119 protein-coding genes, 1 tRNA gene, 2 pseudogenes and 1 riboswitch (2 of these 123 cut by a window edge) are annotated in these 111,691 nt (G+C 62.8%); of the genes and pseudogenes, 65 read left to right on the forward strand and 57 right to left on the reverse strand.

Annotated features, from left to right (window positions below):
* Together M9955_19265 and M9955_19270 are read left to right on the forward strand one after the other, a co-directional pair.
* Nucleotides 1–208, forward strand: partial view of a type II secretion system F family protein gene (locus M9955_19265; protein ID MCO5083783.1) — the 3' end only. It extends 755 nt beyond the left edge of the window; 208 of the gene's 963 nt are visible here — the last part of the coding sequence; its start codon lies beyond the left edge, outside the window; its stop codon occupies nt 206–208.
* A gap of 112 nt (nt 209–320) precedes the next feature.
* Nucleotides 321–788: a hypothetical protein gene (locus M9955_19270; protein ID MCO5083784.1), complete on the forward strand. Its 468-nt coding sequence runs from the start codon at nt 321–323 to the stop codon at nt 786–788.
* A 41-nt stretch (nt 789–829) separates the two neighbouring features.
* On the opposite strand, the gene gcvP is transcribed toward M9955_19270, so the two are convergent.
* Genes gcvP through gcvT form a run of 3 tightly spaced genes read right to left on the reverse strand, consistent with a single transcriptional unit; the run spans nt 830 to nt 5,121 of the window.
* Nucleotides 830–3,634: an aminomethyl-transferring glycine dehydrogenase gene (gene gcvP, locus M9955_19275; protein MCO5083785.1), complete on the reverse strand. Its 2,805-nt coding sequence runs from the start codon at nt 3,632–3,634 to the stop codon at nt 830–832.
* A gap of 11 nt (nt 3,635–3,645) precedes the next feature.
* A complete protein-coding gene (gcvH, locus tag M9955_19280) occupies nt 3,646–4,014 on the reverse strand; it encodes a glycine cleavage system protein GcvH (protein ID MCO5083786.1) in 369 nt (122 codons plus the stop codon).
* Nucleotides 4,015–4,020: 6 nt separating this feature from the next.
* Nucleotides 4,021–5,121, reverse strand: coding sequence for a glycine cleavage system aminomethyltransferase GcvT (gene gcvT, locus M9955_19285; protein ID MCO5083787.1), 1,101 nt, complete (start codon nt 5,119–5,121; stop codon nt 4,021–4,023).
* Nucleotides 5,122–5,271: 150 nt separating this feature from the next.
* A riboswitch (glycine riboswitch) is annotated at nt 5,272–5,357 on the reverse strand.
* A gap of 148 nt (nt 5,358–5,505) precedes the next feature.
* Between gcvT and M9955_19290 the strand changes: the two genes are divergently transcribed.
* A complete protein-coding gene (locus M9955_19290) occupies nt 5,506–6,501 on the forward strand; it encodes a hypothetical protein (GenBank protein MCO5083788.1) in 996 nt (331 codons plus the stop codon).
* A gap of 13 nt (nt 6,502–6,514) precedes the next feature.
* Here the strand turns inward: M9955_19290 and M9955_19295 are convergent, their stop codons facing one another.
* Nucleotides 6,515–7,171, reverse strand: a complete 657-nt coding sequence (locus M9955_19295) for a DUF1345 domain-containing protein (protein ID MCO5083789.1) — start codon at nt 7,169–7,171, stop codon at nt 6,515–6,517.
* Nucleotides 7,168–7,662, reverse strand: coding sequence for a YaiI/YqxD family protein (locus tag M9955_19300; GenBank protein MCO5083790.1), 495 nt, complete (start codon nt 7,660–7,662; stop codon nt 7,168–7,170). Before M9955_19300 ends, M9955_19295 begins: the two co-directional genes overlap by 4 nt.
* Before the next feature lie 874 nt (nt 7,663–8,536).
* Here M9955_19300 and M9955_19305 point away from each other — a divergent pair.
* From M9955_19305 to M9955_19315, 3 genes are all read left to right on the forward strand, one after another.
* Nucleotides 8,537–8,797, forward strand: coding sequence for a hypothetical protein (locus M9955_19305; protein MCO5083791.1), 261 nt, complete (start codon nt 8,537–8,539; stop codon nt 8,795–8,797).
* A gap of 352 nt (nt 8,798–9,149) precedes the next feature.
* Nucleotides 9,150–10,028 carry an MBL fold metallo-hydrolase gene (locus tag M9955_19310; GenBank protein MCO5083792.1) on the forward strand — a complete coding sequence of 293 codons (879 nt, stop codon included), beginning with the start codon at nt 9,150–9,152 and terminating at the stop codon, nt 10,026–10,028.
* A gap of 165 nt (nt 10,029–10,193) precedes the next feature.
* On the forward strand, nt 10,194–10,907 hold the full coding sequence (locus tag M9955_19315; protein ID MCO5083793.1) for a GntR family transcriptional regulator: 714 nt from the start codon (nt 10,194–10,196) through the stop codon (nt 10,905–10,907).
* A 9-nt stretch (nt 10,908–10,916) separates the two neighbouring features.
* Here the strand turns inward: M9955_19315 and M9955_19320 are convergent.
* The 7 genes and pseudogenes from M9955_19320 to M9955_19350 all read right to left on the reverse strand — a co-directional run bounded on the left by M9955_19320 (nt 10,917) and on the right by M9955_19350 (nt 17,843).
* Nucleotides 10,917–12,122, reverse strand: a pseudogene (locus tag M9955_19320) (FAD-binding oxidoreductase).
* A 79-nt stretch (nt 12,123–12,201) separates the two neighbouring features.
* On the reverse strand, nt 12,202–12,951 hold the full coding sequence (locus tag M9955_19325) for an ABC transporter ATP-binding protein (protein MCO5083794.1): 750 nt from the start codon (nt 12,949–12,951) through the stop codon (nt 12,202–12,204).
* Nucleotides 12,875–13,705, reverse strand: coding sequence for an ABC transporter ATP-binding protein (locus tag M9955_19330; protein ID MCO5083795.1), 831 nt, complete (start codon nt 13,703–13,705; stop codon nt 12,875–12,877). The genes M9955_19325 and M9955_19330 overlap by 77 nt, the downstream gene beginning before the upstream one ends.
* Nucleotides 13,702–14,697: a branched-chain amino acid ABC transporter permease gene (locus M9955_19335; protein ID MCO5083796.1), complete on the reverse strand. Its 996-nt coding sequence runs from the start codon at nt 14,695–14,697 to the stop codon at nt 13,702–13,704. Before M9955_19335 ends, M9955_19330 begins: the two co-directional genes overlap by 4 nt.
* Complete coding sequence (locus M9955_19340; GenBank protein ID MCO5083797.1) at nt 14,697–15,647, reverse strand: branched-chain amino acid ABC transporter permease; 951 nt, start codon at nt 15,645–15,647, stop codon at nt 14,697–14,699. Before M9955_19340 ends, M9955_19335 begins: the two co-directional genes overlap by 1 nt.
* Before the next feature lie 149 nt (nt 15,648–15,796).
* Nucleotides 15,797–16,906: a branched-chain amino acid ABC transporter substrate-binding protein gene (locus tag M9955_19345; GenBank protein ID MCO5083798.1), complete on the reverse strand. Its 1,110-nt coding sequence runs from the start codon at nt 16,904–16,906 to the stop codon at nt 15,797–15,799.
* 91 nt (nt 16,907–16,997) lie between these two features.
* Complete coding sequence (locus tag M9955_19350; protein MCO5083799.1) at nt 16,998–17,843, reverse strand: GntR family transcriptional regulator; 846 nt, start codon at nt 17,841–17,843, stop codon at nt 16,998–17,000.
* Nucleotides 17,844–17,942: 99 nt separating this feature from the next.
* On the opposite strand from M9955_19350, the gene M9955_19355 reads away from it, so the two are divergent.
* The gene (locus M9955_19355; protein MCO5083800.1) at nt 17,943–18,695 is read left to right on the forward strand and encodes an NAD(P)-binding domain-containing protein; all 753 of its coding nucleotides are present in this window, start codon (nt 17,943–17,945) and stop codon (nt 18,693–18,695) included.
* 16 nt (nt 18,696–18,711) lie between these two features.
* Here the strand turns inward: M9955_19355 and M9955_19360 are convergent, their stop codons facing one another.
* The 11 genes from M9955_19360 to M9955_19410 form a co-directional block, all read right to left on the reverse strand.
* Entirely contained in the window at nt 18,712–19,461 is a 750-nt protein-coding gene (locus tag M9955_19360) for an SDR family oxidoreductase (protein MCO5083801.1), read from the reverse strand.
* Between the two features lie 23 nt (nt 19,462–19,484).
* Entirely contained in the window at nt 19,485–20,405 is a 921-nt protein-coding gene (locus tag M9955_19365; protein ID MCO5083802.1) for a 3-hydroxyacyl-CoA dehydrogenase NAD-binding domain-containing protein, read from the reverse strand.
* A gap of 12 nt (nt 20,406–20,417) precedes the next feature.
* Nucleotides 20,418–21,275 carry a hypothetical protein gene (locus tag M9955_19370; GenBank protein ID MCO5083803.1) on the reverse strand — a complete coding sequence of 286 codons (858 nt, stop codon included), beginning with the start codon at nt 21,273–21,275 and terminating at the stop codon, nt 20,418–20,420.
* A 2-nt stretch (nt 21,276–21,277) separates the two neighbouring features.
* Nucleotides 21,278–21,601, reverse strand: coding sequence for an NIPSNAP family protein (locus tag M9955_19375; GenBank protein ID MCO5083804.1), 324 nt, complete (start codon nt 21,599–21,601; stop codon nt 21,278–21,280).
* 57 nt (nt 21,602–21,658) lie between these two features.
* A complete protein-coding gene (locus M9955_19380) occupies nt 21,659–22,960 on the reverse strand; it encodes an alpha/beta fold hydrolase (GenBank protein ID MCO5083805.1) in 1,302 nt (433 codons plus the stop codon).
* Nucleotides 22,961–22,974: 14 nt separating this feature from the next.
* Nucleotides 22,975–23,949: an alpha-ketoacid dehydrogenase subunit beta gene (locus tag M9955_19385; GenBank protein ID MCO5083806.1), complete on the reverse strand. Its 975-nt coding sequence runs from the start codon at nt 23,947–23,949 to the stop codon at nt 22,975–22,977.
* A gap of 1 nt (nt 23,950) precedes the next feature.
* The gene (locus tag M9955_19390; protein MCO5083807.1) at nt 23,951–24,922 is read right to left on the reverse strand and encodes a thiamine pyrophosphate-dependent dehydrogenase E1 component subunit alpha; all 972 of its coding nucleotides are present in this window, start codon (nt 24,920–24,922) and stop codon (nt 23,951–23,953) included.
* 243 nt (nt 24,923–25,165) lie between these two features.
* Nucleotides 25,166–26,908 carry a cobalamin-dependent protein gene (locus tag M9955_19395; GenBank protein MCO5083808.1) on the reverse strand — a complete coding sequence of 581 codons (1,743 nt, stop codon included), beginning with the start codon at nt 26,906–26,908 and terminating at the stop codon, nt 25,166–25,168.
* Entirely contained in the window at nt 26,898–27,701 is an 804-nt protein-coding gene (locus M9955_19400; GenBank protein ID MCO5083809.1) for an alpha/beta hydrolase, read from the reverse strand. The genes M9955_19395 and M9955_19400 overlap by 11 nt, the downstream gene beginning before the upstream one ends.
* Complete coding sequence (locus M9955_19405) at nt 27,701–28,489, reverse strand: DUF108 domain-containing protein (protein ID MCO5083810.1); 789 nt, start codon at nt 28,487–28,489, stop codon at nt 27,701–27,703. The genes M9955_19400 and M9955_19405 overlap by 1 nt, the downstream gene beginning before the upstream one ends.
* Nucleotides 28,490–28,492: 3 nt before the next feature.
* The gene (locus M9955_19410; GenBank protein ID MCO5083811.1) at nt 28,493–29,023 is read right to left on the reverse strand and encodes a cupin domain-containing protein; all 531 of its coding nucleotides are present in this window, start codon (nt 29,021–29,023) and stop codon (nt 28,493–28,495) included.
* 144 nt (nt 29,024–29,167) lie between these two features.
* Here M9955_19410 and M9955_19415 point away from each other — a divergent pair, with 144 nt between their 5' ends.
* Nucleotides 29,168–30,772, forward strand: a complete 1,605-nt coding sequence (locus M9955_19415) for an FAD-dependent oxidoreductase (GenBank protein MCO5083812.1) — start codon at nt 29,168–29,170, stop codon at nt 30,770–30,772.
* A 103-nt stretch (nt 30,773–30,875) separates the two neighbouring features.
* Here M9955_19415 and M9955_19420 read toward each other — a convergent pair whose 3' ends face one another.
* The 5 genes from M9955_19420 to M9955_19440 all read right to left on the reverse strand — a co-directional run bounded on the left by M9955_19420 (nt 30,876) and on the right by M9955_19440 (nt 38,461).
* On the reverse strand, nt 30,876–31,109 hold the full coding sequence (locus tag M9955_19420; GenBank protein MCO5083813.1) for a hypothetical protein: 234 nt from the start codon (nt 31,107–31,109) through the stop codon (nt 30,876–30,878).
* A 1,532-nt stretch (nt 31,110–32,641) separates the two neighbouring features.
* Complete coding sequence (locus M9955_19425) at nt 32,642–33,145, reverse strand: hypothetical protein (GenBank protein ID MCO5083814.1); 504 nt, start codon at nt 33,143–33,145, stop codon at nt 32,642–32,644.
* A gap of 12 nt (nt 33,146–33,157) precedes the next feature.
* Nucleotides 33,158–34,540, reverse strand: coding sequence for a hypothetical protein (locus tag M9955_19430; protein MCO5083815.1), 1,383 nt, complete (start codon nt 34,538–34,540; stop codon nt 33,158–33,160).
* A 652-nt stretch (nt 34,541–35,192) separates the two neighbouring features.
* Nucleotides 35,193–37,187: a hypothetical protein gene (locus M9955_19435; GenBank protein ID MCO5083816.1), complete on the reverse strand. Its 1,995-nt coding sequence runs from the start codon at nt 37,185–37,187 to the stop codon at nt 35,193–35,195.
* A gap of 2 nt (nt 37,188–37,189) precedes the next feature.
* Complete coding sequence (locus M9955_19440) at nt 37,190–38,461, reverse strand: site-specific integrase (GenBank protein MCO5083817.1); 1,272 nt, start codon at nt 38,459–38,461, stop codon at nt 37,190–37,192.
* 651 nt (nt 38,462–39,112) lie between these two features.
* On the opposite strand from M9955_19440, the gene M9955_19445 reads away from it, so the two are divergent.
* Nucleotides 39,113–39,367 carry a hypothetical protein gene (locus M9955_19445; protein ID MCO5083818.1) on the forward strand — a complete coding sequence of 85 codons (255 nt, stop codon included), beginning with the start codon at nt 39,113–39,115 and terminating at the stop codon, nt 39,365–39,367.
* Between the two features lie 73 nt (nt 39,368–39,440).
* On the opposite strand, the gene M9955_19450 is transcribed toward M9955_19445, so the two are convergent.
* Nucleotides 39,441–40,280 carry a DUF3883 domain-containing protein gene (locus tag M9955_19450; protein ID MCO5083819.1) on the reverse strand — a complete coding sequence of 280 codons (840 nt, stop codon included), beginning with the start codon at nt 40,278–40,280 and terminating at the stop codon, nt 39,441–39,443.
* A 168-nt stretch (nt 40,281–40,448) separates the two neighbouring features.
* Between M9955_19450 and M9955_19455 the strand changes: the two genes are divergently transcribed.
* The 5 genes from M9955_19455 to M9955_19475 all read left to right on the forward strand — a co-directional run bounded on the left by M9955_19455 (nt 40,449) and on the right by M9955_19475 (nt 44,463).
* Entirely contained in the window at nt 40,449–41,198 is a 750-nt protein-coding gene (locus M9955_19455; GenBank protein MCO5083820.1) for a damage-inducible protein, read from the forward strand.
* Complete coding sequence (locus tag M9955_19460) at nt 41,113–42,633, forward strand: DNA polymerase Y family protein (GenBank protein MCO5083821.1); 1,521 nt, start codon at nt 41,113–41,115, stop codon at nt 42,631–42,633. Before M9955_19455 ends, M9955_19460 begins: the two co-directional genes overlap by 86 nt.
* Complete coding sequence (locus M9955_19465) at nt 42,606–43,157, forward strand: DUF4385 domain-containing protein (protein MCO5083822.1); 552 nt, start codon at nt 42,606–42,608, stop codon at nt 43,155–43,157. Before M9955_19460 ends, M9955_19465 begins: the two co-directional genes overlap by 28 nt.
* A gap of 31 nt (nt 43,158–43,188) precedes the next feature.
* On the forward strand, nt 43,189–43,824 hold the full coding sequence (locus M9955_19470; GenBank protein MCO5083823.1) for a hypothetical protein: 636 nt from the start codon (nt 43,189–43,191) through the stop codon (nt 43,822–43,824).
* Between the two features lie 423 nt (nt 43,825–44,247).
* A complete protein-coding gene (locus M9955_19475; protein ID MCO5083824.1) occupies nt 44,248–44,463 on the forward strand; it encodes a hypothetical protein in 216 nt (71 codons plus the stop codon).
* 106 nt (nt 44,464–44,569) lie between these two features.
* On the opposite strand, the gene M9955_19480 is transcribed toward M9955_19475, so the two are convergent.
* Both M9955_19480 and M9955_19485 read right to left on the reverse strand, forming a co-directional pair.
* A complete protein-coding gene (locus M9955_19480; protein ID MCO5083825.1) occupies nt 44,570–45,088 on the reverse strand; it encodes an Hsp20/alpha crystallin family protein in 519 nt (172 codons plus the stop codon).
* Between the two features lie 101 nt (nt 45,089–45,189).
* Nucleotides 45,190–45,669, reverse strand: coding sequence for an Hsp20 family protein (locus M9955_19485; protein ID MCO5083826.1), 480 nt, complete (start codon nt 45,667–45,669; stop codon nt 45,190–45,192).
* A 535-nt stretch (nt 45,670–46,204) separates the two neighbouring features.
* On the opposite strand from M9955_19485, the gene M9955_19490 reads away from it, so the two are divergent.
* Entirely contained in the window at nt 46,205–46,534 is a 330-nt protein-coding gene (locus M9955_19490) for a DUF982 domain-containing protein (GenBank protein ID MCO5083827.1), read from the forward strand.
* Here the strand turns inward: M9955_19490 and M9955_19495 are convergent.
* Nucleotides 46,518–46,796 carry an usg protein gene (locus tag M9955_19495; protein MCO5083828.1) on the reverse strand — a complete coding sequence of 93 codons (279 nt, stop codon included), beginning with the start codon at nt 46,794–46,796 and terminating at the stop codon, nt 46,518–46,520. The genes M9955_19490 and M9955_19495 overlap by 17 nt on opposite strands.
* Nucleotides 46,797–46,822: 26 nt before the next feature.
* Nucleotides 46,823–47,170 (reverse strand): hypothetical protein, encoded by a 348-nt coding sequence (locus M9955_19500; protein ID MCO5083829.1) that lies wholly within the window; start codon nt 47,168–47,170, stop codon nt 46,823–46,825.
* 344 nt (nt 47,171–47,514) lie between these two features.
* Here M9955_19500 and groES point away from each other — a divergent pair, with 344 nt between their 5' ends.
* The 3 genes from groES to M9955_19515 all read left to right on the forward strand — a co-directional run bounded on the left by groES (nt 47,515) and on the right by M9955_19515 (nt 50,198).
* Nucleotides 47,515–47,829, forward strand: a complete 315-nt coding sequence (gene groES / locus M9955_19505) for a co-chaperone GroES (GenBank protein ID MCO5083830.1) — start codon at nt 47,515–47,517, stop codon at nt 47,827–47,829.
* 61 nt (nt 47,830–47,890) lie between these two features.
* The gene (gene groL / locus M9955_19510) at nt 47,891–49,519 is read left to right on the forward strand and encodes a chaperonin GroEL (GenBank protein MCO5083831.1); all 1,629 of its coding nucleotides are present in this window, start codon (nt 47,891–47,893) and stop codon (nt 49,517–49,519) included.
* A gap of 370 nt (nt 49,520–49,889) precedes the next feature.
* A complete protein-coding gene (locus M9955_19515) occupies nt 49,890–50,198 on the forward strand; it encodes a DUF982 domain-containing protein (GenBank protein ID MCO5083832.1) in 309 nt (102 codons plus the stop codon).
* Nucleotides 50,199–50,480: 282 nt separating this feature from the next.
* Here M9955_19515 and M9955_19520 read toward each other — a convergent pair whose 3' ends face one another.
* On the reverse strand, nt 50,481–50,837 hold the full coding sequence (locus tag M9955_19520) for a DUF1801 domain-containing protein (protein ID MCO5083833.1): 357 nt from the start codon (nt 50,835–50,837) through the stop codon (nt 50,481–50,483).
* 179 nt (nt 50,838–51,016) lie between these two features.
* Here M9955_19520 and M9955_19525 point away from each other — a divergent pair, with 179 nt between their 5' ends.
* On the forward strand, nt 51,017–54,265 hold the full coding sequence (locus tag M9955_19525) for an error-prone DNA polymerase (protein ID MCO5083834.1): 3,249 nt from the start codon (nt 51,017–51,019) through the stop codon (nt 54,263–54,265).
* Nucleotides 54,266–54,642: 377 nt separating this feature from the next.
* On the opposite strand, the gene M9955_19530 is transcribed toward M9955_19525, so the two are convergent.
* Nucleotides 54,643–55,149: a sensor histidine kinase gene (locus M9955_19530; GenBank protein MCO5083835.1), complete on the reverse strand. Its 507-nt coding sequence runs from the start codon at nt 55,147–55,149 to the stop codon at nt 54,643–54,645.
* A gap of 234 nt (nt 55,150–55,383) precedes the next feature.
* On the opposite strand from M9955_19530, the gene M9955_19535 reads away from it, so the two are divergent.
* The 5 genes from M9955_19535 (at nt 55,384) to M9955_19555 (ending at nt 59,206) form a co-directional block, all read left to right on the forward strand.
* Entirely contained in the window at nt 55,384–55,890 is a 507-nt protein-coding gene (locus M9955_19535; protein MCO5083836.1) for a ferritin-like domain-containing protein, read from the forward strand.
* Between the two features lie 62 nt (nt 55,891–55,952).
* On the forward strand, nt 55,953–56,192 hold the full coding sequence (locus M9955_19540) for a hypothetical protein (GenBank protein MCO5083837.1): 240 nt from the start codon (nt 55,953–55,955) through the stop codon (nt 56,190–56,192).
* 46 nt (nt 56,193–56,238) lie between these two features.
* Complete coding sequence (locus M9955_19545) at nt 56,239–58,347, forward strand: catalase (protein MCO5083838.1); 2,109 nt, start codon at nt 56,239–56,241, stop codon at nt 58,345–58,347.
* 5 nt (nt 58,348–58,352) lie between these two features.
* On the forward strand, nt 58,353–58,961 hold the full coding sequence (locus M9955_19550) for a cysteine hydrolase (GenBank protein MCO5083839.1): 609 nt from the start codon (nt 58,353–58,355) through the stop codon (nt 58,959–58,961).
* Nucleotides 58,958–59,206, forward strand: a complete 249-nt coding sequence (locus M9955_19555; GenBank protein ID MCO5083840.1) for a hypothetical protein — start codon at nt 58,958–58,960, stop codon at nt 59,204–59,206. The genes M9955_19550 and M9955_19555 overlap by 4 nt, the downstream gene beginning before the upstream one ends.
* A gap of 25 nt (nt 59,207–59,231) precedes the next feature.
* On the opposite strand, the pseudogene M9955_19560 reads toward M9955_19555, so the two are convergent.
* Nucleotides 59,232–59,456, reverse strand: a pseudogene (locus M9955_19560) (response regulator).
* Nucleotides 59,457–59,581: 125 nt separating this feature from the next.
* Entirely contained in the window at nt 59,582–60,160 is a 579-nt protein-coding gene (locus M9955_19565; GenBank protein MCO5083841.1) for an alkylhydroperoxidase, read from the reverse strand.
* Between the two features lie 374 nt (nt 60,161–60,534).
* Between M9955_19565 and M9955_19570 the strand changes: the two genes are divergently transcribed.
* On the forward strand, nt 60,535–62,013 hold the full coding sequence (locus tag M9955_19570; protein MCO5083842.1) for an ATP-binding protein: 1,479 nt from the start codon (nt 60,535–60,537) through the stop codon (nt 62,011–62,013).
* A gap of 194 nt (nt 62,014–62,207) precedes the next feature.
* A complete protein-coding gene (locus M9955_19575; GenBank protein MCO5083843.1) occupies nt 62,208–62,795 on the forward strand; it encodes an ASCH domain-containing protein in 588 nt (195 codons plus the stop codon).
* Between the two features lie 11 nt (nt 62,796–62,806).
* Here the strand turns inward: M9955_19575 and M9955_19580 are convergent, their stop codons facing one another.
* The 4 genes from M9955_19580 to M9955_19595 all read right to left on the reverse strand — a co-directional run bounded on the left by M9955_19580 (nt 62,807) and on the right by M9955_19595 (nt 66,141).
* A complete protein-coding gene (locus M9955_19580) occupies nt 62,807–63,571 on the reverse strand; it encodes a metallophosphoesterase (GenBank protein MCO5083844.1) in 765 nt (254 codons plus the stop codon).
* Nucleotides 63,568–64,170, reverse strand: coding sequence for a hypothetical protein (locus M9955_19585; GenBank protein MCO5083845.1), 603 nt, complete (start codon nt 64,168–64,170; stop codon nt 63,568–63,570). The genes M9955_19580 and M9955_19585 overlap by 4 nt, the downstream gene beginning before the upstream one ends.
* Before the next feature lie 82 nt (nt 64,171–64,252).
* A complete protein-coding gene (locus M9955_19590) occupies nt 64,253–65,722 on the reverse strand; it encodes an AAA family ATPase (protein MCO5083846.1) in 1,470 nt (489 codons plus the stop codon).
* Nucleotides 65,723–65,802: 80 nt separating this feature from the next.
* On the reverse strand, nt 65,803–66,141 hold the full coding sequence (locus M9955_19595) for a hypothetical protein (GenBank protein MCO5083847.1): 339 nt from the start codon (nt 66,139–66,141) through the stop codon (nt 65,803–65,805).
* Between the two features lie 191 nt (nt 66,142–66,332).
* Between M9955_19595 and M9955_19600 the strand changes: the two genes are divergently transcribed.
* A complete protein-coding gene (locus tag M9955_19600; protein ID MCO5083848.1) occupies nt 66,333–66,620 on the forward strand; it encodes a helix-turn-helix domain-containing protein in 288 nt (95 codons plus the stop codon).
* Nucleotides 66,621–66,880: 260 nt separating this feature from the next.
* Here M9955_19600 and M9955_19605 read toward each other — a convergent pair whose 3' ends face one another.
* The 5 genes from M9955_19605 to M9955_19625 form a co-directional block, all read right to left on the reverse strand.
* Nucleotides 66,881–70,723, reverse strand: a complete 3,843-nt coding sequence (locus M9955_19605; GenBank protein MCO5083849.1) for a vitamin B12-dependent ribonucleotide reductase — start codon at nt 70,721–70,723, stop codon at nt 66,881–66,883.
* Between the two features lie 698 nt (nt 70,724–71,421).
* Entirely contained in the window at nt 71,422–71,784 is a 363-nt protein-coding gene (locus M9955_19610; GenBank protein MCO5083850.1) for an NUDIX hydrolase, read from the reverse strand.
* 555 nt (nt 71,785–72,339) lie between these two features.
* Complete coding sequence (gene gpt, locus M9955_19615) at nt 72,340–72,846, reverse strand: xanthine phosphoribosyltransferase (protein MCO5083851.1); 507 nt, start codon at nt 72,844–72,846, stop codon at nt 72,340–72,342.
* Nucleotides 72,847–72,959: 113 nt separating this feature from the next.
* Entirely contained in the window at nt 72,960–73,796 is an 837-nt protein-coding gene (locus M9955_19620; protein MCO5083852.1) for a universal stress protein, read from the reverse strand.
* Between the two features lie 81 nt (nt 73,797–73,877).
* A complete protein-coding gene (locus M9955_19625; GenBank protein MCO5083853.1) occupies nt 73,878–74,618 on the reverse strand; it encodes a competence/damage-inducible protein A in 741 nt (246 codons plus the stop codon).
* Between the two features lie 175 nt (nt 74,619–74,793).
* Between M9955_19625 and wrbA the strand changes: the two genes are divergently transcribed.
* The 20 genes from wrbA to M9955_19725 all read left to right on the forward strand — a co-directional run bounded on the left by wrbA (nt 74,794) and on the right by M9955_19725 (nt 89,427).
* Complete coding sequence (gene wrbA, locus M9955_19630) at nt 74,794–75,393, forward strand: NAD(P)H:quinone oxidoreductase (protein MCO5083854.1); 600 nt, start codon at nt 74,794–74,796, stop codon at nt 75,391–75,393.
* A gap of 409 nt (nt 75,394–75,802) precedes the next feature.
* Nucleotides 75,803–76,048 (forward strand): DUF982 domain-containing protein, encoded by a 246-nt coding sequence (locus M9955_19635; GenBank protein MCO5083855.1) that lies wholly within the window; start codon nt 75,803–75,805, stop codon nt 76,046–76,048.
* A gap of 266 nt (nt 76,049–76,314) precedes the next feature.
* Nucleotides 76,315–77,610 carry a site-specific integrase gene (locus M9955_19640; protein ID MCO5083856.1) on the forward strand — a complete coding sequence of 432 codons (1,296 nt, stop codon included), beginning with the start codon at nt 76,315–76,317 and terminating at the stop codon, nt 77,608–77,610.
* 91 nt (nt 77,611–77,701) lie between these two features.
* Nucleotides 77,702–78,721, forward strand: coding sequence for a hypothetical protein (locus M9955_19645; GenBank protein MCO5083857.1), 1,020 nt, complete (start codon nt 77,702–77,704; stop codon nt 78,719–78,721).
* Nucleotides 78,722–78,875: 154 nt separating this feature from the next.
* A complete protein-coding gene (locus tag M9955_19650; protein ID MCO5083858.1) occupies nt 78,876–79,100 on the forward strand; it encodes a helix-turn-helix domain-containing protein in 225 nt (74 codons plus the stop codon).
* A gap of 209 nt (nt 79,101–79,309) precedes the next feature.
* Nucleotides 79,310–79,657 carry a single-stranded DNA-binding protein gene (locus M9955_19655; GenBank protein ID MCO5083859.1) on the forward strand — a complete coding sequence of 116 codons (348 nt, stop codon included), beginning with the start codon at nt 79,310–79,312 and terminating at the stop codon, nt 79,655–79,657.
* Between the two features lie 110 nt (nt 79,658–79,767).
* Nucleotides 79,768–80,043 (forward strand): hypothetical protein, encoded by a 276-nt coding sequence (locus M9955_19660; protein MCO5083860.1) that lies wholly within the window; start codon nt 79,768–79,770, stop codon nt 80,041–80,043.
* Complete coding sequence (locus M9955_19665; protein MCO5083861.1) at nt 80,043–81,065, forward strand: hypothetical protein; 1,023 nt, start codon at nt 80,043–80,045, stop codon at nt 81,063–81,065. The genes M9955_19660 and M9955_19665 overlap by 1 nt, the downstream gene beginning before the upstream one ends.
* On the forward strand, nt 81,062–81,268 hold the full coding sequence (locus M9955_19670; GenBank protein MCO5083862.1) for a hypothetical protein: 207 nt from the start codon (nt 81,062–81,064) through the stop codon (nt 81,266–81,268). The genes M9955_19665 and M9955_19670 overlap by 4 nt, the downstream gene beginning before the upstream one ends.
* Nucleotides 81,268–82,170 carry a toprim domain-containing protein gene (locus M9955_19675; protein ID MCO5083863.1) on the forward strand — a complete coding sequence of 301 codons (903 nt, stop codon included), beginning with the start codon at nt 81,268–81,270 and terminating at the stop codon, nt 82,168–82,170. The genes M9955_19670 and M9955_19675 overlap by 1 nt, the downstream gene beginning before the upstream one ends.
* Entirely contained in the window at nt 82,157–83,710 is a 1,554-nt protein-coding gene (locus M9955_19680; protein MCO5083864.1) for a YfjI family protein, read from the forward strand. The genes M9955_19675 and M9955_19680 overlap by 14 nt, the downstream gene beginning before the upstream one ends.
* A complete protein-coding gene (locus tag M9955_19685; protein MCO5083865.1) occupies nt 83,707–84,150 on the forward strand; it encodes a hypothetical protein in 444 nt (147 codons plus the stop codon). Before M9955_19680 ends, M9955_19685 begins: the two co-directional genes overlap by 4 nt.
* Nucleotides 84,147–84,389: a hypothetical protein gene (locus M9955_19690; GenBank protein MCO5083866.1), complete on the forward strand. Its 243-nt coding sequence runs from the start codon at nt 84,147–84,149 to the stop codon at nt 84,387–84,389. The genes M9955_19685 and M9955_19690 overlap by 4 nt, the downstream gene beginning before the upstream one ends.
* Nucleotides 84,379–84,591, forward strand: a complete 213-nt coding sequence (locus tag M9955_19695) for a hypothetical protein (protein ID MCO5083867.1) — start codon at nt 84,379–84,381, stop codon at nt 84,589–84,591. Before M9955_19690 ends, M9955_19695 begins: the two co-directional genes overlap by 11 nt.
* A gap of 70 nt (nt 84,592–84,661) precedes the next feature.
* Nucleotides 84,662–84,985, forward strand: a complete 324-nt coding sequence (locus M9955_19700; GenBank protein MCO5083868.1) for a hypothetical protein — start codon at nt 84,662–84,664, stop codon at nt 84,983–84,985.
* A gap of 65 nt (nt 84,986–85,050) precedes the next feature.
* The gene (locus M9955_19705) at nt 85,051–85,260 is read left to right on the forward strand and encodes a hypothetical protein (protein MCO5083869.1); all 210 of its coding nucleotides are present in this window, start codon (nt 85,051–85,053) and stop codon (nt 85,258–85,260) included.
* 153 nt (nt 85,261–85,413) lie between these two features.
* Nucleotides 85,414–85,569, forward strand: a complete 156-nt coding sequence (locus tag M9955_19710; protein MCO5083870.1) for a DUF1778 domain-containing protein — start codon at nt 85,414–85,416, stop codon at nt 85,567–85,569.
* The gene (locus tag M9955_19715; protein ID MCO5083871.1) at nt 85,569–85,775 is read left to right on the forward strand and encodes a hypothetical protein; all 207 of its coding nucleotides are present in this window, start codon (nt 85,569–85,571) and stop codon (nt 85,773–85,775) included. The genes M9955_19710 and M9955_19715 overlap by 1 nt, the downstream gene beginning before the upstream one ends.
* Nucleotides 85,775–87,331 carry a hypothetical protein gene (locus M9955_19720; GenBank protein ID MCO5083872.1) on the forward strand — a complete coding sequence of 519 codons (1,557 nt, stop codon included), beginning with the start codon at nt 85,775–85,777 and terminating at the stop codon, nt 87,329–87,331. Before M9955_19715 ends, M9955_19720 begins: the two co-directional genes overlap by 1 nt.
* A complete protein-coding gene (locus M9955_19725) occupies nt 87,328–89,427 on the forward strand; it encodes a hypothetical protein (GenBank protein ID MCO5083873.1) in 2,100 nt (699 codons plus the stop codon). Before M9955_19720 ends, M9955_19725 begins: the two co-directional genes overlap by 4 nt.
* Here M9955_19725 and M9955_19730 read toward each other — a convergent pair.
* Nucleotides 89,424–89,588, reverse strand: a complete 165-nt coding sequence (locus tag M9955_19730; protein ID MCO5083874.1) for a hypothetical protein — start codon at nt 89,586–89,588, stop codon at nt 89,424–89,426. The two genes, M9955_19725 and M9955_19730, sit on opposite strands and share 4 nt — an antisense overlap.
* Nucleotides 89,589–89,650: 62 nt before the next feature.
* On the opposite strand from M9955_19730, the gene M9955_19735 reads away from it, so the two are divergent.
* From M9955_19735 to M9955_19755, 5 genes are all read left to right on the forward strand, one after another.
* Nucleotides 89,651–91,990 (forward strand): peptidoglycan DD-metalloendopeptidase family protein, encoded by a 2,340-nt coding sequence (locus M9955_19735; protein ID MCO5083875.1) that lies wholly within the window; start codon nt 89,651–89,653, stop codon nt 91,988–91,990.
* A 14-nt stretch (nt 91,991–92,004) separates the two neighbouring features.
* Nucleotides 92,005–92,382 (forward strand): hypothetical protein, encoded by a 378-nt coding sequence (locus M9955_19740; protein MCO5083876.1) that lies wholly within the window; start codon nt 92,005–92,007, stop codon nt 92,380–92,382.
* 1,285 nt (nt 92,383–93,667) lie between these two features.
* On the forward strand, nt 93,668–94,144 hold the full coding sequence (locus M9955_19745) for a hypothetical protein (protein MCO5083877.1): 477 nt from the start codon (nt 93,668–93,670) through the stop codon (nt 94,142–94,144).
* Nucleotides 94,099–95,246, forward strand: a protein-coding gene (locus M9955_19750; protein MCO5083878.1) for an IS3 family transposase whose coding sequence is annotated in 2 segments (ribosomal slippage) — nt 94,099–94,348 and nt 94,348–95,246 — 1,149 coding nt in all. Because the reading frame shifts where the segments join, the coding sequence is not laid out codon by codon here. Before M9955_19745 ends, M9955_19750 begins: the two co-directional genes overlap by 46 nt.
* A gap of 147 nt (nt 95,247–95,393) precedes the next feature.
* On the forward strand, nt 95,394–95,780 hold the full coding sequence (locus M9955_19755; protein ID MCO5083879.1) for a hypothetical protein: 387 nt from the start codon (nt 95,394–95,396) through the stop codon (nt 95,778–95,780).
* 130 nt (nt 95,781–95,910) lie between these two features.
* Here the strand turns inward: M9955_19755 and M9955_19760 are convergent, their stop codons facing one another.
* From M9955_19760 to M9955_19785, 6 genes are all read right to left on the reverse strand, one after another.
* The gene (locus tag M9955_19760; GenBank protein ID MCO5083880.1) at nt 95,911–96,390 is read right to left on the reverse strand and encodes a hypothetical protein; all 480 of its coding nucleotides are present in this window, start codon (nt 96,388–96,390) and stop codon (nt 95,911–95,913) included.
* Nucleotides 96,391–96,480: 90 nt separating this feature from the next.
* Nucleotides 96,481–96,858 (reverse strand): hypothetical protein, encoded by a 378-nt coding sequence (locus M9955_19765; protein ID MCO5083881.1) that lies wholly within the window; start codon nt 96,856–96,858, stop codon nt 96,481–96,483.
* Nucleotides 96,859–97,138: 280 nt separating this feature from the next.
* A complete protein-coding gene (locus M9955_19770) occupies nt 97,139–97,498 on the reverse strand; it encodes a hypothetical protein (GenBank protein ID MCO5083882.1) in 360 nt (119 codons plus the stop codon).
* Nucleotides 97,499–97,518: 20 nt separating this feature from the next.
* On the reverse strand, nt 97,519–97,827 hold the full coding sequence (locus M9955_19775) for a DUF6074 family protein (GenBank protein ID MCO5083883.1): 309 nt from the start codon (nt 97,825–97,827) through the stop codon (nt 97,519–97,521).
* An 84-nt stretch (nt 97,828–97,911) separates the two neighbouring features.
* Nucleotides 97,912–98,496, reverse strand: a complete 585-nt coding sequence (locus M9955_19780) for a hypothetical protein (protein ID MCO5083884.1) — start codon at nt 98,494–98,496, stop codon at nt 97,912–97,914.
* 18 nt (nt 98,497–98,514) lie between these two features.
* A complete protein-coding gene (locus M9955_19785) occupies nt 98,515–98,766 on the reverse strand; it encodes a helix-turn-helix domain-containing protein (GenBank protein ID MCO5083885.1) in 252 nt (83 codons plus the stop codon).
* 152 nt (nt 98,767–98,918) lie between these two features.
* On the opposite strand from M9955_19785, the gene M9955_19790 reads away from it, so the two are divergent.
* The 10 genes from M9955_19790 (at nt 98,919) to M9955_19835 (ending at nt 105,063) form a co-directional block, all read left to right on the forward strand.
* Nucleotides 98,919–99,182, forward strand: a complete 264-nt coding sequence (locus tag M9955_19790) for a hypothetical protein (protein MCO5083886.1) — start codon at nt 98,919–98,921, stop codon at nt 99,180–99,182.
* Between the two features lie 35 nt (nt 99,183–99,217).
* The gene (locus M9955_19795) at nt 99,218–99,697 is read left to right on the forward strand and encodes a hypothetical protein (protein ID MCO5083887.1); all 480 of its coding nucleotides are present in this window, start codon (nt 99,218–99,220) and stop codon (nt 99,695–99,697) included.
* Nucleotides 99,694–100,134 (forward strand): twin-arginine translocation signal domain-containing protein, encoded by a 441-nt coding sequence (locus M9955_19800; protein MCO5083888.1) that lies wholly within the window; start codon nt 99,694–99,696, stop codon nt 100,132–100,134. Before M9955_19795 ends, M9955_19800 begins: the two co-directional genes overlap by 4 nt.
* Complete coding sequence (locus M9955_19805; protein MCO5083889.1) at nt 100,131–100,541, forward strand: S24 family peptidase; 411 nt, start codon at nt 100,131–100,133, stop codon at nt 100,539–100,541. The genes M9955_19800 and M9955_19805 overlap by 4 nt, the downstream gene beginning before the upstream one ends.
* Entirely contained in the window at nt 100,538–101,026 is a 489-nt protein-coding gene (locus tag M9955_19810) for a hypothetical protein (GenBank protein ID MCO5083890.1), read from the forward strand. Before M9955_19805 ends, M9955_19810 begins: the two co-directional genes overlap by 4 nt.
* The gene (locus tag M9955_19815) at nt 101,023–101,664 is read left to right on the forward strand and encodes a hypothetical protein (GenBank protein MCO5083891.1); all 642 of its coding nucleotides are present in this window, start codon (nt 101,023–101,025) and stop codon (nt 101,662–101,664) included. The genes M9955_19810 and M9955_19815 overlap by 4 nt, the downstream gene beginning before the upstream one ends.
* Nucleotides 101,661–102,062, forward strand: a complete 402-nt coding sequence (locus tag M9955_19820; protein ID MCO5083892.1) for a hypothetical protein — start codon at nt 101,661–101,663, stop codon at nt 102,060–102,062. The genes M9955_19815 and M9955_19820 overlap by 4 nt, the downstream gene beginning before the upstream one ends.
* Nucleotides 102,063–102,293: 231 nt before the next feature.
* Nucleotides 102,294–103,775 (forward strand): copper-containing nitrite reductase, encoded by a 1,482-nt coding sequence (gene nirK, locus M9955_19825; protein MCO5083893.1) that lies wholly within the window; start codon nt 102,294–102,296, stop codon nt 103,773–103,775.
* Nucleotides 103,776–103,973: 198 nt separating this feature from the next.
* Complete coding sequence (locus M9955_19830; protein ID MCO5083894.1) at nt 103,974–104,426, forward strand: hypothetical protein; 453 nt, start codon at nt 103,974–103,976, stop codon at nt 104,424–104,426.
* A gap of 439 nt (nt 104,427–104,865) precedes the next feature.
* The gene (locus M9955_19835) at nt 104,866–105,063 is read left to right on the forward strand and encodes a hypothetical protein (GenBank protein MCO5083895.1); all 198 of its coding nucleotides are present in this window, start codon (nt 104,866–104,868) and stop codon (nt 105,061–105,063) included.
* 31 nt (nt 105,064–105,094) lie between these two features.
* On the opposite strand, the gene M9955_19840 is transcribed toward M9955_19835, so the two are convergent.
* The 4 genes from M9955_19840 to M9955_19855 form a co-directional block, all read right to left on the reverse strand.
* Nucleotides 105,095–105,355 carry a hypothetical protein gene (locus tag M9955_19840; GenBank protein ID MCO5083896.1) on the reverse strand — a complete coding sequence of 87 codons (261 nt, stop codon included), beginning with the start codon at nt 105,353–105,355 and terminating at the stop codon, nt 105,095–105,097.
* Between the two features lie 87 nt (nt 105,356–105,442).
* On the reverse strand, nt 105,443–106,213 hold the full coding sequence (gene xth / locus M9955_19845) for an exodeoxyribonuclease III (GenBank protein MCO5083897.1): 771 nt from the start codon (nt 106,211–106,213) through the stop codon (nt 105,443–105,445).
* Nucleotides 106,214–106,592: 379 nt separating this feature from the next.
* Nucleotides 106,593–106,669, reverse strand: a tRNA-Pro gene (locus tag M9955_19850).
* Between the two features lie 65 nt (nt 106,670–106,734).
* Nucleotides 106,735–107,910 (reverse strand): cystathionine beta-lyase, encoded by a 1,176-nt coding sequence (locus tag M9955_19855; GenBank protein ID MCO5083898.1) that lies wholly within the window; start codon nt 107,908–107,910, stop codon nt 106,735–106,737.
* 372 nt (nt 107,911–108,282) lie between these two features.
* Between M9955_19855 and M9955_19860 the strand changes: the two genes are divergently transcribed.
* From M9955_19860 to M9955_19870, 3 genes are all read left to right on the forward strand, one after another.
* The gene (locus M9955_19860; GenBank protein MCO5083899.1) at nt 108,283–109,311 is read left to right on the forward strand and encodes an amino acid ABC transporter substrate-binding protein; all 1,029 of its coding nucleotides are present in this window, start codon (nt 108,283–108,285) and stop codon (nt 109,309–109,311) included.
* Between the two features lie 111 nt (nt 109,312–109,422).
* Nucleotides 109,423–110,613, forward strand: coding sequence for an amino acid ABC transporter permease (locus M9955_19865; protein MCO5083900.1), 1,191 nt, complete (start codon nt 109,423–109,425; stop codon nt 110,611–110,613).
* Nucleotides 110,614–110,616: 3 nt separating this feature from the next.
* Nucleotides 110,617–111,691: the 5' portion of an amino acid ABC transporter permease gene (locus M9955_19870; protein MCO5083901.1), read on the forward strand. 86 nt of this gene lie beyond the right edge of the window; 1,075 of the gene's 1,161 nt are visible here — the first part of the coding sequence; its start codon is at nt 110,617–110,619; its stop codon lies beyond the right edge, outside the window.

A 111,691-nucleotide genomic window follows, 5' to 3' on the forward strand; every position in this document is an offset into this window, starting at 1 on the left:
GCAGCAGTCGAAGGAACTGGGCACGAGCCTCTCCGGATCGTTGCGCGTCTTCTCCGACGAGATGCGGCACAAGCGCATGTCGCTGGCCGAGGAGAAGGCGCATGCGCTCCCCGCCAAGATGTCGGTGCCGGTGACGGTCTGCATCCTGCCCGTCGTGCTGATGATCGCCATCATTCCGATCATCGTGAAGCTGAGCATGATGGACTGACGCGAACGGCGTAATCGAAAATTAAACGAGATTGCTGACCGAAGCTTAAGCCCTGCCTGCTACGCTGCTGAATCATAGAGCACCCGGAAAACGGGTCAGGCGGGACAGGGACATGAACAGGACACTCACTGCCATCATGGCAGCGGCGGCGATCGCCGTGCTGTCGGGCTGTTCGACAAGCGGCGTCGACACGACCCAGACGACCTCTATCGCGGCGAAGGCGAAGGACATCAGCGCGGCCGATCTGGCGAAAGGAAAGGCGCAGTTCCGTGACGCCAATTACGGTCTGGCCGAAAAACACTTTCGCAAGGCCGTGGAGCTTCGCGCTTCGAATGCTGAGGCTTGGATGGGACTGGCGGCATCGTATGACGAACTCGGCCGCTTCGATTTCGCCGACCGCGCCTATGAGCAGTTGCTGAAGATCGCCGGCCGCAAGCCGCAGGTCGTCAACAATATGGGCTACTCGCAATTGCTGCGCGGCAACAAGACCAAAGCGCGCGAATTACTGATGGAAGCGAAGCAGAACATGGCGGACACCACCGTCGTGGACGCCAATCTCGCGCTGCTGGCTAAAACCTGAGACCGACCGCCGGTCGCCCGGCGGCCGTCGATTGACCCTGCCTACTCGGCGGCGCCGAGATATTCGGTCAGCGGCGGACAGGAACAGATCAGGTTGCGGTCGCCCGCGACGTTGTCGATGCGCGATACCGGCGGCCAGTATTTGGCCGCCGTCGCGTCGCCCGCCGGATAGGCCGCTTCCAGTCGCGAATAGGGATGCGCCCATTCGCCCGCGAGCACTTCGGCTGCCGTGTGCGGAGAATTCGCCAGCGGATTGTCGTCCGTCGGCCATTCTCCGCTCGCCACTTTCGCAGCTTCGCGTGCAATCAGGACCATCGCGTCGCAGAAGCGGTCCAGTTCGCGCTTCGGCTCGGATTCCGTCGGCTCGACCATCAGCGTACCGGCCACCGGCCAGGACATGGTCGGCGCGTGGAAACCGTAGTCGATCAAGCGCTTGGCGACATCTTCCACAGTGACGCCTCCGGCATCCTTCAGCACACGCGTATCGAGGATGCACTCATGCGCGACGCGCCCCTGCTTGCCGGTGTAGAGCACGGGATAGTGAGCGCTCAGTCTGGCCGCGATGTAGTTGGCGTTGAGAATCGCGATCTCCGTCGCCTGCTTCAGTCCGGCCGCGCCCATCATGCGGATATACATCCAGGTGATAGGCAGGATCGACGCGCTGCCGAAAGGCGCTGCCGAGACGGCGTGGTCGCTGCCTTCCGCCTCATGGCCCGGCAGGTAGGGCTTGAGATGCGACTTCACACCGATCGGACCGACACCCGGGCCGCCGCCGCCATGCGGGATGCAGAAGGTCTTGTGCAGGTTCATGTGGCAGACATCGCCGCCAAGGTCGCCCAGCCTCGCCAGCCCCACCAGCGCGTTCAGGTTTGCGCCATCGAGGTAGACCTGACCACCGTTGTCGTGGATTATCTGGCAGATCTCCCGCACGCCTTCCTCGAACACGCCATGCGTCGACGGGTAGGTCATCATCAGCGCCGACAGGCTGGCCGCATGCTCGGCCGCCTTTGCCTTGAGGTCGTCGATATCAACGTCGCCGGCATCGGTGCACTTCACAACCACCACCTTCATGCCCGCCATCGCCGCGCTCGCCGGATTGGTGCCGTGCGCGGAGGAAGGGATGAGGCAGATGTCGCGATGATCGCCGCCGCGCGCCAGATGATAACGCCGGATCGCGAGCAGGCCGGCGAACTCGCCCTGGCTGCCGGCATTCGGTTGCAGCGACACCGCATCGAAGCCGGTGATCTCCGCCAGCCATTTTTCGAGATCGGCCAGCACGGATCGATAGCCCTTGGTATGGGCTTTCGGCGCGAAGGGATGCAGGTTTCCGACATTCGACCAGCTTACCGGCATCATCTCGGCAGCGGCGTTGAGCTTCATCGTGCAGGAGCCGAGCGGGATCATGGTGCGGTCGAGCGCCAGATCCTTGTCGGCGAGCCGGCGCAGGAAGCGCATCATGTCCGTTTCCGAGCGGTTCTCATGGAATACCGGCTGGGTCAGGAACTCGTTTCCGCGAGGCGCGCCCGGCATGGCCAGCGCTGCTTCCGCTGGCGCCTCGAGGCCGAACAGTTTGGCGATCGCAGCCAGATCGTCTTCCGTCGACGTTTCATCGAACGACACGCCGATCCGGTCCGCATCAATGATCCGCAACAGCCGACCGCCCTTTTCCGCCGCCTCGGCAATGGCTTTCACCTTGCCTTTGACAACAGCGGTCACCGCGTCGAACCGGCGTTCGCCATCGACGGAAATACCGGCGGCGGTGAGACCCGCCGCAAGACGGGCGGCAAGTGCGTGCACCCGCGCTGCAATGCGCTTCAAAGCCTCCGGTCCATGCCAGATGGCGTATGACGCAGCCATGTTGGCGAGCAGCGCCTGCGCCGTGCATATGTTTGAGGTCGCCTTGTCGCGGCGGATGTGCTGTTCGCGCGTCTGCAGCGCCAGACGGTAGCCGGGACGGCCATGCGCGTCGACGGACTGGCCGACGAGGCGCCCCGGCATCAGCCGCGTGAGCTTGTCGGAAACCGCGCAATAGGCTGCGTGCGGCCCGCCAAAACCCATCGGCACGCCAAAACGCTGCATCGAGCCGCAGGCTATGTCGGCTCCGAGCTTCGCCGGCGCATCGGAAATCGTCAACGCCAGCGGGTCGGCGACGAAGACAACCACGGCGCCGGCTGCCTTGGCTTTGGCGATGAGATCGGCGTGGTCGCCATAGACGCCGAACGTGTCGGGCCACGATACCACCAGCGCCGCCGTCTCCTCGCTGACCTCACCCTTGCCGACTTCGATCCTCAGCGGCTCGGCGCGTGTATGCACCACGTCGAGCGTCTGCGGGTGAAGTTCATTGGCGAGCACGACTTTCGTGCGCTTGTCCCGATGATGCCTGACCGCGATGCCGATGGCCTCCGCCACCGCCGTCGCCTCGTCGAGCAGCGAGGCGGAAGCGACCGGCAGTCCGGTCAACTCCGTGATCAGCGTCTGGAAATGGAACAGCAGTTCCAGCCGCCCCTGGCTGATTTCCGCCTGATAGGGCGTGTAGGCCGTGTACCAGGCGGGATTTTCGAACAGGTTGCGCTGGATGACCGGCGGCACCAGCGTGCCGTGGTAACCCGCGCCGACGAAACTCTTCAGCACGACATTCCTGCTCATCTTCGCGGAAAGCTCGGCGAGCGCGTCATGCTCGCCCAGCGGCGCAGGCAGGTCGAGCATGCGGTCGAGCCGGATCGACTTCGGAACCGTCTGCGAGATCAGGGTTTCGACGGACGGCACGCCGAGCGTGGCGAGCATCGAACGCACGTCGCCCGGTGTCGGGCCGATATGGCGGGCGGAAAAAGGAAGGCTGTCGCTCATGATGATATCCGTCAGCCGATATGCGCTTTGTAGCCGGCTTCATCCATGAGGCCGGAAAGCTGGGCCTTGTCGGCAAGCTTCATCTTCCACAGCCAGCCGTCGCCGGTCGCTGCCGAGTTCACCAGAGCGGGCTCCCCGGAAAGCGCGTCGTTCACGGCGGTGATCTCGCCGTCTGCCGGCGCATAGACGTCGGATGCCGCCTTGACCGATTCCACGACGACCGCGGTGTCGCCCTTCTTCAGCGCCCGTCCGACCTCCGGCAATTCGACGAAGACGAGGTCGCCGAGCTGTTCCTGCGCGTAGTCGGTGATGCCGACGGTGGCGATGTCGCCCTCGACACGCAGCCATTCGTGGTCCTCGGTGTAGTAGACGTCAGCCATGGAAAATCATCCTTTGCGATAGCGGTGCTGCGTGAAGGGAAGCGAATGGACGTCGACGGGGATCTTCGTCCCGCGAACGTCGGCGAAGAAGCGCGTGCCGGGTTTTGCCTGATCGGCCGGTACGTAGCCCATGGCGACGGGATGGCCGGCAGACGGTCCGAAGCCGCCCGAGGTGACGACGCCGGCATAGTTTCCACCAGAATCGAAAAGCTCGGCCCCGCCGCGCACCGGCTGGCGGCCTTCTGGCTTCAGGCCGACGCGCTTCAGCGCTGGACCGGCCTCGATGATCCTTCGCAAGGCATCGGCTCCGGCGAAGTCGCCTCCTGCCCGCATCGCCTTGGGAATCGCCCACAGGAGACCCGCCGAAATCGGATCATAGCGCTGCGTGATGTCCTGCCCATGCAGGCAGAGCCCGGCCTCGAGCCGGAGGCTGTCCCGCGCGGCGAGCCCGATCCACATCACCCGCTCGTCGGCCAGCAGTCCGGCGGCGAGTGCGCGCGCTTCGGCTGCCGGCAAGCCGATCTCGAAGCCGTCTTCGCCGGTATAGCCGGAGCGGCTCATGAACCAGCCGGGCTTCGGTTCCGTGCCTGTCATGAATTTCAGCGTTGCCACCGGCAGACCGGCCTCGGTCGCCACCGCTTCGGCATCCGGGCCTTGCAGCGCCAGGAACACGCGGTCGAGGGGATCGACGCCGACATCGAGACCTGCCGCCAACGCGGTCAGGTGAGCGACGTCGACGCTTGCGTTTCCGGCATTGGCGACGACCATGAAACGCGAGGCGGACAGCTTCGTCACGATCAGGTCGTCGATGATCCCCGCCTGCTCGTTGAGCAGGAAGGTGTATTTCGATTGCCCCGGCTCCAGCGCGTCGACCTCGATCGGGCAGGCGCGCTCCAGCAACTCGCCGGCGTCGGGACCCGAAACGACGACGAGTTTCATATGCGAAATGTCGAAGAGGCCGGCGTGGGCGCGGGTATGAAGGTGCTCCTTCATTACGCCCGCTGGGTAGGTCAGGGGCATGGACCATCCGGCGAATCCGCCGAACTTCGCGCCTGCCGCGACATGCAGATCTTCGAGGGGGAGGTGGTTCAGTTCGGCGTCGGTCAATCAATCCTCCAGAAAAGCACGCAACACCGCGCGAAGCGGCGATTTCGTGCCCCTCTGTCGGAAGCCTGAGAGACTCGCGCAACCGGAACCCTGTCGGCGGCGCTTACACCTTCGGCGCGGGGCTTTTGGCCCCGACTTTCCAGAGTGTCGTGTCCGGTGGCGGTTCTTTTGCCTGAGAGATTTCGGGCGATTTCCCCTTCGGCGGCAGCTTCGCTGCTCTCTCCCGCAAACCGGCCGGGCCTGAGCCCTCGACGTCTGATTCACTAGCTTATCCTGCAACCATTGTCATCCCCCGGGGTGGCGATCCGAAAGAAATCGATAACCAAGCCGCTTTGCCGAATATCAAAGCCCGTCTGCTAGAGGTCGATCACGGACGGGGGACAAATGATGAGCGACACAGGATTGCAGGGAACGATCGCGGCGATCGCAGCGACAGGGACCATCACGCCGGACGACGTGCTCGTCCTGCGACGGCTGGTCTATGGCGACGGGCTTTCCAGCCGTTCCGATGTCGAAAGCCTGTTCGAGCTCGACGCGGCATGCGGCGCGAAATGCGAAGACTGGGTGGACTTCTTCATCGAGGCGGTCACCGACCATCTCGTCCATCAGGAAAAGCCGCATGGCCACATCTCCGGCGAAAACGCCGCCTGGCTGGTCGGCATGATCTCGCGCGACGGCGTCGTGGACAGTCTGACCGAACTGGAGATGCTGATCCGCGTGCTCGAAAAGGCGAAGTCTTCGCCCGAGCAGCTTTCCGCCTACGCCGTGGGGCAGGTGGGGCTGGCGGTGGTCGAGGGCAGCGGGCCACTCGCGCGCCGCCGCCATCTGCAGCCGGGCGTTATCGACAGCGCCGAGGTCGAACTGCTGCGCCGCATCCTGTTCGCCTTCGGTGGCGACGGCAACATCGCCATCACCCGGGCCGAGGCGGACGTGCTGTTGAAGATCAACGATCGCACTGCGGAAGCCGGGAACGATCCGGCCTGGAACGAGCTTTTCGTGCAGGCGATTGCCAACTTCGTGCTGGCTGCATCGGGCTACGAGCCGCCGAGCCGGCAGGAAGCCCTGCGGCGCGAGGCCTTCCTGGACTCCGGCGGCGACGGCATCGGCGGCTTCTTCAGCCGCATGGTTTCGGGCGGACTGGCCGGCATCATCGAAGCGTACGAGCAGCCTTCGGACACCGAACTCGGCTGGGCCGAGATCAACCGGAAGCGGGAGGAAAGCTTCGCCCGCATCGACGAAAACGAAGCCAGATGGCTGGCGGAGAAGTTCGGCGGCAACCGCGAATTGCATGAGAACGAGCGCGCCGTGCTCGCCTTCATCAAGCAGCATGCGCGCGTCGTCCATCCGGATCTCAAGCCGCTTCTCGACAAGGTCGCCTGAGCACGCAGCCGGTTCAGTTCCCGAGCGTCACGGCGAGATTCACGGCGGCAGCCACGATGATCGCGTTGAAGAAGAACGAAACGATGCCGTGGACGAGCACTTCGCCTCGCATCGCCGAGGAGGAGATGGCCGTGTCCGCGGTCTGCGCCGTCATGCCGATCGTCGCCGCGAAGTAGAGGAAATCCAGGCCGTTCGGCAGCGCCTTGCCGGAAAATTCGAGGCCGCCGGCAGGTTTCATGCCTTTTGCCACTTCCGCGGCGCTGTCGTCGCGAACCCAGTAGCGATGGGCGTAGTGCACGGCGGCCATGGCCTGGATGGTGAACCAGCCGAGCGGAATGGACGCGAGCGCGAAGACGAGTTCCATCGTGTCGGGGCTCTGCCTGGCGTTCATCAGCACGAACAGGCTGCCGACCGCCACCACGACGATCATCAGCGTGACGCCGAAAATCAGGAACACCGGCAGATCCGCGTTGCGCGCATGTGTATGCAGATATTTGGGCGTCATTTTCGGCAACTGGCTGAGAACGAGGCCCGAATAGACGAGAAAGAAGAGATTGGCCGATACGGTGGCGGGCAACGGGATGGACAGCGCGAGAGCTACGGTCAGGCCGATAAGCCCTGCGGCGGCGGCGAGGAAGAAGTTCGTATGTCGGTTGACGAAACCGATCATGCCGGCCGTTCCTTCGCCGCGTTCAATGCGCGCCGGCAAAGACGGTCAAGCTCCGACAGGAACCGCGAGCGATCGGCGGCGGCGAAACTGGCATTGTAGCCCTTGCTCTCGCCGGTCTCGCGAAGATGCTGCTGAAAATCGCGCATCGCCAGCGCCATGCCGATGGTCTCCGGCGTAAACTGTCGGCCGGTAGGACCGAGCACATGAGCGTCGAGCACCACGGTGCGGGCGGCCAAAGGTATATCCGCCGTCACCACGATGTCGTTGGCCGCCGCGTTTTCGGCGATCCAGTCATCGGCGGCGTCGGCTCCTTTCGACACGACCACGTTGCGGATCATCGGATCGCGGGACGGCCGCAATCCGCCGTTCGAGACGAAGGTCACCGCAAGCCCGTGTCGCTGCGCGACCTTGACGACCTCGTCCTTCACCGGACAGGCGTCCGCATCGACATAGATGGAAGGCCGATTCGTGAGTGCGTCGTCTGGTTGCATGGTCTCAGATAGCGCAGTTTGGAGCCTCCGGCGATGCTTCGCCGATCAGGCGTCGGTGGATTCGGAACGTTGACCGGGCCGCCAGCTTACGGGCCGCGTGCATCAGTTATCGTTGCCACGCCTGCTTTCGCATCTGGCTCATTGAAGTGTCGGGAAAACGGGCGATCCTCGGGCCGCTCGTAAAGTTAGCAATGTGCGATCCTCGGATCGCCCGTTCGGCATTCTTCCGGATCAACGCGGCTGTCGCCTGGAGGTCTCGGCTCCCTTTCGGGAACCGAAGGGCCTGACCAACGGCTTGACCCGTTGACCGTCCGCGCCGCCGCATTGCCGAACGGCGCAGGCTGCGACAAAGCAGACCCTTTCCGTGCACATCCGGCCGCCACCCGCGGGACACGTTCCCCTGCGACCAACGGCGCCGGCCCATCTCCGCGCAATCACCGTCATGACCGGCGTTCCCGCGAGAAGGACGAGGGGATTATGGCGCGGGATGGGCGAACGGGGAGAAGATCGGGGGGAGGATTCGTGGAAGTGTCTGATGTTGCTGGAGGAAAGTTTTGAAAGGCGGCGGATTTGTCCCCGCGTCCGACGCGACATCCGCCGACGTCTCTTCTTCTCCCCTTGTGGGAGAAGGGAGCGCGCTTTTCGCCCGGCGTCTCATCCGTCCGTAGCGTTCAGGCATGGATCCTATGGTCGCGCTTCGCTTCGCCGCGCTTGCCATAGGATGACGAAGGGAGGACGGCCTCGGGCCGAGGATGGCGAAAGAGGCAGTCCCCGCCGGCCTGTCTTTTCCTGCTGCGACATGAGATGATGGCGCATGACGGAAGGTCCGCGTGTTTAGTCGCGGCCGGACGAGACAGGCAGGCGGGGGCGTTTCATGACCGAACCACATCCGCTCGATATTCCGGAGAAGCGCTGGCGCGTGGTCCGGCTGCTGCTGATCTTTTCGCCAGTCATGTTCGTCGGCTGCTATCTGCTCGCACTGGCGCAGGGCGCCGAGCCGCGCTTCTGCCTGCTGATCGCCGCCGTGGGCGCAGCCATGTGCCTCGCCACCGCATTGGTCATCCATATCATGGGTTCAAAATCGTGGATGGCGCTGGTGGCCGTGAAGCTGGCACTGCTGCTGGTAAAACGCTGAGCAGACGCAAGGGACGGGCGCAGCCATCGGGATGGCCGTCGGTTTCGGCGGCGATGTTATCTCCCCACTAGCCCTGCCGCTCGACGCTGGCCGCCGCCTTGCGGCATGTACGCCGTCGACCCCAAACATCGGGTTAGGACCGATGGCGCAAGGCCGCCTTGCCGAATCCATCCAAGCCATCGGCGGCAAGCTCAACCCTTCCGCCAGATAACGGGCTTGCGCATGCCGCACGGTTGCTCCAGCCGTGCCGGCCGAGTAGGGCCAGTCATGATTTCGGATTAGCGACCGCGCCATTTGCAATCATACTCGGCTCATCGTCGCGGTCGATCCGAAGCGGCAAGAGGACAGATCAATGCCCGCGAAGCCTGAAGTCACCGGCTTTTTCGATCCGCGCACGTCGTCGATCCAGTATGTCGTCGCAGATCCGGAGACAGGCAAATGTGCCGTCATCGACCCGGTGCTCGACTATGACGAGAAATCCGGCGCCACGGCGACCATCCATGCCGACGAGATACTGCGCTCAATCGCCGACAAGGGATATGCGGTGGAATGGATACTCGACACCCATCCCCATGCCGACCATTTCTCGGCTGCCGCCTATCTCAAGGAAAGGACCGGCGCGCCGACGGCCATCGGCGAGAAGGTGACCGAGGTCCAGAAACTCTGGAAGGATTTTTACAACTGGCCCGACTTCCCGGCCGACGGTTCGCAATGGGACAGGCTGTTCGCCGATGGCGAGACATTCAAAATTGGCAGCCTCGCGGCCAGGGTGATGCTCTCGCCCGGCCACACGCTCGCTTCGATAACCTATGTCGTCGGCGACGCCGCCTTCGTCCACGACACGCTGTTCATGCCTGACTCCGGCACGGCGCGCGCCGACTTCCCGGGCGGCAGCGCCAGGGTGCTGTGGAAGTCGATCCAGGATATTCTCGCGCTGCCCGATGAAACGCGCGTCTTCACAGGCCACGACTATCAGCCCGGCGGCCGCGCGCCGATGTGGGAATCCACCGTCGCCGGGCAGAAGACGACGAACACCCATATGGCGACGTGCAGGAACGAGGCCGAATTCGTGGCCATGCGCGAGGCGCGCGACAGGACGCTTCCCATGCCGAAGCTGATCCTGCACGCGCTGCAGGTCAACACCAACGGGGGGAGGTTGCCCGAACCCGAAGCGAACGGCAGGCGCTATCTCAAGATCCCGCTTGACCTGCTCAGGGCCGCCTGGGACTGACCGGCACCGCACGAGACTGCCTCAGGCGCAGGCTGATGGGCGCGGCAATCCGACATGCGGACCATATGTCTACATGAGTGTATTCATAAGAGGATTGTGAGCTGCAATCCGCGGGCCTACTATCGCGACGCGGATGATGGAATTGATGGAAGTCGACCAGAGCCTATGGGAAAGCACAAGACAACGGCGTCGCGAAAGGGGGCTGGAAGGGCTGCTGACAGCGTCGAGAAAGTATACGAGGCCATCAAGGATCTCGCGGTCGATTATCGCTTCAAGCCCGGCGAGCGGATCAATGAGGTTGAGCTCGCCGCTGGCCTCGGGGTTTCCCGCACTCCTGTCCGTGAGGCCCTGAACAGGCTCGTCCGCGACGGCTTCATGACCTTCGTGCCGAATCGCGGATTCTATGCGCGGGACATTACGCCGGAAGGCGTGCAGGAACTTTACGAATTGCGCGCAGCGATCGAGCGCGCTGCGTTCAAGCTAGCATGCGAGCGCGGAACGGATGCGGATATCGCAGACGTGATCGCCATCTGGGATGACAACAGCGAGCTGGCTTCCTCCGCCGACTGGGAGAAAGTGGCGGAAGCCGACGAGGACTTTCACACCGCGGTCGTGAGGCTGTCGAAGAATGCACCCATGCTCAACGCGGTGGAAGGCATCAATTCGCTCATCAGGTTCTTCCGCCGCATCGATCTGGAAAGCAGCCGGCGGCGAAGCGGCCTCTATGACGAGCACGCGGCGATCATCGATTGCCTGCGGCGCAGGGACGGCGAGAGGGGAGGCGAGTTCCTGGAGCGCCACATCACGCTGAGCTCGGCCCATGCCGTGGAAGTGGCGAAGGAAGGATTGGCCCGGATCTTTTTCGGTCGTCCGAACTGACCGGCGGCCTCAGGCTTTGCCGTCCTTGAGCCGGTGCCAGCCATGAATCCGGTTGGCGACCTGCACGGCAATGGGATGGAACGGTATCGGCTTCATGTTCGTGACGGGAAGGGGCATCTGCGCGTCGGTGCGCCGTCCGGCGGCCCAGCGGCCGATTTCCTGGCCGAGCGACATTGCCAGCGCGACGCCGCGTCCCGAATAGACGCCGCCGAAAACCAGGCCGGGCGCGAGGCGGTAGAGGCGCGGACGGCGATCCGGGACGACCGCGAAGGTCCCGCTCCAGTATTCCGCTATCCGGGGCGCGGAGCCTCCGAACGCCGAAAAGGCCTTTCCGAGCATGGTCGAGACCTTGGCGTTGCCGCGATCCGCTTCGTCGAACCAGAAGGTATGCGTGCCGCCGCTGACGAGGCGGTTGTCGCAATCGTAGTGGAAGTAGCGCATGTCGTTGCGCATGTCCGACACGGCGGGATTGCCCACGAGGATCTTCGCGCGAAGCTGTTCCGGCAGCGGATCGGTCGCGGCCTGGAATACCTTCATCGGGATCAGCGTGCGCTTCAGACCGGGCCAGATGTCGCCGGTCAGGGCGTTTGTGGCAAGAATCACTTCCCGCGCGGTCACGCTGCCATTCGCGGTCATGACGCGCCACTCGTCTCCGGCTCGCTCGATCCCGGCCGCACGCGAGTTCTCGAATACGCGCACACCTTCCCGTTCCAGCGCGGCGGCAAGGCCGGTCGTCATGGCGAAGGGGTTTATGTGGCCGGAATTGTGGACTTTCCAGCCGCCAAGATACGGGCTGCCGATGATGTCGGTCACGCCGGCGCGGTCGAGCCATGAAACGGCTGCGCCGAAAGCCTTCCATTCCTCGTAGAACGTTCGCGCGCGCGCCAGTGTGGTTTCCGTGTGCGCGGGTTGAAGCCAGCCTTCCTGAACCTGATGCGCGTCGATGCCGAAACGCTGCATCAGGCCGAAGGCGACCCCCGCTGCGTCCGCGACGAGGCGGTTGTAGCGTTCGCCGACCGTCTTGCCGTACGCAGCCTCGAATTCCGAGGGCGAGGCCTTGGAATGGTGGGAGATCACGAGCCCGTTGTTGCGGCCGGATGCCGCCGACCCGATCTCGTTGCCTTCGAGGAGAATCACGTTCATGCCGCTGTCGCGGGCGCCGAGGGCCGCGGCGAGCCCGGTGAAGCCGCCGCCGACGACGAGCACATCCGCAGTCAGGTCGCCTTGCAGGGCAGGCGCCGTGGCGCGGGCAGCGACCGTCTTGCGCCAAAGATGCGGCGTCTTCCAGTCGACTTCAAACATGCAGCGTTTCCTCGGTCGGGCCGCCGAGATAGTGATCGCTCAGCGCCGAATGCTCGGCCATCTGCTGCGCCAGTCCATGGAGGCGTATGCGGCCGGTATTGAGAAGGTAGGCGTAATCGCCGCATTCCAGCGCCAGCTGGACGTTCTGCTCGACCAGAAGGATGGATATGCCGCTGGTCGAAAGGTCGAGGATGATGCGGAAAATCTGATGCACCACCTTCGGCGCCAGTCCGAGGGAGGGTTCGTCGAGCATCAGAAGCTTCGGCTCGGCCATCAGCGCGCGTCCGATGGCAAGCATCTGCTGCTGTCCGCCCGACATCCGGCTCGCCATGCCGTTGCGGCGTTCCTTGAGCACGGGAAACAGGTCGAAAACCTCGGTGCGTAGAGCTTCGAAGCTCTTGCCGGCCCTGCCGATATGGGCCGCCACCAGATTTTCCTCGACCGTCAGGCGCTGAAAGATCTGCCTGCCCTCGGGGCAGTGGGTCAACCCCATCCGCACGACCTGCTCGGGACGTGCGCCGGTTATGTCGCGCCCCTCGAAATAGATGTTGCCGGCGGTCGGACGCGCGACTCCCGAAACGGAGTTCAGGAGCGTGGTCTTGCCGGCGCCGTTCGGTCCCAGGATGACGACGATCTCCTGAGGATCAACCTCAAGGTCGATATTCTCAAGAACGCTGACGTGTCCGTATCCCGAGCTGAGACCGTCGAGCTTCAGCAGCGGCCCGGATTTCATCGGTGTCATTGGCGGTCCCCAGATAGGCAAGTTGCACATCGGTGCTCGACTGCACCTCGGCCGGCGTTCCTTGGAAGAGCAGTTTCCCGTGATGCAGGACGACGATGCGGTCGCAGAGCGTCATCACGAGGTCCATATCGTGTTCGACGACGATCATTACGCGTTCGGGTGAGCGCAATTCGGTGAGTTTTGCGGTGAGCTCGGCCGTTTCGTGATGATTGAGGCCGGCCGCGGGTTCGTCAAGCAGCAGGACGCGCGGCTTCATCACCAGCGCCCGGGCAATCTCCAGCATCCGCTGGCGGCCGTAGGGCAGACTGCCCGCTTCCGAATCGGCATAGCCCTGCAGGTTGAAGAAGCGCAGGATCTCCATGCAGGCTTCGCGGCGCTGGGCCTTGCGGGCCTTGCTGTAGGGCGGCCAGACGACCTCCTTCCAGGTATTGCCCGCGTCTGTCGGATAGTAGCAGACCTCCAGATTCTCGAGCGCCGTCATCTGGTCGAAGAGGCGGATGTTCTGATAGGTGCGCGCGACGCCGGAGTTCGCGATCTCGTATTTCTTCAGACCGCTCAGGCGCTGGTCGTCGAGGAGGATCGAGCCGGCCGAGACGGTGTACGAACCGGCGGTCATGTTGATCAGCGTCGACTTTCCCGCGCCGTTCGGACCGATGACGCCGTAGATGAGGCCCGGTCTGAACTCGACCGACACGTCGTCGATGGCGACATTGGCTCCGTATTGCTTGCGCAGGTTCTGGAAGACGAGCGTCATTTGCCCAGCAGCCTCCGGAAGAGTTCACCGGGGCCGAAGTTGCGGGTCACGAGCCCCCCCGGGCGGATGATGATCAGCACGATCATCAGAAGCCCGAGGAACAGGATGCGCCATTCGGCGAACTCGCGCAGCACTTCCGGGAGCAGGATGAGGATGGCCGCTCCGGCGACTATGCCCAGAATGTTGCCGATGCCGCCGATCACGATCATCAGGACGATCAGCACGGATTCCTGCAACGTGAAGCTTTCGGGACTCACGAAGCGCTGGGACGCCGCGAAGATGACGCCGGCGATCGAGCCGATCGTGGCCGAAGTCGCGAAGGCTGCGAGCTTCGCGCGGGTGGTGTTGATACCGATGCCGCGCGCCGCGTCCTGGTCCTCGCGGATCGCGGCCCATGCCTTGCCCAGGATGGAATGCTCCAGGCGCCAGACGATCACAGCCGCCAGCACCACCACCACCAGAAGCAGCCAGTAGATCTCCACCGGACGCGCGAATTCGATGCCGGCGATCGACGCCTTGTCGAGCCGGGCTATGCCCTGCGGTCCGCCGGTCAGCCAATCCATGTTGTTGATGACGATGCGGATGATCTCGCCGAAGCCGAGCGTCACGATCGCAAGGTAATCACCGCGCAGTTTCAGCACTGGTATGCCGAGGAGGATGCCGGTGATCATGCCCGCCAGCGCCGCGATCACGACGATCAGCAGGAAAGGCAGGTGAAGGTCGAGCTGCGGACTGGCCAGCAGGCCGTATGTGTAGGCCCCGACGGCGTAGAAGGCGACGAAGCCGAGATCGAGCAATCCGGCATAGCCGATGACGATATTGAGGCCGATGCCGAGGAGAATGTAGATCAGCAGGCCGTTGACGACGCGAATATAGTAGTTCGGCAGGAAGGGCGTGGCGATCAGCAGCGCGATCGCGACGGCGACGCAGAGAAACGGTAGAAGCCGTCCGCCGCGCGGCGTCGCCCTGGCTATCGTCTCGACGGCCGACATCAGAACTCCCTCTTGTAGACCATGCTCTCCTCGGAGACCGGCTCGCCGAGAATGCCGGCAGGCCTGACGAGAAGCACGAGGATGAGGATGGCGAACGCGAACACATCGCGATATTCGGTGCCTATCACGCCGCCGGAAAGGGCGGGAAGAAAAGCGGTCGCGGCGACCTCGACGAATGCGAGGATGTAGGCGCCGAGCATCGCGCCGGGGATCGAGCCGATGCCGCCGAGGATGGCGGCGGTGAACGCCTTGAGCCCGATGACGGCGCCCATTGTCGGCGTCATGATGCCGTAGTAGCTCGCATAGAGGATGCCGCCGGCGGCGCCGAGCAGCGGACCGGAGAAGAACACCATCGAGATCGCCAGATTGACGTTGATGCCGAGCAGCTGGGCGGTGGGCCGGCTTTCCGACACCGCACGCACGATGATGCCGATCTTGCTGCGGTTGACGAGGGTATAGAGCGCGAACATGAGCACGAAGGCGGCGACCAGGATGCCAATCTGCACCGAGGTGACCGTTCCGCCGAAGACATTGTAGCGCGTGGCCGGGAAGAAGTTGGGAAAGGCCACGGGCTGCGGTCCGGCCAGTATCTGCACGCCCGTGACCAGCGAAAGCGAAACGCCCAGCGAGGAAAGCATGGGCGCCAGACGCGTGGACGAGCGCAGCGGCTTGTAGGCCAGCCGCTCGATCCCGACGCCGACGAAGCCGATGGCGATCACGGCGATGAAGAAAGTCAGCGTGAACGCCAGCGCGCCGGCCGTTCCGATGTCGCCGACAAGCACCGCGAGGACGAGGAAGGCGGCATAGGCGCCGAGCATGAACATCTCGCCATGGGCGAAATTTATCATGCGCAGCACGCCATAGACCATGGTGTAGCCGAGAGCGATCAGCGCGTATATCGAGCCGATCGTCAGTGCATTGACCGTCTGTTGAATGAAGGTTCCAAGCATAGGACCTATCCTTTGATCCGGGTCACGGCTCGCAGATCATGGGAAGTAGGAGTGCACGGCCGACAGGCGACGGCAAGTGCAATAAGTGGTCACGCAAATGCGTGCCGACGGATGCCGGCCGGCGACAGGTCGCCGACCGGCTCCAGAGCTTATTTCTGCCCGATCAGGACGAAGTTCTTGCCTTCGACCTTGTAGAGATAGGACGGCGCGACCTTGAGCTCGCCGGTCTCGTCGAATTCCAGCTCGCCCACCGCGGTCTTCACCTTGACCGCATGCAGCGCGTCGTTGATCTCCTCGCGGCTGTAACCCTTCGTCGTCTTCAGGACCTCTTCCAGGATCTGGCCCTGGACATAACCGTAGATCGAGTAGGGGCCGGCTTCCTCACCGAACTTTTCCTTGTAGAGCTTGGCGAACTCGGCGATGTCCGGCGAAGCATCCATCGGAGGGACCTGAATGGCCACGAGCGAACCCTGGACGTTCGCCTCGCCGGCCTGGTTGATAAAGTCCGGCGTGTAGCCGCCGTCCGGAACGAGCAGCGTCGCCTTGACGCCCTGCTCGTGCAGCTGCTTCGCGAACAGCGAAAGCTGCGGCATCACCGCGCCGAGGTAGATCACGTCCGGCGACTTGGTCTTGATCTGGGCAAGGACCGCGGTGAAGTCGACGTCGGTCGGCGCGACCGACAGCGTGTCCAGCACCTGGCCGCCGCCCTCGGTGAAGTTCTTGCCGAAAATCTCGGAAATGCCCTGACCGAAGACCTGCTTGTCGTTGACGATCACGGCGGTTTTCGCGCCGAGCTCCTTCAGCGCGTATTCTGCAGGCAGAAGGGCTCCGGCGAGGTCGTTCGCCACGGGGCGCACCATGAACTTGTATCCTTGCTGGGTCAGCGAAGGATTGGAGCCGAAGGTCATGGTCGGCAGCGAGCAATCCTCGTAGATCGGAAGGGTCGACTGGGCGACGCCGGAATTGAAGTTCACGAGACCGATGACGACGGATTCGTCGTCGCAGAACTTCTGGGCGACGAGAGTGCCTTCACGCGGGTCAGCCTTGTCGTCCTGCTGGTTGTACTTGACGGTCACGCCATTGGCGCCGCCCTCGGCGTTCAACTTGTCCCAGTACAGCATGAAGCCCTTGTGCCAGGTCGTGCCAAAGTACGCCTGGGGACCGGAAATCGGCCCTGCGATTCCAATGGTGATTTCTTCGGCCAGTGCAGGCGTGGCGAGCAGCGATGCGCCGAGACAGAGCGAGGCGACGAACTTCATGTGTTTCCCCTGTGTTTGATCAAGCGTCGGACAGGGTCGGCCGTCAGGTCTCCTGCCCGTCAGGCCATCGAAGCAGACTATCGAAGCTGCGTCAAGAAGTGTCGACACTTTTGCGTTCAATTCGCTTGCCGCCGGCACCCTGCCTGTCGAATACAGCATTGCGGCGACTTGCCGGGTCGCGGCTCGGAGCGAACACTTTCAGCAACGCATCCTTGAGCGCCTGTTGCGTGGCAGAAACGGTCATCTCGATGTGCTCGCGCAGAAGTTCGCTTCCCTTTTCCGCGTCCCGTCTCCTGGCGGCCTCGACGATCGCCGAATGAGAATCGATCTGGAACAGATTATGGGTGCGGTGCTCGATCTGAATCCGGCGAATGAAGCGGATGCGCGCATTGATCGCCAGGAGCTGATTGACCAGTTCCGAATTGCCGGAAAGCTCGGCAATCAGAAGATGAAATCCTTCGTCCTGGGCCAGTATCGTATCGGCGGGCTGGTCCCGGTAGCCGTCGACGATCGCTTCCCAATAAGCGCTCAGCCGGGCGAGCTGCTGGTCGTCGGCGCGTTTGCACATGAGCTTGAAGGCAGCGCATTCTATCACCGAGCGAAGCTCGTAGAGATCGAGAAGCCCCTCGGTGGAGAGGCTGCGCACGAAGAAGCCTCTATTCGGCGTCAGCGACACGAACCCTTCCGAGGCAAGCCGGTTTAACGCCTCGCGAATCGGCGTGCGGGAGATTCCGAGCTTGCGGGAGAGCTGCAACTCGTTGATGCGTTCCTCGGGCTTCAGCTTGAATTCCACGAGAAGCTTGCGGATGGTGTTGTACGCCCGCTCGCTGCTGTCGGCGGCCCGCCTGATCTCGACGTCGGCAGATGGAAGGCTGTCAGCGTTGTCCGCTGTTTCGGATCGTTCGGTCATGCTGCCTCTGGAGCGGTTCTGCGACATGTTTGTCGAGAGCCCAATATGCACTCTTCTCATTGAAGTCTACGAGGGTACAAACATCAAACGACTCTGGCGTTTGGCCATATGTAGGGAGCCTCGCGGGTGAAACTTGGAATTCTGGGCGTCGGGCATCTGGCCGAGAGCATCATCCACGGACTTCTGCGTTCGGGAACGGCGCCGGCGGATATCGTGCTTTCGCCGCGCGGCAAGGCGGCCTCGCTCGCCGAAAGGCACGGCCTGCGGCTCGCGGCCGACAACGAGGCCCTGGTCGAGGCGGCGGACGTGCTGATCCTCGCCGTGCGCCCTGCGGACGCTCCCGCCGCGGTTGCGGGTCTTCCATGGCGGGATCGCCAGATCGTGATCTCGGTCTGCGCCGGCGTGCCGCTCGCCGACCTCGACGTTGCGCCGGCGCGCGCCGTCAGGGCAATGCCGCTGACGGCGGCGGAGATCGGGGCGAGCCCCACGCCCTACTTCCCGGATATAGCGGAGGCTGCGGCCGTCATCGGCGGCTTCGGCTTCGCCATCCCGCTTGCCAGCGAGGCGGAGTTCGAGGTGGCGACGGTCAGCGCCGCCGTCTATGGCTGGGCGCAGGATCTCATCAGGCGGACGGCCGACTGGTCCGCCGGCGAGGGCGCCGGGGCGGCCACCATGCGCCAACTCGTGGCGCTGACCTTCGTCGCGGCCGGACGCTTGATGGCGGAGAAGCCGGAGCCGATGGAGCGCCTGCTCGCGGATCTCGTCACGCCGGGGGGCATTACGGAACTCGGTCTCGACGTACTCGCGAAGGGGAGGCAACCGGAAGCCTGGCAGGCGGCGTGCGAGGCTGTCCACCAGCGCCTCACGGCCCGGGGTTGATGTCGCCGACCGCACGTCACCGCTCCGGCGCAGCCGGGTAGGTATGGCCGCCGGCAGCCTGCTCGGTGGGCGAAAGGATCAGTTCCGCGACATCGACGTGTTCGGGGAGATTCAGGGCCGCCACGAGCACGGCCGCAATATCTACGGGCCGCAGCGGCCGCTGGTGCGCGTACATCCGCTCCCGCAACGCGTCGCGGTTGCCGTCGAACGCCTTGAGATAGAATTCCGTCTCCACGCGTCCGGGCGCGATCTCGGTGAGCCTTACGCCAGTGCCCGCAAGATCGTAGCGCAGGACACGCCCGGCTTGCGAAAGGCCGGCTTTGGCCGCGGCATAAGTCGTGGTGGCGGGAAAGACCGCGCCTGCTGTGGTGCTGGTCAGGTTGAAGATATGGCCGCGCCTGCGTGCCACCATGCCAGGCAGAAAGGCGCGGATGAGCTGAAGCGGCGCCGTCAGGTTGAGCGCGACGACTTCCGCGGTTTCCTCGGCCGTCTGCTCGTGCAGCGGCTTTACGGAAGCAAGGCCGCCGGCATTGTTGACCAGCACGTCGATTTCCTGCCCGGCGAGCTTGCCGGCGATCGCCGCATGGTCTCGCACGTCGGCTGGAAGCGGCAGCAGGCGGGGGCCGAGCCTGTCGGCCACGCTCTCAAGCACGGCCTTGTCCCGCGCGAGGGCGTATACCGTCAGCCCTTCATTGACGAGCGCTTCGGCGATGGCGGCGCCGATGCCCTTAGAGGCCCCTGTAACGAGCGCAGTTCGGTATTGCATCGGGCAGGTCCCTTGTCGGCGGGTCAATACGCTCCGTGACGATTGACGGTCCGCAATATTTCAACCAGACCGGCCTCGCGCGCCTCGCGCAGGCTGTCCTGCGTGCGGCCCGCGACGGCTTCCGCCGTGGAGGCGGTCACTGCATGGATGGTCGGCGCGTCGAGGCGCGCGTCGAGCAGCGTGTCCCAGATCGCCTGATAGGTCGGCCCGTACTTGCGAAGAAAATCCTCCATGCCGGCTGCGTTCAGCTGGTTGGAGATGAAGGACCCTTGCAAGGCCCATTTCGGGCCAGGGCCATACATGAACGCGCGGTCGACATCCTCCACCGATGCAACCCCGTCGCGGACGAGGGCGATCGCCTCGCGCCACATCGCGCCCATCAGGCGAAGGGCAAGATGCCCGGTGATCTCGCGATTGAGTATCACGGGCTTCTTGCCGATGGCTTCGTAGACCTCACGCGCCGTCGCCAGCGCCTGCGGGTCGGTCGCCTTGCCGCCGACGATCTCGACCAGCGGCATGATATGGGCCGGGTTGAAAGGATGGCCGAGCACGATCCGCCCGGGGAACCGGCATTCCGTCTGCATCTCGGAAACGATCAGCGCGGATGACGAGGAGGCGATGACGGTTCGGTCGCTCACATGCGACTCGATCTCGGCGAGCAGCCGGCGCTTGACGGCGATGTCCTCCGGGCCGCTTTCCTGCACGAAGCCGACGCCGGAAAGCGCTTCCGCCATGGTCGGGAAGAGCTCGATCGCTCCGGGAGCGGCGGAAGGGCCGGCGAGTGCATCGAGATCGGCCATCAGTTGAGGCAGCGTTTCCCTGAAGGCCGCATCGCGTCCGCTCGGATCGTAGGCCCGCACGTCATGTCCGGCATGCGAGAAGGCGGCCGCCCAGCGCTGTCCGATCACCCCGAAGCCGACGATCCCGATCAGGAGCTTGCCCACTGGATTTCTCCTTCAGTCCAAAGCCTGGCGAAAAGCCTCGTTGAGGTCGTTCCACGGAATGAGCAGATCCAGCCAGGCGCCGATGCGTCCGGCGACGAGAATCGCCTCGTCGATCAGAGGGTCGAAGCCCAGGGATGGATCCTCCATCGCCGCCGAGAAGCGGAACAGAACGGCGGAGGTGTCCTCCATATGGCAGAAGTCCCGCAGGCGGGTGGCCGTCTTGTCCAGAACGATAGCCGCGGTCTGGCGCAGCACCGTCTCGTCGCGCTGCGCACGCGCGGCACGAAGCCACCACAGCAATTCGTGGAGGACCCGGGCCTCGGATTCGGCCACGAAGACCGGGCCGGCGGGATGCATGATGGCGCGCGAGACCGTCAGGCGCGTGATGTCGTCGGGGCATTTCTCCCACAACGCCTTGCGTGCTTCGACGAGGGGAGCGGGCAGGGGCGAGGACGGAGCATGCGCCGGCGTCCCGGCATCGACGACGGCGAGCTCTCCGGTCAATGTGCGGCGACCGGTATCGCGCTTCAGCGTGGCGGCAAGAGCGGCAATGCCTTCCACCGGCGCCTCGAGCTGGCCGAGAACCGTGATCTCGGCATTCTCCGCCTGCAGCGGCGCAAAGGTGATCTCTAGGAACTGCCGGACGGGCCAGTAGATGAATGCACCGGCCTTGGCTGCGAGGACATGCGTTGCGCCCTCGACATCCTCCACGAACGGCGCATGCCAGTAGATGTGGCTGCCCGCGATCTTCGGCGTGTGCAACTGGAGCGCCATAGGCAGCGCGGACAGGAGCGCGCGCTGCGTGCGCTCCGCCTTGCCGGAGAGCCGGATAGGCCATGTCTGGCCTTCGGCCGAAAGGGTGAGATGCATTCTTATTTTTCCGGATTGAAGAAGGAGACGGGTTTGAGGATCTGGTTGCGCATGTCCAGCAGATAGTCCGTCTCGATGACCTTGCGTCGATAGCCCTGCCATTCGGGATCGGCTTCCATGCGATCGCGCCGTGCCTCGCGGTCGGCAAGGCTCTCGTATTTCCAGAGATGCACCGTGCGGGAAAGGTCGCCGATATGGGTCTGGAAGAAGCCGAACGGCTCACCGAGATAATGGCGCTGCATCGGCAGGCCGACCTCCTCGTAGAGCTTGAGGAAATGCGGCAGCATATTGGGGCGGGCGGTATAGGTGCGGTGATCGAAGATCATGTCTTGCTCCTGTCTTTCACGCTTCGGGAATACGGCACCAGCCCGCCACGAATGCGATCACGGTCCCGCGCTTCTCACGGTTTCCGCGATCAGCCGGGCGGCGAGCGCGGGCACTTCCAGTTGCGGCACGTGACCGACGCCGTCGAGCATGTGCACGGCCACGAAGCCCGGCGCCATCGCCGCGTGGCTCAAGGATGCGACGCGATCCGCGCGGCCCCAGACGAGCCGGGTCGGGACGTTGAGCGCCGCGAGCGCCTCGCCGAGGTTGAAGCCCTGCGTGCCACCGGGGAACAGGCTGTCGGCCATGAGCCTGAGCGTCGCGGCGTTGCCCGCGCGCCGAAGTTGTCGATACGCCGCCGCCGCGTACCCGTCCGGCAGAGCGGAGCGGTTTGCCACCATGAAGCCAAGCCACTGATCCAGCGCTTCCGCGTTGGCGGAACCGGTCAGGCCGGCGATGAAGCCGCCATGGATGTCGGGACCGAGGCCGCCCGGAGCAAACAGCGTCATCGAGCGCACGGCGACCCGGCCGATCGCTGCAAGCTGGAGCGCGGCCGCACCGCCCAACGAATGGCCGACGAGATGGGCGCGTGCGATGCCGAGCGCGTCGAGCCGGTCGGAGAGAGCCAGAGCCAAATCCTCGATGCTGGCAGCAGGGGAGGCGGCTTCGGAGCCATGGCCCGGCAGGTCGAGAGCGACCGTCTCCATGTCGGCAGGCAAAAGCGGCAGGACCTGCCGCCACGCCGTGCGATCTGCCGCGAAGCCATGCAGCAGCACCACCGGGTCCGCCTGACGGGATTGGCGCGCCGGTGAAACGGAGGCGGCGGGATGCGCGCCCCGCGTCTCCTGAACAGGCCGGGACGCCGTTCTGGCGCGATCGGCGAGCGCGGCCTTGACGTCCCGCTGCTTGATGCGGCCGCGGGGGCCGGTTCCGTGAACGCCGGATAGATCGAGCCCTTCGGCGCGCGCAATGCGGCGGGCAAGGGGGCTTGCCACCACCCGTTGGGCTTGGCTGCCGCTGGCGTTGCCGGATGAGACCGCGCCGGCCTGCGATGCGCCGGCATTCTCGTCAGCGACGGCCGCTGCTGCGTGGGCCGCTTCGCCCGCGACGTCCGTCCGGGTATCGGACAGCGTGCCGAGGACGGCTCCCACCGGCGCTTCCGTTCCCTCCGGAAAAAGTATTTCGGCGAGCCAGCCGTCGCGGTCCGCTTCGATTTCCGTAGCCGCCTTTGCGGTTTCCACCGTGACGAGCAGATCGCCGGTCTTCACCCTGTCCCCGGGTCTGGCCGCCCAGGCAAGGATCAGCACCGACTCCATATATTCGCCGCCGGCGCTTTCGATCGTGATCGGATGGGTCGCCATGGCCGCCGCCTCCGTCACTTCAGCGTCGCGAGCGCGGCGGCACGGATTTTCTCGCCGTTCGGCAGCATGGCCGTTTCCAGCGGTTCGGAATAGGGAATGGGCATGTCCGGCAGCGTGACGCGCGCGACCGGCGCATCCAGTTCGTCGAACGCATGATCCATGATGGTCGCGGAAAGCTCGGCGGCATAGCCGCAGAAGCGCCATCCCTCGTTGACGACCACGGCGTGATGCGTCCTGGCGATCGACTCCACGATGGCGCCCACGTCGAGCGGGCGCAGCGACCGCAGGTCGATCACCTCGGCGGAGACGCCATCGGCTGCCAGCAACTCAGCCGCCTTTGTCGCCTCCAGCACCATCTTCGACGTCGCGAAGATCGAGATGTCGGTCCCCTCGCGCACGGTCCTCGCCTTGCCGAGCGGCACGACGACATCGCCTTCGGGCACCTCGCCGCGTTGATTGTACAGCAGCTTGTGCTCGAGGAAGATGACCGGCTGGTCGTCGCGGATGGCCGCCTTCAGCATACCCTTCGCGTCCGCCGGCGTGGACGGCGCGACGACCTTGATGCCCGGAATATGGGCGAGCATGGAATCGAGGGTCTTCGAGTGCTGCGCGCCGGCGCCAGCGCCGCCGCCGCCCTGCGTGCGCAGAACGAAAGGCATCCTCACCCCGCCGTTCCAGATGTAATTGTAGATCGAGGCCTGGTTGACGAGCGCATCCAGCGTCAGCGGGATGAAGTCCGCATACATGATCTCGAGGACGGGGCGCGTGCCGGTCATCGCCGCGCTCACGGCCATGGCGGTGAGCGCCTGTTCGGAGATAGGCGTGTCACGGACCCGCGTCTCGCCGAATTCCTCCATCAGCCCCTTCGTCACCTTGAAGACGCCGCCATAGCGGCCGATGTCCTCGCCGAAGACGAACACGGACGGATCGGCCAGCATTTCCTCCCTGAGCGCGGCGTTGAGCGCTTCCGCATATCGCATCAGAGCCATGTCAGTGGAACTCGCTGTAGGGATTGCTGGGCTCGTCTATGGCGAAAACGGGCATGGGATCGGCGAGAGCCAGCGCAAACGCCTCGTCGACTTCCGCCTTTGCGTCACGCTCGACTTCTGCAAGACGAGCCTCGCCGACCGCGTCGATGAGCGCATTTCGGGAGACGACGAGCGGATCGCGCGCCCGCCATGCCGCTATGTCCTCGGGCTTCTGGTAGCCGCCCATGTCGGATGTGGAGAATCCTTCGAGGCGATAGGTCTTGCATTCCACCATGCCCGGACCTTCGCCGCGCCGCGCCCGGTCAACCATCGCCCCGACGGCCCGGTACACGGCCACGGCGTCGTTGCCGTCGACGATCTCGGATGGAATGCCGTAGCCGGCCGCACGGATGGAAAGATCGGGCACCGGTGACTGGACTTCAGTAGGGACGGTCAGGCCAAACTGGTTGTGCTCCAGCACGAACACCACCGGCAGCTTCCAGAGGCCCGCCATGTTCATCGCCTCGTGGCAGATGCCGGTCTGCGCGGCGCCGTCGCCGAACACGCACATGGCGACGTTCTTCTGTCCGAGAACCTGCATGGAGAGGGCCATGCCGGTCGCAGCCGGGATGCCCGCGCCGACGATGGCGTTGCCGCCAATGACGCCCTTGTCCGTATCGGCGATCAGCATATGCCCAGCGCGTCCGCCGCAGGCGCCGGTCGCGCGTCCGAAGATCTCGGCGATGACCGGCCGCATCGTCATGCCCTTGCCGATATAGACGGCATGTCCGCGATGGGTCGTGGCGACCTTGTCTTCCGCCTCCAAGACCGCCGTGGAGGCGACCCCCACTGCTTCCTGCCCATCGCAACGGTGGATCGGCCCGCGTGTGCGGCCTTCCTTGTGAAGCGCGCCAAGACCCTCTTCGAGATGCCTGACCAGCAGCATTCTGCGGTAGATTTCAAGGTGTTCCTCGGTCGAGGGCGTATTTCTCACCAGCGCCTCCAAAATGCACCATGTATCTTAATACAAAAGTGTCGACACTTTTCAAGCGTTTCCGCGCGACACGAACGACAATCATGGGTGTTCATTGAAGTGCCGGTTCAGAATGAGTTGTACGCGCGGGTTCGCGCGTGGAGGGCAGGCGATCCTGTGGCCGACTGGCGGCTGCTCCTCCTTCGCAAGCAGCGCGGTTCCGGCGAGCGATGAAGATCGGCCACATGACGGGCGACATTCGGTTCACGCGGCCAGCGCGTCTTTGCGCAACGCCGCCAGCATCTGGTCAAGGTCGGCGCAGGGATGACAGCCAAGTGCGGCGATATCGCTTGTCACATCCACCGGGAGGCCGGAATTGCTATCCTTGGGGATTTCGTTGAGCCGTCCGCCGACGAGCACCGGAAGGGCGACGCCCTGCGCCCTCATCGCGGACTGGACAGCCTTGACATAGGACAGGGCGACGCCGTTGTACGTGCTGATCGCGATGACATCCGCTCCCGCTTGGGCCGCATGAGCCACGAGCGTCTCCGGATCGACCGCCACGCCGGCATCGGAGATCGTCACGCCGAGCCCTTCCAGCGCCTGCTCGATCAGATATTTGCCGTGCTCGTGAACGTCGGTGGTGCCGACGCAGACCGTGAGGCGGCGCGGCGCGGCGAGCGGGCTCTGCGCGCCCACCCAATGCTCGGCCTTCTCGTTCAGCTCGCGCGCCCATTCCGCATGAATCAGCGGCTGGCGGCCGCGAGGAGTCTCGGCGCCCGGTCCGAACAGCGCCTCCATGCGCTTGGGTCCCATGCGGCGGATCGCGAGTAGCAGCGCGGCAGGGTCGGTCGTATCGACTCCTCGCTCCGCCAGCCCTTCCAGCACCGCCTTCGCAAAACGCTGCCCTCCCTCGACGAGGATGTCGGCCAGCGCCTCCACCTTGCTCCAGTCGAAGATGGAGTCGTAGTAGGGGGCGTGAAGCTTCAGGCGGTGCGCGAAGGTCTGCGCGTCGATGATCTCGTCGATATCCGGGATGCGCTGGTTCTCCGTCACCGGCACCGGATTGATCGCATGGCCCGCAGGCCAGCGGCCGAGCGACAGGATATCCGCGGTCAGATAGCTGGCGAGGCTCGCGTAGTTGCCGGCCGGGGTCGATTGATAGGCGACGGTGTTGCCGAAGATCATCGTGCCGGGCGTGTCGTTGACCCGCACCAGCGCTGCGTGGAAAGCGCTGCGCGACAGCGGATCGCTGAAATGGTGGCCGTAGCAATGCCCGACCCGGGCGCCGATCATGTCTTCGACAATGTGCTTTTCCACGATCACCATGCCAAGCGCGCAGGCCATGTCGATGAAAAGGCCGGCGAAACCGTCGTCGAGGTTTGAATGCACCAGAATCTCAACGTCCTGAGCGGCGATCAGCCCGAGCGCCGTGACCGTGGCTTCGGTGGTGGCGATTTCGTCGTCCCAATAGGGCAGGCGGAAGGTGAAATACTGGCCGAGATTGCCGACAGAGGTGGCGCCAGCGGCTATCGCCGCCCGGGTGTTCTCGACGGCGCCGGGAAGGCCCAGCATGAAATCCCCGAAATGCGCGGCGGCGGGAGCCGCATGCGTGATGCGGGCGAAATCTTCCGGCCCGGTCAGAACGATGCCGGTGCCGCGCGAGGCATTGGCCCGCATGGCTTCCGGATAGCCCATCGACCAGTCCAGCGTGATGCCGAACCGGTCGACCGTGATGCCGGCGTCGGCGCAGGTGCCATGCACGGTGCGGATTCCCTCGATCGTGCGGTTCACGTCCCGAAAGCCGATATGGGCGTGCTGCATGATCCGCTTCTCGGCGGACGCCTTGCGTTTCCACTCGGCTTCGCATCTCACCCCGTATTGCGTCATGAACGGGCTGCCGCCCACCCGCCATTCGCGCGCCATGGCGCGACCTTCCGCCAGAAGATCGGCGCCGGGGCGCAGGCGGGGACTGATCAGTTCGGGTGATTTGGGTTCAGCGAGCATCGTACACTCCGGCGATGAACTGGCGGACCAGGTTGGCGAAGGGTTCGGGGCGGGTCATCGGGTGGAAATGCGCGCCCGGAACAATGTGAAACTGCGCGTTCGGAATCGCGTCCGCAACGTCTTTCGTCAGGTATGGCGGAATGAGAATGTCGTCCCCGGCCGCGATCACCTGCGTCGGTACGCGGATTGCGGCCAGTGAATCGAGGCGGTCGTGGCGAAGCAGCATGCGCAGCCGGGCGGCAGCGACACCGACGGGCGCCAGCACGTCGCGTGCCGTGGCGACGATGGCATCGAGCCGGTCGGCATGGACATCGAGATAAGCCGGCTCGTAGGCGAATATATGGGTGAGGCGCTGGTAGGTCTCGACCAGACCTGCCTCCAGCAATTCGGCGCGCGCGCTGAACAGGGTGCGGAAGCGCATGTCGGCGCGCGCCCAGGAACCGCTGATCGTGCAGCTCAAAGCGGTCTCGGGATGATCCAGCGCCATGACCTGGACGATCGCGCCGCCGGTAGAATGTCCGACGAGATGCGCCGCGCCACCGGTCGCCGCGAGCAGGGCGGCGGCGTCGCCGGCGATCGTCTCGATGGATTGCGGCCCCTCTGGCCGGTCGCTGCGCCCGGCGCCGCGATGATCCATGACGATCAACCGGTGTGAGGGCTCCAACGCCTTGACGACCTCTGCGTAGAACCGCCCGTCGCCGCCGAGCCCCGGTATCAGCAGAATGCGCGGACCGTCCGAACCGAAAGTGTCATAGTGGATGTTGCATCCATCGGAAGCCGTGAACGCTGGCATCACATCTTCCCCATGTCCGCCAGCAGTTTCCGAAGCTGCGCGGCGATGCTGAGCCCCGTTATCGCGGACGTCTTCGGATTGTCCGCCAGCGGCGCATTCGCGAAGCGCAGGGATGCGGCGCCGGCCGAACTCGTGACGTCGATCTCGTGCGTGTTGCCGGGCGCGGCGGGATCGGCGACCACCCGCACCGCGAGGGGCGCCGGATGGGCCGCCAGCGCGATCGACATAGCGACGTTGAGGTTTTTTGGATAGCGCCTCGCAGCCTCTTCCGCCGAACCATCGAACAACACGATCTCGCCCGCCTTGCCGCCAAGGCCGCGCTCCGCGATTTCTTCCGCGAAGGCAGAAAGAGGCTTGCGCGAGGTGTAGCGGACGCGGCTGTCCGGCAGGTTGGCGATAGCGGCAAGGTAGTCCAGGCCGCCTACGGCACCGGAGGGGAGGATGAGTTTAGCCACCGGGGCCGCGCCGGTCTTCAGAAGCGCAGAACGCAGGGCGGGGTCCGCCAGAGCACCCACCGACGCGACGATGACCGGTATGCCGGCCTCCAGAACGGCCGGAACATGGGCCGACACCGCTGCCTGTCCCGCGACCTCGACGATCGCATCCGGGCGGGCATCGAGAAGACCCCGAAGGTCCATCGCGAAGTCGACATTGGATGGCGCCGGGCGCGTTTCACCTCCGCGCACGAGCGCCGTCCAGCGCAGATCTCCGGGCATGGAGGCGACGAGCTGACGCGCAAGCGCGCCAAAACCGATCAGGCCGACAGTCGCGCGTCCGCCGGGCGCCATCGATCAGCCGTCCTTCGTCGGGTCGAACTTGTCCTGCAGATCGGCGCCGAAAACGGTCTGGCGTTCGATTTCCAGCACATTCTCGGGCCGTGGAAAATTCGATGGCACCCTGTCGCCTGTCTTACGTGGCTTGCCAATAAGCCGGAAGAAATCCTCCAGCCCGTTGGGTACGATCAGCCACACCCAACGCAGCCGCGTCTCTCCGTCATTGATGAACATGTGCCGGACATTCCTCGGCAGGAAGATCGCGCTGTCCGGCCCGATCGGGTACTCCTTGCCGTCCACGACCGCGCGTCCGTGGCCCTCGATGACATAGACGGCCTCTTCGTTGCGGTCGTGTGTGTGTTCCCTGACATAGCCCCCCGGCGCGACCGACTGTATGCCCATGCCGAACGGATTTTCCATGCTGACGATGTGCGGCGCCAAGGCGACATCGATATAACCGTTCGCGGGAACCGGCTGCCAATAACTCTCCCGCGTTTCCGGTCCGGAAATATGCACGCCGGTGGGTGGAGAGAGCGTGGTCTTATCCATCATCCTTGTCCATATCTTGATGGCCGCGGGGCCGTTCGAGGCTTAGCGCCGATCGAAACGTAGCGCGGTAAAAGTGTCGACACAAGAGTAGACAGATTGGATGACACGCTTTTATAGTGCGTCAAAAGGCAGTTGAGGATGAAGATGGAAGCCTGTGATGTTCTGGTCATCGGCTCGGGTTCGGCCGCCTGTTCCGCGGCGTTGCGAACCGCGCGAGGCGGGCTCAGGGTCCTGGTGATCGAAAAGAGCGAATGGCTTGGCGGCACGTCGGCCATGTCGGGTTCCGGCGTCTGGATTCCGGCCAATCATCTCGCGGCCGCAGATGGCATCAGCGACACTCGCGAGGACGCCATCACCTATCTGCGCGCGATCGCGCCCGACGGGTGGCTCGAAAAGGAGGATGCGCGCTGGGTGTCGTTCGTCGAGAGCGCGCCGGACATGCTGAAATTCCTCTCGGACAACACGCCGCTGGAATTCCGCCTCGTCAACGAGCCCGACCCCTTTTCCGAGGCGCCCGGCGGCAAGGTCGTGGGTCGCATGGTCTCGCCGATGCCGCTCAGCCGCCGCATCCTTGGTCCGTTTGCGCGGCGTCTGCGGCGATCCACCTTGCCGCACAGTTTCACCTATCAGGAAGTCGTGGACCTCGATCTCTATCACCACCCGATTCGCGCCGGGCTGAAGATGTGGCCGAAGCTGCTGTACCGCTGGCTGACGAATTCGGGAGGGCAGGGCACCGCGCTGATGGCCGGCCTCATTCGCGGCTGCCTCGATGCCGGAGTTGCTTTCTGGCCGGAGACGCGCGCGATCCGGCTCGTGCGGGACGAACAGGATCGGATCACAGGCGCGGAGGTCGAGCGGCAGGGGCGCAGGCAGACGATCGCGGCGGCCAGGGGCGTCGTCATCGCTTCCGGCGGGTTCGAGTGGGACCCGGAGATGCGCGAGCGTCATTTCCCCGGTCCGCTCGACCGCATCGGAAGTCCGCGCAGCAATGAAGGCGACGGCCAGAAGCTTGCGGCGTCGGTCGGGGCGCAACTCGATCTGATGGATCAGGCGAATGTCTATCCCTGCCTGCCCACGCGCTATCAGGGCCGTCCGCATGGCTTGCCGATGACCTTTCAGGCCGAGCCGCATGCGATCGTGGTCAACCGGCATGGCAAGCGCTTCGTAAGCGAGAACGACTTCAATATCGGCGAGGCGCTCGACAAGAGAGGACCGGACGGCGCCTCGATCCACCTTCCGTGTTATCTCGTCGGCGACCACCGTTTCCTCGGCACCTCGCTGCCTTTCCGCTGGTATGCCTCATACGAGCCGAAATGGGTCAAGAAGGCCGGCACCGTCGCTGAACTCGCGGCGATGCTCGATCTGCCGGCCGCGAGCCTGCAGGAAACGATCGACCGCTGGAACAGCTTCTGCACGACCGGCCGGGACGAGGATTTTCGCCGGGGCGAAAGCGGCTGGGAAGACTATAAGGCGCATGGCCCGGAAAACCGCCTGAAGCCGATCGACAAGCCGCCCTATATCGGCATGAGCCTCAACCGCTCGATCCTCGGCACCAAGGGCGGTGCGCGCACCAATGAGAAGGGTCAGGTCCTGCGAGAGGACGGCTCCGTGATCGCCGGTCTCTATGCCGCCGGCCTGGCCATGGCGAACCCGTTCGGAACCCGCGCCGTCGGCGCCGGGACGACGCTTGGACCCAACATGACCTGGGGCTACATCGCCGCTGAAACCATCCTGCGTCAGAACCGCTGATCCCCGAGCGACGGTCGGCGCGCGACTTGGGTGATCAACAACGATGTGCGGCAACATCGCCGTTCGTTTTACCCGCCGTTTCGGAGAGTGCGGGCAGGCGGTCTTATGAGGCGGCGAATTTGACCGTCACGCCACGCTGGCGAAAATACGCCTGCATCAGCTTCCGGCCTCCGCGATTGCCCTGCGCCAGTTTGGCCGGATCGAATACGGCCTCCTTCACGCCCTCGCGCTTCATCGCTGCCTTGAGGGTGGCGATATGCGCGTCGAGATCGGCATTGTCCGCTTGGAGCGACGCATAAATGCTGTCGGTCGCCTCCGCCACGGTCGTTTCGCTCACGAATGTACTCCACTGGTTGTTTGGAGGGCGGGTAGCACGGATCGGGGTGGAGTCGGAAGCGGAGGGACTGATAATGGTGGAGGCGAATGAGCGGGGCGATTGATCCCCTAATATAGCGCAAGCCTCGCAGATTGGCTTCCGGATTGCAGTTTATCATCCGCCAGAAGGGGCCAGCAGCTACGCTTCGATCATTTGTCGAGGTTCGATTGGTGGCGAACCCGCGGTCGCCGCGCACCCTTCGAAGCGCTACCCGGATCGCATGGGTTTCTGACAGTATTCCGGTGCCGGGACGTTTCAGCGGCCTGAGGGAGTAAGGAGTTCGGCGTATTCAATCGAAACGAGCGGCAGTGGCGAGACTGGGATGAGCGGCGTTTCGCATTCTGTTGGTGCGGTTCTGCTTCACGATATTTCGAACCAGAGCACATCGTGAAATCAACTAAAGGTTGCATTTCGTGAATTATCTGTAGAAATATTCAACTAAAGCGGGCTGGAATGCACGCTGTAGTCGTGTTGTAATCCAAGTACATCTTGGGGTTTATATCGTGACGAACCGTGGCAAGCGTAGATATATAGACTTGGATATGGCTAGAGAAGTGCGTGCGATGCGTAAAAGTCTTAAACTTACACAGACGCAGCTCTCTGTCATTGTGAATGTTACTCCTCAACAGATCAGCAAATACGAATGCGGGAGAAGCAGGGTTCCTCTTGATTACTTTCGGGTACTGCAAGGCTTGCTGGGAAAGTCGCCCGCGCGGGGTTTCCATGAAGAGCCGGTCGCGTTCGGTGCGGCTGCAACCCTCCGTGAGGAATGCGCAAAGCTTGTTGCGCGCATGGCCGCTATAATGGCTGCAACGGCCGACTTTGACGAACGGCTCAGGCAGTTCAGCAAGACGATATAGCCTTCGAGATCTCTACTCCAAACGAATTCGGCCCGATCTTGCGACCGGGCCGAACTCTTAACTAACTGAATTATCTATCCAATCACGAGCACCCGCTCGTCGCACCGCAATAATATGAAGGGGTGAGGAAAAAACGTTATCAGGAACAGAGGGTTAGCACTCGGCATATACGCTTCAAGTATGCCGGGGCGTGGAAGAAGGTGTATCCGGCTCAGATCGGAAGAATCAGGAGGCGAACCCGTGGTGGCCACATCCACGGCGGGCATTGTCGGCAGTGACCGGCGGCGTTGGACGGAATGCTTACCCGAAGCATGTGCCTAACTGGTGACCGTCGGATCGGAACATCCGATCAACGACCCTCCAGCTACTGTAGAGGGCGACCGACAACGTGGGGATAGGGGATGGGCTGCCGCGATGTCGAAGATGCGAGCCCGCCCGCGCGTTCGACCACGCAGCGCATGACCACCCGAGTGGGTTGCTGGCCAGCGTATGGTGGAGCGCGGTGTACAGTCCGGCGGCATGCGCTGAAGCCGCCCGCGACGTTTCGTTGAGATCTCTGGTGCAGCGCCGGAACCGAATGTTGCGTCAGAGCGGGGAGGGATCCGACCCCGCATCTGTCAGTTCGAGTGGGGCCTACTGCGGGCGCGGTCGCTCTCGATCAGCCAGCACCCGGTGCAGTTCCCGGATGTCAGCCTCCAAGCGCTCACATTTCAATCGGAGCTCTGACAGCTCTCGGGACTGTTCGGCGAACTCCAGTTCGGCTTCTGCCCATCGCTGGCGAATCTTGTCGAGCTCGGTGTTGGCGTCGTCCGCTCTCTTGGAGACATGTCTTCGGATGCTGCCGTAACCGGTGATGGTGCCATCAACCGTCTCAGTCACCCATTTCCGCAACTCCGCTCGCAGCACCTCGTGGCGGGGCTTCGCGAGCAATGCTCGATCCAAACCCGCCCTTCTGAGAACCTCTTCGACAGACAGACGCCCGCCAGCGTGGGGGTAAACTCCGAAGTTGCGCGCGATTTCCTTGGCGATGGTCTTCTTTGCGCGATCGAGTTTTGAAACCGTCGTTTCGCGCTTCTTCTGGGCGGCCTTGCGGCCGTGCTCTGCAATGCTGGTTTGTTTGTCTCGTTTCGCTGACATGTCCGTACCGCGCTAGGAGTCGTCACCGGACCGGCGCCCATCCCATATGGCGCGTGCGACCGGGCTTTCGCCTATGACTTGGTTTCGGACGTCCGGCCAGCGCTTCAACTGGGCGAGGATTTGCCCGTCGAAGTACGCAACCTGGAGATCCGCTCCAGAATTAGAAGCGTGTTCGCGGTCATGTAGCAGTGCCCGCAGAGCGCGGAAGCAGTCGGCCTTGGCTCGCGCAAGCTCTAGCCGGTGATTGCAGTCGGTGTGGCAGTTGCCGGGATCAGGTGCACCGCTGCCACGTGTGCACGGACCAAATTGACCGAGCCCTTTCGTGCACAACACTCCATCGCGCACTAAAGGCCATAATCTTCCGTTGAAGGTGAGAATGGCGATCGCCTCAGACATTGTTTCAGCCCCCAACTCTTCCTGCCCTCGGCGCATCTTCAAGGCATTCAAGCCACGCCGGAGCGGTTCCGCCGCCGGCCCCCCGGCTTTGCCGACTTCCACATCTCCGATGGCCTCTTCAGCCAGCGCATATGCAATCTCCTCAGCTATTCTCTGGACCTCTTCGGCAATGGAAGGATTGGAGAGGATGTAGTGGAGCGTGATCTCGAGATCCCTGTGTCCAAAAAGGTCCATCAGGACCTGTGGGGCCGCTGCGACACACAAGGCGATGAGGCGCGCGATCGTGTGACGCCAGCGGTGAGCATGCGGTCGCTTTGTCCCCGAAAGAGCGGTAAGCCCCAGCTTCCTGATTGCCTCGACTATCGGCTCGGTTGAGTTTCTCAGAGGCGAGCCTGCGGGTTCCGCCCCATCCGTCAACAGCATCCACAGATGCGTGCCTTCTTCCGGACGAATGACCTTCGCGATCTGTTGCTGGATCTCCAAGGCTTTGATGGCGCGCGGATGTAGTGGCCAGTCTCGATATTTCCCACCTGGCGAAGGTTCGTACTTGAACGTGCGCGCGATAACGCGCTCGGGATCTTCAGAAGATACGGAGTTGTCATCGACGTCCAGGTTCTCGCTCGATCGCGCTCCATCGCAAAACGAAAGCGTGCAGAAGTTGAGCGCCTGAATTATGCCGACCATAACGCTTATAGTCGTGGCGTCGCGTGGTGGCCATGTGGCTGTGACCTCCTTCTGCCGACCGAACTTGACTTGCCAAGGAAGCTTTGTGACCGTGAGCCCGTCAGCATCCGTCCACGGGAATGTTGCGATGATTGCACGACGCTCCTCAATGGTTCGGGGATTGGAGGTAGTGCGACCCGATTGTGCGGCCGCGGCCGCGTGTTCCCTTAGCTGAGCCCAGCAATCGATAATCTGGGACGCGAGGTTGTCTTGAAGCCAGATTGCCCGACCCAGAACCGCTGTCACGAACTCATCTGAGAACGGCTCAGTCTGCAACTTCGGCTTCTTGGGCGTCGCTCGCACCCTCGCTTCTCCGCGACGCGTGGGCTCGCTCGGCGGGGTGGACCGAGGACGAGGAGGAGGGGCTTTCCGAATGTCAGGGAAATCCGACAGCAACCCCCGTTCCCCATACGCTGCCAAATCCCTGACTAGGGAGAGGATTCGACTTCTGTATTCCGCGGGTGCGGTCATCGCGATGACGGCACGCCATTCGTCCCTATTGAGATGTGTCCAAAGCCTGTCCTCTTCGTCGGGGAAGTTTTCGACGACGCACTGTGCGAGCTTTATCGACTGCCGAGCTCGTGTCAGCCAGGTTGATGGGCCTATGGTTCGAATCCCGGTCAGAGTTCGGCGCGGCAGGGACAATGCCAGCAGGGCTCTACAGAGACTTTCGTCTTGGGGGTGAAGTTCAGTGGTGTCGGAGTGCGTCCGGACCCTCGGCCTCACCCTTCTGAAACTTTCTCGCTGAGATACTCCTGCCGGGAGATAGCCGGCGGGCATGATCCAAGTTGGAGAGCAGAGGGGTATGCCGGGAAATATCTCTAGGCTGGCTAGGGCTGACCATGGCTTGGAACCAAGCCCTTCATAGTTCCCGATCTTCGACCAGATTCCTTCAGCCCAATTGAGGCCGAGCCCACGGCTGTTTCTTTTAGTAGGCGGGGTAGGTGTCATGAACATCAATCTCGCCGCGAAGAAAGCGGTTGATCCATACATCGACGGCTTCGCTGACACGCTCTGGAGCGAAGTGTTCCAACGTCTGATCCAGTGACGCAGCCTCCATTTCGAATGAAGACCCAAGCCAAGCCGTCAGCGGCATCGATCGCTGGATCATAAAAAGTTCCGCGCGCGCTCTGGTGAGGGGATCAAAGCTGTCCTCGAAGATGACCCCGTTGTAGCATCCCGTACATCGCTGCACCGCGCACAGCGCGCCTGAGACGTGACCAGGAGCAATTTCCGGGGGCGGATCTGTCGGATCGAGGCAACCCATGCCAAGCCGGGAGCGTTTGCGGTGATCGAACAGCCTGGCTTCCGTTCTCTCATCAATGTGGCCGCGGTCCACTAGTAGGCGAAGTCGTGTTCCGTCTAGTACGCGCCCTCCTTCGATCTCACTGAAAACGGCCTTCTGAAGTGCGCGGACTGCCTTTTCACTCTGCGCGCGATAGCGGCGTCGGCGGAGATAATGGACCAGTGTCCTATAGTCGGAATGCTGTGACGCAAGCTGCGCAATTAAGGCATTGTTGCCGCTCGTAATGTAAGCGTGACCTATCCAGGCGTCACGGGCGTCGCTCGTCGTGAGCTGGGCGAGGATCGGATGTTGGTCGCCAAGGGAGTGCTTCTCGCAGACTAACCGGGCAATCTCGTTCAAATGAGGTGAATCGCTGCCACCAAGTGCCCCGACTGCCCCAATTTTGTTGACGACATGGTAAAGCCATGGGCTCTTCACCAATGTCTCAAGCCGCTCGACTTCGGCTGCATTTTGATCGCTTCGGTCGCGTAGATGAGCCGCGCGTGCAAGCTCAAGATCTTTGGCGACAGTTCGCCGGAGAGATGCTGTTCGCTCAATCATATACTCGAGAATACGGAATGGATGCCACTCAGGCTTCCTGAGACACGGTATGAAAACGTGGCGCTCGGACCGATGTTTGAAGGCGTGAAGAACGCAGAATTCACTTCTATGCGCATGATCTTCTACCCACATTTCATGTTTGCTAACGTCCATCGCAGCGACTGTGGCGAGGTTCCAGCCTGTGCCGATGAGAAAAAGCCAGAAGAAGATTGCCGTATCTTGATAGCTTGGGTGAAACCATCTGAGTTTTCCGACAATCCCCTGTTGGCCGCGTGCACTCATTCCGGGAGCTAGATACGCTGGGCCATCGTGCTTCTGAGTGCGATTATTGTTCGCCTTGTTGAGTCCTCGTGCCTTGAAGAGGTAGAATTGCGATTTTGAGGGGATGTGGCCTTGAGTTAGATGTCGTGTTAGCCAGGCATGGTTTTCGGGACATTGCCACCCAGCACTATCGGGAGCGCGTGCTACGCCTCGCGGATCGCGGCCTAGGGCCGCCATGCGCTCGCCTTCACGGAACATCGCCTTGATCGACATCGCCTCCTTCTTCAACGCGGAATACAGCTTCTTGAACGCTTGAAGATCGATATCGTCCTTGTCACTCGGGCCGCGACGAGGGGGCGTTGGCCAGAACAAGGGCGTGCAACCAGCGATGATCCTTGCTAGGTCAACGAGGCTCTTAATTTGCTTGTATGTTCCCTGACCCCACCCTTGCTCTTCGACCCAGATTCCGAGCGCGCGCCCCATTCCGTCCTTCAAATCTCCGAACGATGTCACCGTGACCTCTGGATCGATTCTGTCCAGGAACCGCATCAGTTGTCTGCAGGAAGTCCGCATCGTTGACTGGACCACCGAGGTGGGAGTGGTGATCCGGAACACATCCGCGAGCTCCAGGGCGATCGTTCTCCGCCCCTGGAAATCCCCGGCCCATGACCATTTTGATTGCGCTCTCAGGTTATCCCCCCGGCCACCCAGATAAAACTCCGTCAGGTCGACCTCATACCGAACATCGTCTGGCGGATGGATCCAGAATTTCAGGTCAGCAAGGTCGAAGAGGTCGTCGAGCTGCGAAGAGATCATCTCTAGTTGCCTTCCATTTCTGCAGCGAGGAAATTGTGCCATCCGGTGGCGGCTGAGGCCGCGCCCGATGCGGTCACGAGCCAGCGCAGGTAGAGCTCCGTCGTGCTGTCATCTGCATGCCCCAACTGCTTCCTGAGCGTTTTCAGGTGCCATGCGCCGCGCGAGTTGATCCAATCTGCACCCATGTCAGACAAAGCTCGGCCGGCCATCTTTGCGTCGCGCTCTGTTGCGTAAAGAATGGAGAAGCAGGCATAGGTGTGCCGACCATGGTGGGTGGTCCAGTGTTCTGGACGGGGCTCCACTTTATGAAAGCAGTCGTAAAGCCGGGCTTCCGAGACCGGGATGCCTTCGTGATCTCTCGCCGTCGAAAGAAACAGCTTGTCGGAAGGGGCCTCCCGTGTCCGGGTGTGATAAAGGTAGCGGAGGCGCATACGCGGGCCGTCGATCCAGCGGCGGATCTCAAGGAGAAAAGGTATCGCTGCCTGAATTGTTCGAGGCCTGGACCCCTTCGTTTTGGTCAGGTTTACGGGCGCCATCAGTTGGCCGGCTCTGGCCAAGGCGTCTAAAGTGTGCAGAGCCGGAATCTGGTCTTCCGTCATCGCAACCGTTTCGGCCAGCCGGGTTCCACATTCCAATACGAACCGGCAGGCGAGGTACTTTCCGTACCCCTTTTTCAGCCGGACCTGCTTCAACCACCCGGCCACAGTCTTTGGTTGTGGGAGATGTGTTATGGCGATGATATCGCGGCTGTACGAAGTCTTGCGTCGCCCAATACGCGACAGCATGACATCGTCGCTTACTCCTCCGTGTGCGGCGCCCCGGCCCCGGACCTTGTATTTTACGTCCAGTGGGGCCCGCAGACCCACCTTCCCAGCCCAAGTGAGGAAGCGCGTCACCTCATCAGCGCGTTGGTTGGCTGTGTCGGCTTCCAGCGGTCTTCCGCTTGGAGACCATCTCCCCAACGCCATGTCATTTTGGAACCTCAGAACACCCTTGTAGTTCAGCGTTTTCCATTCGAGCCGGTGGTCGAGACACCAGTCACTAAATATCGAGAGCTGTCGACCGATGTTGTCGAGTGTCGTTCCGCAGGGATAGTCAGCTGCGTATAAGTCATCAGGATCACTAAATACCTCTGACAGGGCGCGAGAACGGAGGTATCTGTTTAGTTCGCGACAGTAACGTCCGTTCTTATCAAAAAGAACAGGTACAGTCGAAACATCATAAAATCCCAGTGATTGTAATTTGTTTTCATTCGGGTAGAACAACTTCGCCATCTGCGATTCCAAAACAAGTCGGGATGCACCCGCGAGCTTTCGTTCCTCAGGTACTTTGGGATGCGCAGGTCTGCTTTTCGACGTGGATCTTTCTGGCAGTCTTGCACGACCTTTGCGTCAGCCACGCAAGTAATTCCCTAGATGGTGCTGGCAAAGATGGGAATAGGTGAGAGAATTTGTCGTTCTTCTCTTGACTTCGTCATCCGCAACCGTCGGTTTGCGGTGAATTTTCACTAAAGCTCCGTCCTGGAATGGTGGACGAAAGTGTGCCGGGCAGTGAATCCTTCAGCGCATCTCAACCGCATGATTCATATGGTCGATTCGGCGCGGGCCCATCTCCTTGCGTAAGGAGGCTGGGCAGTTGGCCAAGGAAACGTCCGCTAGCGGAGTCCTTCACGGGTCGCGGAGCACTTTACGGGGTGCTCTAGCGTTACAGAACTCGATGACGGCTGAGCCGGCACAGTCAGCGGTTGGGTGCACAACTTCTGATGGAGCGCTGTCCACAGATAAGGCACTTTTCCACAACGCGGCTGGCATATGGTCGGTGTGAAAAAGCTGCTGGGCATGAAGCGGTAGCATATCGACGCGTCCAGAAGGCGACTTCTGGTTCGCGGGCCGGTCGCGGCAGTTCGGACGGTCTTGATGCGCTCGATGAACTCGAAGCCTGGGCTTATCCCGGCCACCAGCAGCCCCGTCGATGCAACGTGGGAATTGCCGCTCGGTTGCGTTTCCTTCGTCATGCTCGAAGGCGTCGACATCCGTGACATGCGCCGCAAGCGGTCGGACGTTCTCGTCGCGTGCCACGTCGGCAACGGCACGAAACTCAAGGCCCTTCGCGAGATGCATGACGCCGACGAGCGCCTTGTCCTTGTCGTTCCGGCTGTCTGTCACAGTCAGGGACGTTAGGATGGTCGTCTTCGACTTCATGGAACGACGTCGCGGAAGCGAAACGGGCAAGTAGCCCGTGGCGCTGGTCGGCCTAACGGAACGTCGCGAGAAAGCTGGTCGGTGTAAGCGCAACATGGCTCTCCAGCGGCGGATTGAGCTCGAACGCCTTCGGCTCTCGGGAGAAGTTCCAGAGCCGAAGGAGACACCAGTCAGTTCGCCGCTGCTCCGACACGGCGAGCTCGTTGCCCGAGATGTGGAAGGGCGTTCGCTCCCAGCCGTTGGTCGTCTTCACCTCGATCAGACGCTCACGCCCGTCTGGGAGGAACGAGGCGATGTCGAAGCCAGCGCCGTCGCCATCTACATCCGAGACCCACCGGACACGCTCGGCCAGATCACCTCGGCCAGATTGGCTCAGGGTGTGCCGTTCATGTCGGACCACAAGCTCCTCACCGCGGCGACCGAGCGCCCGGTTCCGCTCGTCGCGCTCCGCCACGTCATACCGTCTGGCGACGGCCAAGGTTTGTTGCAACTCGGTCGGATCGGGGTGGTTCGAAAGCGTCGGCGCGGGCCCGATCCACAGCGAAGGCGGCTCGTCCATTTCGCTCGCGGAACCCGAAGCGCCAGCCGGCGGGCGCACTAGCCAATCCGGGTGCGTGTCCAGCCAGTCGACGACGGCTGACTCGAGCGCTCGCTGGTAGTTGAAGGCGGGCTTGTAGCCATCGATCCAGGTTTCGCCCAAGCCCTTCAGGATCGCGCTAATGTTCTGGTGCTTGTATTCGATGGATCCCCGGCCGCGTCCGGTCAGGCTCTGCAGCGCCCGGTTCCGCTCCGCCTTGCTGAACGGCTTCCCCGCGAGCACCAGCGCCAGCATGCCGAAGTAGTCGGCGACGATCGCCGCGTTTTCCTGATCTGACCATTCGCCACCCGCCATGCGCGCGACCCTACAGGGGCCGGGCCGTTTCGGGAACTCCTGTCCGCGCGTGCGCAGCCCGTTTCGAGAGTGCGTGCGCGCGGTTAGCAGCTCCAACCGAGGATTTTGACTCGACGTCCGAACCAGAACGAAATAGGAACATTATCCGCAACGGAAATGGTGAGCGCGATGTCCAAGGCGGACGTTGCAGCGCTGCGTTCGACGATCGCAGCGCTCGAGGCCGGCCGCCGGCAGGTAAAGGAGGTCCTGCCGTTCGGGCTGAACGAGGTCGACGGGAAGCTCCCGGGCGGCGGGCTCTCGCTTGGAGCGCTGCATGAAGTGGCGGGTGGCGGAAACGGTGCAGTGGATGGCGCCGCGGCGGCCCTGTTCGCGGCGGGAATCGCGGCGAGAACGAGCGGACGAATTCTATGGTGCCTCACGAGACCCGACCTGTTTGCCCCGGCCATCGCCCAGGCGGGGCTCTCTCCGGATCGCGTGATCTACGTCGAGGCCGGAGACGAGAAGGCGGTGCTGGCGTGTATGGAGGAAGGCCTGCGCCACGGCGGTTTGGGCTGCGTCGTCGCAGAGGTCGCCCATCTATCGATGACCGCTTCACGCCGTCTGCAACTCGCCGCGGAGGGATCGAGCACGATGGGTCTCGCTATCCGGCGGTGGCGGCGCCAGTCGGAGGCATCGGATTTCGGGCAGCCGACGGCAGCGTCCACCCGGTGGCGCGTATCGGTCCTGCCGTCACGCCCGTTGCCCGTGCCCGGGGTCGGTCGCCATCGCTGGCTGGTCGAGCTGATCCGGGCGCGCGCGGGCGAGAGCGCCGACTTCGAACTGGAAGCCTGCGATGACCAGGGTCGTCTCGGTCTTCCTTCCCAGGTGGAGCATCGATCGGCACAGACGGGCCTCGGTCGGCGCTACGCAGCCGGATAGCGCGCCGCTCGTTTTGGCAGGCTCGGATGGCCGCAGGAGGATCGTCATAGCTGCCGATGACGTGGCGATGCGACAAGGACTCCGCTCCGGCATGCCGCTGGCCAAGGCGCAGGTTCTGGTACCGGGTCTGCAGATCGAGGATGCCGACCCGGCGGGAGATATCGACGCACTTGAGCGGTTGGCATTCTGGGCGCTGCGATACTCGCCCGTCGTCGCCGCAGACGCGCCGGACGGCATCGTCCTCGACATCGAGGGCGCAGCGCACCTGCTGGGCAGCGACGAAGGTCTCGCGCGGGACCTTCATGAGCGCCTCGGCGCTGCGGGCTACACTTGCCAGATCGGGATCGCCAACACATGGGGCGCCGCGCATGCGCTGGCCCGCTTCGGACAAGACCCCATCAGCATCGTCCAAAGCATTCCGCCCAAACGAGTGCTTGCTCCGATGCCGATTGCAGCACTCAGGCTCGAAGCGGCGCTGGTCGCCGAGCTGCGGTCCTTAGGATTCGAGCAAGTCGCCGACCTGCTGTCACAGCCACGGGCGCCGCTGACGCTGAGGTTCGGACCGCAGATCTGGCGGCGGATCGACCAGGCGTTGGGGTCGGTGCCGGAACCGATCGATCCAGTGCGCCCGGCCGACATGATCGAGGTGCGGCGCGCCTTCGCGGAACCGATCGGCGCAGCCGAAACCATCAAGCGATACATTGCGCAGCTCGTCGAACAGCTCTGCTCGCGGCTGGAGGAACGCGGCCAAGGGGCGCGTCGCCTAGACCTCGTCTGTCATCGCGTCGATGCCCAGCAGCAGCCCGTTCGGATCGGGATGGCCGTCGCCACCCGAGACCAAAAGCGGCTCGTGCGAATGCTTTCCGACAAGTTGGCAGAGATCGAGCCAGGCTTCGGCATCGAGCTGATGGCACTGGCGTGCACCTGGACGCAGGCCATGGAGCCGTCCCAAGGTCTCTCGTCCCTGATCGATCCCTCCGCGCCGGACGTGTCCGACCTCGTCGACATCCTCGCAAACCGCGTGGGCGAGGACCGTCTCTACCGCATGGCGCCAGTGCCTAGCGACGTGCCCGAACGGAGCGTTGAAAGGATTCCCGCGCTTTCGCCCGATCGGGAATCCTCGTGGGCAAGCAACTGGCCACGCCCAGCTCGCCTGCTGGCACGTCCGGAACCGATCGAGACAGTGGCGCTGCTCCCTGATCACCCTCCGGCCTTCTTCACCTGGCGCGGCGTTCGCCGACGCGTGAGGCGGGCGGACGGTCCCGAACGGGTCTTCGGCGAATGGTGGACGCGAGACGCCGAGCTGTCCGCCGTGCGCGACTATTTCCGGGTGGAGGACGAGGCTGGCGAGCGCTACTGGGTCTATCGCGCCGGCGACGGCGAAGACCCCCAGACCGGATCGCACCGTTGGTTCCTGCATGGCATCTTCGGCTGAAGCGGCGGACGGAACCGGAACGCGCCGATCCGCCTTTGCTGACCATGTCCAGGCGCCCCTCATATCTTGACTTCGACAAATCCCGTTACGCGTGGAAGCCGGATATCGACTACCGCGCCCATCCAGAACTCTACCGCATCGGGCGCGGTGAGCAGGGCGTGCTGATCTGTCAGCCCTACAAGGACGAACTCGCGCCGTTGTGGCGGTTCAAGACGCCGAACGAGGCGGAGAAGAGCGGCGCCGCGATCGAGGCCAAATTCATGGCCTACCTCGACGCTGGCGATTTCGTCGGCGCCGATCTGGCTCGAAAGTTCCTGCAGATGGGCTACACCCGTGCCCGTCGCTACGCCAACTATCGCGGCGGCCGGAAATATGCCGGCGATGACCATCACGAACTCCCCCGCGGCACAGGCGACCCCGAGAAGGCGAGGTCCGCCGAAATCTTTCGTGCGAGATGGAAGGCGGCCGAGGCAAACGAAGACTACGCCGCGCGGAAGAAGGACTGGAAGGAGCGGCTCGGTTGAAGGCAGCGGTGCCGGACGCCATGTGAGCGCCATGCCGCGATTGCCGAAACCGAAACCGCCGACCAGGCTCATCCAGGAGTGGCCCCTGTCACCTGCGGCAACGATGGGATCGGCCGTGCGTGCGAAAGGAATCCTGCTCGAGGTGCGCGCGCATCTCCCCTTCCCGGAGCGCAAACTCCTGCACGTCGAGTCCGGCGCTCTTGTACTGCGCGTGCCGGAGGATGACACCGACAATCATGAGGCCACCGCGGAAGCGGTGACCCGCAAGCTTGCGGACATCGAGGACCTGCCGGTGATCCCGCGCGAGGTGGAGGACATTCTATCGATCAAGCAAGCCGAACGCCATCGTTGGTTGAAGGATGGGCGGCTTGAGAGTGCAGGCACCCGCACGGTCAAGCTACGTGGCCGGGCGCGGAAAATTACCTTCCACGTCTTCGACCCGCGCCACATAGAGGACGTCCTCGACCGCGATCTCCCGGAGGTCTGGCGCGAGGAAGACAAGCTCACTGCTGCGGAGAACAGACGGCGGGGCGCGCAGAAGGCAGCACTGCGCAAGGCGGGCAAACTCGCGAGTGGAAACGCCACCGGACGCGACGCCGCAAGGGACGATGCGGCACCAAATCTGAAGGGTTGGGATGACTTCGACCTAGACGGACTGCTCCGCTGATTCCCTGCGTTCATTAAGGTCGGTGGTCAGCTTTCGACTCCATTGTTGCCGTTTGGGATGCGTCCGTCGTCGCCGGAAACCTACCGTACATTTAGTTCTCGTCGAACGGCAAAGTCAGGGCCGCAATTCGACGGGCCGCTTTGGGCGGCATCGGCAAAGGCCGCCCGTTCCGTTGCCATTCGCCGAGCCATCGAGCGCGCGGCCGCAGCTCTCCTCAAAAGAGGCAAGTCGGAGACGGCCGAGCGGCGCGTCCGAGAATGCGTGCGTCGAGCTTTCGCTCCGCGCACGCTTCTCATCAGTCAACTTTTCAGCAGCCCGGTCTGTAGGCATCCGGACGACATAGCTCAAGCCCTGACGCTCGGCGTAGCCGATGGCCAATTCCAAGGTCGGAGCTCGACTTGTGTCAGCGTATCGCCGCTGCCGATGTACGCCATCCGCGGTTCGACGAAGGGTGCGGTGCGGCGCTTGAACGTCAGCCGCCAGGCAGATCCGGTCCTTGCAGAAGTCGTGACGGAGCAGCAGGGCCGCCAAATCCGCGCCACGGCGTCTTCCGGAAAGACCGATCGCCCGAACGACAATGCCCGTGATGAAGCAGGCCAGTTGTCATGGCCGGGGCTGACACAGGTCATTCTTTCATAGAGCGCGTTGTTCCTGTGCAGCGTCTCCATCGTTCATCCCTCCCTGAAGAGGTGAAGGACACGGCCGGAGGCGGGTCTTGGTCCCGCCTCCGGCTGGTTTGGCCGGATCAGCTCTTGCCGTTGATGGCGATGCGCTTGGCTTGCGCTTGCGCACGCTCGGTCTTGGGTAAGGCGACGGTCAGCACGCCGTTCTTGAAATTGGCGCTCACCTCGTCATCCTCGACCTCGACGCCGAGCGGGATGCGGCGCTTGAAGCGACCGTAAAAGCGCTCCGAGAACTGACGGTCCTTGTCTTCAGTCTCGGACCGCTTCTCGCCCTTCAGCGTCAGCACGCCGTCTTCGAGCAGCACTTCTATGTCTTTCTCATCAAGGCCAGGAACCTCGGCCGTGACGCGGATCTCCTTCTCGCCATCGGAGACTTCCACGTTCGGCCAGCCTCCGCCGCCGAATGAGGAGAACCTGCCGAGGGCCGGCAGGCGGCTGTCGAAACCGCGGAAGACATCGTCGAACAGCCGGTTCACCTCGCGGTGCAGCGACAGGAACGGGTCGCGGTCATCGTCGCGGAAGACGCTCGGAAGCTGGTTGCCGTTGTTGCGGCCCAAGGGGTTCAGATCACGTACGCTCATCGGTTTTCTCCTTTCATGTCTTCATGATCTGCCTTTCAGCAAAGCTCCGCCGCGAGCCGGACGCGAACGTCCGGCTCTTGGGAGCGTCATGGTGGATTGCTTCAGGCGGCCTGCTTTTCGGCCTCGATCTGGCGCTGCGCGACCTTTGGCGTGGCCGCAGCGCTGCCGATCTGGATCCGGCGCGGCTTCATCTCTTCGGGAATCTCTCGCTTGAGCTCGATCGTCAGCAGGCCGTTCTCCAGCCCAGCGCCAGTGACCTTCACATGGTCGGCCAACTGGAAGCGGCGTTCGAACGCGCGACCGGCGATGCCACGATGCAGATACTCGGCCTTGTCTTCGTTCTTCTTCTCGCCGGTCACCAGAAGCATATTCTGCTCCTGCGTCATGGACAGCTCGTCCTGGCTGAAGCCGGCCACCGCCATGGTTATGCGGTAGTCGTCCTCGCCGGTCCTGGCGATATCGTAAGGGGGCCAGTTGTCGATCGTCGTTGTCGCCCTGCTCGCGTTCTCGAGAAGGTCGAAGACTCGATCGAAGCCGACGCTCGACCGATAGAGCGGGGAAAAGTCGAATGCTGTTCTCATAGCCATATCCTCCATTGAGCAACATGAGTACGAGGAGCGCCAAGAAGCCGGCGCTCCCTGACCATGCCGGTCCTGTTCAGCGACCGGCTCCATTGAGCTAGGAATCGTTTTTTCTAGCGTCAAGACCCTCACGAAACCAAAATTTTCGTCGAAACGCCGAACGGAATTGCAGCGTTCCAGACGTCACCTACTCAGAATCGGTCGCAAATATTGGGACGCTGGACGATGGCGATTACACGCAAAGAAATCGTATCCATTCTTTGTTGGGGACCGGTGCATCGGCTGAGGAACTCAGGGAGGCCTGGGGCTGGCTCCACAACGGACGAGGCTCTGATGGGGCGGGGCGCCCGCTGCCCCGGAACCCAAGTGGGCAGGCTGATCGGTATGCTGGAACCGGATGAGGACGAAGCGTAGCGCACCGTCGGACCCGCGTCTTGAACTCGGGCCGCAAGCTGGACCATGTCGTTTCCGGAAGGAGCGCTCGCCCCTTCCGGTTGCTTCTTCGAAAAGACGATCAGAACCGCTGGGGGAAGTGATGAAGGACGTCGCGTTTTCGGAACCCGTCATCCTGCATTTGCCTGGCATCGGCGACCGCAAGGTTGCGACCAGCTTCGAAGCGATCGAATGCCTTCAGAACGAATGGCCGCAATGGGCGAGAGGCAGGAACTGGCGCAGCGCGCGGTCGGCTTGTCGCGATGCGCTCGACGGATGGTGTGGCGCGAAGTCGGCCCGGCGGAGCTTCGTCAAGGCCGCCGATCGGGCGGGGCTGTTGCCCTGCCGGCGGCGGTCGAGCGCCACAGCGGGCGCGAGCCGGCATCCGGCGATGCAAGGCTCGCAGCCTGCACCTCTCAGTGTATGGCAATGATCCCGTCCACCGCCTTCCACTCGGACGGACGGATCAGGCGATGGTGGGCGACGCGCACAGAGTGCAGCGCGCCCTCCAGTGTTTCCTTCCAGTAGCCGAGGAAGCCGCGCAGTTCGGGAAAGTCCGGTGCCAGGTCATATTCCTGCCAGATATAAAGCTGCAGCAGGCTCGGATGGTCAGGCATGTGGTAGTGGATCTCTGCGGTCGTCAGTCCAAAACCCTCCATCTGCATCCGGAATTCCCTGCTCAAGCTCGCTGCCATTCTCCACCTTTCCTCTTGCTCGCTGCCTAGGCATCCAGCCGCTGCTGCTCTGAACCGCGTTCGCCTACGGCTCCGTTCGAACGCTTGGCATCGATGCGGTCGAGTTGCCGTAGCGCGTCCATGACTGCATCGAAGGGGATTGGCTGCCGGGCACCCGGCGGTTGCCTCAGCGCCGGCATGGATTCGACCGCGCAAGCGTCCGAGGCCCAGGATGAGAGGATTGCGCGCTTTTCGCGAACATCCAACGTTCCGTCACGTAGTACGTCGTCGGGATGCTTGTAGTGACGCGCCGGCGACAGCAGCCGGTCGAGCGCGAGGTCATCGGATTCGGGTGCCAGTGAAGGGATGATCGTCGAAAAATCGGTTCGGCCCATCGATATCCTCCTTCCGGTTTGCCGTTCCAAAAGCTCCGTTTCGATCTCAATTCGAGAAGTCATGCATATCGCATGGCGCTCCTTAGATTATGCTCGATCACGGACAAATTTCAAGCCCGCCGGACGAGCCGAACCCCCAAATAGCCGCATGTTTTCATGATGCTAGCACTCGGCAGGATCGAGTGACAAAAATTTTAGTGGCACCTCTTGAAATGGCGAAATCGCAAAACCAACTCGAAATGCGCGCGATGCCTGCTGAAGGGTCGCCGCGCCCCGCACCGGCCCGATATTGCCGGTCCGGTGTGGAGGAACATCAAAATCTGTTTGTCCTGAAGGAGAACGAAATGGCGTTCCGTCCATTGCACGACCGTATCCTGGTCCGCCGTATCGAAGCCGACGAAAAGACGGCTGGCGGCATCATCATCCCTGACACCGCGAAGGAGAAACCGCAGGAAGGCGAGGTCATCGCCGTCGGTCCCGGAGCGCGTGACGAGAGCGGCAAGCTCATCGAACTCGACGTGAAGGTCGGCGACCGCATCCTGTTCGGTAAATGGTCCGGCACCGAGATCAAGCTGAACGGTGAGGATTTCCTCATCATGAAGGAAAGCGATGTGATGGGCGTGATCGACCAGAGCGTCGCGTTCAAGAAGGCCGCGTGAACCGGGCCCAGAAGAAACCAACCAGTCAACGAAAGCTGCCTAGATTTGAAGGAGTGATCCCATGGCTGCCAAGGAAGTCAAATTCCACACCGAGGCCCGCGAGAAGATGCTGCGAGGCGTCGACATCCTCGCGAATGCGGTGAAGGTCACGCTCGGCCCCAAGGGCCGCAATGTCGTGATCGACAAATCGTTCGGCGCCCCGCGCATCACCAAGGACGGTGTCACCGTCGCCAAGGAGATCGAGCTTGAGGACAAGTTCGAGAACATGGGCGCCCAGATGGTGCGCGAGGTCGCCTCGAAGACAAATGACCTTGCCGGTGACGGCACCACCACGGCGACCGTTCTCGCCCAGGCCATCGTCAGGGAAGGCGCCAAGGCGGTGGCCTCGGGCATGAACCCGATGGACCTGAAGCGCGGCATCGACAAGGCGGTCGATGCGGTCGTCGCGGAGCTCAAGGCCAATGCCCGCAAGGTGACCCAGAACGGCGAGATCGCCCAGGTCGGCACCATCTCGGCCAATGGCGACGCCGAGATCGGCCGCTTCCTGGCCGAAGCCATGGAGAAGGTCGGCAACGAGGGCGTCATCACCGTGGAGGAAGCCAAGACCGCGGAGACGGAGCTCGAGGTTGTCGAGGGCATGCAGTTCGACCGCGGTTATCTCTCGCCCTACTTCATCACCAACCAGGACAAGATGCGGGTCGAACTGGAAGAGCCGTACGTGCTCATTCACGAGAAGAAGCTCGGCAATCTGCAGGCCATGCTGCCCGTTCTGGAAGCGGTGGTGCAGTCGGGCAAGCCTCTGCTGATCATCGCCGAGGATGTCGAGGGCGAAGCGCTCGCTACGCTGGTCGTCAACAAGCTTCGCGGCGGCCTCAAGGTCGCGGCCGTCAAGGCTCCGGGCTTCGGCGACCGCCGCAAGGCCATGCTGGAGGATATCGCCATCCTGACTGGCGGCACCGCGATCAGCGAGGATCTCGGCATCAAGCTGGAGAACGTGACGCTGCAGATGCTGGGCCGCGCCAAGAAGGTGGTGATTGAAAAGGAGAACACCACCATCGTCGACGGTGTCGGCCGCAAGGAGGAGATCGAGGGCCGCATCGCCCAGATCAAGGCGCAGATCGAGGAGACCACGTCGGACTACGACCGCGAGAAGCTTCAGGAGCGGCTGGCCAAGCTCGCCGGCGGCGTCGCGGTGATCCGAGTCGGCGGCTCGACCGAGGTCGAGGTCAAGGAGCGCAAGGACCGCGTCGACGACGCGCTGCACGCCACGCGGGCAGCAGTCGAAGAAGGCATCCTGCCTGGTGGCGGCGTCGCCCTTCTGAGGGCTGCGAAGGCGTTGGACAATGTCCAGACCGACAATGCCGATCAGAGGACCGGCGTCGAGATCGTGCGGCGGGCCATCGAGACGCCGGCCCGCCAGATCGCCGAAAATGCCGGGGCTGAAGGCTCGATCATCGTCGGCAAGCTGCGCGAGAAGGCCGACTTTGCTTGGGGCTGGAACGCCCAGACGAACGAGTTCGGCGATCTCTACAGCCAAGGCGTCATCGACCCGGCCAAGGTCGTCCGCACCGCGCTGCAGGATGCGGCCTCAGTCGCCGGCCTGCTCGTCACCACCGAGGCCATGGTCGCCGAAAAGCCGAAGAAGGAGGCCGCCCCGGCAATGCCCGCGGGCGCCGGCATGGACTTCTGAGGCAGCCGAGGATCGCCCGCGCCCCTCGTCGGGCGCGGGCTCCATCCGAATATTCGAGGCTGATATGAACGCGCTACCGAGCATCGGAACCCTTGCGTCACCGACGATCGGCGCGCTTCTGCCAACCATGCAGAGCCTGCTGATCGTCTGGTTGCAGATCTCCGGTCCGTACCTGCGCCGAACTTCGACCCGGCCTTTTCCAGCAAGAAGCCCGCGCTCGCACGCGATGCGCAGATTATCCTTCCGCAGGATCCTTCCAGATAATCCACCTCGCGTGATGCACAGCAGCGTCCGAGACGTCCGTTCGCTCCGAATCCCATCTCCGCGCCACCGCTCGCATCACGTCAGCCTGACTTGAAAGGGTCAAGCCATGCCTCACATCCGCTTTGAAGAACCCGTGATACTCCTGGTCGGAATGGGTTTGCCCGTTCGCATTGAGACCGTGATGGAAGCCTATGCGCTTCTTCAGGACTTGCCCGCCGCCAGCCGGAACGGCGCGCATGCCGTCGCGCTCAACGCCTGCAAGGCCGGCATCGCCGGCGGGATCGATGCCGAGACCGTGCGGGCGACATTCGTCGCCTTCGCGCGCCGACATGACATTCTTGTCCCCGATGCCGCCTCGCTCCCGCTATCAAATGGTGTCCGACCAATCCTGTCGGCCAACAGCGGCATGTTTTAGCAGACAACTCCCGGAGAATAGGCTCGCTACGCATGCCGCACGGCAATGCCTGTAAGTCCGAACACGCGTCACTTAATACCTTCTGAGGAGGCGGTGCCGACAGCTCGGCCGGCCTCCGGGAGAAAGCGGGACGATGTCCGTTTGCGGGAGGGGCAGCGTCAAATTGATCGTCCGCTTAGGGCGCGCCTTGATGCTGAGCCCGTTGAAAGGCAGCTTTCGCAGCATAGTAGCCCGAAACCTGCCAGTCCGTTTCCCACCCCTAAGACGCCGGTTCTAGGAGAGCTACACGGCAAGCTCTCGCCGCGACGCCGTGGCCAGGTCGGATATCAGTTCATCGGGGATAGGTTTCGCTGGTGAGAACGTGACACCAGTCTTCGATGCGTTGAGGCCTGCCGCAGCTATCTTGTCGCGATGACCGGCAATAGCACCTTTCGGAACGTAAAGACCGCACTGTTTGCTGAACGCACCGTAGCCCGCGATGATCCTTCCCCCGAAACTGAAACCAGGCATCCCGTACTGAATGACTTCTTCAGCGTCCGGAAGAGCACGCTTCAGCTCCCTGCGAACGTGCGCAAGTTGTGATCGGAGAGCTTCAGGGGCAGCGGCGATGTAGGCATCGTGGTCAAGAAACTCGGCCATGCCTGATCATCCGCGAAGAGACGGGATTTCACAAGCCGAGCAGTGTCTGATTTGGCAGAGATGCCCTCGGACCAGGCGTTCCGCTTCCCACCCCCTTCCGACCATGGCTAGTCCCGGGGGGTCGACACCGCGCAAGGAACAAATTAAGAACATCCTCCTGTTTGCCAGGGTGCACTGCGTTGCGTTACGCCGAGCTTCAGGTCACTTCACATTTCAGCTTCCTCCGCGGAGCCTCGTCGGCCGAGGAGCTGTTCGCCCAGGCGCTTGCCTGCGGGGTCGAAGCACTGGGACTCGTCGACCGGAATTCCTTGGCGGGCATCGTGCGCGCGCATGAGGCCGCGAAGGCGACTGGGATTCGACTCGTCGTTGGTTGCCGGCTCGATCTCTCCGATGGCATGTCGATCCTGGTCTATCCGACAGATCGCGCCGCCTATTCCCGTCTCTGCCGGATGCTCTCATTGGGCAAGAAGCGTGGGGGCAAGGCCAGGTGCGTCCTCCACTGGGACGATGTGGCGGCCTACGCGGAAGGACTCGTCGCCGTTCTCGTGCCTGACGAGGCGGATGATCTTACGGCGCTGCACCTTCGCCGCCTGCGCGACGCCTTCCCGGGAAGCGCCTACCTCGCGCTGACGCTGCGCCGCCGCCCGAACGATCAGTTCCGGCTCTACAAGCTGTCGCAGATGGCGCAGGCGGTCGGCGTGCCGACGGTGGTGACGAACGACGTGCTGTTCCACGAGCCTGGCCGTCGAATGCTGCAGGATGTTGTGACCTGCATCCGGCACAACGTCACCATCGACCAGCTTGGCCACCGGCGCGAGCGGCACGCCGATCGCTATCTCAAGCCGGCCGAGGAGATGCGGCGGCTGTTCTCCCGCTATCCTGAGGCGCTCGCGCGCACGGTCGAGATCGCCGACCGCTGCCGCTTCTCCCTCGACGAGTTGAAGTATCAGTATCCGGAGGAGCGCGACGACCCGACCATCTCCCCGCAGGAGATGCTGGTGCGGCTGACTTGGGAGGGCGCCGAGCAACGTTACCCTGAGGGTGTGCCGGACAGCGTGCGCGCGACGCTGGAGCACGAACTGTGCCTGATCGAGAAACTCGAATACGCCCCATACTTCCTGACCGTGAACTCCATTGTGCGCTTCGCGCGCTCGCAGGACATCCTCTGCCAGGGCCGCGGCTCGGCGGCGAACTCCGCCGTCTGCTACGTGCTCGGCATCACCTCGATCGATCCCGGCCGCAACGACCTCCTGTTCGAGCGTTTCGTCTCCGAGGAACGGCGCGAGCCGCCCGACATCGATGTCGACTTCGAGCACGAGCGGCGCGAGATCGTCATGCAGTGGATCTTCGAGACCTACGGGCGCAGCCACGCGGCGCTCTGCTCGACCGTCATCCGCTACCGCACCAAGGGCGCGTTGCGCGATGTCGGCAAGGCACTCGGGCTGACCGAGGACCTGATCAAGGCGCTGTCCTCGCAGGTCTGGGGCTGGTCCGAGGAAGGCGTCACGGAAGCTCAGGTCAAGGACATGAACCTGAACCTCGGCGACCGCAGGCTGCGGCTCGCGCTCGACCTCGCACGGCAACTCATGGGCGCTCCACGGCATCTCTCGCAGCACCCGGGCGGATTCGTGCTGACGCATGACCGCCTCGATGATCTCGTGCCGATCGAGCCGGCCGCCATGGCCGACCGCCAGGTCATCGAGTGGGACAAGGACGACATCGACGCACTGAAGTTCATGAAGGTGGACGTGCTCGCTCTCGGCATGCTGACCTGCATGAAGAAGGGGCTCGACCTGCTCGCCGAGCACAAGGGCATCGCCTACGACCTGGCGTCCATTCCGGCCGAGGATCCGCGCACGTATTCGATGATCCGCAAGGCAGACACGCTCGGCACCTTCCAGATCGAATCCCGGGCGCAGATGTCGATGCTGCCCCGGCTGAAGCCGCGCACCTATTACGACCTCGTCGTGCAGGTGGCGATCGTCCGGCCGGGGCCAATCCAGGGCGATATGGTCCATCCCTACCTAAGACGCCGCGAAGGCCGTGAACCGGTGGTCTTCCCGAAGCCGGAATTGGAGAAGGTGCTGGGCAAGACGCTCGGTGTGCCGCTCTTCCAGGAACAGGCCATGCGCGTCGCCATCGAGTGTGCGGGCTTCACAGCGGGTGAGGCCGACATGCTGCGCAAGTCGATGGCTACCTTCAAGTTCACGGGCGGTGTCAGCCGGTTCAAGGGAAAACTGATCGAGGGCATGGTCGAGCGCGGCTACGATCGCGACTTCGCAGAGAGGACCTTTTCGCAGCTGGAAGGATTCGGCAGTTACGGCTTTCCTGAGAGCCACGCCGCCTCCTTCGCGCTGATCGCCTATGCGTCGGCCTGGCTCAAATGCTGGCATCCAGACGTCTTCTGCGCTGCCCTCCTCAACTCCCAGCCCATGGGCTTCTACGCCCCAGCCCAGATCGTCCGCGATGCGATCGAGCACGGCGCCGTGGTCCGCCCGGTTTGCGTGAACGCCTCCCACTGGGACTGCACCCTCGAGGAGATGGACGATGGCCGCTTCGCCGTCCGGCTCGGCATGCGCATGGTTAAGGGACTCGCCAACGGCCATGCCGCCCGCATCGCTGCCGTCCGCGGCGACGAGTCCTTCGCCTCCATCGACGACATGTGGCGGCGCGCTGGTGTCCCGTCCCACGTCCTGGAGCGGCTCGCGGAGGCGGACGCCTTCCGGCACTCTTTCGGCATGTCGCGGCGCGAGGCGCTATGGGCCATCAAGGGATTGCGGGACGAGCCTCTGCCACTGTTCGCCGCCGCGTCCGCGCGCGAGCAGGAGACCGTTCCGGAACAGGTAGAGCCTGCTACGATGCTACGCCGGATGACCGATGGCAGCGAGGTCGTCTCCGACTACGGCCACACCGGGCTGTCTCTGCGCCAGCACCCCGTATCCTTCCTGAGGGCAGACCTTGGACGGCGCCGCGTCGTGACCTGCGCCGAGGCGATGCGTGCGCGGGATGGCCGCTGGCTGGAGGCTGCAGGACTCGTGCTTGTCCGACAGCGGCCGGGCAGCGCCAAGGGTGTCATGTTTATCACAATCGAGGACGAGACTGGGATTGCGAACCTCGTGGTGTGGCCGAAGATATTCGAGAAGTTCCGCCGGGTGGTCCTAGGATCGACGATGTTCGCGGTTCGGGGCCGTATTCAGCGCGAGGGCGAGGTCGTGCATCTGGTCGCCCACGACCTGACGGACATGTCGGAGACGCTGGCGGGGATTGGAAGGCGTGACGCACAGTTCCCCCTCCCGCACGGCCGCGGCGACGAATTCCATCACGGGAGTCCTACGCCCGATCCTCGCGGGGCCGCCAAGCCGAGGGATATCTACATTCCTGACCTACACATCGATCAGCTTCGGGTTCAGGCGAAGAACTTCCGCTAGTCCGAGGACGGCGCTTGCTTGCCAACGCCCGGTGCGCGGCTAGTCTCGCGGGCCATGTGAGCTGGTCCCGCGGCCCGCATCGCCGGAGGCATGAGGTGTATGAGTTGGCCGCCTAGCCCTTCCGTTCAGGGGCCGAAAGCTGACGGTCCGGTCTAGGGATTCAACTCGGGAAAGCAGGCATTTAGTTCCACTGGCAGAGCCATATCCGCCTGATGGTCACCTCTCGTCCGGCAAGATCTCGTACACCACGCCCTCCGGGTCGAAGGTGATGTGAGCCTTGGCTCCGAAGGCGGACGCGACGTGACGCTGGATGAGGCGGGAACCGAAACCAGATTTCAGTGGGGGTGTGACCACGGGTCCACCCCTCTCCCGCCATGTCAATTGAAGGCCATGGTTTTCAGCGCCTGCCATGAGATCGCGACCTGTCCTTGTCCGTTCGAGAGAGAGCCGTACTTGATCGCGTTGGTCACCAGTTCGTTGAGCGCCAGCGACAGGGCCAAGGCCTTTTCCTCCGGCAGCTTGAGATTGGGACCTTCGGCGATGACCCGGCCTTCCTCGATGGCATGCGGCGCGAGCGCCGTGGATACGATGCTGTGGATGTCGGCTTCGGTCGTGACACCAGCGCGGAGGACGTTCTGGACGTCGGCGAGAGCCTGAAGGCGTCGGATCAGCGTCCTTTCGATATCCTGGCGGTCTTCTGACGCTCGCACTGTCTGGGAAGCGATCGAACTGACGAGAGTGAGGATGTTCCGTATGCGGTGGGAAAGCTCCGCATTGAGAACGTCTGACCGTCGCTGGGCAAGGACGGTCTCGGTCGTCTCGACAACCGTGTCCATGAAGCCTTGGATGTGACCATCGGCATCGACGACAGGGCTGTATCTCACGCGATGTCGAACGTCCGTGGCGATTTGGCCTGAAGGGCTCGCCGTTTCTGAGCCGGCGATTTTCCTGAGCTCCGATTTCATTTCGGCATAGCACTCGGTCGGGACATATGTTCCGACACAGCATTCTATTTTGAGTGAGGGACGGAACAGCCCCTCTTGTCCTTCGTTTAAGGCAAGTGTTCACGCGCACGTGAACATCCGCCCCCATGCTACAAAATCACGAAGGACATGAAAATGGCCAAGGAAAAGACGTTGGAAGATCTCTTCCATGACACGCTGAAGGACATCTACTACGCCGAGCGAAAAATCCTGAAAGCGCTGCCCAAGATGAAGCGCGCCGCTCAATCCGACGAGCTGAAGGCCGCATTCGAGAAGCACAAGGACGAGACCGAAGGTCACGTTGAGCGGCTTCAGCAAGTATTCGAAATTATCGGCAAGCGCGCACAGGGCAAGACCTGTGACGCCATCGAGGGCATCATCGCAGAAGGCGAGGAGATCATGGACGAGTTCAAGGACACGGCGGCTCTCGATGCCGGCCTGATCTCGGCCGCCCAGGCCGTGGAGCATTACGAGATCACCCGCTACGGCACCCTGAAGCGCTGGGCGACCGAACTCGGCATGGCCGACGCGGCCAAGCTGCTCGACGCCACGCTCCAGGAAGAGGCAAAGACCGACAGCGACCTGACGAAACTCGCCGACTCTTCGGCCAACGACAGGGCAAAGGCACGTAAAGCCGCCTGAAGCACGAACGACCCGGGAGATCACCTCCCGGGTCGTTTTGCTTGAGGCCTCGGAGGCATCCCATGCATCTGCTGGCACTTCACAGGATCGCCCGTTCCGGCGACGGACTTACACCCGAACTCCAGCGGCTTCTCTCTGCGCGTGAGGCTCAGTCCGCCGACACCCGCATCGTGCCGCTGCGCCGATTCAATCCTTACATTCCGGACATCGCCGGGGGATTTCCGCAGCAGAAGTTATCCGAAGACGACCCGCGCAACAGCGAGCGGCAACGACACCCACGGTTCAGGCGTCCGCCTGGCTGACATTTGTTGGACGATGTTCGTCCGAGTGACCCACGAGGAAACCCCCATGGCCCGCACCCCAGCCAAGACATCCATCGGCAAGGCAGCCAGCATCCATGACCAGAAACTCGTCCGCGGCAATGGCGGCGAACTGCACCAGATTGCCGAGGGCGATGCGGAGGTGATGACCACCGCTCAGGGCGGTCCCGTCGCCGACGACCAGAACACGCTGAAGATCGGCGAGCGCGGCCCGACGCTGATCGAGGATTTTCATTTCCGCGAAAAGATCTTCCACTTCGACCACGAGCGCATTCCGGAGCGCGTGGTGCATGCGCGCGGCTACGGCGCGCACGGCTATTTCGAGACCTATGAATCACTCGCCAAATACACCCGCGCCGACATCTTCCAGCGCGCCGGCGAGAAGACGCCCGCCTTCGTGCGTTTCTCGACCGTCGCTGGCGCCAAGGGCTCCTTCGATCTCGCGCGCGACGTGCGCGGCTTCGCGGTCAAGCTCTACACGCAGGAGGGCAACTGGGACATCGTCGGCAACAACATCCCGGTCTTCTTCATCCAGGACGCGATCAAGTTTCCCGACCTCGTGCACGCTGTGAAGGAGGAGCCGGATCGCGCCTTCCCGCAGGCCCAGTCGGCGCACGACAACTTCTGGGACTTCATTTCGCTGACGCCTGAGTCCATGCACATGATCATGTGGGTCATGTCGGACCGGGCCATCCCGCGCTCCTTCCGATTCATGGAAGGGTTCGGCGTCCACACATTCCGCTTCCTGAACGCCAAGGACGAGTCGACCTTCGTCAAGTTCATTTGGAAGCCGAAACTCGGCCTGCAGTCGGTCGTATGGAACGAGGCGGTCAAGATCAACGGCGCCGATCCGGACTTCCATCGCCGCGACCTGTGGGATTCGATCCAGGCCGGCGACTTCCCGGAATGGGAGCTGTGCGTGCAACTGTTCGACCAGGAGTTCGCCGACTCCTTCGACTTCGACATCCTCGACCCGACCAAGATTATCCCGGAGGAGATCATCGAGCCGATGCCCGTCGGCCGGCTGGTGCTCGACCGGATGCCGGACAATTTCTTCGCCGAGACCGAGCAGGTCGCGTTCATGACGCAGAACGTGCCGCCCGGCGTCGACTTCTCCAACGACCCCCTGCTGCAGGGCCGCAACTTCTCCTATCTCGACACGCAGCTGAAGCGGCTGGGCGGGCCTAACTTCACCCACATCCCGATCAACGCGCCGAAATGCCCAATGCAACACTTCCAGCAGGACGGGCACATGGCGATGCGCAACCCGGTCGGCCGGGCGAACTATCAGCCGAATTCGTGGGGCATGGGACCGCGCGAGAATCCGCAGAAAGGCTTCCGCTCTTTCGCGGATGCGGAGGAAGGACAGAAAGTGCGCCTGCGCGCCGAGAGCTTCGCCGATCATTACAGTCAGGCGCGGCAGTTCTTCGTCAGCCAGACAGTGACCGAGCAGAAGCACATCGCCATGGCTCTGACCTTCGAGCTGTCGAAGGTTGAGACGCCCGTCATCCGCGAGCGTGTGGTCTCGCATCTCCTCAACATCGACGAGGGCCTGGGCGAGACGGTCGCCGAAAAGCTGGGTATGAAGAAGCTGCCAAAAAAGGCCGATGCCGCTGTCGAGCCACGTGACGACCTCCCCGCCTCCGACGCGCTGTCTATCGTCAAGAACGGACCCGAGAGCTTCGAGGGCCGCAAGGTCGGCGTGCTGGTCTCGGATGGCTGTGATGGATCCCTGGTGAAAAAGCTGGATGCCGCGCTGAAGAAAGAGGGGGCGATGATGGAGATCGTCGCACCGAAGGTCGCCGGGGTGGAAGCCGCCGACGGCACCATCATCGAAGGAAAGCAGATGATCGACGGCGGCCCCTCGGTGCTCTACGACGCCGTCGCGCTCATCGTCAGTCCGGAAGGAGCAGAACAGCTGGTCAAGGAAGCAGCAGCACGCGACTTCGTCGCCGATGCCTTTGCCCACTGCAAGTTCATCGCCCATGTCGAGGCCGCGCAGCCACTGCTCGACAAGGCCGGCGTCGAGCCGGACGAAGGGGTCATGCCGCTGACTTCGGCAGACGATATCACTGCCTTCATCGAGAGCTGCCGGAAGCTCCGCCTCTGGGCTCGCGAACAGAAGGTGAAGCTGTAGGGGCCATGTCGAGCCAGGAACTGGCCCACGGGCCGCTAGGGGCAAAATGCCTGCATGTCTGCGTCGACATGCAGGCCGTCTTCCTGCCGGGGTCACCATGGGCCAATCCCTGGATGGAGCGGATGCTTCCAGCGATCGAGGAATTGGCTGGCCGGCATGCAGACCGAACGGTGTTCACCCGCTTCATTCCCGCGCGCGATGCCGGCAGCGCGCCGGGCATGTGGAAGCGCTACTGGCGCAAGTGGGAATCCTTGACCCTGGAGCACATCGACCCGGCCACACTTCGGCTCGTGCCGTCCCTTGCGCGTCTCGCGCCTCCGGCACGCATCGTCGACAAACGCGTGTATTCGCCGTGGACCGAAGGACATTTCGAGCAGCTTCTCGGGAGTGGTGAGGTCGACACGCTGGTGGTCACCGGCGGAGAGACCGACGTCTGCGTCCTGGCGACGGTGCTCGGCGCGATCGACCGAGGTTTCCGGACCGTCGTTGCCGCCGATGCGATCTGCGGCTCCGCGGACGAAACGCACGATGCGGCGATGAAGCTCTACACGTCGCGCTTCAGCCAGCAAGTCGAGATCGCGACGACCGAGGAAATCTTGGCGAACTGGCGATGACCGATCTCTATCTCGTCTATGTGCGCGACCCCGTTCCCGAACAGTCACCCCTGTTCGGCGGGGTGGAACTTGAGCCCGGGTTGTATTTAGTCCGAAGCGAGCTGACTCGCTCCCGGCTGTACCACGCCATCAAGCGCGAGCTATCGCCTGCCATACTGCTGGTCGCGCCCCTGGGCGGGATGCCAAAGTTCAAGGGCATGAGAAAATACCCTACGAAGGATTCCGCGGGCCCGTTGACCCGCTGACAGGTCCGGAGCGCGGCTGTCCGGGCTATCGATCCAAAATTGTCCTCACTTTCGCCGCCAGTTCCTCGATCGTATAGGGCTTGGACAGGAGTTCGGTACTGTGGTCGAGCGTGCCGTTGTGAACGACGGCGTTGCGCGTGCAGCCTGTCGTGTACAGAATCTTCAGGTTCGGCTTCAGCACCTTCGCCTTCTTGACCGGTTCCCTCCCTGACATGTCCGGCATGACCACGTCGGTGAACAGGAGATCGGGCGTAGGCCCAGTCCGGATCGCGGCCGGATCATCCGTTCCTACAGGCTCACGCCCAGAACCCGCAGGTCGGTTCTCCACCCCGGCGGGGCCGCTCGATAGGATTCGTCGCTCGTCAACTCAGCCTATCAGAGACCGCCGACGGACAGCTCCTTCCGCACGCTGGAGTCGTCATCCAGAAACTCGGACTCGGCCCGGGCTCCAACCGCATCGAAGTATCGGCTCAGGAAGTTCCGGAATGAAGCGGCCAAGGCGATGTCGGCGATATTGAGGTCGGTCAGTCCGACGGAGCGGAGGGAATCGATCATGTCCTGGTCGATCCGGGAGGCGTCGACCGTGATCTGCTCGGCATAGGCCAGCATGGCCACTTGCTGTTCGGTTAGCCCGGCGTTGCGATAGTCGCGATGCACGGCCAGCGCCTGTTCCCTTCCGATCATGCCGGACAGCGCTTTGAAGTAGACGTGGGAGCAATAGCTGGAAGGCACATGTTTGGCCGCCACCAAGGTGATCAGGCGGAAATTGACCAGCCCCAGAGAAAACCCGTCTCTGATCTGGTGCAATAGGTGCTCCACCGGCGCCAGCATGTCAGGCCTGGCTGTCCAACACCGGGTAGCCTCCATCACGCGTCCCATCGAAGCCATCTCGTCGTCATAGATGGACGCGATTTCGCCTTCGGCTTCCGACGGTTCTATCGTTCGAACAAACATTTCCACCTCCTCGGTTGCTTGGTCCTTTCTGCATTCTTGCTCGGAAGAGGGACCGTAGGAAGTGCAACGAGCCATAGCGAGATCGATTGCCACGGCACCCGATGAGAGTTCGCGTGTCGGGACGATGTGCCGAAAGCTGTCGATTGCGATAGGAACGCCCAGGATCAGAATCAGGGCTGCCCACGGGCCGGCCTGAGCCCAACCTGGCGGAAGCTTCCTAGCGGTGACTAGCCGCGTCGGTTTTTGAAAGACTCTTCAGGCATCCGACCTTAACGTGTCGCCGATCGAGGTTCTGAGCGCCGTCCCGCAACGTGACCAGTAAACAACAGCTAGCGCGTCAGGCGCGCATCTCAACGCCCTCTGCAACTGTCGGGTTGGCGGCTCTGATTCTAGCCGTGTTGGCGGGCCTAGCCGCGCTGTTGATCTGGCAGAACTACGGGAACGCTATGCGGGCTGCCGAGGCACGAGCGATGTCATCGGCTCAGGTGGTTTCGGCGCATATCGAATGGATGATGGAGGCGAGTGACCAAGCACTCCAGCGGATAGATGCCGCCCTCGGTGACACGCCGGTCAGCAGCGCGGATGAGGCAATCGCTGACATCCGCAAGGCGGTCGGAAATCTGCCCGAAGGTTTCCAGTATTCGGTCTACGACGAGACCGGCCGCCTCCGGTACTCCAGTGTGCCTGAAGCCGTGGGAATCCAAGTCTCCGACCGGGAATATTTCCGGAAGCTGCGCGACGGGCAGCAGGTCGTCATCTCACCGCAGCTGAAGGAGCGCCTGAGCGGGGAACAGGTTTTCGTCGTCGCTCGCAGGATCAATCGAGGCGGCACGTTCCACGGCGCCGCCAGCATTGCTATCCCGACGCGAGCTATGGACGAGTTCTGGCTCTTGCTGGAACTGGGACCTCGCTCGACCGTCTCCGTCATCCGCTCAGACGGTTGGCTGGTCGCTCGCCATCCCCAACTGCCCGAAACTATCGATCTCGGCGACACGCCACTCTTTACCCAGTACCTGCCAGCCAGCCCGAGCGGTTTCTACCACAACACCGCCTCCATAGCTGATGGCCTGTCGCGGATCGTGGGTTATCGCAAGGTCGAACTTTGGCCGCTAGTAGCCTTGGTGGGTATCGAGCGCGGCGAAGCACTGGGCTTCTTCTGGCGCAGCCTGCGGGACGGTATGCTGATCGGCGTCCCCCTGATGGGGCTGCTCATTGGCGGAATGTTCTGGATCCTGCGCCTGCTTCGGGCGGACGTAGGAAAACGCGTCGCGCTGGAACACGCGCTGGAACGAAACAACTTCCTGATGCGCGAGATCCATCATCGCGTAAAGAACAACCTCCAGGCCGTCTCATCCCTTGTTCGCCTGCAGCCGCTCCCCCATGAGCGCAAGGAGGACATGGTCCGCCGGATTGCGGCGATGGTTGCCGTACACGAGCAGATCTATGGTGCCGACCAGTTCGAACAAGTCGACGTAGCTCCGTATCTGGAACGGTTGGTCAGGGAGGTCGCGGAAGGGTTTCGCGGCCACGTCATGATCGAGACGCAAATAGAGCCTTTGTCGATCGGGCCTGACCACGCGATGCCGCTGGGCCTGCTCGTCAACGAGGTAGTGACCAACGCCTTCAAGCATGCGTTCGCCGATAGGACGAGTGGACGTCTCGGCGTGAGATTGTCCGTCGAGGACAGGAGAGCGCGGCTTGTGATCGAAGATGATGGCCCCGGGTATTCAACTGCTGAGAGGAGAGGAATGGGAAGCCGGCTGATCGACGGGTTCGTCGCACAGCTGGACGGAACGCTGGACATCGATACACGCGACGGGACCAAGTTCGTGGTGACGTTCCCGGTCTGCTGACCCAGTGCACGGCAAGTCAGCACTTGCCTCTGTCCGCTACGGACAACATCCGCGTGGTCACGGATGTGCTAGCAATTTGGGAGACGTCGACATGTAAACCGACACTGCTCCTTCCTCGCTCGCGCGTTCTGGGAACACTACGTTGCCAATGAGATAGCGACGGGGCACCCGGCGCCGCGCCTCTACACACGATCATGATCGGCGGTGACACGCCGTCGGCGGATATTGGTGCCCAGTTGATCCTGTCGGGTCTGAAGAAAACGACCTCCGGCTTGCCTTCGGACTTCGATGGCCCCGGCCAGCGTCCTCCGCGCCCGGGTGATCTGAGCCTTGTCCTAGATGGTCGCGGCGATCCTGTCTGCATCGTCCGGACGGCGTCGGTGAAGACACAGCCTTTCCGGGACGTGGATGAGGCGTTTGCCTTGGACTACGGCGAGTGGGATGGCACTCTCGCGACCTGGCGTGACCGTATGCTGGCGTACTACTCCGATCAGTTGGTGGAGGATCCGCTCGACACGCTGCTGGTGTGCGAACGCTTCACCCGCGTTGGCCGCGGCCAGCCTGAGAGCATTAAGACATCGCTGCCGTGGCGCCTTGGCTCGGTTGTCCGATATTCTCCATCCCGGTTGCGAAAGGTAGCGAACCGGATTTGCTTCGAACATGCCGAAGTAACGGGCAGGCGCTCGGTTGCCCATAGGCATTGTCGGCTTTCAGGAAATCGCACAGGGCCGTTCGAACTGCCGGATTGGGGGCGCTATCCAGACGATCGTAGCAGGCCTTGAGACAGCCCCGCCTACAGCCTGATCTGAACGACCAACCTGCGGTTAAATGCGCCGTTCTCGTTCGAGTATCCCCTAGGATTAGCAGTGATCCTACTTGGCCCTAGGACATAGTCGCAGCTGTCGTGCGTATGGCCGTGGATCCACAGCGCCGGTGCGCCGTGCTCGATGATGTCGGATAGGTCCGACGCGTACGCGGCGTTGGTCGGGTCCCCGTTGAAGCGCTCCGGAACCGACCGCGGATGCGGCAGGTGATGCGTCACCACGACCGTCTGTGAGGCACTCGATGCCAGTTCCCCGGCGAGAAATGCCCTCGAGTCCTGGTGTAGTCTATAGGAGTGGAAGGGCAGGAACCGTTGCCAAGGTTTCTTCTGCCAGGCAATCTGCCGATAGTCATTCATCCTCCGGCGGGCGTGGTCCATGGCAGTTTCCGGGGCGCCGTCGATCCGGAAGTCGGTCCATAAGGTCGCCCCAAGGAATCGCACGCCGCCGAGGGTGACGGCGTCGTTCTCCAGGAAGTGGACGCCCGCTGTCTCCCTAGCAGCGGCGCGGCCAGCCTCGATTCCTTCCTTGATCGACCCTTTGTAGAACTCGTGGTTTCCAGCCACGTAGATGCAGGGCATGGCGGGCGCTATGTTCTCGGCCAACCAGCGCACCCCATTGTCGATACCCCGGCAAAGGTCCCCGGCCATTACGCAGACATCCGCGTCCGGCGGCTCGAGCGGCTCGGTCAGCTCGGCCACTTCGAGGTGCAGGTCAGAGAGAACCCAGATCTTCACGGCTTGATCAGCTTTCTGGCTTCCCCCAGCACCGTTTCCAGTCGGGGTCCTTTCAAGGTGCCGTGCCGGAGCAACTCGCCGTAGACGTAGTCGATGGCAGCGGCCTGCTTCCTGACGAGTCCCAGTGCCTCCTCGTACGCGCCCTCCAGCCGCTTGTTCACATCGGCTGCGAGTTCAGCGTTCGTGGCGAGGTGATGTGCCCAATCCTTGCAGCGGCGGAAGAGCAGTGGCATCTTCTGGCCAACACCCATCGACGTTTCCATGTCGTAGGCAAGCTTGGTGGCGACCTCGATGTCGCTTCCGACCGACTCGCCATTGTTGTTGGCGCCGACGCTCTTCAGGAACACCTCTTCGCCCGCCCGACCAGTGAGCATCAGGCAGAGGTGGGCCGAGAGTACCTCGCTCGTGTTCTCGGGATACACGTCGGTGCGGGCGTTGACGTACCCGCCATGCGGCGCCTCGATGGTGATCTCGGTGACAGTGTCCAAAGCGAGGCAGAGACGGGTCACCGCGTGGCTTGCTTCATGGATCGCAAGCCGTTTGATCAGGGACTCGCTGCGTTCCGGCCTGTGGCCCTGGTGTTTCGGACGGGCGGTCATGCGGTTTCCTTTCCTTGGTGTGACTGCGGACAGAAGGAATCGAGCAGCCGAGGCGCGAGCACTGCGGCTGTCCCTTCGACCATCATTGCAGGGGCCTCTCGCGCTCTCTCGCCTCGACAAGCTGCTCGACGATGCGTTCTAGCTTCCGGACGGAGCCTCCGCCCCAGGCCGAGGCCGCTGCGTTGAGTTCGAATCCTTCCAGCGCGGTCACCCAGCGCGAATCTTGGCCCCGTTCGACGTAGAGACGCTGCATGATGCGAATGGCGAGGTGCGGCAGATGCTCCGTTCCAGGTTCGGGGAAGCGAAGGACCCGGCAACGATCCCGCAGGATCGGGGAAATTGTTGACACGTCGTTGGCCGTCATCAGCCAGGTCAGGTGCGACAGGTCGCAGCTCGCCTGAATGTAGGGATCATGCCACCGGCTCGCCGTCTCCTGCTCGAGCAGCCCCAGCAACACGTCATGTGGGTTGCCGTTGTTGCGTCCCGTCCCGACCTTCTCGATCTCATCGAGGATAATGACCGGGCCGGCGCACTCGTGTCGCCGCACGACAAGCATGGGAAGGCTGGGTTCTCCGGTTGACCAACGCCGAGCCGCACCGCCGAGCGCGCTGTCGCTCATGCCCCCGCAGGGGATCAGCTCGCAGGGTGCGCCGAGCTCTTCTGCGAGCCTTCGTGCAAAGCGGGACTTCCCGCAGCCGGGCGGCCCAAGGAAGATCGTTGGGCGCACGCGCAGATGGCTGCGCCCAGCAAGGCCCGCCAGAAGCTGGTCGACGAGAGATGTGGCGTAGGGGAATTCTGCGGCAAGGATTGCCCGGACACCAGCGAGATCCGGGAGCGCCGGGACAGGCAGCGGCCGACCGGCGATCTTCTCGAACTCCTTGGCAACGTCGCGACCATGGGAGGCCGATGCATTGCCGACTTCCCGCAGCACGATGATCGTGCCATCGGACGCCACGTCGCCGGGCCGCGACGGTTGCTCACGCTCAGTGCCTGAGGGCGCTTGTTTCGAAGCAGGCGGCTTCTTTTCCTCTTCCGGCTTCGCTCGCCGGATCGCGTTCTTGAAGAGATATGCGTAGGTCTGGAGGTCGTACTGGAACTCCAGTCCCTTCGAATAGCTGCGGTATCGGCCATTTCGTTGCTGCTCCGCCATGTCATGTGCGAATGCCGACCAGGCCAATGCGCGCCACAGCATCTGTGGCTTGTAGCCAGTGTCCGCATCCTTCATCGCCAGCACGGCCATCTCGCCGGCAATGGCGGCCGCCGCATCGACTGATCCGAAACCCGCCTGGTACATGAGGCACCGAAGCTGCGCAGCCCTGACAGGGATCCCGGACTTGTCCTTGATGCGATCCAGGGACGCCGCAAAGGCTTGAACGCCGTCGAGGCTCTGCTCGACCGTGAGTTCCTCCAGGCAGGCGACGACAGGCTGAAGGTCGTGTCGCTGTCGCTTCCGCAGCCGTCGAGCGAGCCGATCGCCATACTCGCGCATGTCCTCCCGAAAATCGTCGCGGAAGAAGGGCATACCGCGCAGGAGTTCTTCCTCGGTCGGCAACCGCGCTCCACACCGGACCGCGACCTCGCGACGCTTGAAGGCCTGATAGGCGCGCGTCGTATCGTCCATGGCCGCGCCCGTCACGAATGAGTGTGTCCGGCCGGACGACCCAGTCGGTACCACCGCGACAGCGTGCGGGCCCACGAGTTGTCGGCCGACATGAGCCACAGGTCCGAGGTGGCGATCGGCCTTCCGGTTCCGAAGAGACGCGGATGCCCGGAAGACAGCCCGACGAGACAGGGAATCGGCCGTTGCGCCATAACCCACCCGTCGAGAAACGGAGGTTCCCCATCTGTGAGGTCCTCAGGGGAGGCACCGCCACGAAGAGCGGACATGTCCGCCATCAGCGCGGACAGCCGCCGAAACTCTAACTCGAAGCATTCGCCCTGTTCTCGTTCGTCGGGGTAGAACTTCACCATCGGTGTACCCTCCGCCTTGCGGTGCCATCCGCCGGCGCGAATCCTTGATTCGCGTCCTCAACTGCCGCAGGCATAAGGCGTCGCTGCTGAGGGCGTCCAGACGCCCACGGCGATATTTCTGCCGGTAGTCGCCGATTCTTGGGCTGATTGCAGGACTGGAGTCGATGAGCGGCGCTGGTTAGAAGGGAACCATGAAGGCTCCCTACCAGTTGCTGCGCGCCGCCCGTGTCGCGCTGGACATAACCCACGACGATCTGGCCCGAGAGGCAGGGGTCAGTGAACGCACGCTCGTCCGGATCGAGAAGCCTCAGAGCGTGTCAGAGGAATCAATCGCGCGGGTGCAGGCAGCCCTTGAAGCACGGGGGGTGCAGTTCATCCCGCCAAACGATGAGTGTGGCCCAGGGCTTCGCATTCCTGCCGCGTCTGTCGGGCCCCCAGCTGTTCGTCGCCATGAGCCCGGACGAAAGCACCGATCCTGACCTCCGGTCCGGTGCGGCGATCGCCGCATCACCACCCGAGTACTAGTTTTCGAAAATCCCTGGTGGGAGGCGCGACAACGGTCCACCTCTCAAAGCCGCCTTCGGCGGCCAGGCGTCTGCATCAGCGTGTTCACGCACCGATCAGCGAGGTGCCACGCAGTCGCAGTCGGGGGCGGCTACGGCGCTATTGAGGGCGCGCCGCCCCCGACAGCTTCCATCTCAACTCCGTCCAGAAGTATGCCAATCGCTCACTTGGCATATCACGAGCAGCCACTTGTGCTTCCGCAGGTGTCGCACTTCTCGCAGGTGCCGTTTCGCACCATCGTGAAGTTGTGGCACTCGGAGCATTCGTTCCCAGTATAGCCCTGCATCAGCGACTGCTGGCGGCGGGCGGCGGCGAGCGCCTTCGCAGCCGACGCGTCGGCCTGCGCCTTGTCGGTGAACAGGGCCGTGGTCGCGGACGGCGCGTCGAACAGGTCCGGCGGGCTGTCCTCCTCCACCTCCTCGGCGAACTCCGCGGCGCGTTCCTCGTAGTCGCGACGGAAGGCAGTCGCTTCCTCCCGCTGCTCGGTTGAAACCGTCTTCAGCGCCGTCACCGTCGCGCCGGACGAGATGGCGCGCACGTTGGAGGTTGACGCCGCGGTCGGAGCCGAGCGGAGGGGGGAGGTGGTAGTCCCGGAGGGACTCGAAGCCCCGGCGCTGCCCGCAAAGCCCTTCGGCTCTGCCGAAGCGGCGACCAGCGTCGGCTTGTGGCCGCGCGTCCAGCCGGTCGAGACGAGGTTGGTCTTGCCTTCCTGGATGCCCTTGCCGAGCGACGTGTTGGAGAAGTCGGACGTGTCGACATGGGCAAGGTCGTGGCGGGAAAGATAGGAGACCGCCAGCTCGCGAAAGACATAGTCGAGGATCGAGGTGGCGTTCTTGATCGCATCATTGCCGATGACGACGCCCGCCGGCTCGAACTTGGTGAAGGTGAACGCCTCGACATATTCTTCCAGCGGCACGCCATATTGCAGGCCGAGCGAGATCGCGATGGCGAAATTGTTCATCATCGCGCGGAAGGCAGCACCTTCCTTGTGCATGTCGATGAAGATCTCGCCGAGGCGGCCGTCGCCGAATTCGCCGGTGCGCAAATAGACCTTGTGCCCGCCGATGACGGCCTTCTGCGTGTAGCCCTGGCGACGGTTCGGCAGCTTCTCGCGGTCGCGAACGACCTTTTCCACGATGCGTTCGACGATCCGCTCCGTCACCTGCGCGGCGCGCGCGGCGGCCGGCTGCGCGACCAGCGCCTCGACCGCATCGTCCTCTTCCTCGTCGTCATCGGCGAGCAGCGAGGCGTTGAGCGGCTGCGACAGTTTTGAGCCGTCACGGTAAAGCGCGTTTGCCTTCAATGCCAGCTTCCACGACAGCATGTAAGCATTCTTGGCGTCCTCGACCGTCGCGTCGTTCGGCATGTTGATGGTTTTCGAGATGGCGCCCGAGATGAAGGGCTGCGCCGCCGCCATCATGCGGATGTGGCTGTCCACCGAGAGGAAGCGCTTGCCGATCTTGCCGCAAGGATTGGCGCAGTCGAACACCGGCAGGTGCTCGGCCTTGAGGAAGGGCGCGCCTTCGAGCGTCATGGCGCCGCAGACATGGATGTTGGCGGCCTCGATCTCCTTCTTCGTGAAGCCCAGCGCGGCCAGCATGTCGAAGGAGAAATCGTTGAGCTGCTCGTCGGTGAAGCCGAGCGCGGTCTTGGCGAAATCCTCGCCGACCGTCCACTTGTTGAACACGAACTTTATGTCGAAGGCCGACTTCAGCGCCGCGTTGACCGCCGCGATCTTCTCGTCGGTAAAACCCTTGGTCCTGAGCGAGGATGGGTTGATGCCGGGCGCCTGGTTGAGATTGCCGTGGCCGACCGCATAGGCGTCGATCTCGGCGATCTGGCTTTCGGAATAGCCGAGCGTGCGCAGCGCCTCCGGCACGGCGGCGTTGATAATCTTGAAATAGCCGCCGCCGGCCAGCTTCTTGAACTTCACCAGCGCGAAATCGGGCTCGATGCCGGTCGTGTCGCAATCCATGACGAGGCCGATCGTGCCGGTCGGCGCGATCACGGTCGCCTGCGCGTTGCGGTAGCCGTGTTCCTCGCCAAGTTCGATGGCGCGGTCCCAGGCGGCCTTGGCGTGCTCGCCGAGGGCTGCCTGCTTCAGGTCGGCATGGACGAGCGGCACCGGATTGACGGCGAGCTTTTCGTAGCCATCCTTGTCGCCATAGGCGGCGCGGCGATGGTTGCGCATGACGCGCAGCATGTTGACGCTGTTGCGGTCATAGTCCGGGAAGGCGCCGAGCTCCTTCGCCATCTCGGCCGAGGTGGCATAGGAAACGCCGGTCATGATGGCCGTCAGCGCCGCGCAGATGGCGCGGCCTTCGTCGGAATCGTAGGGGATGCCGGAGGTCATCAGCAGGCCGCCGATATTGGCGTAGCCGAGGCCGAGCGTGCGGTACTCGTAGGAAAGCTTGGCGATCTCCTTAGACGGGAACTGCGCCATCATCACCGAGATTTCGAGCACGACGGTCCACAGGCGCACGGTATGCTCATAGGCCTCGATGTCGATCGTGCCGTCGGCGTTGCGATAGGGCAGGAGGTTGATCGAGGCGAGGTTGCAGGCCGTGTCGTCGAGGAACATGTATTCCGAGCACGGGTTCGACGCGCGGATGGCGCCCGCCGCCGCGCAGGTGTGCCAGTCGTTCATCGTGGTGTTGAAGTGCAGGCCCGGATCGGCCGAGGCCCAGGCGGCGTAGCCGATCTTCTCCCACAGGTCGCGGGCCTTGAGGGTCTTGATGACCTTGCCGTCCTTGCGGGCGGTCAGCTTCCAGTCGCCGTCATTCTCCACCGCGCGCAGGAAATCGTCCTTCAGCGAGACCGAATTGTTCGAGTTCTGGCCGGAAACGGTGAGATAGGCGTCCGAATCCCAGTCGGTGTCGTAGGTCTTGAAGTCGAGCTTCGTGTAGCCCTGCTTCGCGAACTGGATGATGCGGTAGACGTAGTTCTCCGGGACGGCGTTCTTCTTCGCCTCGCGGATGGCGCGCTTCAGCGCCGGGTTGACGGCCGGGTCGAAGCAGTCGTCGTCATGGCCCTCGCAATTGACGCAGGCCTTGAGGATCGCCTCCAGATGCTTCTTGACGATCTTGGAGCCTGTGACGAGCGACGCGACCTTCTGCTCCTCCGTCACCTTCCAGTCGATGAACGCCTCGATATCCGGGTGATCGGCGTCGACGATCACCATCTTGGCGGCGCGGCGCGTGGTGCCGCCCGACTTGATCGCGCCGGCCGCGCGGTCGCCGATCTTCAGGAACGACATCAGGCCGGACGACTTGCCGCCGCCTGACAGCTTTTCGCCTTCGCCGCGCAAATAGGAGAAGTTCGAGCCGGTGCCGGAGCCGTATTTGAACAGGCGCGCCTCGCGCACCCACAGGTCCATAATGCCGCCCTCGTTGACGAGGTCGTCGCCCACGGACTGGATGAAGCAGGCATGCGGCTGCGGATGCTCGTAGGCTGACTTCGACTTGGTCAGCTTGCCGGTGAAGGGGTCGACATAATAGTGGCCCTGACCGGGACCGTCGATGCCGTAGGCCCAGTGCAGCCCGGTGTTGAACCATTGCGGCGAGTTCGGCGCGACCCGCTGGGTGGCGAGCATGTAGGCGAGCTCGTCGCGGAAGGCGCGGGCGTCCTCCTCAGTGTCGAAATACTTGCCCTTCCAGCCCCAATAGGTCCAGGTGCCGGCGAGACGGTCGAAGACCTGACGGGCGTCGGTCTCCGAAACGTAGCGCTCGTTCTCGGGCAGCCTGGCAAGCTCGGCCTCGTCGGGAACGGAGCGCCAGAGGAAGGAGGGGACGTCGTTTTCCTCGACGCGCTTCAGGCGCGCGGGCACGCCGGCCTTGCGGAAATACTTTTGGGCGAGCACGTCGGTCGCCACCTGGGAGAACTGGACGGGCACGTCGATGTCGGCGGCGCGGAAGACGATCGAGCCGTCGGGATTCTTGATCTCCGAGGTCGCCTTGCGGAACTCGATCTCCGCATAGCGTGATTGTCCTTCTTTGGTGAATCGCCGCTCGATCCGCATCTCAGTCGTCCCTTTTCCGTCTATATATAGCGCCTCTGCCGGGAACTTTCCGCTCCCTTTCCGCAAGGCGCACCCCACCACTTCCGAAGGGCGCCCACCCTCCGGTTCTCATCTTCGCTCCAGCCCGCCGATATTCGCCTTGCGCTTCCGTCCAAGCGCTGATGCCTGCGATATCCCCGGCCTTGCGGCTCTTCAGATTGTTGCGGCGCGACTCGATCTTCATCGGGAAGAATGCCACACCATCTAGTGTTAACTCTATACGCGAACGCTAAATATAGTGTTAACAGACGCTTTATGCCAGTCCAAAACCGTCCTTCGCCACCATTTTTTCCACACGCAAAACCCACTTGCAGCTCCGATCTCCCGGAAGCTGTGCAGGCTCGCAGATACACGCGAAATCTTGGAAAAACGGCCGACAACGGAGTGCCCGGCCACGCCCGCTACAGGAGCGCATGACCTATAAGAGTCGACTCGCCGGACGTCGTCAAGCACTCGGTCATGTAACTTTTGTGACCGCTATATATTGTGTGCCGGCTATGTGGATATTGGGGAGAGCGCGACGCATTTGCCTGTCGAGGCTCGACTTTCCGTACACCGCGGAAGGACGGGCTACGGCGCGGAATTGATGGACAGAACTGCCGTTTTATGGCCATCAACCGCGTCGTGCTGTCAGGCGGTCACGGTCGCGTCATGGCGGCTCAGGCCGCGTTTCGCGCGGCGGTTTCGAAAAAGGCTGCGATGAGGGCCCGCAGATCGGGCTGCTGCACGGCTTCCATTGCTTCGGACGGCCCCATCCACTTGCGCGATCGCTGGCCCGATTCCTTCCACTTGTCCGCGACGCGAACGACGCGCAGCGGAAAAACGCTGACCTCGCAGGCGATCGCGCTGGCTGCCATGCGCTTGTGGTAGAAATACCGGCCAAACTCCTGCACGGCGACGATGCCCTTGAGTCCCGCTTCCTCATATGCCTCGCGGGAGGCGGCGTCGTGCAGGCGTTCATTCCGGCCCGGCCAGCCCTTCGGCAAAAGCCAATGCCCGCGTCCTCGACTGGTCACGAGCATGATTTCTATGCCGGACGGCGTGCGTCGCCAAGGCAGGGCGGCGGCCTGGAGCTGCCGGCTCGTCCGCACAATTCCGTCGCTATCCGAAGTGCGCCGACCGCTGACCGGACGATCCGTCGATGCCAAGCTCCAAGTCCTCATGCCCCGAGTCCCGCCTTAGCCGATGCGCAAGACGGTATTTTCCGCAATCAAGGTAAACGATCCGGAAACATCCGAGGCCGCCCAGACCGAATCGAAGGAGTGAATCCCACGCCGGAAAGTCTCGCGATTCGTCGTGACGCGATGCAGATGACAGGGATGGATAACAGGCGTGTGTCAGAGGATTTGACGGGAGACGGGGAAGGCCGGCAGACGTCCTGTCGGGGCCTGCGGTTTTAGCCGGCCTGCCGGCCCCCGCTGCCTCCGGCAGCTCCCCGGCATTCGAAGCCTTTGATCGTGCCACTGGCACAATCAATAGCTGTGCGAACCGGTTTTTGCCCTCCGCTATGGCTCCGGGCGTTCGTCGCTTCAATTGACAAATCTTTGTCGATCGATCGGCCTGCGGCCGGCCGCTTCTCACCCCCTATGATCATCGGCGATGGGCTTCTGGTAGGTGAAACCCATGTCCCATGGGAAATAGATCCAGGTGTCCTGCGAGACCTCCGTAACGAAAGTGTCGACGAGCGGCCGGCCCTTGGGCTTGGCGTAGACAGTAGCAAAGTGAGCTTTCGGCATCATGGCCCGCACGATGGCCGCCGTTTTGCCGGTATCGGTCAGGTCGTCAACGATCAGCACGCCTTCGCCGTCGTTTTCGAGAAGGGGGGCGGAGACTTCCTTCAGGACCGCGAGCTGACCCTGCTCGGTATATTCGTGGTAGGATGCGACGCAGACCGTCTCGATCATCCGGATGCCGAGTTCCCGCGAGATGATCGCCGCCGGCACGAGGCCGCCGCGCGTTATGCAGACGATCGCCTTCCACTCGTTCTTGGCGCTTTGCGAGCCGGCAAGCCGCCATGCGAGCGCCCGGGCGTCGCGGTGGAACTGGTCCCAGGAAACGGGAAACGCCTTTTCGGGAAGGGACATCGACTGCACTCCTGGGCCATGGCCGAAAACGTGGAATGCAGTCGCAATTACCGGGAAAAGGCAGCCGCTGGCAAGGGCGTGCCGTGCCCGCGCGGCTTGGTTTTCAACGCTTTCTAGCGCGACATGAAAGTAGTCACCGACATCGACTTGAGCACGCTGCGGGTCACGCCGCCGAACAGGAACTCGCGCAGCCGCGAGTGGCTGTAGGCGCCGAGCACCACGAGGTCCGCCGCCGTTTCCGCGATCCGGTCCTCAATGATGTCGTCGATGCCGCGTCCTCCCGACACCATGCGATTGACGGTGACGTTGGCGCCATGCCGGCGCAGCGTCGCGGCGATGCCTTCGCCGGCCTTGTCGGCTGGGCGTGCGGGATTGTCCTCCGGGTCGACCGCCAACACCTCGCTGTGCTCGGCAGCGAGAATGAAGGGCAGGGCGTCGAACACGGCGCGGGAGGCTTCGCGGCTGGCGTTCCAGGCGATCAGCACGCGCCTGAACACCGCTGTCGTCGCTCCGGTGTAGGGCGCTATGATGACGGGGCGGCCGCTGTCGAAGATCATCGTCTCCACATCGGCCGTCGGAGCATCGGCCTCCGGCGACGGTTGAGCGACGACGACGAGATCGACGGAGCGCGCGCTGCTCAGGCCCGAAACGCCGCTGTCGCCGGAAAAGCTCTCGAGGCTGCGCCAGTCATGCGAGATGCCTGCCGCCTGCACGCGCTCCTTGAAGAAGGCTTCCAGCTTGGCGGCGCGGGCGGTGTTCACCTCGCTCGTCGCCTGCATGAATTCGGCTTCCGGAAAGCCGACGGGGCTCGAATAGGCGATCGGTATCGCCTCCGTGTGAAGGCCGATCAGATGGCCGCCCACCCCGGCGGCGAGCGGCACGGCGAAATCGAGCACGCGACCGGCATCCTCGTCGTTCTGGATGATGGCCAGAAAAGTGTTGTAGGTCATGACGGCCTCCCTCAATAGCGCTGGCTTATGACCTTGCCATAACAGCCGGATACGGTCACCAGTTCCCGGCGCCTCATGCCGCTATTTCTGCGCGGACAGAGTTGCGACCATGGCCTCCACCTCGGCGCGGGCCGCCTCCAGCGCCTCTGCGCTGCGGGCCCGGACAACAAGTTCCGTCCAGAACTTTCCGTCGCCGAACTTGGGATAGGAGCCGATGATCGTGTCCGGATGGCGCTTCTGGATTTCCGCCAGCGGGCCGCCGATCACGCCCTCGCCGAGCGGGCAGGGGATGGTGGCGGAGAGCAGCTTCGTGCCGGTGCGGAGCGTCGGCAACACATTGTCCATCATCGCCTGGAACACGGCTGGCACGCCCGCCATCACATGGACGTTGCCGATCCGGAAACCCGGCGCCACCGATACTGGATTGTCGATATGCTCCGCGCCGACCGGCATGCGCGCCATGCGCTTGCGCGCCTCGGTGAACTCCAGGCCGCGGCCGGCATAGCTGTCGCCGAGGAGCTTCATCGCTTTCGCGTCGTAGTCGCAGGGCACGCCAAACGCCTTGGCGACGGAGTCCGCGGTGATATCGTCGTGCGTAGGCCCGATGCCGCCGGTGGTGAAGACATAGGTGTAGCGGGAGCGCAGCGCGTTGACGGCGGCGACGATCTCGTCCTCCTCGTCGGGAACGATGCGCACCTCCTTGAGATCGATGCCGACAGCCGTCATCAAACCGGCGAGATGCCCGATATTCCTGTCGAGCGTGCGCCCCGAGAGGATTTCGTCGCCAATGACGATCATGGCTGCTGTGACGATGTCCGGCATGGCCCGCTCCGATGAACCCTCGTCAGATACCGAGACGACGTCCGGCCGGCAAGTGTCGCCATACAGTGAACGAACTGTCGGCGGGCGGATCGCTTTTCATGCACGGCATATGCGCTAGATCGAAGGCCGGGGCTCGCGTTCCGTGCAAGCCTCATTGCCGACGAAGGAGATACTGATGGCAAAGGTGCTGGTGCTCTATTATTCGAGCTGGGGCCACATGGAACAGATGGCCAACGCGGCGGCCGAGGGCGCACGCGAGGCAGGCGCGACGGTGACCGTCAAGCGCGTGCCCGAACTGGTCCCCGAGGAGGTGGCGAAAGCCGCTCACTACAAGCTCGACCAGAAGGCTGAAATCGCCACGCCGCTGGAGCTCGAGAACTACGACGCGATCATCTTCGGCGCTTCGACGCGCTACGGCATGATGGCCGCTCAGCTGAAGAATTTCATCGACCAGACCGGTCCGCTGTGGGCGAAGGGCGCCCTGCTGAACAAGGTCGGCTCGGTCATGGCGTCGACCGCGACGCAGCATGGCGGCGCCGAGGTGGCGCTGATTTCCAGCCAGATCTGGATGCAGCATCACGGCATGATCATCGTGCCGCTGTCCTATGCCTATCAGGGCCAGTCCGGCAATGACGTCGTGCGCGGCGGCGCACCGTACGGCATGACGACGACGTCCGATACCGACGGTTCGCGCCAGCCCTCGGCGCAGGAGCTTGAAGGCGCGAAATTCCAGGGCAGGCGCGTGGCCGAGATCGCGGCGAAGCTGCATGGCTGAGCAGTCAGGGTCAGGACCTGTTGATTTGACTGGAATGGTCGGAGCGGATTTGCGCGGATGCGCGAAGCAAGGCCGCAGGAAGGCTGAAGCCTTTCAAGGCCTTGCGACAAGCAAGCCCGTGCAAATCAGCCCGATCCGAAGGACGATCGACATGGCGTCGATCTGCCGCGTCAAAACCTTCGACCGGGGGAACAACCCCGCTCCTCAGGCTTTTCCTTGCATCTCTCGCCATCTCGAACGCCATTCCAGCCAAATGAGCAGGTCCTGACCCTGCGCGTTTGCCGGAAGTTTCAAAGGGCGGCGTCGCGCCGCCCTTTTCGATTCCGTGGGCGTTCACGGGGTTGTGCAATCGTTTCTGGACTGCAGGTGGTATCATTGCAGCGACGGTCTTCGTTCTGGGAGGCTTTCCATGCAGTCAAGCTGGTTCACAAAGCCGGTCTCGATCGCCACCGGCATCTCCGGAGACATCCGGTACATCATGAGCGCTCAGGAGGCCGTGTCCGCGTTGACCGGCAACTGGCCCGAAAAAAGGTCCTTGCGCTATCGGGCGGCATGGCGCGCCTGCAAGACGGCTGTCACGGGCGAGACACCCGCGGAAGATGCGCGGGCAGCCTTCGTCGACGCAGCGGAGCAGGCCCGTATTCTGGCCGAGTAGCCCGGCCCGAAGGCTCGCAGGCGATGCGATGCCGAATAGCCAAGTTATTGATTTATTGGTCGGAGTGGCAGGATTCGAACCTGCGACCCCCTGATCCCAAATTTGAGGGAAGACATTGCCGGCTGTTTCCGGGCGTTTTCCACAGTGTCTGTAGCGCATTGAACCATAATCCGTTTCACGGTATGTTCTTTCCGTGAGTTTCCGGTGGTTTCCAGTTTTGGTGACGCCCCGGTGACGCCCCGAGAGAGAAACCGACGCCCCCGACGATGCCCAAGTTGAAGCTTACAAAGCGTGTCGTTGATGCGGCCGAACCTAAGGCAGCTCGCTATACCCTTTTCGATAGTGAGATACGGGGCTTCGGCCTTCGCGTGTTCCCATCGGGGCAGAAGTCATGGGTGTTCGAATACAAGGGTGTTGAAGGCGGACGGCGCGCAACGACGAAGCGCGTCACCATCGGAAGGGTAGGGGAGTTCACGCCTGATGAGGCGCGAAAGCAGGCTGACATGCTGCGCGCCAAGGCGAAGGTCGGCCTCGATCCTCAGGCAGCGCGCACCGAGCAGCGCACGGCGGCCACGGTTAAGGCGGTGGCGGAGCAGTTCCTGGCCTCGCATGTGCAGCCCAAGCGGAAAAGCGGGACCTACTTGAACTACGAGGACATCCTGAATCGCATTGTCATACCTGCCCTTGGTTCGAAAAAGGCAAAGGATGTCACCCGAAGCCAGTTGGCAAAGCTGCATCTCGACTGGAGGGAGAAGCCGTTTCAGGCAAACCGGGTGTTGGCTGTTGTCGGCTCTATGTATGCGTTTGCAGGGAAGCACGGTCTGGTGCCTGAAGGCACGAACCCGGCAAAAGGAATTGAACGCTATCCCGAGGATCGGCGTGAACGGTTGCTTTCTGCGGCGGAGCTAGAGCGTTTGGGGGCCGCGATCAGGGAGGCGGAGACCGTGGGCATCCCTTGGGAGGTCCGGCCCGACAAAAAGTCGAAGCACGTTCCGAAGAAAAAGCAAGAAACGGTCATCAGTGAGCACGCTGCCGCAGCATTGCGGCTTCTCGTGTTCACAGGGGCGAGGCTGCGGGAAATTCTTGGCCTGAGATGGGAATGGGTAGATCTTGAGCGTGGCTTGCTGCTGCTGCCGGAGTCCAAGACGGGGCGCAAGACGATTGTGCTCAACGCGCCGTCAATGGCCGTTCTGCAGAACCTCACGCGCTTGGGCAGCTACGTGATTGCCGGGGAGAAGGCTGGCACCAAGGACGAGAAACCGCGATCCGACCTGAAGCGGCCGTGGAGCATGATTCGGAAACACGCCGGCCTTGATGATCTCCGCATTCACGACCTCCGGCACAATTTCGCGTCCTTCGGTGCCGGCGGCGGTATGGGCCTCCCGGTGATTGGCAAGCTGCTCGGCCACACACAGCCCACAACCACGGCTCGGTATGCACATCTCGATGCCGATCCGCTTCGGAAGGCCTCGAACGCAATCGGCAACACCATCGCTGCGGCCATGGGCGAACAAGTGCCATCCGCCGAAGTGATTAAGCTCAAGCGGGGCCAAGCCTCGTAATCGACCCGCAGGGATAGGCCGGCCAGCCGACAAGCCGGGGTGCACCTCCCGGTTTCCCTGCGGTCCTCATGGTGCTCGCGAGGTGCGCGAAATGGCAGACGAAACGTCGAAGCCTAAAAACGAGCGAGCACAATATCTGTTGCTCCAAGACGAAAAGCGTGCGCGGAGCGTAGAGTTTTGGCGGCGTGATAGGGTGTCGGAGTGGCCTCACGATTCGCTCGAATACATCTTCCTTGGGAAAGCATTCCATCTGGTCGGCGACGCTCTCTTTGGTGAGCGCTGGAACACCCGCGTGCCGATACTGGCCAATATGCCAGTGCTTGATGGGCGGCGAGAGTATGTCACCAACGGCTTCGACGGCCTCACCGCGCTCTTGATATTTGCAAGATATACCCATCAGGACGCGCCAATCCCCGATGCGTTTGCCGAGTTCAGACGATTCGGGCGGAGATGGAAATGCCCATTGCCGGAAGAAAAGTGGGCTGAGGTTTTCGAACTCTACAATCGTCATGAAGCCGCTACGGCCGACGCTGCTATTGGCATGTGGAACATCGTGGTTAAGGCGATGACCGAGGCGGCAGCACAAGACCAACTATGTTTTGGAACAATGTCGCCTGATGGGGTCTTCGCGCCCTCACCGCGCGTGGAATGGCGGACGGCGCTCGCCTTTCGTCGCTTCTTCGAATGCCAGATGAACCCTGACAACCCCTATGTGGAAATCGTTCCGAACATTGAGGGACTTCTGAACGGGCTTTCGCACGGGCATTTGCTGCCGGACAATGCATGGATTTATGTGGAGCGAACGTCCTTCACGACTTACTGGCAATCTCTGCGAGGCGATAAGGTGGACGGCGGGCAGCAGTCGCCAGCGCCAAATACCAGCGCAGAGCCCGCACCCGAAGATTTGTCAGTGCAAATGAGCGCCACTCACAGGGCGATTGGAGAGGCGGTAGCTGCGCTATGGCCGGACGGCAGAATGCCGGCATTCAGCAGCGTGAAAGATCGAAACGACCTCATCTTCAGCAAGATGAAAGAACTGACTGGCAAAACGACAAAGCGGCCAGACGATGTAACCTTCCGAAGGTTCTTCAAAAGGAGCGGCCTATCCTGAGCCGACAATTAGCGACAAATACCGACTGAACGCGACAGGAGGCGACTTGTCGGTATTTGTCGCAATACACTCAATTAGATAGCGGGCAGGCTTCCATCTGCAAACAACGGCAACGCCACGCCAAGGGCGGGCAGCCGGAGCAGAAGGAACGAAGATGAACGCTATCGAAAAACCGACCGGCCGTCCAAAGCTGCGCACAAAGCAGGCGGCGGAATACTGCGGCTCCACTGAGTCGACGTTCAACAAGCTCAGGGTATCTGGTAACGGGCCGATCTATATCTCGCTCGGCCGCGTGGTCGTTTACGATCCTGATGACCTTGATGCGTGGCTGGCGGCTCGCCGCCGTCGCTCGACCTCCGATGTGATGGAGGCCGCGTGATCGACTATGGCCCTCGAAACGCGAAACCCCACCGCTGGTGACGGTGGGGCTCGGAATGTCGTTGTGCTTGGCGGCTCAACTGACTTCCAAAATAACCTCAACGCGCAAGCCCTGCAAGTAGCGACCCTCTGCCGGCACTACTTTATCACCCCGCATCTTGCGTCCGTGGTCGCCGAACTCGCCTTCCCCAATCCGAGGAGGGCGACGACATGATACAGGCCGCCGCCTACGGCAGACTTGGTGACGAGCCCAGGTCGTTCGACACAAAAACCGGGACGAAGATGGTCGCGGCCGCTCTCGCGGTGAACGTGGACGACCCGGAAAACAGCGCACCGATCTGGTTCAGGATCATCACCTTCGGCCGCGTCGCCGAAGAATTGTTGCGGCATGGCAAGGGCGATCTGGTCAGCGTCTGCGGTCGCGTCCGGCGCAATAGCTGGAAGGATCGCGACGGCAATGCCCGCGAGCGGCTGGAAGTCATCGCCGACGCCGTGATTTCGGCCCGCACAGTGCGCCCATCCGGCGGACGCCGCAAGCAGCAGGAGACGGCCTCGTGACCGCCTCCCGTTCCTCAAAATCCTCCCCCGTCATCACCGCCGCCAGCGCCGACGAGCGCGCGGCCTATCGCGAGAATACTGTCATGCAGAACACTTCCAAAAAGCCGTCGATGCAGGTCTACGTCGATGCGCAGCCGCTTCCGGTCACATTCATTGGTCGGGCGGCTTGGGCGCTCGACAACCTCATCCGGGCCGGTGAACGCGGTTGTACGCCGATCACGACGCCGGGACCGCGCTGGTCGCATTATGTGTGGAAGCTGCGCGGCGCCGGTGTCCATGTCGAGACGATCGATGAGGATCACGGCGGGCCATTCGCCGGTTCCCATGCCCGCTACGTGCTGCGGTCCAGCATTCGCGTCGTGAAAGAATACGGGGCGGCCGCCTGATGGACGCCTTGTCTCTTCCCCGTCGTCCTCGCGGTCGCCTGAGTGCGACCGCAGAGGCCCAATACCAGGAGCGTCGCCGTGCATTCTGTGCGGCGATCCTCGAAATCCGGGCAAGGCTGGATTTTGCTATCAGCGCCCGTGGCTGGTGCTACCTTCTTGAGGAATACGGCCTCAACAAGGGCGACTTCGACGCCGCCGAGACGCTGATCAACGACTGCCGTAAGACCGGCGAGCTACCGCTCGACATCGCGGCGGAAGACGGCGCCCGGCGCTTTTCCAACGTTGAGGTGCCGGATACGGAGACGCCGCAGGAAAGCGCATTGGACGTGCTCTCCTACGTCCAGCAGGCCCATGCCTATTACCGGCCCGTATCGTTCTGGACGTACCAGTCCCGTTACGTCGAGATGCTGGTGGAGAAGATCGACCTGAAGAGCCTCTTCGAGCCGATCTGCGCCGAGTACCGCGTTCCCATCGCCAATGCGCGGGGTTCTGCCGACATCAACTCGCGGGCGGCCATGATGCGCCGCTTCGCCGAGCACGAGATGGAAGGCCGGCAGTGCGTCCTGCTCTATGCCGGTGACTTCGACCCAGCGGGACTGCGCATTTCCGACTTCCTGCACAAGAATCTCGCCGACCTGTCGCGGGCGGTGGGGTGGAAGCCGGACAATCTCGTCATCGACCGCTTCGGCCTCAATGCGGATTTCATCCGCGACCATGGGCTGACGTGGATCAACAACCTCGAGACAGGCAGCGGTGGGCGTCTCGATGATCCCCGCCATCCCGACCACGGCAAGGCCTATGTGCAGGACTACCTTGCGGAATTCGGAGCCCGGAAGGTCGAGGCCAACGCGCTTGTGACACGCGCCGAGGCAGGTCGCGAACTCTGCCGCAGGGCGATCCTGAAATATGTCGATGACGGTTCGGCGGTTGAGGATTTCGAGGCCGCCACGGAAGCGATGCAGTCTCAGATGCAGGCCGAGGTCGCCAAGCTCCTCCTCCAGCATATCGGAGGTGTGTCTTGAGCAACGTCACCGCCTTCCGCATCATTGCCGTGGAGCGTCTGCGTCGTCCTGACGGCTGGTTCCTCGTCGTCATGAACGACGGCGCTGCGGATGAGTATTCCGCAGCGTGGGAAACCAGCGAACTCGCCTTCGCTGACGCTGATAGCCTGAAGCGCACCTATGCCCCGGCGATCATTCGCGACCGGACGGGAGGCGCGTCTTGATGGACATCCGCCATGCCGCTGATCTTCTTGGCGGGAAAGTCTTGTCCGGGCGCATTCTCTGTCCCGGCCCCGGACATAGCCGTCACGACCGCTCCCTGTCCGTGCGCTTCGCCGCCGACGCACCGGATGGGTTCTTTGTCCAATCGTTCGCAAACGATGACTGGCAGGCCTGCAAGGATCATGTCCGCCAGTTGCTCGGGCTGGAGCAGTTCCGGCCCGGCGAGCACCGCCCGGACGAGCGGGCGCGCTTCGAACGCCCTGCCGAACCAACGGAGGACGAGAAGCGCAACAGGGAACGCGCCTTGGCAATCTGGGGCGAGACTGTTCCGATCCACGGCACCCCGGCCGAAACCTATCTGGCGAGCCGCCGCGTACCGTATGAGGGGCCGGCGCTCCGGTGGCATCCTCGATGCCCCTTCGGCAAGGACCGCATCGGCTGCATGATCGCGCTGGTCCGCAACATCGTCACCGACGAGCCGCAGGCGATCCACAGGACGGCGATAGACCGGGACGGCAAGAAGCTCTCGCATCTCGGCTCCAACGGCCGGTTGACGCTGGCGCCGATCCGGGGCGGGGCCGTGAAGCTGAGCCCTGACGAAGACGTGACGACCGCGCTCGGCATTGGCGAGGGCATCGAGAGCGTCTTGTCGCTGCCGATTGTCGCCGATGCTCCCGGCCTGCCGGTGTGGTCGCTTCTGTCCGCCGGCCCGCTGGCTGCATTCCCTCCACGGCCCGGACTGCGCACTGTCTGGTTTGCCATGGACCATGACGCCGCCGGCATTGCGGCGACGGGCGAGGCGTCCGCTCGCCTCGCTTCTCACAACATCGACACCATCATCGTTGCGCCGAACGCGGCTGGCGACGACCTGAACGACAAGGTGAAAGCCCATGCTGAAGTTTGAGACGAACCCCGCCGATCTGCCCAAGGTCGAAGGTGTGACGATGCTGCGCAGCGCGCTCGATCACGCCTTGCCCGGCAACTGGCCCGAGCCTGATATGCGCTATCTCCGCGCCGATCTGCCGGAGCCGCCCGCCTTGCCGCTCGATGACGTGTTCTCCAAGGGCTGGACGAAATGGATTCGCGCCGCCGCCGAGGCCAAGGGCGCACCCGCCGATTATGTGGTGGCCGCCGTGCTGGCGGTGTGCGGATCGCTGATCGGCAACACCCGATGGGTATCTCCATGGCAGGGCTGGGCCGAGCCGCCTATTCTGTGGAGCGTCGTTGTCGGCAATCCCTCTGCCAACAAGTCCCCGGCTCTCGACGCGGTGTTGATCCCGCTGAAGCAGGCCGAGCGGCGTATCCGCGACAGGGACCAGACCGCCCTCTCGGAATGGAGGAGCAAGGCGGAGGTCGCCAAGCTCGCAGAGAGCGCATGGAAGGAATCGGTCAAGGCGGCGATCAAGGCCGGCGAAGAACCGCCCCCGAGGCCGGATAGCGCCAATGCCGGCCCAGAACCGTTCCTGACCCGTCTGTCGGTGTCCGACACTACGATTGAGCGCCTGGCCGTCATCCTGTCCCATCAGCCGCGCGGCACGCTGCTTGCCCGTGACGAGCTTGCGGGATGGCTTATGGGGATGACGCGGTATTCCGGGGGCGGCTCGGATCGTCCCTTCTGGCTGGAGGCGTATGGCGGGCGCGGCTACACCGTCGAACGCATGGGCCGCGAGAACGTCTATGTCGAGCGCCTGTCCGTCGCCGTCGTCGGCGGCATTCAGCCTGACCGGCTCCGCAGTCTTCTGACGAAAACGGATGACGACGGCCTTCTTGCTCGCTTTCTGCCGATCTGGCCGCATCCGGCGCCGATCAAGCGGCCGAGCCTGTTCTACGACGAAGCGTTCGTTGAAAGCGCCATCACGCGGCTGCTGACGCTGAAGATGCCTGTCGATGAGGAAGGCTGCGAGCGTCCATGGTTTGTCCACTTCTCCGACGATGCTCGCCGGCTCCTCGATAGTTTCCGCGAAACCGTCCGCGAATGGGAAGCCGGGACGGAAGGCCTGCTGCTTTCCTTCATAGGCAAGCTGCCCGGCATGGCCGCCCGTCTGTCTCTGGTTCTGGCGCATCTCGAATGGGCATCGGGCGAGGCGGACGAGCCGGGCGAAATCACGCTGGAGCAATTTGCCAAGGCCGCGCACCTCGTTGAGGAATATCTGCTGCCGATGGCGCGCCGCGCCTATGCTGACGCGTCTGTTCCGGCGGCTGAGCGGGCTGCCAGACGCCTTGTTGCGCTGATCCGCGAAGCAGGCTGGCAGGAGTTCACAACCCGGCAGGTGCTTCGATACGAACGCAATGGGCTCAGCACCTCCGAGGAGATGGCCCCGGTTCTGAAATTGCTTGAAGATGCAGAGGTCATCCGGCCAGCAGAAGCCTCGTCTGGTCCGAAGGGCGGGAGGCCGGCTCGCGCGTTCAATGTCAACCCGAGCCTCCATAGGAGGCAGTCATGAGCCGCTGGCTTCAGGCCGCGAAATCGGCCTCTACCCTAAAAGACAAAACCGACAAAACCGACAAAACCGCCGGTGATACGACGCCACCAGCGCTGAAACTAACGCGCGAAGGGGTTTTGTCGGTTAAGTCGGTTTTGTCGGATGCAGGAGGGTCTATCAGCCCGGTCGCTCGTCCGCCGGTCGCCCCGGCAGTTTCCGCCGCCGATCCTGAGCCCGTCACCGTCCAAAAATCCGACGCTGAACTCTATGCCGAGGCGCTCCGGCGGATTCAGCCCTGCGGTTATGGTCCCGTGGCCGCGTTTCTCGGCTGGGGCATGACGCGCGCCGCGAACGCGGAAACCGTCCTGCGGGAGGCGGGACGCATTCGCTACGACCACACCGGCAGGGGCGTCTTTGTCGACGGTCCTATTCCGTCGCAGCCGACAGGAGAGAGATCATGAATATGGCCCCGGAAGGCACCTTCAAAACCTTCAAAACCTCCTTCGCCGCAGCCGCCGAGCGCGTGCTGGCGTCCGCCTCCGCGTCCTACGAGCGGGCGCTCGCGGATCAGCAGCGCGACATCGCACAGGCCGCAGCGACCAAGGGCCATCTCGGCGACGGGTATTGGAAACCGGCCCATGCTGCCCGTCTCCGCTATCTCGCCGCGCTCGCGGTCATTGAGGCCGTCAATGAAGGCTGAAGGACCGATTTCGCTTACTGTTGCCGCACGCCGTGCCGGCAAGACCCCGGAGACGATAGCCAACTGGTGCCGTCGTTACGGCATCGGCAAGCAGCTTCACCCCAAGGCGCCGTGGCGCGTCGATCCGGTCGCCCTTCAGTTTGTCATCGAGGGCGATGCGGAGGGGCTGGAGGCATATCTGACGAGCCGGAGTGCCGCGTGAACTGGCAGACGCATAAAATGCGCAATACCAACTTTCGAATGCTTCAACCGGGGCGTGGGATACTGTCCCCATGGCACGCTATCGCTACCGGTCGCATCGCTCCGCAGGCAGTCACATCATCAACGCGACCATAGCCGGTTTGGCTGCTCTCGCCATTGGCGGATTCTTCTACGATACCGAAGATGGTTTTTCCCCCTCTGCGCTCAGCGCTTCGCTTCCCGATTCCGGTTGCGACATCAAGGGCAACATCAGCATCAACAGCGGCGACCGCATCTATCATATGCCGGGGCAGGAATGGTACGAGGAAACCCGCATTCGGCCGGAGTATGGCGAGCGCTGGTTCTGCTCCGAAGCTGAAGCGCAAAAAGCCGGATGGCGTCGCGCCGGCCGGTAAGGCTTTCATATCCTCACGTTCTTACAAAGGCGGCGCCAGCGTCGCACCATCCAGGAATGAACCTGTTGATCGCCGCCTTGGCACTGCTGGCCGCATGGCCTGCCACGATTGTCCTTCACCGAGGGCTGAGGGCCGGACGCTTCGCAACGCGCGGGGTCGTGGTCCGTCGCGCCGAGAAGCCTATCCAATTCGCTGCGATTGCCGGGCTGTATTTGTTCGCACTTGCTCTGCTGATCGTCGCGGCCGTCATCGCGACAATTCCGATGCTTCGGTAGCCGGAGTGTTCTCGCGCTTGCCGCCGGCTTCGATTATGCCGGATGATTTCGGTAAACCCCGCTAACCCTTGATGTTTTTGGTCTTTCTGATGGTCGCGTGATTGTGCCGCGCGGCTGACCGGGTAAGCCTCTCCGAAAGAAAGGAGAGCTGCCATGCGTGCCAATGTCGGAATGTCTGATCGCATTCGGTTCGGACTGTTCTTCGAGGAAAAGCAGATCATCGCCGAGGCCGCCGCGCGTCGCGGCCTGAGCATCGCCGAGTTTGTCCGTCAGTCCGCCATCACCGCAGCCGCGAAGGTGGCCGCCTGATGGGCTACACCGCCGCTCCTCCCGCCACATTGATGCAGGTCTGGCGTCTTCATCGCCATGAGTGCCGGCCCATCGGCAAGCTGGTGGCGGAGGCGCGCGACGGTTCACTCTCGGGCGTCGCTCCGGCCCCGTCCGGCCATGGTTTCATCGTCACCAACAGGAAGCAGGCGCTCGCGGCGATGCTCAAGAAGAAGGAAGCCGCCTGATGGCCAGCTTTATGGACGTTCTCAACGAAATCGACTCGCAGGCGCTGAATTACTTCCCGCCGGCCCCGTCCATGCCCAACAACACCATGGGCGGACTCGGCGGGCTCGGCGGCTTTCGCGGCTGGTTGCAGCAGCCCGGCGTCAGCAACGCATTGCAGGCCATTGGCTCGTCGCTGCTGACGAGCCCGCGCAACAACCCGTTGCAGAACATGCCGCAGTTCCTGGATGCCTATAACAGCCGGTATCAGAAGCAGCAGGAAGGCCTCCGCGACCGCAACGCCATCAAGCGCGTGCTGATGCAGTACGGCGCATCGGAGCAGGAGGCGGAGCAGCTTTCCTACAACAGCAACGCCGCCGAGCTGTGGCTGAAGCAACGCACCAACCAGAAGAGCCTTGAGGCGGACAAGGCGTTCAACGACAGCCTCGCCGGCATCGGGCAGGGAGGTACGGGAACATCGGATGACCCTTTCACGGGGAGTGTAGATGCCCCGGTTTCGGGCGCGCTGATCGACCGGCGGCCCCTGTCCTCCATTGCCACGGACCCCTCGGCCGAACGCCGGCAGGTCGCGCAGGCAGATGATATCGCGTTGCCGGGCGCTGGATCGGGAACGCTGGAACAGCTTTACAGCCGCCGGGATGCCTACGTGAATCTGGCCCGGAACACCAGGAACGCGGAGCAGCTTTCGAAGCTGAAGGTCTTCATCGACAACATCGACGCGAAGATCGAGCGCGAGGAAGAACGCATCAAGCCCACGGAATCGCTGCGGGAGCTTGCCGCCATCAACCAGCAGCGCGAGGAACAGGGCCTTCCCCGGTATCGGCTCGATGAGTGGCAGCAGTTGAAGGCGAGGTCCGGCGCCACGAACATCGATATGAAAGGTCCGTCGAAATACGACGAGACGTACAACACCGAGATGGCCAAGCGGGCCATCGGCATCGAGGACGCCGCCACCACGGCACGGAAGCAACTTGGCACGCTGAAGCTGATGGAGAAAGCGGTAGCCGATCCGGGCTTCTACAGCGGCACGGGAGCGGGACAGGTTGCCAATCTGAAGCGCATGGCAACCAGCCTCGGCCTGCCCGGCGCGGACGGCATCGACAGCACCGAGGCGTTCAACGCCTTGTCGAAGCAGGCCGCGCTCGATGCCATGGGCGGCTCGCTCGGCACGGGTTTCTCGAATGCGGATCGCAGCTTCGTGGAGGAGCAGGTTCCGAACTTAGCCAACACCAAGGCGGGCAATCAGGCGCTCATCCGCATCCAGCGGGCCATGGCGGAGCGCCAGCTTCAGATTGCCGAGTTCGCGCGCAAGTACGCCAACCTCAACGAGGGCCGTCTGGACGGGCAGTTCTATCAGGGTCTCGCCGAATGGGCGGAGGATAATCCGCTGTTTGGCGACGGAACGGGCTTCTTCGCCGACGACGGAAGGCAGAACCGGGCCGGCGGCGGTTCCGGCCGCGCCGGCAGCGCCACGGGACCATCCCGGCAGCGGGCGACCAATCCGAACACGGGCGAAACCGTCGAGTGGGACGGCACGCAATGGAGGCCGGTACAGTGAGCAGCATTCCTCCTCCGCCTCCCGGCTTCGTGCTGGACCCTCCGACCGGCTCCGGTGGCGATATACCGCCTCCGCCGCCGGGTTTCGTACTGGATGCGCCGTCAGAGCCCAAAACCATGTCGGGCGCTCCTGTCGGGTACGAGGATAGCGAGGCGATCCGGGGCAGCCGTACATTGGCGCACAGCTTCGCAGATTTGGCGACTGGTGGCCTTGCAGACGAGGCAGCGGCGTTCATCGGCTCATGGGCCGGCAAACTGCCGGGCGGGCACGGCAAGGGCTACGAGGAGCTTCTGACCGAAATTCGCCAGCAGGGCGAGGAAGACGCCCGCCGGCACCCCTACAAGGCTCTCACAGGCTCGGTGGCCGGCGGTCTTGCCGGCGGCACGGCGCTGGTAAAGGGCGGTCTGTCCATGGCTGGCAGGGCCGCCGAGGCCGGCATGCCGTGGTGGACACGCATTATCGGCGGCGCGGGCGATGGAGCCCTGCAAGCCGGTATCTACGGATTTGGCAGTGGCGAGGGGGTGAAGGACCGATTTGAGCGTGGTGCCTACAACATGCCCATGGGCGCGCTCTACGGTGCCGGAGGGGAGACGCTTGGCGTTCTTGGAAATAGCCTGCTCCGCCCCCTCTTCCGAGGCGCCGACGATGTGGCGGACGGCGTGAGCGCGGCGGCGAATGTGAAGGCGGCGGGCGAGTTCGACATTCCGCTTTCCCGCGCTCAGGCCACCCGTTCCGTCAGCCAGGCCAACATCGAGGATCAGCTTCGCTCGCAGGGAGCCATGAGCAAGTTCGATGCGAAGCAGCGCGCAGCGGTGGGCAAGGCGGCATCGGATTTCCAGTCTCGCATTGCCGGCGACGTGCCTCTCATCCAGTCGGCCGACGAAGCCTATGGCGGCGTGCAGCAGGCCCTTCGCGGCAAGCGCGACTTCCTGAAGTCGGCCAGCCGGGACGCCTACAGGGTTTCCGTCGATGACCCGAGCGTCATGGTCCCGGCCGAGGCGGTGGTTGAGCTTCCGAAGTTCATCCGGGGCCGGCTGGCTCAGGAAAACATCATCGTGGACCCGATGTATCATACCGGCGCGGCGAAGGCGCTCGACTTCATCGACTCGTATATCGGCCGCATGCCCAAGCCCGGCGGAGACATCCAGTCGGTGCAGGCACAGTTGAAGTGGATCGAGAACCTTCGCGCCGGACTGCGCAAGAACTTCCCGGCCATGGGGCAGGATGCTCCCGCGCTTCGCCAGATCAGCCGCGCCGTGGACGAGTGGAACGATGCCATCTTCGATCACGGGCTGGTGTCCGGCTCCGACGAGGTGCTGGAGACGCTGAAGGATGCCCGCTCCAAGTGGAAGGATTTCAAGAACCTCGTGGAGCCCAAGGCGAAGAACGGCGGCGAGATCAACCCGACCTATGCGGCTCAGGCCCGTGTGCGCGACATCATCGAGAAGGAGATGAGCCCGGACGAAATCGGCCGCTACCTGTTCGGCTCCTCGGTCGCCGCGCCGAAGAAGGATTCATGGATGACGGCGCTCGAACTCAAAAAGCACCTTGGGGCGAATAGTCCGGAATGGAACGCGGTGCGGCAGTCCTTCTGGCTCCGGGCGACCCGTGCCGGCGACGAGATGCTGAACCCCGACAGGATCGCGAAGAACATCGACGGCTTCGTGCGGGAGAACAAGGGCGTTGCCTCGGCACTGTTCTCGCCGAAGGAACTGGAGGAAATGGGCAAGTTCTCCACCACGCTGAAGATGCTCAACCCGCCGAAAGAGGGCCGGAACGGCTCGAATACCGCCAACAGGATGATTCCGATCCTTCGGACCTACGGTCAGAACATCATGGGCATGCTCGGTGTGGGCGGCAGCGTTGCGGCGGGGGCGGAGCCCTTGTCCGCGCTCGGTGTCGGCGCAATCACATCGGGCATGACGAAGGGTGTCAACGCTCTCCGGCAATCCTCGCTGGTTGATGCCGCCACCAACTTCCCGATGCCCTCCCGCCCGTCCGGGCGGATCACCGGGGCCATACGCGGCGTCACGTCGCCGCTGGTGGAAAAGCAGAAGCAGGAGCTGGCCCGCAAGCAAATGAGGATCGGGTTCTAGTCGAAGAACGAGCCGACCCACTGCGAGAAGGGCGTTGAGATGTATTCGGCGACCAGCGGGGCAATGAAGATGGCGATGAGGGCCATGCCGACGATCCAGAAGAGCCAGAACAGCACCTTGCCTGCGAAGGGCAGGCGCGGATCGGGACCGATGTGGCTCAACGTCTTCTCCCGTGCGGTTTCAGGAAAGGTAATCGCCCATGGGTAATCTCGCAAGGAGTGTCGTGGATACGATTCTCGGCGAGGCGGTGGCGGGCTCTCGCTCCGTCCGCTTCGAGGACATGCTGAACATCGCCAGCACCATCGCCAACCGGGCCGCCGCCACAGGCGTCTCGATGCAGCAGATCGTGTCCGCCCCGAACCAGTATTCGGCCTACGGAAAGAGCCTCCCGCCCGGCGTCGAGAAATACCGCGACCTTGCCCAAAAGGCGCTTGAGCACGTCCAGACCAAGGGGCCGGTCACGACGGCAACCTACTACGCGACGCCATCGGCCACGAAGAACCTGCCATCCGGCCTCCAGCCCGTCGCTCAGACCAGGGGGCATCAGTTTTTTGACGATCCGCAGAACCGTGGCATCCGAACCGCTGTTGGCGTGCGCCAGCCCGGACTGGTGGCCTACGACATCGTGCCGGAGGAGACAGCCGCCAGCCGTGACCTCCTAGGAGCGGTATTCGGAGCGCCGACTTCGAAGCGTTCCGTCGCGGATCAGGTGTTCGGTACTGCCTCGCCATCGGCTCGCCCCGGCATCCTCAATGATGTTTTCGGCCCTCGCACCGGGACGGCCGCCGCGACCGTAGGCACCGGCATTGCGCTCGGCGCGCTGGACGACGGCCCGACTGCGGAATGGGACGGGACATTCTCCAGCCCGCTCGGCGCTGTCACGGATCGCACTACTAGCGGCTTCGGCCTCCGCGATGCTCCGAATACCTCTCTCGGCGTCGGTAGCACCAACCATGCCGGCATAGACCTCGCAGAACGCGGACAGGTTGGCTACGCCGCGAACGCCGCCGGCCCCGGCATAGTCACCCACGCCGGCCCTCTCGGCAACTACGGCACGGCCGTCACCGTCGAGCACCCGAACGGCTTCACCAGCGTCTACGGCCACTTGCAGAGCGTCGGCGTGAAGAAGGGTGACGAGATTGCCAAGGGAACGCCGGTAGGCCTTGTGGGCGCTTCCGGCAACGTGTCCGGCCCGCATCTGCATTTCGAGATGCGCGACCCGCTCGGGCAGCCCGTCAACCCAAGGGATGTGGTCGACTTCACCCGGCGCGACCTCGCCGCAACGCCGACCTCGCGCCCCATGTCCCCGACCGAGCAGCGCAACACTGCGGCGGCCTATGGGAACATGGCAGCCTCCATGGCGAATGCCGGCGTGCTCGGTGTGGGCCGCGCCGCTCCATCCTCCGGGCTTCCTGCCGGATTCGACACCGCGCGCTTTGCCGGCGACGTGATGCCATCCCGCCCGTCCGGCGCGCCGTCTCCCGCCTCCTCGCAGATGGCGGCCTTTGCCGGACCTCAACCCTCCCGGAGCCCGTCGCCAGCCTCCATGCCGAGCCCGGAACGTTTTGGCTATGCGCCTGCCGCCGCTTCGGCGCCAAAGGCAGGCGGCCTTGGTGGATTGGGTGGAGCGAAAGCCGCCCCCGATCCGGCCCGGTTCGGCCCGGCGGAGATGACCAGCACGGCAAAGACCGGCAGGCTCTCCAGCACGGTCACGCCGTCCACGGCAACGCCGATGTCCAGCATGAGGGACACGATGACGGCCGGCCTCAGCCAAGACCCGCACGTATCGTTGGCCGAACCGCATACAGTGTCCCTCTCCAGCGCCTCGCCGAGCGCGATGGGCATGTTGCCGTCGAAGTATTCGGCACCGCTCGGCCCGGCATCCACGTTCAACCCGACGCCAAGCATCTCGATGACGGACTATAAGGGGCAGATCGTGACAGCACCGGTCACGACGCTCCCGACCAGCGTTGTTCCGCTATCGCTGCCCGCTGTTCCTGCTCCGACCGTCCAGCCCATGGTGACGCCGGTGGCGAAGCAGCCTGTCAGCCCGCAGACGACGGCCTCCATTCCGACGTCGCGTCCGTCCTTCAGCGCCTATGACGTGCACAACGGCGTTGCCCCTGTCGGCTATCAGGCTCCGGCGACGGGCGGCAATCTCGTGAGCCGGGACCAGTTCGGAAACACCCATGTCACCAACCAGTTTGGCGTGACGACGGTGACGGACCCGACCGGGCGGCAGATGGGAACGCTTGGAGGCCTTGGAAAAGGAATCGGTAGTGTCTTCGACAAGGCGACCCCCGGCATGGTCGGGGCCGTTGTCGGTGGAGCGATAGCCGGCTTCCCCGGTGCGGTTGCGGGCTACGCCCTCGGCAGTCGCGCGTCGGGCCAGACAGGCCAGAAGTCAGGCGGTCTTGGCGGACTAGGCGGATTCCTGTCTGGCCTGTTCGGTGGTGGCAGCAGCAGCGGCGGGGGCGGAAGCTCGTCCGGCGGACGCGGGGGAGGGTCCTCCGGTTCTCGCGGTGGGCCGCCCGGCGCTGATCGCGACCATGCTGGAAACTGATAGGAGACGAAATCATGGACATGCCAATCAGTCCCGACGAATGGCGCGTCATCGGCCCGCGTCTGATCGATGAATACACGCGGCTGACCCATGACGCGGTGCGCGATCCGGACAAGGTGAAGGATCTGATGACGACGCTGGTGAACATCGCCGGCCGCACGCGTGACGACACGCGGTCCCCGGAAGAGGATGGCGTGGAGGTGTTCGACATGGTGTGCGCGGCCCATGCGGTGCTTTCGGCCGCCGAACTGTACGGGGACGAGCCGGAGGATCGCGCCATGGCCCGCTGGCTGCGGCACATGGCAATGAGCTACCTGTTCATCGTCGCAAGCCAGATCGGCCAGATGGCCGCGCGGCTCGCGGGCGACATGCCCCGCTCGACCTATCACTGAGCCCTGTAAAGAACAGGTCAAAAACAGGAGCAGCGCAGTGACGGAAGAACTCAGGCTACCATGGAGGCATCGCGGCGGCTTCGATAGTGCAGCCAACCTCAAGGCGTGGCGCAAGTCGGCCGGATGGTCGCAACTGGACCTCGCGAGGGCAGCCGCCGTGCACGTCTCCACCATCAAGTATCACGAGGCAAAGACAGGGCGCATAGGCGGCTGGGCTTGCCAGCGCTTTCGAGAGGCGTTTGAGGCGGCCAACGTCCTCCCGCCTAAGACCCCATCGCCAGACCAATTCTGCGACGCCATAAAAGACTGTGGGGCCACGACGAGAAAAGGCACTCCTTGTCGTGGCAAGGCGATGCCCGGCCGCAACCGATGCAGGCTTCACGGCGGGATGTCCACCGGGCCGAAATCCATCGAGGGCAGAGCGCGCATTGCGGATGCGCAGCGTCAACGATGGCAGCGGTATCGATGCGATGCGGCTTTCGCCGGATAGCTGCGCGTCATGGGGTCTTACGGCCTGTCGATTTTCCCCGCATCACGCGCGCAGGGGAAGGTTCCTTATGAAAAACAATCAAAGTCTATCAAACCGAAGGGCGCTGCATCCGGAGACGGCGCAGCATGTTGCCGGAGGCAAGGGGAACGCGACAACGGACAAGTTGTCCGTCGTTCCATCGTTTGCCGAAGCAACCGCCGCTATCACCAGCACGGACGCCCGCACAGTCCGTCGTGATGCTGAACGTGGGTCCAAGATCAGCGAGCGCGCAGCGGCTATGCTCAACAACATGAGGACTTTGCTATAGTAGCAAGCGAGTAGCAAACCATGCGGCAGCTTCATGGGGTCTTATGGTTGGGGGTATTTCGGGACCAATACGCGCGGGCGCGCGCGCGAGGGCTCGCTGAAGCCAATTCCAGACGCGCCAAGAGGGTTAGGTTCGCCCGGCGTTCGTGGCGAAAAGCGGTCAGCGGGATAGAGGTAAGAGCCCATGGCTGGCACAAATGATATCGGGAAAAAACGGAAGGCTTTGCCGCTGAGAACAGCGCGGGAACAGCGTGAAGCCATATGAGGAATCGATGACGATGGTGGAGCCACCACGTCGAGCGACGCCATTGCAGCGTGATCACCGCCTCCAGGCAGGGCCGGACACACAGAAGCGGCGACCATCTGTCTTACGGATGTACAACGTCGGGTAGCCGGGGATTTCAAGGCACCTGGCCACGCTTGGCCTTCTGTTGTCTGCCACGTCGGCGCGTGCAAAGATTGCAAAGCCTAGAGGGCAAGGCACTTCCCATGCGCCTGGCGGTGTTTGCACTCATCCTTCTCGCGTCGACGTCGGTGACGTTCGGCGATGATCTGCTCGTGCGGAAGGTTTCCGCTGCCCTCGACAAGGCCAAGGTCTGCGGTTTCGAAGTCGATGAAATCCGGCTCGCTGAAGCGATGAACATAGCCACGATGGCGCAGTCCACCCAGGTGAGGACAATAGACGAGAACGCGCCGAACGTGATCGAAGTACCCCCGCCACCGCCACCTTCCGCCTCGACTGGTCCCGCAGAAGCTGAAGAGCCGGAGGGGCCTGTGCCGTTGAGCCTGGGATGCCAAAAGCTGCTCAAGGAATTTGGACCGGACGGCATCGTCTTCGCCGGCCTTCTTCGAGACGAACTGGCCTGCTGCCGGTTTCGTGGACACCGAGATAAGGTGTTTGACGGAACTGGAGAGTGGGAATGCAGAGAAGGAAGTTCAGCCGCGAGTTCAAACTTGAGGCGGTGAGGTTGGTGAAGGATCGAGGCGTTGCTGTTGCGCAGGCTGCCCGTGATCTGGATCTCCACGAGAACGTGCTGCGCAAGTGGGTCAGGGAGTTCGCTGCCGATCGACAGCATGCGTTTCCCGGCCATGGTCAGATGAAGCCAGAGCAGCAGGAGATCGACCGGCTGCGCAAGGAAGTGGCGAAGCTGAAGGCGGAACGCGACATCCTAAAAAAGGCCGCAGCCTACTTCGCGAGGGAAGCGATATGAGATTCGCCTTCATCGCGAAGCACCGTTCGATCTGGCCGGTGGCATGGCTGTGCAGTGCGCTGGACGTCTCCCGCTCGGGCTTCCATGCCTGGCTCAACCGCAGCCCCAGCGCCCGGTCGCGGCGCGACGAGGTGCTCATTCCCCGGATCGACCGCAGCTTCAAGAGCAGCGACCGAACCTATGGCGCCCGTCGTGTCTGGCATGACGTGCTGGCCGAAGGCTTCTCCTGCGGCCTTCATCGTGTCGAAAGGCTCATGCGGGAGAACGGGCTGCGTGCTCGGCCCCGACGCCGTGGATTGCCGAAGGATACGGGCGAGCGAGCCTCCGTGTCGGACAACCTGCTTGACCGCGCATTCGAGGCATCGGCGCCGAACCAGAAGTGGATCGCCGACTTCACCTACATCTGGACCGCCGAGGGATGGCTCTACGTTGCCGCCGTCGTCGACCTGTTCTCCCGCCGTGTCGTGGGTTGGGCGATGAAGGCAGAGATGACGGCCCAGCTCGTGACCGACGCCCTCATCATGGCGATCTGGCGCCGAGGCAAACCCGACAGCCTGCTCCATCACTCGGACCAGGGATCGCAATATACAAGCGAGCAGTTCCAGCGCCTGATGGCCGACCATGGCATCACCTGTTCGATGAGCCGGTCGGGCAACGTCTGGGACAATGCCGCGATGGAGAGCTTCTTCTCGTCGCTGAAAACCGAGCGGACAGCCCGCAAGGTCTACAGGAAAAGGGACGACGCAAGGGCAGATGTGTTCGATTACATCGAGCGCTTCTACAACCCCCGACGGAGGCACTCGACACTGGGCTACCTGAGTCCTGTCGAGTTCGAGGAGAAAGCTATGTTAGCTTAACCTCGTGTCCGAAAAACCGGCAGCAGGCCAAACGGCGCATCTCGGAGCCAGGCGAACCTCTTGTTCCATCACGGCGCGTGAAGGTCTTCAAGGTCGGACCTGACGGGAAGCCCATTCCGGAACATTGATACTGCGAGCCGCTTCGAAATGTCGGCACGCCGGACAAATCATCCACTCTTTCAGGCCTCGATCGATGAGAATCTGTGCCGGGCGGAATTGTCGCCGGCCGACAGGGCGAAGGCGACGGCGCGAAGCAAGGCGATCTATCTGGAACTGCATCCGGAGACGGCGGCCGGAACAGCCGGAGCCGATGCTCGCTGGAATGCAACGGACAACTTGTCCACTGCATCTTTCGCCGAAGCAACCGCTGCCGTCACCGGCACAGATGTCCGCACTGTCCGTCGTGATGCTGAACGCGGCGAGAAGGTGATCGAAGAAGTCATCGACCTCATTCGCGGCACCAAACTCGACACTGGAACCTACCTCGACAAGATCAAGAATCTGACGCCGAACGAGCAAGTCTCCGCCGCATGACGGGACTTGGCCCAAATCAGTGCAAACGCCATTGCCACAAAAAGGCGCCTAACAAGCGCTCGGCGCGCCTAACCCTTGTACGAGGCCATACGAGCAATACCCTTCGACCGTATCCCGTACTTTCGGCAAGTTAATACCCCATCACCCATCGTAGCTCGCTTGCGTCAGCTCTCAACCCTCCTTGGGGGGTGTTCAACAAGCCGGGAACTACCATTGTCTGCAAGAGCGTGGTTTCTTGCTTGTTTATTAGAGCCTTGTTGCGCTTAAGCGCTAAACCAATCAGCATTTTTTCCAGGTATCCAATGTCTCGATGCGCGGATGTGGATGGCCTTGAAAAGGCGCCCCGCGCCTTGGTTGTTCTCGCGTAAAAATACAGCAGCGGGGTTCCCTTCTTCGCGGCCCGTAGAGCGAGCTCGTACTTGTTCAGTTTGTCTTCAGTAACAGCTTCCCGTTTGAAGCTTTGGCGCTCAGCCTTTCCTACGTACCAAGGCTTGATACCTCTGCCCGCCCTAATAGCGAAAACATAGCAACCGCAGGCCTCCGACAGTCCCGGCTCGACACTATCAGCGCTTTCCCAAAACGTTCGACGTTGGTCGGCATCGCGCAGCATTATAAAATCGCTATCGCGTTCAAGCTCCCAAGGTCCACTAGGCCAATACTGCACCCGCTGCTCCTATCAACTTTGTCAGTCCCGTCGATCTCATGGGACTGCGGCTACAATGGCTGCCGCCAATCCGGGATGCGGAGTCTTCAGCCAAATCGGGACCGCTCCCATTGTCAACGCATGCTGAACAAGCGCGTTGTAGGTGCCGCCATAGGATCGACAAGCGTAAATCTGTACATCAGCGTTGGTATTCTGCAGATAAGCGATATTGGTCGTCACCATGCTGATGTTGTCGCCACCCGTAGCAAACCCTATGCTGGCTGCAGAAAGCTGCCCCTGCTTTCGATAGGCTGGAACGGCAATCGTCACATCCCCTGAAGCCATCGAATTAATACCAAGTTGCACCATCGCCGCTCGCATGCCCGTGGTTTTGCCGGTATTCGCAGGGCCAGAGACAAAGATTAAAATCGGCATCATATCCTCTTGGAGCAGCGCGCACGCACAGCACAGTCAAAGCTCGGCGTCATAGGAGGCGGCAAATCGGAAACTGTTGCCGATCTGCTTCCGGCCTTGGCTTCGCGCACGCCTCGTGCCCGCTGCTACCCGCGCCATCGTGTCGACATCGCGTTGCATCGGATCTCTCCGGATTTGGGCTCGGTTCGGATCATTCATCCCCCTTGGCCTTCGGCTTCGCCAGCCGCACACCCACGCCGCCGCCGTTCTCAGGGATGAAGATGACGCCGGCGGCACTCTATCAGTTCTCAAAAATCGTCGCCTGCATCATGACGATATCGCCAAGGTGCCACGCCGTATGCGGCTCCATCAGGTCACCGCGCACACTGACCTCCTCAGCCGCCAATTTCCAAAGGTCACGTGGCTGTTTGCCGTCACCGAACACCAGATGGATGATCCTCGGGGTGACGTTGACGGTCTCGCCCTCCATGTCCTCCATAGAAACGCACACGTCGGCCGTCAGTAGTACCCATCCCCTTACCTCGTGGCCGGCAGGGTGACGCGTCTCCAACTGGGCGAGTTGACCCGTAATCGGCTCGTCGGCCCGCTGGCAATTGGCAAAAGCCGGGCCGCTGGTGGCAATGGCAAGCAGCAAGCCCACTGCGGGAAAACCTACGAGCCTCACGCCGCGTCCCCGGAATTCTGGTAGGTGTAGCTCTGTCGAACCATCTCGCCGTGCGCCGCTGACCAGAATGCTTCTAGCTGGGCTGCTTGCTCCGCTTCTGCCAAACCAAGCCGCGTAAAGTTGGCCTTCATCGCGTCGGTGACTTGTCGGCGGTAATGCTCGGCGTGCCGATCCGTGGTCTTGTCCAGCATCTTCGCGGCGACCTCCCGGATGCGGCCAACCCTGCTCGCCATCGGGAACAACAGCACGGTACACGCGAGCTGTCTATGGGCGAAGGTTGGCAGGCTCGTATCGTCAGCTTTCATGACGCGGCCCTCCCGGCCAGAGTATATATAGCACTTCGGAATCCCGAAATTCGCAAGCCTTTGAAATCATTGAAGGGCATTGTTTCAGGCGCCTCGTTTCACGCGACGAATTTCGGAAACCCGAAGCGGGCGAATTTCGGAAACCCGAAGCGAGGATTTGTTTTTTCGTCCTACTTTCGCTCTGGCGTCGGCCCTTTGCTTACGGACGGCTTCGGACCATAGCCGAGCCTCAGCCATAGTGAACTTTTTCCATTCGTTGGAAGCGGCTGAACCGTCATGTCTTCCGTCGAAGGTTAGCGTGAAAATGGTAGGGTGCGCCGTGCCATTGCCGGCCTTGCCGCGTTCCGCCTTCAGCAGTCCCTTGTAAACAAGTTCATCAAGCGCATCGCCGATATATTCGCCGGTTGCGCCATACTCGATGAACTGCTCGTGGGTAACGACCAGATGGCCATTCTCAAGCCGATTGTGGCCGATGTGCTCTATGATGAGCCGGTCCAGGCATTTTTTCGCGTTGACTGACAAGCTGCGGTAGGCGGGGGATTCCAGAAAGTCGCGAGTGACGGCCATCCATCCGCCCTGATCGGCGGGCGGTCGTGTGTGTCGTTTCACGAGGCTTGCGGTTTTGCCGCCTTCAGTCCTGCTTTTGTCTCTCGGGGAAAATATCGCCATTAAAGGCTAAGGGCTCCGTTACTCGGAAGGCGTGGATTTCGTGGCAAGCCTCACGCCGGGCTGACCGTGGTTGAGAAATTCGATGCCATGATCCTCCAGCGCTCGCTGGACTGCATGCACATTTTGCGCACGACCGGCGATGGGTTCTCCTCCTGCGGCCTCCATACTGCGAATAGTGTTCACGTGAACACCGGCACGCGCTGCGACCTCTTTCTGTTCAAGCCCCGCGAGCGCCCGAGCGGCCTTTAGCTGGTTGCCTGTAGTGAGCATAAGCGGGTGGTCCTAAAAACTGTGTTTGAAACACAGAAAGACGTTGACTAGCAATAAATGTCAATGCTATGTCTGAAACACAGTTAACCGTATCCAACACCTAAGACAAGCCCTGTGCGACGCCCTCCACAGGAACACCCGAGGTTTGCCCCATGCTCAACCGCTCCGCTATTCTCGCCGATGCCTGGGCCACCTATCGCCGCCTTCAGGCTGGCCGTCCCTTCAACCGCAAGACCTTCGGCTTCTACCTCGCCTGCGCATGGGATCGCGCCAAGGCCAAGAAGCTGACCGATGTAGAGCGTCAGCGCCAGCAGATCGAGCGCGAGATCGAGATGCTGAAGTTCAAATCCTTCCGCATCGACATCGGCCGGCGTGAGCAGGCCTTGCGGGCTCAGCTTCAGAAGCTCGCCGCCTAACACGTTCCACACCACCACAATCGAGGAGAATACCGATGCCGAACATCGTTCCGGCAAACGCCCAAGGCTTGCCTGATATCAACCGCCGCCGGCTTCTCGGCAATATCGCCGGGCTGACCGCCGCGTCCGCCGTTGCCGGTGCGACAGCCGCGACCGCAGCGACATATGAGCCGCCCGCCTCCGATAATCTCGACGCCCTGCCGATCAGTGCCTTGTGGGTGCGGGCTATCGAACTGGCGCATGACTTGTCGGAAATACTCGACCGCCTCAATGCTGACGGCGATGCCACGATGGTCGAAATCCACGCCGGCGAGAGCGGCCACGCCCGGGTGCATTTCCGGGAGGCATTGCCGAACGACGCTCGTGGGATGCTTGCATATTATGCCGCGTGCTACCGGCAGACAGCGCAAGCAATCGAGCCGGACGTGACCGAGTGGAGCCACGTCATCTATGCCGATGCAGGCGTCGATTGTCGTTTCGCCCTGATCGGTAATCGGAAGGCGGTGCGGTCATGACCATCAGCCGTCGCCAGTTTCTCCGCAACACCGCTGCCGTCAGCGCTGCCGCCGTCACCGCCGTCGCCCCGACAGTCGCCGACGCCACCGCCCAGATGACCGCCGAAGAGCGTTTCGACTTTCATCTGGCCGAGTTCAAGAAGGCGGCCGAAGAACTGGACCCGCGTATAGGTTCTTGGTGTGTCGCTCGTTTGGCAGATGCTGATCTGAGGTGTTCTCTCGCCATTTCCGCCCATCGCGTGACGGGCCGCTACGAGGGCGATGGCAAATACGAATCCGGCGCGCTTTCAGCTCTCGGCAGGCCGACGATCTACGATGTCGCGCTTCTGGCGGATCGCGTTGACGGCCATCGGATGTTCAGCGTCCGGACTTCAATGGATCGCATGGTTCTGGCTGAGCCCCGGCTGAACACGTTCATCGGCAGGAGGGTGTCATGAACGCCATCACCCTCCACCAGAACCTTGATGATCTGCCGGCAGCGTATGGCCTGATCTACCGTGGTCACGACATCGAGCCCGAGTTCCGCAACGGCGATATGCTCTGTTTTGAAAAGAACGGTGATGCCGAAGCTGGCGATGTCGTCGCCGTATGGCTCCGCCCCGAGCATGTCCGCGAAGGTCGATCCCAAGTCGCGGTCTACCGGGTTCACATGCCTTTGCCGCCCGGCTTCGTCCTGCCTTTCGACATGGACCCGGACGCCGAATGCATGCCGGTTCTCATCCTGCTCAGTTTGAGCGATCCGAAAAGGGTCGCGCCTTTCCCGGCCGACCGGTTGCTTGGCGTGCACCGCCTCGCATCGGTCGTCTTCAGGGAGAGCGAGGGCGAGGAAGGAGGTGAGCAATGAACGCCCTCGCACCCGCCCCGGAATACCGCGCTCTGATGCTGTTCGACCGGCTCCCGGCCGGCTGCATCAGCTTCCAGTGTAAGGACGTGGGCTCCATGCCGCATGTCAGGCCCGGCGAGTTCGTGGTGGTCGATACCGCCGTGCGGACGCCGATTGCCGGGGAACTGTTCGTCATCAAGTTCGGTCCTGAGCTTGGTCATCACCGCATCTGCATGGTGAGACGCGGCGCAGGCTTTGGCCGTGTTGACGGATGGCGCGTTGGAGCGGTGACCAACGATTTGCTTTCGGCTGGCTATCAAAAGCTCCGCTCAAGAACCGACCTCACTCAGGTCGAAAAGAACATCCTTCACATTCAGGCCCACAACGCAGTCGGCGCATGGACAGAAGGTCCGTACGACGACACTGGCAAAAGCTACGAGCATCTGTGCTCCTGCCTCGTCGGACAGGTCATCGGCCTCTATCAGCCGAAGGGAGGCGCGACATGAACATCCGCGCCGACATACCGACGCCATCCACCCGCCGCAGCATCGAGGATGCGATAGAACGCCTGCTGGCCCTGCTGGACAGGCTGGAGGGCGATCCGGACCTTGAGGCGAACGGCGACGAACACGACGCCAGTTGGCCTGAAGGCTACACTGGAGCCAGCTTCGGTGCCGCCTGCGAGGATGACGAGGACGGCCACGACGCCGAGGCGGACAAGGCCGACGCCGAGCCGGAGCTTGGCTGGACCGAGGACATCAACCAAACCACGTCGCTGCTCGTGCGGGACGGTGGGGCGGAGGGCGGAGAACCCTTCCTCGGTTGGCCTGAAACCTGCGGGCAGGGCCAGGATGAGTACGACGCCGGCAGCAAGCCGGCGCCCGGCATCGATCCGGCGGGCGACGCAATTGATGGTCCTTCGTTCGATTTCCGGGGCGACGGGCATCCGATTGCAAAGAAGGAACTGCGCAAGGCCAAGCCGCGCAAGGAACCGAGGATGATCGGAGAGAAACGGCGGCTGTTGGCTGACGGCTCCTTCTTCACGACCTTCGTCAGTTCCGACACTGGTTATGTGGTCCGCGCCGGGCGGAAGAGGAGACTGGCCGATCTGAGCGGCAAGGGACAGCCGAAGGGGATCATATGAGCGTCGCCGTCATGATCGCCGAGGCCATCGCCACCGGCAAGCTTCGCCGCATTCCCCTCGGCGTTTCCGGATTGGACCCTGTGACGCAGAGACCATGGCCTTCTTTCGAGGCTGCGTTGGCCGCAACGGAACGCAGCCGCGAGATTGCCGCCTGTCCGAGACTGCCGTCTCCGGCAGTGCGAAGAGCCCGGCGGGACAATTGGGCCACACCGGAGAAGGATGCTTTGATCCGACAGATGGTGCGGGACTGTTTCAGTATGCAGCAGATCGCCGCCCGGCTCGACGTGGGCTCGACCTCCGTCATTTACCGGCGCTGCGTCAAGCTAGGCATCGAGACATCCCGCCGCCGGCTGAAGAGCGTCGCGCGGCAAAACTACTATATTGAGACGCCTATATGACGCCGTTTGACGGATGCTCTGCGAAGCCCGGTGGAAAGGCACCCAGCAGGCTTCAAGGAAGGAGGAAGCGGCTAGACCGCCTACGTCTTGATTGGAAGCTGATTGATCTCTACGCTCGCACAAAGAAGTCGCTTCGGCCTCTGAACAGGATCGTCATTATCCGCATAACGGAGTTCTCAGATGGAAAACGGAGGTTTGGCAGGTCCACCCGAGTCGGCAAGGACCGTGTCGATGGCCTTAGCGGAGTTCATCTGCAAGCTTACGCGCTTAGCTCTGCGGCAGATCGTGGTAGCAGTGCTTCTGTCATCTGCCCTCGTCCTGCCTCCGGCGCTCGCGCAAACTCACAATCACGACGCCGCGTCACAATCGGACGGCACGGTGGCCCAACCGGCAACCGAGGCCCCAGCAGTTTCAGGCGCAGGCGGTGCGGTCAGCTATCACAGCGCCACCATCTTCACCTTACGGACAGGGATCGCCGAGGGACGAATGGTCTATATCGGCGTCGGCGGCGACATAGACGGCAAGGTCAACCCGACCCTGATGGTCCATGAAGGCGAACTGGTGCAGATCAACCTGATCAACGGCGAGGGCGCCGAGCACGACATCGTGCTCGACCAGTACGCCGCCAGATCTTCGATCGTCGTTGGGAAAAATGCCTCCTCGACGTTCTCCTTCATTGCCAACAAGGTCGGCGAGTTTGCATATTTCTGCTCGATCGCGGGCCACCGCGCAGCTGGCATGGAAGGGCTCATCCACGTGATGCCCGGGCCTCGCGAGGCGATGGACACGGAGGCGGCCGATATCGTCCGTGATCCGGCAGACCTGCCGGGACCGATCGCTCAGCGGCCGCCACAGGTAATGCGCATCGATCTGGAGACGGTGGAGTTAAAAGGCCGCCTCGATGACGGTACCTCCTATGTCTACTGGACGTTCAACAGCAAGGTTCCGGGACCGATGCTTCGCGTACGTGTCGGCGACACGGTCGAGGTTCACATCAAGAATGCGGCCGACAGCGTGATGATGCATTCGGTCGACTTCCATGCTGCGACCGGCCCCGGGGGTGGCGCTGACTTTACCCAGATTGCGCCCGGAGAGGAGGCGGTCGTCACGTTCAAGGCATTGAAGGCTGGTATCTTTGTCTATCATTGCGCCACGCCCAGTGTCGCCCATCACATCACGAGCGGCATGTACGGGCTGATCCTAGTGGAACCGGAAGGCGGCCTGCCGCAGGTCGATCGTGAATTCTACGTCATGCAGGGCGAGCTCTATACCGTCGAACCCTTCGGGACGCAGGGCGAAATGGAGATGGACTATGACAAGCTGATTTCCGAGCGGCCGGAATACTTCCTCTTTAACGGCTCGGTCGGTGCTCTCACCAAGTCGCACCCTCTCTATGCCAATGCCGGCGAGACGGTTCGCATCTTTTTCGGTGTGGGCGGCCCGAACTACACGTCGTCGTTCCACGTCATCGGCGAGATATTCGATCACGTCTATGAGTTGGGAAGCCTCACGTCGCCTCCGCTGACCGGCGTACAGACGGTGCTCGTTCCACCCGGCGGAGCAACGGTCGTCGATTTCAAGATCGACCGCGGCGGACACTACGTGCTGGTAGATCACGCGCTGTCGCGAGCCGAGAGGGGGCTTGCCGGTTATCTGATCGTTGACGGGCCGAAGGACGATGACATCATGCACGCCGGTCCGGCCAAGGAATAACGACCGGGCGCGTGCAGCCTTCTACCTAGCCGGGCCAAACGCCCGGCTTTTCTTTGCATAACCACCTAGCAGGCTAGCCCACTGCCATGGCGGCCGCGTCTGGACTTACTCCATGCGATCCTTCGTAAACGCCATTTGGAACGAATTGCCACCAGCAGGACGATATGGGAGATTAACGGGCGTTGGAGGATGAGGGCAATGCGTAGGATACCTATCGCCGTTGCTTTGTTCATGACAGTGATGCCTGCGGCCTACTGTCAGGAGGATAAGCTCATCCTCGAACAGTTCCAGAAAATGGGTTTGCCGGAGCCTGATCTGAAGGCATTGAAAGAGGCGAGACAGCAGCGCGGTCTTGAGGCGAAAGTGCTTCTGGTCATCAATGTTTCCAGAGCCTGCCCCGGTTATCTCGTAGATGATCGTAGGCTTATGGACATTTTGGCGACAGCAGGGTCCAGCACCACGCCAACGATGCTTATGGAGATCAATCAGAATTCCAAATCGCAGGCAGCGAGTGCAGACGAGCCGAGGCCAATCGACTGCTCCAATATCTTTGCGCGGTTTGGCCATTCGGGATCCGAGTTGATTGACGCACTCGTACCCGTCCCAGTTCTACTCGCTGCCACCGAGCCAACCGCTGATTCCGCTCGCTAGCTCCTGCCCTACGGACTGTCATTTTTGTCATTTAAGTCAATTTTGTCATTGGGGGGGGGTGAGGCTGGGTTTTGTCGGTTAAGTCGGTTTTGTCGGTAGGGGTAAAGGCCATCTACCGGAGGCAGCCAAGGCGTTTCTTTAGCCCCTAAAGGGAGGGGAGCCTGCCGGAGCATAGGCCAAAGTGTCGCAAACGTCGCAAGTGTCGCAAGCCCCGATCCCGATTTCAGCGATTGCAGGGAGGGGTTTTGAAGGTTTTGAGGGTGCCTGCTCTGGCGATTATGTGAAAATTCGCGCCGCTGCGCCACCGGTCGCAACACCGGGCTTACCACCACCAAGGCCGCCGCGTTCCCGTCCGGGCGCGGCGGCTTTTTGCGTTGATGGCTATTGCCACGATCATGCGCCTCGGCGAGATATGTCGCCAGCATTGAGGGGCAACAGCATGCGGCGATACGATGAATACGGATATCTCTCATCCAGCGATCTGGACATGTTGACCAGGGTCTTGGATGCGATGACGCCCGCCGACGCGACCTATGAAGAGCGTCATGCGCGGGCAGCCACCATCGTGACCCTGTTTCAGTCGGGTCTCGACACCGAAGAGAAGTTGATCGCAGAACTGATGGGCCGGGCGGAGTAGGCTTTCTCATCCGAAACGGATGGGCGCTGCCTCATTCCATATCCCCGATCCGCCCATGCTCGAAAAGGATCGTCGGCTCGCCGTATTCGCCAAGCTGCGGATTGGCCTCACGCGACCATGCCAGCACGCCGGCATGCTTGTCGACCAGCGCCTTCGCGGTCCTGATCGCCCGATCCTCGCTCATCTGCTCTGCCGGGCCGAACGCGATCTGCAGTTCGCCCTCCTCGTCCTCGTCGAAGGCCACGACGACGATCAGCTTCGGCAGTTTGGGCTGGGGCGTGATGCTGGACATGGGCGCTCCTCCACGGAGAAAGATGTGGTCCGAGGCGGCGAAACGTCAACGGTGGCGATGAGGGGAGGGAACGGGCGGGCCGCAAGGTCATTCGAGACGAATCCACACCGGAGCGTGGTCGCTTGCTCCATCTTTTCCCCGAAACGCCTTGTCCACTCCTGCATCCCTAAGCCGCTCGGCGAGCCCATGGCTTAGAAGCGCGTGATCGAGACGCAGACCGGCATCTCGCTCCCAGCGCTGTCGTTTGTAATCCCAGAAAGTGTAGACCCTGTCCTTTGGATGCTTTGCCCGAACGGCATCGACCCATGAGCGACCGACAAGGCTGGCGAATGCGGCCCGGCTTTCAGGTTGAACCAAGGCGTCGTCGTTCCAGGATTTTGTCGGGTAGATGTCGATCGCCGTAGGGGCGACGTTGAAGTCTCCCAACAGAGCGATGGGCGCTCCTGTCTTGCGGAGCGCCGTCGCGTGCCGTTTGAGACGCGCCAGCCAGGCGAGCTTGTAATCGAACTTTGGTCCGGGCTGAGGATTGCCGTTTGGGGCGTAGATGCAGGCTACCAGAATACCTTTCACCGCCGCCTCGATATACCGCGCCTGCTGGTCGGCCGGATCGCCCGGGAGTCTGTCGCGCGTGAGCACCGGTTCGGAGCCGCGCGACAGAATGGCGACGCCGTTCCACGACTTCTGACCTACCCAGGCCGATTGACAACCCTGCCTCTGAAGAGCTTGCTCGGGAAAGCCGTCCTGCGGCGCCTTCAACTCCTGCAAACAAACAATGTCAGGCTTTCGGAACGCCAGCCACTCCATCAGGTTCGGCAGCCGGCGATTGACGTTGTTGATATTGAAGGTCGCAAGCAGCATGGGCGTTCGCGTCATAACGGCGGCAAATCGGCAACAATTGCCGATTTAGGATGCGCTTCGGCCGCACACCCGATTTCTGTCAATTAAGTCAAATGTCAATTGGGGCAGGGACTGTCCTGTAGGTCGGGTTTCACCGCCCGGAGCATCCTGTTCACAATTTCAGCACGGCCCGACGTGCGCCGTTCACTGTACGTCATGAGCGTGGAGCGTGCGAAGCAGTCTCAGAGGAGGCAGGGTCGAGTTGCGATTCGAAATGGGGAAAAGCGCGACTCGGTGCGAATTTCGCGCGCCGTGACGCCCCGGTGACGCCCCGAGAGTGGCAATGACCGAGTGAACTCGGTTAATCCCACGAAATCCCGTTTAATATCAGCTAGTTCGCTGGTCGGAGTGGCAGGATTCGAACCTGCGACCCCCTGATCCCAAATCAGGTGCGCTACCAGGCTGCGCTACACTCCGGGGCCTTGCGCGCTCTGCCTAGTGGCTTCGCGGGCCGAACGCAAGGCGTATTCGAACGATCCGGATCAGTTCGCCGCGGCGGCAGCCGCGAGGCCGAGCGCGAGGTCCGCTTTGAGATCCCCGATATCCTCCAGGCCGATCTGAAGTCGGATGACCGGGCCTTCATAGGGGCCTTTGGCGACGGTGCGATCACCGAGGAAGACCGGGACCGCGAGGCTCTCGAAACCGCCCCACGAATAGCCGAGGCCGAATACCTTCAACGCGTCCAGAAAGGCGTGGGACTGACGCTCGCCACCGCCGTCGAGCACGATGGAAAAAATGCCGCTGGAGCCGGAGAAGTCCCGCTTCCACAGCGCATGGTCCGGATGGCTGGGCAGGGCAGGGTGCAGAACGCGGGCAACGCCCGCTTGCGTCTCCAGCCAGGCCGCGATGTCGAGCGCGCTTTTCTGATGATGCGCAAGACGGACGCCCATGGTGCGCAGGCCGCGCAATGTCTGGTAGACGTCGTCCGGGCCTGAGCAGGCTCCGAGCGTCACGAAACCATCGTACAGCGTCTTCCAGCAGGCTTCGTTGGCCGAGACCGTGCCGATCAGCACGTCCGAGTGCCCGGCCGGATACTTGGTTGCGGCATGGATGGAAATGTCGACCCCATGATCGAGCGGGCGGAAATAGAGCGGCGTCGCCCAGGTATTGTCCATCATGACGATCGCGCCCGCCTTCCTGGACGCGGCGGCGATGGCCGGAATGTCCTGCACTTCGAACGTGTTGGAGCCCGGCGATTCGGTGAACACGACCTTCGTGTTCGGCCTGAACAGGGCAGCGATGCCGCCGCCGAGGCGCGGGTCATAGTACTCGACTTCCACGCCGAGGCGCTTCAGCATCGTGTTGGCGAAGTGGCGGGTGGGACCATAGACGGAATCGACGATCAGAAGGTGATCGCCGGCTGCGAGAAAGGAAAGAAGCGGCACCGTCACCGCCGCCAGCCCCGACGGTACGACGATCGTGCCGGCTGAGCCTTCGAGTTCGTTCACCGCGTTCGCCAGCGCGTCGGTCGTCGGGGTGCCGCGGGTTCCGTAGGTGTAGCGCTGGTTGCGCTCTGCCATCGAGCGGGCGTTGGCGAACAGCACCGTCGACGCATGGACAACCGGCGGGTTCACGAAGCCGAAGAACTCGCGCGGGTCGTTTCCCATATGGGCGAGCCGCGTGTTGATGCCTTGGCTCGCAGAGGTCGCTTCTGCCATTTTCTATCCGTTCGATGGTTGTGTCGGCGGTGTTTGGCCCATTCGCGCCGCGAGAGCAAATGGCCAGCGCGCACGATCGGTAAGTGCAGCCGACCGGCCCGCGTAATCCTTTAGTCGAGTTTTCGCATTGGCAAGCCAGTTGTTTCCTTCGGATCGACGCCAGCCCGAAGAAATTTTGCCGATGCGTGAAGCAGCGCGCGATCCATTCGCACTTGACCCCGCAGCGATAATCGCCTTCGATATCGTTTCTGCTTGGGGAAGGCAGAGTGACGGACGGGTGTTAAGGGCCTCGACTGTGCCTCTAAAGGGCAAGCCGCCTTCCGGGACCGGGCTCACGAAGACGCAAGTCTTGGAAAGAAGGGAAAAAGGGAAATGAAAAAGATTCTCACAGGGATGCTGGCGATGGCCGCCGTCGGGATGACGGCGTCGGTCGCTTCAGCGGGAACGCTGGAAGACGTGAAGGCCAAGGGCTTCATCCAGTGCGGCGTGAACACCAGCCTCGCCGGGTTCTCCTCGCCGAACGACAAGGGCGAGTGGACGGGTCTGGACGTGGACTTCTGCCGCGCCGTGGCCGCAGCCGTCTTCGGCGACGGCACCAAGGTGAAGTTCACCGGCCTGTCGGCCAAGGACCGCTTCACCGCTCTGCAGTCCGGCGAAGTCGACATCCTGTCGCGCAACACGACCTGGACGATCAGCCGCGACACCGCGCTCGGCCTGAACTTCGGCGGCGTCACCTACTATGACGGCCAGGGCTTCATGATCAACGCGAAGAAGCTGCCGGGCGTGAATTCGGCGCTGCAGCTCTCGGGTGCTGCGGTCTGCGTGCAGTCCGGCACGACGACTGAGCTGAACCTCGCCGACTACTTCAAGGCGAACAAGATGGAGTACAACCCCGTCGTGTTCGAGAAGTTCGAGGAGGCCAACGCCGCCTACGACGCCGGCCGCTGTGACGCCTACACCACCGACCAGTCCGGTCTCTACGCCGTGCGCCTGCAGATGGCCGCGCCGGACGATCACGTCGTGCTGCCGGAGATCATCTCCAAGGAGCCGCTCGGTCCGTCGGTGCGCCAGGGCGACGACAAGTGGTTCGACGTGGTGAAGTGGACCTATTACGCGCTGCTCAACGCGGAAGAGGCAGGCATCACGCAGGCCAATGTCGAGGAGATGAAGAACTCCGAGAACCCGGATATCCGTCGTCTGCTCGGCGTCGAAGCCGAAACGAAGATCGGCACCGATCTCGGGCTGTCCAACGACTGGGTCGTCAACATCGTCAAGGCGACCGGCAACTACGGCGAAATCTTCGAGCGCAACGTCGGCACCGGCAGCCCGCTGAAGATCGCTCGCGGCATCAATGCGCTCTGGACCAAGGGCGGCCTGCAATACGGCATGCCCATCCGCTAACCGGCGGAACGAGCCGGCCGGAGGGGATTTCTCCTCCGGTCCATCGGCGCAGGACGGTGCGGATCAACAGGCCGGCCGTCCCACGCCTTATGTCATAGGAAGGGGAACCCTGTGGCGGTACGCGATACAATCGAGGCGGACCAACCTTCGCGGGGATCCCTGATCTACGATCCGAAGGTCCGCGGTCTCGTCTTTCAGGTCGTCCTGATCGTCCTTCTGGCGCTCGGCATCTGGTGGATCGTCGACAACACCATCGAGAACCTGCGCCGTTCCAACATCTCGACCGGATTTGCCTTCCTCAGGGGGCGCGCCGGCTTCGACATTTCCGACCGGCTGATCGACTACAGCTCCGATTCTTCCTACGGACGCGCGCTGGTCATCGGCATGCTCAACACGGCGATGGTGGCGATCGTCGGCATCATCGCGGCGACCATCATAGGCTTTCTCGTTGGCATCGGGCGCTTGTCGAACAACTGGCTGATCCGCAAGATCGCCACCGTCTATGTCGAACTTTTCCGCAACATACCGCCGCTGCTCGTCATCCTGTTCTGGTATCAGGGCGTGCTGGCGCTGCTGCCGGCTGTGCGCGACAGCTACGCGCTGCCCTTCGGCTCGTTTCTCAACAGCCGCGGTTTCTATTTTCCGCGCTTCGTGTGGGGAGAAGGGGCGTGGCTGGTGCTCGCGGGTCTCGCCGTGGGCATCGCGCTCAGCGTCTTCGTGGCTCGCCGCGCGCGCATCCGGCAGGAGGCGACCGGGCAGCAGTTCCCCGTCTTCTGGACGAGCGTTGCGCTGATCGTCGGCTTGCCGCTGATCGGCCTCGTTCTCGCCGGTATTCCGGTCACGCTCGACTATCCGCAGAAGGGAACCTTCAATCTCACCGGCGGCACCAACGTCAAGCCGGAGTTCCTGTCGCTCTTCCTCGCGCTGTCCTTCTACACGGCGTCCTTCATCGCCGAGATCGTGCGCGCCGGCATACTTGGCGTGAGCAGGGGCCAAAGCGAGGCGGCGGCGGCGCTCGGGCTGAGATCGGGACAGTCGCTCAGGCTCGTCGTCATACCGCAGGCGATGCGCATCATCATCCCGCCGCTCACCAGCCAGTATCTCAACCTGACGAAGAATTCGTCGCTGGCGGTGGCGATCGGCTACCCGGACCTCTACGCGATCGGCGGCACGATCCTCAACCAGACCGGACAGGCGATCGAGGTCGTTGTGATCTTCATGGTCGTCTATCTCGGTCTCAGCCTCCTGACGTCGCTGTTCATGAACTGGTTCAACAACAAGATGGCGCTGAAGGAGAGATGATCCATGCAGGAACATGATCTCTCCTGGGTACGGACCGAAATGGCGCTGGCGCAGGACGCGCCGCGCTCCCATGTCGGACCGGGGGCATGGGCCCGCAAGAACCTGTTCGCCACGCCGGTCGACTCGGCGCTGTCGGTGCTGGCGCTGCTCGCCGTAGCCTGGTTCCTGCCGCAGATCCTCAACTGGCTGTTCTTCAGCGCGGTGTGGAGCGGCACGGACCGCACGGCCTGCCTGACCGTCGATCAGGGCGGCCAGTTGCCCGCCGGGTGGTCCGGGGCCTGCTGGCCCTTCGTGTTCAACCGTTTCGGCTACTTCATGTTCGGCCGCTATCCGCTGGACGAGCGCTGGCGCGTGATCCTGTGTGGCATAATCTTCCTCGCGCTGCTTGTGCCGCTGCTCACGCCGCGCGTGCCGTTCAAGCGCCTCAACGCGATCCTGTTCTTCGCGGTCTTCCCGTTCGTGGCGTTCTTCCTGCTGGTCGGCGGATGGTTCGGCCTGCCTTACGTCGAGACCCCGCTCTGGGGCGGATTGATGGTCACGCTGGTGCTTTCCTATGTCGGCATCGTCGTGTCGCTGCCGCTCGGCATATTGCTGGCGCTGGGGCGCCGGTCGAAGATGCCGATCGTCAAGCTGCTCTCGGTGATACTCATCGAGACGGTGCGCGGGGTGCCGCTGGTGACGGTGCTGTTCATGGCCGCCTTCATGCTGCCGCTCTTCGTGCCGCCCGGCATGACCTTCGACAAACTGCTGAGGGCGCTGATCGGCGTGGCGCTATTCTCGTCGGCCTACATGGCCGAGGTCATTCGCGGCGGCCTTCAGGCGATCCCGAAGGGCCAGTACGAAGGTGCGGATTCGCTCGGCCTCGGCTACTGGCAGAAGATGAGCCTGATCGTCATGCCGCAGGCCCTGAAACTGGTGATCCCGGGCATCGTCAACTCGTTCATCAGCCTGTTCAAGGACACGACGCTGGTGCTGATCATCTCGATGTTTGATCTGCTCGGCGTCGTGAAGCAGAGCATTTCGGGCGATCCGACCTGGGCGACGCCGCAGACCGCGAAAACCGGCTATGTCTTTGCGG

Source organism: Rhizobiaceae bacterium (genome assembly GCA_023953845.1).
Classification (GTDB): domain Bacteria; phylum Pseudomonadota; class Alphaproteobacteria; order Rhizobiales; family Rhizobiaceae; genus Arvimicrobium.

What these genes read in the sequence shown, in the direction of transcription:
- M9955_19270 (MCO5083784.1), top strand. Translation starts at nt 321, where the DNA reads ATGAACAGGACACTCACTGCCATCATGGCAGCGGCGGCGATCGCCGTG.
- gcvP (MCO5083785.1), bottom strand. Translation starts at nt 3,634, where the DNA reads ATGAGCGACAGCCTTCCTTTTTCCGCCCGCCATATCGGCCCGACACCG.
- gcvH (MCO5083786.1), bottom strand. Translation starts at nt 4,014, where the DNA reads ATGGCTGACGTCTACTACACCGAGGACCACGAATGGCTGCGTGTCGAG.
- M9955_19290 (MCO5083788.1), top strand. Translation starts at nt 5,506, where the DNA reads ATGATGAGCGACACAGGATTGCAGGGAACGATCGCGGCGATCGCAGCG.
- M9955_19295 (MCO5083789.1), bottom strand. Translation starts at nt 7,171, where the DNA reads ATGATCGGTTTCGTCAACCGACATACGAACTTCTTCCTCGCCGCCGCC.
- M9955_19300 (MCO5083790.1), bottom strand. Translation starts at nt 7,662, where the DNA reads ATGCAACCAGACGACGCACTCACGAATCGGCCTTCCATCTATGTCGAT.
- M9955_19305 (MCO5083791.1), top strand. Translation starts at nt 8,537, where the DNA reads ATGACCGAACCACATCCGCTCGATATTCCGGAGAAGCGCTGGCGCGTG.
- M9955_19310 (MCO5083792.1), top strand. Translation starts at nt 9,150, where the DNA reads ATGCCCGCGAAGCCTGAAGTCACCGGCTTTTTCGATCCGCGCACGTCG.
- M9955_19315 (MCO5083793.1), top strand. Translation starts at nt 10,194, where the DNA reads ATGGGAAAGCACAAGACAACGGCGTCGCGAAAGGGGGCTGGAAGGGCT.
- M9955_19325 (MCO5083794.1), bottom strand. Translation starts at nt 12,951, where the DNA reads ATGACACCGATGAAATCCGGGCCGCTGCTGAAGCTCGACGGTCTCAGC.
- M9955_19330 (MCO5083795.1), bottom strand. Translation starts at nt 13,705, where the DNA reads ATGACGCTCGTCTTCCAGAACCTGCGCAAGCAATACGGAGCCAATGTC.
- M9955_19335 (MCO5083796.1), bottom strand. Translation starts at nt 14,697, where the DNA reads ATGTCGGCCGTCGAGACGATAGCCAGGGCGACGCCGCGCGGCGGACGG.
- M9955_19340 (MCO5083797.1), bottom strand. Translation starts at nt 15,647, where the DNA reads ATGCTTGGAACCTTCATTCAACAGACGGTCAATGCACTGACGATCGGC.
- M9955_19345 (MCO5083798.1), bottom strand. Translation starts at nt 16,906, where the DNA reads ATGAAGTTCGTCGCCTCGCTCTGTCTCGGCGCATCGCTGCTCGCCACG.
- M9955_19350 (MCO5083799.1), bottom strand. Translation starts at nt 17,843, where the DNA reads ATGTCGCAGAACCGCTCCAGAGGCAGCATGACCGAACGATCCGAAACA.
- M9955_19360 (MCO5083801.1), bottom strand. Translation starts at nt 19,461, where the DNA reads ATGCAATACCGAACTGCGCTCGTTACAGGGGCCTCTAAGGGCATCGGC.
- M9955_19370 (MCO5083803.1), bottom strand. Translation starts at nt 21,275, where the DNA reads ATGCATCTCACCCTTTCGGCCGAAGGCCAGACATGGCCTATCCGGCTC.
- M9955_19375 (MCO5083804.1), bottom strand. Translation starts at nt 21,601, where the DNA reads ATGATCTTCGATCACCGCACCTATACCGCCCGCCCCAATATGCTGCCG.
- M9955_19380 (MCO5083805.1), bottom strand. Translation starts at nt 22,960, where the DNA reads ATGGCGACCCATCCGATCACGATCGAAAGCGCCGGCGGCGAATATATG.
- M9955_19385 (MCO5083806.1), bottom strand. Translation starts at nt 23,949, where the DNA reads ATGGCTCTGATGCGATATGCGGAAGCGCTCAACGCCGCGCTCAGGGAG.
- M9955_19395 (MCO5083808.1), bottom strand. Translation starts at nt 26,908, where the DNA reads ATGCTCGCTGAACCCAAATCACCCGAACTGATCAGTCCCCGCCTGCGC.
- M9955_19400 (MCO5083809.1), bottom strand. Translation starts at nt 27,701, where the DNA reads ATGCCAGCGTTCACGGCTTCCGATGGATGCAACATCCACTATGACACT.
- M9955_19405 (MCO5083810.1), bottom strand. Translation starts at nt 28,489, where the DNA reads ATGGCGCCCGGCGGACGCGCGACTGTCGGCCTGATCGGTTTTGGCGCG.
- M9955_19410 (MCO5083811.1), bottom strand. Translation starts at nt 29,023, where the DNA reads ATGGATAAGACCACGCTCTCTCCACCCACCGGCGTGCATATTTCCGGA.
- M9955_19415 (MCO5083812.1), top strand. Translation starts at nt 29,168, where the DNA reads ATGGAAGCCTGTGATGTTCTGGTCATCGGCTCGGGTTCGGCCGCCTGT.
- M9955_19425 (MCO5083814.1), bottom strand. Translation starts at nt 33,145, where the DNA reads ATGTCAGCGAAACGAGACAAACAAACCAGCATTGCAGAGCACGGCCGC.
- M9955_19435 (MCO5083816.1), bottom strand. Translation starts at nt 37,187, where the DNA reads ATGATCTCTTCGCAGCTCGACGACCTCTTCGACCTTGCTGACCTGAAA.
- M9955_19440 (MCO5083817.1), bottom strand. Translation starts at nt 38,461, where the DNA reads ATGGCGAAGTTGTTCTACCCGAATGAAAACAAATTACAATCACTGGGA.
- M9955_19445 (MCO5083818.1), top strand. Translation starts at nt 39,113, where the DNA reads ATGAACTCGAAGCCTGGGCTTATCCCGGCCACCAGCAGCCCCGTCGAT.
- M9955_19450 (MCO5083819.1), bottom strand. Translation starts at nt 40,280, where the DNA reads ATGGCGGGTGGCGAATGGTCAGATCAGGAAAACGCGGCGATCGTCGCC.
- M9955_19455 (MCO5083820.1), top strand. Translation starts at nt 40,449, where the DNA reads ATGTCCAAGGCGGACGTTGCAGCGCTGCGTTCGACGATCGCAGCGCTC.
- M9955_19460 (MCO5083821.1), top strand. Translation starts at nt 41,113, where the DNA reads ATGACCAGGGTCGTCTCGGTCTTCCTTCCCAGGTGGAGCATCGATCGG.
- M9955_19470 (MCO5083823.1), top strand. Translation starts at nt 43,189, where the DNA reads ATGCCGCGATTGCCGAAACCGAAACCGCCGACCAGGCTCATCCAGGAG.
- M9955_19475 (MCO5083824.1), top strand. Translation starts at nt 44,248, where the DNA reads ATGTACGCCATCCGCGGTTCGACGAAGGGTGCGGTGCGGCGCTTGAAC.
- M9955_19480 (MCO5083825.1), bottom strand. Translation starts at nt 45,088, where the DNA reads ATGAGCGTACGTGATCTGAACCCCTTGGGCCGCAACAACGGCAACCAG.
- M9955_19485 (MCO5083826.1), bottom strand. Translation starts at nt 45,669, where the DNA reads ATGAGAACAGCATTCGACTTTTCCCCGCTCTATCGGTCGAGCGTCGGC.
- M9955_19490 (MCO5083827.1), top strand. Translation starts at nt 46,205, where the DNA reads ATGAAGGACGTCGCGTTTTCGGAACCCGTCATCCTGCATTTGCCTGGC.
- M9955_19495 (MCO5083828.1), bottom strand. Translation starts at nt 46,796, where the DNA reads ATGGCAGCGAGCTTGAGCAGGGAATTCCGGATGCAGATGGAGGGTTTT.
- M9955_19500 (MCO5083829.1), bottom strand. Translation starts at nt 47,170, where the DNA reads ATGGGCCGAACCGATTTTTCGACGATCATCCCTTCACTGGCACCCGAA.
- groES (MCO5083830.1), top strand. Translation starts at nt 47,515, where the DNA reads ATGGCGTTCCGTCCATTGCACGACCGTATCCTGGTCCGCCGTATCGAA.
- groL (MCO5083831.1), top strand. Translation starts at nt 47,891, where the DNA reads ATGGCTGCCAAGGAAGTCAAATTCCACACCGAGGCCCGCGAGAAGATG.
- M9955_19515 (MCO5083832.1), top strand. Translation starts at nt 49,890, where the DNA reads ATGCCTCACATCCGCTTTGAAGAACCCGTGATACTCCTGGTCGGAATG.
- M9955_19520 (MCO5083833.1), bottom strand. Translation starts at nt 50,837, where the DNA reads ATGGCCGAGTTTCTTGACCACGATGCCTACATCGCCGCTGCCCCTGAA.
- M9955_19535 (MCO5083836.1), top strand. Translation starts at nt 55,384, where the DNA reads ATGGCCAAGGAAAAGACGTTGGAAGATCTCTTCCATGACACGCTGAAG.
- M9955_19540 (MCO5083837.1), top strand. Translation starts at nt 55,953, where the DNA reads ATGCATCTGCTGGCACTTCACAGGATCGCCCGTTCCGGCGACGGACTT.
- M9955_19545 (MCO5083838.1), top strand. Translation starts at nt 56,239, where the DNA reads ATGGCCCGCACCCCAGCCAAGACATCCATCGGCAAGGCAGCCAGCATC.
- M9955_19550 (MCO5083839.1), top strand. Translation starts at nt 58,353, where the DNA reads ATGTCGAGCCAGGAACTGGCCCACGGGCCGCTAGGGGCAAAATGCCTG.
- M9955_19555 (MCO5083840.1), top strand. Translation starts at nt 58,958, where the DNA reads ATGACCGATCTCTATCTCGTCTATGTGCGCGACCCCGTTCCCGAACAG.
- M9955_19565 (MCO5083841.1), bottom strand. Translation starts at nt 60,160, where the DNA reads ATGTTTGTTCGAACGATAGAACCGTCGGAAGCCGAAGGCGAAATCGCG.
- M9955_19575 (MCO5083843.1), top strand. Translation starts at nt 62,208, where the DNA reads ATGATCGGCGGTGACACGCCGTCGGCGGATATTGGTGCCCAGTTGATC.
- M9955_19585 (MCO5083845.1), bottom strand. Translation starts at nt 64,170, where the DNA reads ATGACCGCCCGTCCGAAACACCAGGGCCACAGGCCGGAACGCAGCGAG.
- M9955_19595 (MCO5083847.1), bottom strand. Translation starts at nt 66,141, where the DNA reads ATGGTGAAGTTCTACCCCGACGAACGAGAACAGGGCGAATGCTTCGAG.
- M9955_19600 (MCO5083848.1), top strand. Translation starts at nt 66,333, where the DNA reads ATGAAGGCTCCCTACCAGTTGCTGCGCGCCGCCCGTGTCGCGCTGGAC.
- M9955_19605 (MCO5083849.1), bottom strand. Translation starts at nt 70,723, where the DNA reads ATGCGGATCGAGCGGCGATTCACCAAAGAAGGACAATCACGCTATGCG.
- M9955_19610 (MCO5083850.1), bottom strand. Translation starts at nt 71,784, where the DNA reads ATGCTCGTGACCAGTCGAGGACGCGGGCATTGGCTTTTGCCGAAGGGC.
- gpt (MCO5083851.1), bottom strand. Translation starts at nt 72,846, where the DNA reads ATGTCCCTTCCCGAAAAGGCGTTTCCCGTTTCCTGGGACCAGTTCCAC.
- M9955_19620 (MCO5083852.1), bottom strand. Translation starts at nt 73,796, where the DNA reads ATGACCTACAACACTTTTCTGGCCATCATCCAGAACGACGAGGATGCC.
- M9955_19625 (MCO5083853.1), bottom strand. Translation starts at nt 74,618, where the DNA reads ATGCCGGACATCGTCACAGCAGCCATGATCGTCATTGGCGACGAAATC.
- wrbA (MCO5083854.1), top strand. Translation starts at nt 74,794, where the DNA reads ATGGCAAAGGTGCTGGTGCTCTATTATTCGAGCTGGGGCCACATGGAA.
- M9955_19635 (MCO5083855.1), top strand. Translation starts at nt 75,803, where the DNA reads ATGCAGTCAAGCTGGTTCACAAAGCCGGTCTCGATCGCCACCGGCATC.
- M9955_19640 (MCO5083856.1), top strand. Translation starts at nt 76,315, where the DNA reads ATGCCCAAGTTGAAGCTTACAAAGCGTGTCGTTGATGCGGCCGAACCT.
- M9955_19645 (MCO5083857.1), top strand. Translation starts at nt 77,702, where the DNA reads ATGGCAGACGAAACGTCGAAGCCTAAAAACGAGCGAGCACAATATCTG.
- M9955_19650 (MCO5083858.1), top strand. Translation starts at nt 78,876, where the DNA reads ATGAACGCTATCGAAAAACCGACCGGCCGTCCAAAGCTGCGCACAAAG.
- M9955_19655 (MCO5083859.1), top strand. Translation starts at nt 79,310, where the DNA reads ATGATACAGGCCGCCGCCTACGGCAGACTTGGTGACGAGCCCAGGTCG.
- M9955_19660 (MCO5083860.1), top strand. Translation starts at nt 79,768, where the DNA reads ATGCAGGTCTACGTCGATGCGCAGCCGCTTCCGGTCACATTCATTGGT.
- M9955_19665 (MCO5083861.1), top strand. Translation starts at nt 80,043, where the DNA reads ATGGACGCCTTGTCTCTTCCCCGTCGTCCTCGCGGTCGCCTGAGTGCG.
- M9955_19675 (MCO5083863.1), top strand. Translation starts at nt 81,268, where the DNA reads ATGGACATCCGCCATGCCGCTGATCTTCTTGGCGGGAAAGTCTTGTCC.
- M9955_19680 (MCO5083864.1), top strand. Translation starts at nt 82,157, where the DNA reads ATGCTGAAGTTTGAGACGAACCCCGCCGATCTGCCCAAGGTCGAAGGT.
- M9955_19685 (MCO5083865.1), top strand. Translation starts at nt 83,707, where the DNA reads ATGAGCCGCTGGCTTCAGGCCGCGAAATCGGCCTCTACCCTAAAAGAC.
- M9955_19690 (MCO5083866.1), top strand. Translation starts at nt 84,147, where the DNA reads ATGAATATGGCCCCGGAAGGCACCTTCAAAACCTTCAAAACCTCCTTC.
- M9955_19695 (MCO5083867.1), top strand. Translation starts at nt 84,379, where the DNA reads ATGAAGGCTGAAGGACCGATTTCGCTTACTGTTGCCGCACGCCGTGCC.
- M9955_19700 (MCO5083868.1), top strand. Translation starts at nt 84,662, where the DNA reads ATGGCACGCTATCGCTACCGGTCGCATCGCTCCGCAGGCAGTCACATC.
- M9955_19710 (MCO5083870.1), top strand. Translation starts at nt 85,414, where the DNA reads ATGCGTGCCAATGTCGGAATGTCTGATCGCATTCGGTTCGGACTGTTC.
- M9955_19715 (MCO5083871.1), top strand. Translation starts at nt 85,569, where the DNA reads ATGGGCTACACCGCCGCTCCTCCCGCCACATTGATGCAGGTCTGGCGT.
- M9955_19720 (MCO5083872.1), top strand. Translation starts at nt 85,775, where the DNA reads ATGGCCAGCTTTATGGACGTTCTCAACGAAATCGACTCGCAGGCGCTG.
- M9955_19740 (MCO5083876.1), top strand. Translation starts at nt 92,005, where the DNA reads ATGGACATGCCAATCAGTCCCGACGAATGGCGCGTCATCGGCCCGCGT.
- M9955_19745 (MCO5083877.1), top strand. Translation starts at nt 93,668, where the DNA reads ATGCGCCTGGCGGTGTTTGCACTCATCCTTCTCGCGTCGACGTCGGTG.
- M9955_19755 (MCO5083879.1), top strand. Translation starts at nt 95,394, where the DNA reads ATGTCGGCACGCCGGACAAATCATCCACTCTTTCAGGCCTCGATCGAT.
- M9955_19760 (MCO5083880.1), bottom strand. Translation starts at nt 96,390, where the DNA reads ATGCTGCGCGATGCCGACCAACGTCGAACGTTTTGGGAAAGCGCTGAT.
- M9955_19765 (MCO5083881.1), bottom strand. Translation starts at nt 96,858, where the DNA reads ATGCCGATTTTAATCTTTGTCTCTGGCCCTGCGAATACCGGCAAAACC.
- M9955_19775 (MCO5083883.1), bottom strand. Translation starts at nt 97,827, where the DNA reads ATGAAAGCTGACGATACGAGCCTGCCAACCTTCGCCCATAGACAGCTC.
- M9955_19780 (MCO5083884.1), bottom strand. Translation starts at nt 98,496, where the DNA reads ATGGCGATATTTTCCCCGAGAGACAAAAGCAGGACTGAAGGCGGCAAA.
- M9955_19785 (MCO5083885.1), bottom strand. Translation starts at nt 98,766, where the DNA reads ATGCTCACTACAGGCAACCAGCTAAAGGCCGCTCGGGCGCTCGCGGGG.
- M9955_19790 (MCO5083886.1), top strand. Translation starts at nt 98,919, where the DNA reads ATGCTCAACCGCTCCGCTATTCTCGCCGATGCCTGGGCCACCTATCGC.
- M9955_19795 (MCO5083887.1), top strand. Translation starts at nt 99,218, where the DNA reads ATGCCGAACATCGTTCCGGCAAACGCCCAAGGCTTGCCTGATATCAAC.
- M9955_19800 (MCO5083888.1), top strand. Translation starts at nt 99,694, where the DNA reads ATGACCATCAGCCGTCGCCAGTTTCTCCGCAACACCGCTGCCGTCAGC.
- M9955_19805 (MCO5083889.1), top strand. Translation starts at nt 100,131, where the DNA reads ATGAACGCCATCACCCTCCACCAGAACCTTGATGATCTGCCGGCAGCG.
- M9955_19810 (MCO5083890.1), top strand. Translation starts at nt 100,538, where the DNA reads ATGAACGCCCTCGCACCCGCCCCGGAATACCGCGCTCTGATGCTGTTC.
- M9955_19815 (MCO5083891.1), top strand. Translation starts at nt 101,023, where the DNA reads ATGAACATCCGCGCCGACATACCGACGCCATCCACCCGCCGCAGCATC.
- M9955_19820 (MCO5083892.1), top strand. Translation starts at nt 101,661, where the DNA reads ATGAGCGTCGCCGTCATGATCGCCGAGGCCATCGCCACCGGCAAGCTT.
- nirK (MCO5083893.1), top strand. Translation starts at nt 102,294, where the DNA reads ATGGCCTTAGCGGAGTTCATCTGCAAGCTTACGCGCTTAGCTCTGCGG.
- M9955_19830 (MCO5083894.1), top strand. Translation starts at nt 103,974, where the DNA reads ATGCGTAGGATACCTATCGCCGTTGCTTTGTTCATGACAGTGATGCCT.
- M9955_19835 (MCO5083895.1), top strand. Translation starts at nt 104,866, where the DNA reads ATGCGGCGATACGATGAATACGGATATCTCTCATCCAGCGATCTGGAC.
- M9955_19840 (MCO5083896.1), bottom strand. Translation starts at nt 105,355, where the DNA reads ATGTCCAGCATCACGCCCCAGCCCAAACTGCCGAAGCTGATCGTCGTC.
- xth (MCO5083897.1), bottom strand. Translation starts at nt 106,213, where the DNA reads ATGCTGCTTGCGACCTTCAATATCAACAACGTCAATCGCCGGCTGCCG.
- M9955_19855 (MCO5083898.1), bottom strand. Translation starts at nt 107,910, where the DNA reads ATGGCAGAAGCGACCTCTGCGAGCCAAGGCATCAACACGCGGCTCGCC.
- M9955_19860 (MCO5083899.1), top strand. Translation starts at nt 108,283, where the DNA reads ATGAAAAAGATTCTCACAGGGATGCTGGCGATGGCCGCCGTCGGGATG.